Raw genomic sequence first — 115343 nt, 5'->3', positions numbered from 1 at the left:
ATGCTAGGAATTGATATGCTCTCCTACTCTTACATTAAAAATCTCAAACTCAAAACACTCACCATCATGAATCCAAAAGTTAATTTTTTCTTCGAAAATGCCGGCCAATGGCAGGAAGAATTTGAAAAATTAAGAACCATTGCCCTCAGCACCGAGCTTGTAGAAGATTTAAAGTGGGGCTGTCCCTGCTATACCTACGAAGGGAAAAATATTTTCCTGATCCATGGTTTTAAAGAATATTGTGCCCTGCTTTTCTTTAAAGGTACTTTGATGAAAGATCCCGATCATATTTTGATCCAGCAGTCTAAAAACGTACAGGCTGCAAGACAGATCCGTTTTACTGATGCAGCACAGATCAATGATTTGGAGCAGGTTCTTCGCAGTTATATGTTTGAAGCAGTAGAAATTGAAGAATCAGGTGCTAAAGTGGAAATGAAAAAAACAAAAGAGTTTGAAATGGCCGAAGAGTTTCAGAATAAACTGGATCAGAACCTGGCCTTACAGGAAGCTTTCAAAGCACTGACTCCAGGAAGACAAAGAGCCTACCTGCTCCACTTTTCCTCTGCAAAACAGTCCACAACCCGTGAAGCCCGTATTGAAAAATGCATCCCACAAATAATGGACGGAATAGGATTAAACGATTAATATTCAAAAACTATTTTATGGAAACACAGAACAAATCTCAAAAAAGAAAAAAGATCATCTACTGGATCTTCACGATCTGGATGGCATTGGGCATGGTATCTACAGCTATTGTCCAGCTTATGAAAAATGAGGATGAGCTCAAAAACTTTACCAATCTCGGCTATCCCGCTTACCTGATGATGATTATCGGAGTATGGAAAATTCTGGGCGTTATTGCTATACTAATCCCAAAACGCCCACTGCTTAAAGAATGGGCCTATGCCGGATTTTTCTTTGTAATGTCAGGAGCACTCATTTCTCATATCATTGTGGGAGATACTTTTGGAAGAACTTTTCCGGCTCTGTTATTGCTGATTTTAGTTATTATTTCATGGTATTTCAGACCTGCTGACAGGAAAATAGCTGTAATCAATTATTCGGAACAGGTATAAATGATCGGTAAGAACTAAACATTTAATCAAATATTAAAAAAAACTGACATGAGTAAAAAGAAACTGACAACCGAACAGAGCGCAGAGCTTTTAAAGGTATTGAAAACCCGTTTTGAGAAAAATATGAACCGTCATAAAAACCTGAACTGGGAAAAGATCCAGGAAAAACTGGAAACAGTCCCGGAAAAACTCTGGTCATTGAACGAAATGGAAGAAACGGAAGGAGAACCCGATGTGGTAGCCTATGATAAAAAAACAGACGAATATATCTTCTTCGACTGTTCTCCGGAGAGTCCAAAACGCCGAAGCCTGTGCTACGACTACCAGGCCTGGGAAGCCCGGAAAGCCAACAAACCCGAAAGCAATGTTATTGATAAAGCGAATGAAATGGGCATTGAATTATTAACAGAAGAGCAATACAGACAGCTGCAGGAACTCGGAAAGTTTGACCTGAAAACTTCCAGCTGGGTAAAAACTCCGGCAAATATCAGGGAACTGGGCGGAGCTATTTTCTGCGACCGTCGTTATAATACGGTTTTCATGTATCACAACGGAGCAGATTCTTATTATGCTGCAAGAGGTTTTAGAGGAGCATTAAAAGTTTAATAGAATATTTTTTTGATTACAGCAATCTATAATCAGAGCTTGTTTTAAATTTTTATTTTTTGAACTATTAAGCTATAATAAGGATTAACTTTCCTTTATTCCTTAAATTAATTCTTCCTTAATGGTTTAAATTTTTCATCAACTATATATAAACTAGCTTTATTTTATAACTATTTTTCTTTCATATCTAAATACTATTCCTAATTTAGTACATTGAAATTTGAATTTAATATAACAACATTAGATATGAAAAAATTAATCTTACTGGGGTCAGTATCGTTTTTTTTGATGAATTGTAATAAAAAAACAGAAACACCAGCTCCAAAAACTGAAACTGATACAGCAGCTGTCATTGAGCCTGTGGTAGATACACTCGGGCCAAAATCATTCTGCTATATCGGTGTTACAGGAAAAGACAGTGTTTTTGCCTCTATTGATGATAATCTTGGAACCATTACCGGAAAACTGGTCTATAAAAACCATGAAAAAGACAGTTCCAAAGGAGATGTAACCGGGTTTAAATCAGGAGATACCCTGAAATTAACCTATGAATTTCAGTCTGAAGGATCAAAAAGCAAAAGAGATATCTTCTTTATTCAGAAAGACAATACTTTAACAGAGGGAATCGGGGATCATAAAGAGGAAGACGGACAGTCTAAGTATGCGGATGAAAAAAAGATCAGCTATAAGGACGGGCAAAAACTGGAAACTGCCGACTGCAAAGTGGTCTTAAAAGCTTTAAAATAATATAAAAAGTAAAATTATACATTATTGAAAAAGGTGGCCTTGAAATTCTCAGCCACCTTTTTTACTAAAGTTCTTTCTGGATGATCTCTATAAAACGTTCTACTGCTTCATCAGCCGTATTCCAAGAAGTAATAAGGCGAATGGCAGAAGAGCTTTCATCTATCTTTTTCCAGACAAAAAATTCAAAATGTTCTGACAGGATTTTAATAAGATCATTATTGATAACAGGGAATATTTGGTTCGTATAGGTATCAGCAAGAAACTCTACTCCCCTTTCCTTAAGAGCATTTTTAATCTTCATAGCCTGATGGTTGGCATGTCTTGCCAAATCAAAATACAGATCGTCTTTCATCAGTTCCGTAAACTGGATGCCCAGAAGACGCCCTTTGGCCAGCAGCGCTCCTTTCTGCTTGATATTAAATGCAAAGTCCGGCTGTAAAACCGGGTTATTAATGACAATGGCCTCTCCTATCAATGCTCCGTTCTTTGTTCCACCCAGATAAAAAATATCCGTCAGTTCAGCTACCTTTTCCAGGGTAAGATCACTGATCTCAGCAGTAAGGCCATGTCCTAACCTGGCGCCATCCATAAACAGATACATCCCGTTCTGACGGCAAAAATCCGAAAGCTCTTCCAGCTCTTCGGCCAGATAAATCGTTCCCAGTTCTGTAGAATTTGATATATACACCAATTTTGGCATAACCTGATGCGGAATGTTGCTGTGGCTTTCCAATACCGGAACAATGTCTGAAGGTTTAAGCTTTCCGTCTGCTGTTTCAATGCTTAAAACCTTATGGCCTGTGGCTTCGATAGCTCCCGTTTCATTATTCAGAATATGGCCCGGCGCTGCAGATATTACACATTGATATGGCCTCAGAACTGAAGAAATCACAATCAGGTTTGCCTGCGTTCCTCCTGAAACCAGATAAACCTCCGAATCCGGATTATTAATTTTTTCTTTGATCAGTTTTTTTGCCTGCAGAGAATATTCATCTTCGCCGTATCCGGCCTGCTGCTCAAAGTTAGATTTTAAAAGTGCCTGTAGAATCTTCGGGTGACATCCCTCGGAATAATCGTTTTTAAAAGAAAATTTCATAGAGTAAAATTAAAAAAAGTTAAAATAACAAGACCCGATTTTACATAATATTTTGTTAGATTTGTATTGAAAATCATCTAACATTTTGAGAACAACATTAACAGAAGAAAATTATCTGAAGGCTTTGTTTCATCTAGTTGACAATGAAGGGAAAGTGACAATCAATGAGCTCAGCAAGTTTTTAAACGTAAAGATGCCGAGCGTCAATAACATGATGAAGAAGTTTGCCGACAAAAAATGGGTTGTCTATGAAACGTACAAACCGTTGGTCATTACAGACAACGGAAAACGTGAAGCTGCACTGGTAGTCCGCAAACACAGGCTTACCGAAATGTTCCTGGTAAAAAAAATGAACTTTGGCTGGGAAAATGTTCATGAGATCGCAGAACAGCTGGAGCATGTTCATTCACAAATCTTTTTCGATAAAATGGACGAAATCCTGGATCATCCTAAATTTGATCCGCACGGAGAGCCTATTCCTGATAAAGACGGAAATATTATTGCACAGAATCTGCAAAAACTGAGTGCCTGCAAAGTTGGAGAAACGGTAATATTTGCTTCAGTTACCCTTTCAGATGATGGCTTTTTAAGTTATTTAAATGACAGAAAATTGCTTCTGAATACCAGGATTAAGGTCGTTAAAATTGAAGATTTTGATAAATCAATGACCATTGAGATTGGAAACTCTAAAGAAATACTCAGTAGAAAAGCCACAGAAATAATACTGGTGAAGAAATAAGACATTATGGTGGCTTAGGGCGCAAAGCCACCATATCTAATATTCCAGCATTTTTACCACACTCTCAATTTCATCAGCAGTATTAAAATAATGCGGTGACAGACGAATTGCCCTATCCAGGTTTTTCAATGTAAAATCAATGAGTGCATTGCTTTTGTTGCTTACTGAAAAATATACATTGTTCTCTTTCAGTATTTTATAAATATTTTCAATGCTGCTGTCCGGGGCACAAAAGGTAACAATACTGCATAAATTTTTGCCCTGATCCAATATTTTGAAACCCTTATTATGAAGGCCAGTCCTCAAGCTTTCCGCCAACTTTTTATTATAATTCTCAATATTCTGCATACCAATTCCATTTGCATATTTTAAGGCTTCTGTAAATCCTAAAAGCGAACTGATAGAAGTTTCCCAGTGTTCGAATCTTTTTGCCGTTTTAAGCAGCTTATAATCATCGAAGTCTGTCCATTCTGCCCCTGCCATATCCAAAAATACCGGAGCCATATTCTTTTCTAAAACCCGGTCCGAAACATATAAAAATCCTGTTCCTCTGGGTCCCCGCATGAATTTCCGGCCTGTAGCAGTCAGGAAATCGCATCCTATTTTTTCAACATCTACAACCAGCTGGCCAACGGACTGGCAGGCATCAATAAGATATAAAACATCATACTGGCGACAGATCTTACCTACTCCTTCCACATTCTGAACCAGTCCGGAATTGGTGGGAATATGGGTAACTGCAACAAGCTTCGGATTGTATTTTTTGATTAAACTTTCAAGATCTTCCAGATCCAGCTCATGATCAGAAAGATTTTTCACCCTGATCAGCTTAACTCCCCTCTTTTTCTGCAGTGAAAAGAAAGCCATCTGATTCGAGATATAGTCGTCATTAGTTGTAATAATACAATCTCCATCTTTGAATTCAATACTGGACAAAGCTTTAGCGTAAGCATCGGTAGAACTAACCGTAAAAGCAATATTATCAGGCCGGGTATTGATGAGCTTTGCTGCTTCTGTATAAAATAAGCTGAGCCCGTCTGCATTCCTGTCAGCAGCTTCATAAGCACCATGTTGCTGCTCCAATAAAATATGATCGGTCATTGTTTTAACTACAATTTCCGTCATCAATGATCCTCCCGCACTGTTTAAGAATATTTTATCTTTACAGCCAGCCGTATCTTTTCTTATGATATTTAGATCCATGCTTTATTTTATTTTGGAATTGATTATTATTTGATCAGTAAACTGACAAACTAATCAATTATATTCTACACCTTTCAATATTTTATGCATAAAAAATCCCGAAAATTCAGTCCGGGATTTACATTTTAATCATTTTTATTAATCTAAAACACTCCAGCCTCTTTTCGGATTGGTATTTGAAGAAACTTCCTGTTCATTAACAATAATGTTTTCTTTTCTCTGACCGATATAATCAAGTTCACTTAATTTAGAGAAAATAATTTCCAGGCTGCGTAACATCTGCTGAATATACAATAATGGTTCTCCGCAATTATGGTGATCATAATTGGTTTCTGCTACGATAGAAAGCTGATTCAATAAGGTATGCGGAGCTATTTCACTCCACTCCAGGCTATAGTTCAGCATTTCTTCAAGCTCTGCAGGGACCAGAAGTTGGGTTGAATTATAAAGATGGAGGGCGAGTTTTGCAAATGCCTCAATCAAAAATACAGGCGGTTGCCACGGAATGATGTTTCTGAACTGGAAATACATATCTCCAAACGTATTCACCATTGTTGTACACAAAAATTTAACATTCTGTGCCAATGCTGTATTTTGGTTTTTGTGAGATGCTTTCTGAATGATTTTAAAAGCGTACTGCTGTAGATTTCCTATTGATTTTGCATAGCTGCTGTAGTAATCTATCAAAGCAGGATGACTTTGAATGGAGGTACACGGCGGAATAAAATTAGAATCTACCTGTGCAATATTTGCTTTTAAATCTACTTTTCCGATAATAAGATAGTTCCCTCCGGAATAGCTGCTGTTCAATGAAGTGACCGGAAGAAGCTCAATGTGATGATTCGGCTGTGCGTTTGGATGGCGTGGCGGAATTTCCTCAGGGTCAATATCCCCAAAAGGCACCTTATCAAAGGGATTTACAGAGATCAGGATATAATAATCGCCGTCTGCCTGCTCCTCGCTCATAGATTTTGCCAGTGACTTCACGCTTACTCTCCTGTCGCTCAGATCGATACGGTAACCTGCCATGGTAACGGCGCTGCATCTTTTGATAACAAGCTGCACGTCGTTGGTAGCGGTATTGTGAACATCAAATATTGTCTTGTCCGTAAATTCATTAGAAATAGGCAAAAGCCCATAATTATATGTATTGATTCTCAGTGAGCTGGAATCCCTTATCGTGTCAATTAAAAAATTATCCTGATCATTAAGGTGTCTCTGGGAAACTTTCATCCCATCTACCCAATTGATCGCAAAATGCTTAATAGGCTGTATCATAGTTAATACTTTTTAAATTTTCTGTGATTATGATTTTTTCAATACTCCTTCTTCCTCATGCTGGATAACTCTCTTGCAGATCACCACTTCATTTTCTGAAATGCTGTTCGTAGAGATATCCTGATCGAAATCAATATATTTTCTAAAGCTGAAAAACGATTTTTTGGTGTAGAAAATCCAATAATAAGGTTCTTTTTCTGTATCCGAAAGATGAATGATAGAATTCGGATTTTTATGATTGTAATCGTCTACAACCCTGTAAAACCAATCTCCGAAAGTGACTCCGGTTGGCAGTGTTTTGGCTTTGATCCTGAATCTGTTTGAATCTTCAAGGTTTTTACTCAGCTCAACATTCAATACCATTAATCTGTCAAAATCAGCCCCTTCAAAGTCCGGAAGCTTCTGGTCAGGAGAATATCTCCATGTTTTATAGATATCAAAGGGAATGCTTATAAACTGTACGTAACAGTAATAAAATACCATAGGAACAACAAAGATCAGCATACTTGTAGCAGCCATTACGGCATAGCCTGCACCTTTGCCTATCCAGTTAAAGATCAGTGTAAATAAATATCCTCCAAAAGCAATACACGTTAATGAAAGTATAGATTCAAACAAAATACTCATTGCTACAGAATCAATATGTTTTCTGAAATATTTATGCAGCAAATTAACATGGATAATACCAAAAATAAGATAAATAACCTGTGCAATAAGGTACCAGTAAGGATTAAAAAGGTTTCCTGCAAAACCGAAAATCCCCGGCAGTGCCAGACATAAACTGCACAGAAGAACATATATAATAATTACTTTAATTTTGATCGCAGGTTTGTTCCTCCTGATAATACCCAGAATGATCATCAAAATCACCGCGATTAAAGGCATTAGAATATACCTTAAAAAAATACCTTTTACTGAAGAAATTTCCATTAGTTTCTTTTCAAATTTATACTTTGTTGGTAGTTGTAAATATAATAAATTATTTTAGAGAAAAGTAGAGTATCCGAGACGGCTGGCATTTCTTTCATCGTCTTCAAGACTGAATGAATATTCTTCTTTCTCGGTAATAAAATTTTCCTCCACATCTACCGTTACCGGAAGAAAATAATCATATAAAGCCTGCAGAATATTTCTGAACGGGCTTCCGGAAATATATTTTTTCATTTCCGTATAAGGAATCGGGCCTATGTTAACTACCCAGTTCCGCTGCCCATCCATGTGTCTTCCGCTGGGAATATAGGTAACCCCAAGTTTGGAATTCCCCAACAGCATTGAATCATCATTTCTTTCTATCCTGTCAATAATATTCGGGGCAAAAGTAACTTCTACCGGTACCTGAAGAAAAGCGGTCATGCATCTTTCAAACCATCTTTTATCACCTCTGATCTGGTGAAAAAAGGGTAAAATGTAGATAAAAATATAGGCATTCTGCTTATCAAGCACTTTTATAAGGGGCCATAGCTCACTTACCGTGTCCAAAAGGGTATCTGTACTGCTTGAAATATCAAATTCGGATTCCTTGAGCAGGGAACTGATTTCCGTAAAAAAAACTTCCAGCTCGAAAGGACGGAAAAATTTACGGGCATCCTCTTCTACTTTTTTCTGCTTGCGGATCTCACGTACCACAGAATCTACATTCTTTCGGGAAGCTCCCAGAGACGGCGGATGAAACAGACCTTCCGGGAGGTAGTCATAAATACCTTCTCTATAGGTTTCTATGGTGAATACTTCCTCATCAAATCCCAAATAGCTGCTTGAAATACTTTTGATATCCTTGAGGTAAGCCCGGTCGTTGATTCCGATTCTTTCTATAAATATATTGCTTACTGCCCGCTGATATTTCAAAAGATTCACCGCCACGGCTTCAGCTTTGAAGTCGGTCTGCAGTTTATTGTAATACATGTCTACAATATTATTCTCATACATAGTGTTTCCTGTGATTATGACTTGTAAAGATAATATATCTCATAAGTTTGAAAAAATAATTTAGCTATAATTTTATCTTAAAAATACTAATTTATTGACATTAAAAGGAATATACTATAACAAATTCCGTAAAAATACGGTAATAACGGTCCATGCATGTTTGTGACTCAAAGTTTAAAATTAAATTTATCAGCTGATATGCAGACTTTTATGCCTGTTTTATCAGCATTTTAGATGCTGCTTAGAATTTTATCCTGTATTTCTTTATTCAGATTAATTTTTATTAACATTTTCTTGAAATAAGAAAGTGATGATAATTGATGCAGGTTTGGAAACCGGAACGTATCTTTGCAGCTTGTAAAATGTTATTTATAATGAAAAGTATTTATTCTAAAATTCTGATTTTAGCATTCATTTCATCTTCACTTTATTCTTATGCATGGGGGCTTACCGGGCACCGCGTTATTGCAGAGATCGCAGAAAACCATCTGTCCGGCAAAGCAAGAAGAGAAATAAGAAAAATAATGGGTAAGGAACGTCTTGCCTACTGGGCAAACTGGCCGGATTTCATCAAATCTGATACTACAGGGGTCTGGAAACAGGCTTCATCATGGCATTACGTGAATATTGATCCTCAGGCAGATTTTAAAGCTTTTGGTCAAAACCTGAAAATGCAGGCGGGTCCAAGCCTTTATACTCAGATAAATACTTTATCCAGCCAGATCAAAGATGAAAAAACTTCTGAAAAAGACAGAAAAATTGCCCTGATATTTCTTATCCATATTATGGGTGACCTCTCCCAGCCTCTTCACGTGGGAAGAGCCGAAGATCTGGGAGGAAACAAAATCAATGTAACCTATTTCGGAGATAAAACCAATCTTCACTCTGTATGGGACGGAAAACTGGTAGATTCACAGAAATACAGCTATACGGAATATGCCAATCTTTTAGACATCAAATCTAAGGAAGAAATAAAGCAGATCCAGGCCGGAACTGTAGAAGACTGGCTATATGATTCTCATAAAATAGCTAACAAAATCTACGCACAAACTCCAAATGATTCAAAATTATCATACGACTATCAGTATAAATTCAATGAGACGCTTGAAAGACAGCTTCTTTACGGAGGGCTGAGACTGGCCAAACTGTTGAATGAACTGTTTTAATGATTGACAGGTTTCAGGTTAATTTACTTGCTGATTCCTGATTAATCATTCTTCATAATATAAGCGGAGCTTCGGTTCCGCTTTTTTGTTGGATAAAAGCCGGAAGATGGCAATTAATTTTAAAGTTACACTCCTCTATCTGAAATGTCTAATATCCTTCATTTTGATTCCTGAATCTTGATTTCTGATTTTAGGTTCTTCTCTCTCCACACCTAAATTTAAAAAATAATTAAAATTGGTGTAACCTTTTTACCACTTCATACGTATAATATATAGTAACTCTTTTTTGAGGATAAAAATAGATGAGACAATTAAAAATCACTAAGCAGGTTACCAATAGGGAAACTGCTTCATTAGACAAGTATTTGCAGGAAATTGGTAAAGTGGAACTGATCACTGCGGACGAAGAAGTAGAATTGGCACAAAGAATACGTGCAGGCGACAGAGCAGCACTGGAGAAATTAATCAAAGCCAACCTTCGTTTCGTAGTTTCCGTATCTAAACAATACCAAAATCAAGGTCTTTCTTTACCCGATTTGATTAATGAAGGTAACCTAGGGCTGATGAAAGCAGCAAAAAGGTATGATGAAACTAGAGGTTTCAAATTTATCTCTTATGCGGTATGGTGGATTCGTCAGTCAATTTTACAGGCTCTAGCTGAACAATCAAGAATTGTAAGGCTTCCGTTGAATAAAATCGGCTCCATCAACAAAATTAATAAGGCATACGCTCACCTTGAACAGGAAAATGAAAGACCCCCTTCTCCGGAAGAACTGGCTGAAGTTCTTGACATGAGCGAGGAAGATATTAAAGAATCTATGAAAAACTCCGGAAGACACCTGTCCATGGATGCACCTTTAGTAGAAGGTGAAGATTCTAATCTTTATGATGTATTGCGTTCAGGAGAATCTCCAAGCCCGGACAAAGATCTGATGCTTGAGTCTCTTCAGATTGAAATCGAAAGAGCATTAAATACTTTGACACCAAGAGAGGCTGACTTAGTAAGACTATACTTCGGACTGAACGGAAAACACCCGATGACTTTAGAAGAAATCGGTGAAACTTTCGATCTTACAAGAGAAAGAGTACGTCAGATTAAAGAAAAAGCAATTAAGAGACTAAAACATAATACTAGAAGCAAGATCCTTAAATCTTATTTAGGTAAATAATTTTAGCGTAAAACAATGTATGCGGAGTCTGTTTCAGGCTCCGTTTTTTTGTCTGTTATTTTAAGAGTTACATTCAATTATAAAATACTGTAACAATCATTAAAGTACTTTCAACTAATAAGAGATAAAACCAAATCTAAAACTTATGAAAAAAATCCTTTTCGCTTCCGCCTTAGCCATATTAACAATTTCCTGTAAAGAAAATGAAGCCAGAAATGCTCCGGCTGTAGAAAATGCCGTTGACAATGCAGAATCATCTGTCTCCGGTTCATTAAAGAGCTACCGTAAAGGAGATATGGTTGATCAGATTTATTATGAACTGATCAAAAACGATAAAGCCCTGAAAGCCCTCGATAACAGGATTATAGAAATAAATGAAGAAAGCAGAAAAGTTCTGTCCGTTTATGGCGAAACCCTCCAAAAATCCGAATCTTTTTATCTTGATGCCCACAACCAGGCTGCTTCTATTAAAGATTCTCTTCTGAAACAACAGCTGGAGAAAGAAATTAAAATAAGTTCCGACCAGTATCATCTTAAAATCAGTGAAGTAAAGGAACTGATCGCCAAAGTAAATGCGAACAATGATAACGTAAGTAATCTGTATACTGCTTTTAAAATCAGGAAAACACTTCCGGAAATTGAAAAATACCAGAAGGCACATCCTTTGAAAACGGACAGTCTGGAAAGTTTCATCAACAAACAGAATCAATTGCTGAATGAACTGAAAAATTTAAAATAAAAATGAATTACACCACAACATGGCTTACGGATAATACGCGGACTGAAGAACTGGTTGATTTTTTTATTGCCCATAAAACAGATTCCTATATCTCTCACGGCGAAATAATTTCCGGAAGAGCTTTAGATTCTAGTCATTGGAATCCGGATCTTAAAGCAATATTGACCCATCAGCTTAATTCAGGTTTTGATGTGGATCATACGTCAAAAATAAATATCCTGATTGCTGAAAATGAGAAAGGGAAAATTATTGGAATGCTGATTTTCAATATTATTCGCGGATTTAAAAATTATGCAGTACTGGAAGATATGCTTTTAGATCAATCACTCAGAGGGCAGTCCCTCGGAAGTACACTGTTGGAAAAGGCTGTAGAAGAGTCCAAAAACTGGAATATCAGCTTTATGATGCTGGAAAGCGGGATCGGTAATACGGGTGCCCATCATTTTTTCAATAAATACGGATTTAAAAAAGTATCTGAAAACTATATTTTAAGCCTTTAAAAAATAAAATCCTAATTCTGATGAACACCATTTCAATCATAGGAGCCGGAATTGGCGGACTGGCTTTGGGAAATATCCTGAAGCAGCATTCATATGATTTTACCATCTTTGAAGCAGCTCCGGAAATAAAACCTGTAGGAGCCGGAATCATGATGGCCGTTAATGCCATGCAGATTTTTGACAGGCTAGGTTTAAAAGAAAAAATAGAAAATGCGGGAAATAAGATTCATGGAATTTCCATAACCGATGAATCTTTAAAACCTATCACAAAAACCAGTATTCCTGCGTTGGAAAAAAAATATAATTCCTGCAATGTAGCCATTCATAGAGCGGAACTGCAGAAAATACTGGCTGAAAATATCGGGAATAAATATATTAAGCTTAATCATTCATTAAATAAGATCGAAAAGAACGGGAACTATTCTTTATATTTTGAAAACGGAACTCAAGCAGAAAGTAAAATCATTTTTGGGGCAGACGGTATAAAATCCAGGATCCGAAACCAGATTTTGAATACCGGAACTATCCGGAATGCCGGACAGAAATGCTGGCGCGGACTGGTAACATTTGATTTACCGGAACAGTTTGATCAGGAAGCCATTGAATTGTGGGGAAAAGGAAAGCGCTTCGGTTTTGTGAAGATTTCAGAGAAAAAGGTATACTGGTATGCTCTGATCAGTGAAAAGAAGCATAAGCATTATCTGGGTCTGTCTGAAAATTTTAAAGAATTTCATCCTCTTGTTTCAAATATTATTGAAACCACTTTAGAGGAATGCATCATTCTCAATGATATTACAGACCTGTCTCCTATTCCATCATGGTATTCTGAAAACCTGTGCCTGATCGGAGATGCTGCCCATGCAACCACTCCGAATATGGGACAAGGAGCCTGCCAGGCTATTGAAGATGCCTACATTATTGGAAGATTACTGGAAGACAGCAAGGATTTCAATGCTGTTTTTGAAAAATTTCAAAAGATAAGAAGGAAAAAGGTAGATTATATCGTTAATACCAGCTGGAGAATCGGAAAAATTTCACAGTGGGAAAAGGGAAATACTTTACGTAATCTTTTTATGCGGTTGATTCCGGATTTCACTAATCAAAAACTGGCAGAGAAGATTATCCGGCTGGAAATGTAAGCCCAATGGAAAAAATAATTTCCAAATCCAATAGGAACAGAAAGCCTTGCTATTAAAGCAAATTCAATACATATCCCAGAGACGATCCCAATAAAACAATCCAAACACTATTGAGTTTTTTGAATCCGAAACTTAGTACTAAGCATATTACCGCTATAAGAACTGCCCGCCAGTCACTGATGCTTTCTTTTGCCATCACATAGCAAACGGAAACAATTATTGCTACAGATGCTATATTCACAGCATCCAGGAATTTGGAAAAAAGACTTGAATCCCGCATCATTTTTACAATGGGATTTAGTAATGCAACAAATATAAATGACGGTAAAAAGATACCTACTGTAGAAACTGTAGCTCCCGACCAACCATTGATCTGATACCCAATAAATGCAACCGAAGAAAATACAGGCCCCGGTGTAAACTGTCCCACAGCAATTGCGTCTATAAGTTGCTGTCTTGTCAATAAGCCTTTTTCTACCAGTTCGGCATCCAAAAAGGCAAATAACACATAGCCGCTCCCATATAAAATAGCCCCTATTTTAAGAAATGTCAGAAACAGACTTATATTGAGAGCTGAAAATAAATTAAAATCTGAAATCTGTAATATGCCAAGAGGTAAAAAAGAATTGATCGTTTTCCTGTTTGAAAACAATGATAATCCTATAGCCACTATTCCAGCACCAAATAACAGCAATATTTCATTGACGCCCATTAAAGCCAATATTAATACAGTGAAGCCAATGATTCCAAGCTTTATATTTTTTAATGATTTTTTTGCCAACGGTAAAATGGCTGTCAGAATAATTGAAATAATAGCAGGCTTAATCCCATAAATAAATGGCTGAACCTCAGGAAGCTGTCCATATTCCTTATAAAGCCATGCAAAAAATAATGTAATAATTACTGCCGGAAATATAAAACATAATCCGGCCACAATCAGACCTTTCCAGCCCGCTCTGTCCTGTCCTATATGCATTGCCATTTCGGTACTGTTGGGTCCCGGGATAAGGTTCGTGGCTCCCATCAGATCCAGGAAATGCTCTTCGCTCATCCACTTTCGTTTAACCACCACTTCCTGCTGCATCATAGCTATATGTGCGGCCGGGCCACCAAATGCAGTAACTCCCAAAGTAAGAAAAACACGGGCAAGTGTCTTCAGTTCATTATTCCTGTTCACGGCTTATCAAATTTTTATCTATTGAAAAATTACCACTTCCAAAATACAGTAAAAAGATCAGAAGCATCGTCATTACAAAATCTGTTCTGTATTCATGGGCAAAAGCCCAAAAGCCTTTGTCCAGAAAAGTTGGAATTTTTGTGGTGATAAAAGCCACTATCATAATAACCAACAAAGGGAAAGCCGCCAATCTGGAGATAAAACCTAAAAGCAGTAAAATTCCACACACAATTTCAACCACACCTACTGCTGATGCCCAAAATTCAGGGTTTTGAAAACCTATTTTTGCAAATCTTCCGGTACCTACACTTTCGGAATTAATAAATTTCTGTAATCCTTCTGACAAGAAAATTAACCCGGTTATTAAACGTAAAATGAATAACGGAAGCGGTTTTGTCCGAATAATCCTGTTGATCATGATTAGCTCATTTTATACAAAAATATATTATATTTTGGATATGAAAATAAAAAAGGAACCCGAATTGAGTTCCTTTTATCTAATATGTCAGGGTAATTCCGGCTCCCCAGCCCATTTCATTATCATAATTCCCTGAAACAGAAACCCATTTCTGTAGAATATATCTCAGTCCGGTTGAGAATTCTCCGTCAGAATTGAGGCTGAAATTTCCTCTTATTCTTCTGGATATCGGAATATCTTCGCGACTTAGTTCCAGCAATACTTTTCCGTTCTGGTCTACGCTTGCATCTGCTGTAATCAGCATGGGTAAAAGATATTGTACCCCAACCATGAAAGCATATTTGTCTTTTGAGGCTTTCTGCTGTCCGAACCACGATTTTTCCCCGTGAAATTCCATGCCCATATCTTCTGCCATTTGTCTTTCCATGATCTCATGGTTCTTCTGGATTCTGAGCCCTGCATATGGAAGTGCCCACTGGAATTTCCCAAGGAATCTTCCTACTTTCACATTTCCTTCAAAATGATCAAAATCCCAGTTGGAATGAAATTCGTTCAGGTTGGCCCATCTCGGTCCAAACATTGTCATCGTTTCCGCATGCACTTTATTGCTTGCAATATCCAGCATTGCCATAGAACTGATCATCCTGTTGTCCTTCAGGAAATTTTTCCAGGCCAGTTTTCTGTCAGGCAGTTGTGGGTTTGGCTTTGAATTTTCATAGCTGAATATTCTCCCCATTCCGGCCATCATATGGTATAAAATATGACAGTGGAAAAACCAGTCACCATCCTGATTGGCGGCAAATTCAATTGTAGTGGTTTCCATCGGCATAATGTCTACCACATTTTTCAGGGGAGAATATTCTCCTTTTGAATTGATCAGTCTGAAATCATGACCATGAAGGTGCATCGGGTGGCGCATCATCGAATTATTGTACATCTTAATTCTCAGGATTTCTCCTTTTTTAACCAAAATCTTATCTGTTTCCGTAACCGTTTTATTGTCTAAAGTCCACAGATAATGGTTCATATTTCCTTCTAATGTAAACTTCAGCTCTCTTACATTTTCGTCCGGAAAAATAGTTTTTTCAGGAGATTTTAAGAGGTTGTATGAAAGTCTTTTGATTGATTTTTCTTCCTTCATATCCGTTCCTGCATGATTTTCGTGCCCGGTCTTCGAATGATCTTCTTCCTTAGTCTTAACGCCCATCATTTCATTCATGTGCTTCATCGTCATTTTCCTTTGGCTCTCGGGAAGTTCGGGATACATCACTTCATTCATATCCATCATCTGATTGCCCATCGTCATATTCATCGGTTTCATATTCCCGCTCATTTCCATCATTCCGTTCATTATTTTCATCCCTTCAAAAAGCATCAGCCTCGGAAGATTAGGTGCTTCCACTTTTTCACCGGACCCCAGCCACAGTGAAGCGTGTCCTACCCTGTCTTCTGATGTGGAACGGAATTCAAAACTTTTGTTTTCAGGAACGGTAACTTCAATGTCATAAGTTTCTGAAACTCCAATGATGAGGCGGTCAACTTCTACCGGAACCACATCATTTCCGTCATTTCCCACTACCTTTATTTTTCCGCCTCCGTAATTCAGCCAGAAATACGTGGACGAACCGCCATTGGCGACTCTTAGTCTCACTTTATCACCTGCTTTCAGATTGGAATAGGCAGAGCTTGGAACTCCGTTGATGAGGAATTTATCGTAATAAACATCACTCACATCCATAGCTTCCATCCTTTTCCATTCATTTAAAGCTTTTGTCCCGAAATTTCCGGATTTAATGGCTTCCCAATAACTCTGTACCGCATTTTTCTTAATTGCATACCAGTCTGTATTGGCCATATGAAGCCTTCTCGCAATCTGCATCGGGTCTTCATCACTCCAATCACCTAATAATACAGGGATTTCTTTGGTATAAGACGGTTTAGGCTCTCCCTCTCTTTTATTGAATACCAGAATACCGTTCATCCCGATCTGTTCCTGCAAAGCTTCATGGGAATGGTACCAATACGTTCCGTTTTGAGAAACTCTGAATTTGTATAGATGAGTTTCTCCGGGTGTTACAGGTTTTGTGGTAAGGTATGGAACCCCGTCATGTTCATTGGGAAGAATCACCCCGTGCCAGTGAAGCCCTGTGTTTTCCTTAAGCATATTGTGAAGATAAATCTCCGCTGTGTCCCCTTCCGTGAAATATAAGGTCGGAGCCTGCAGCTTTCCGTTGATCGCAATTGCTCTCCGATTTTTCCCTGTAAAGTTGACAATCGTATCTTTTACATAAAGATCATACCTTACTGTTTTTCCACCGAAAGTAACTTTTCCGTTTTCAGAATTTCTTTTGAATACGGATCCGTCTGTTTCCGGTTCTTCTAAAACTGTATGCTGATGATTCTCTTTTTCCACCAATTCCATTCCGCATTTGGGACATTTCCCTGGTTTGTCTGAAGTAACTTCAGGATGCATAGGACAAGTGTAAACAGCATCAGACTGGGATTTTGGCTGAGACTTAAAAGTTTTAGGCTGAAGATTAGGTTTTGTTTCAGGCTTATCTTTTCTGACTTCCTGAACTTTTGGTTTTGCATTAACCTTTTTTGCCTTAGCCTTAGGCTGAATTTTAACTTTATCCTTATTGGTCTTAATTTCTGCAGGTTTTTGTACTGTTTTCTTCTCAGGCTGTGGTACAGCTTTCGGTTTTACCACAACGGTTTTTTTTACCAGCGTCATTTTGCACTTCGGACAGTCTCCGGGTTTGGAAGATACTACCTCAGGATGCATCGGGCAGGTATAATAAGTTTTCGTTGTTTGTGCGAACGTAAAAACAGAGAACAAAAGCACCAGAAATATGATCAGTTTTTTCATAATATTCCGAACTTTTTAAAAGATGTAAAGCTTAAAGTAAAATATAATTTAAACTATACAACTTATTGTTTTAAAATTAAATACAATAATTATTTCATTTCTGACTTTACACTTCCGCAAGAAAGCATAGATTTTCCGTAGTAAGGATTTACGATCTGCTTTTCATCGCTTAACCAGCTGGAATCAGCCATTGGACAATATTGCACATAAACCGGTTTTTCTGAAAGCTTAAATTTTTTTGTCAAAGCGATCATGTTCTCAGAAAGATTGGAAAAGGTTTCTCTCTGGGCTGCAATATTCCGCGCATCAGAGATTACTGTGGCATCTTTTCTTAAAATATTAAGGTTACCTTCAGAAACCGATTTGTAATCTAGGGTTGAAGCTGTCTTGATAAACTCTGCAGCGGCTTTTGAGGTTTTATCTGCGTCATCAGAGGCCAAAGCTGATTTAATGGCAATATAATTCTGATATAATTTTGAAACCTGGACGTCTTTTTTAGACTGTGCAGAAAGTGAAATAATTGAGAATAAAGATAATGCTGCTGTGATGATATACTTTTTCATTGTTTTAAATTTTAGAATTAATTTTTAATAAAGAATAATTGAAACGCATCATGCGCCGGGCCGTGTTGCCTGCGAAGGTATGATCACCTGATTCACACCAGGCAACAGACGGATCTTAAATTCTAAAATTACAATGATTGATATAGATAGGAACAGACCTGTATTCAGGCGGTCCATTGATTCTTATCTGTGTAAATTTTGTAGCTGAAAAAGATTGGTCCGTAAAGAAAAACCGGTGCTGCGTTAATGCCGGAGCGATCTGACTAAAAAAATTAATCATCAGCAGATCGGATTTTTGAGAATCATCTACTTTTACGACCTTTATTTCAGTCTTACAGCATCCTTTTTTTTCTTTGACACCACATTTCTCACAGATATCTGTGGTTTTCTGGCTTACGGAAACAAATTCCTCCATACAGAAATGTACGCTGAAAGCTGCTCCGGAAGAGAATCCAAAGTAGAAAACAGAGAATAATATGGCAAGAATCTTTTTCATTGATAGGACAAAGTTAAAAATATCCCGGAAACCGCTGTTATAAAATTCTGTATACTTGTTATAAAATTCTGCTCAATGAAAAAAAGCTTCCGAATATTCGGAAGCTTTTTTTATTTTGTACTCTCACTGATTTTGCAGATTGAGCAGATTTTTATTGTTTAGCAAAATTCTAACTTCTAGCCTCTATTCTACAGTTTGAATTCAAGCTTTACATTGAAAAAACGTCCCGTAAGTCGCACCGGAACCGGATACATTACACTTGAGTTGTAATCCGTGATCCACTGATTGGCAACGGTATTATTGATATTGAATGCATTAAACACCTGAACGCCTAAGGTTAATTCTTCGAAATTACCCCAGAAGCCATAACGCTTTTTCTTGTCTTTAGAATCAATAAATACTTTTGAAAGTCCTAAATCAACTCTTTTATAAGCAGGCAATGTTCTCTGGTACTGATATGGATCTGAGAAAACGGGTGCCCCATTCGGAAGTCCCATTGCATATACCAATGTAAGATTGACACGCATGGACGGGAATTTCGGCATATAATCCTGATAGAACATCGCAAATCTGAATCTCTGATCGGTAGGTCTCGGAATATTTCCTCTTCCGTCGATACTTTCGTATACCCTGGCATAACTTGCTGATAACCAAGAATCTACACCCGGAACAAATTCCCCAAATAATCTGGTATCAATTCCATAGGCATATCCTGAAGCATTATTCTTCCCTGAATAACGGATTCTTACATTATCCATGTAATAAGGGATCAGATCATCCATTTTCTTATAATAGGCTTCTGTAGTCAGCTTAAATGGCCTGTCATACATATAAAACTCATAATCGTTGGCAAGAATTAACTGCATGGAACGCTGAGATTTTATATTGGAATTGAAGTTTCCATCAAGATCTTTGATTTCCTTGTAAAATGGTGACTGGTAATAGATTCCTCCGGAAAGCTTGAAAAGCATATCCGTATCCCAGTCAGGCTTTATTGCAAACTGGAATCTCGGTGAAAAGATGGTTTCTTTATTGAAACTCCAGTTTGAAACTCTGGCTCCTGCATTAACGAATACTTTACTAGCTCCCCAGTAAAATTTCTGAGAATATTGCGCATAGGCAGAAAGCCTTGAAGGTGTTATTTTATTTTTGCCTGCAATCTGATAAAACAGTTCCAGATCTCCTGATGCTCCTCTCGGATCATCAATAGGACGTGGAATGCTGTATCCTGCAGCATCTACCAACTTCCATTCATTGGTATTATCGTTCAGATTTTCTTTTTCGTACTTAAATCCAACTTCAATATCGGTATTGATATTAGGAGAAAATTTTGCTCTGAACTGGGTTCCGTACGTTCTTACAAACAGGTCATTTCTCGCATGTTCTATCTGCCCGCCACCATCAAAAGAAGGATTTGGAGCTCCTGTCACAAGATCAAAAGTCTGGATCTCATAGCTTGAGGCAATGGAATAATATTCTTTTTCTCTGTTCTGATAGGCAAAACTATCCAATGTAAACTTCCATTGGTCTGAAGGCTTATAGTTCAGGGAAAAAGTTCCCATCATATTTTTATACATATCCTGCTCCCGTCCGCCATAGCCAATGTTTACAGTAATCGGCTGCTGAAGGCTTCCGAAAGTTACACTCTTGGCTTTTGGAATCATTTCATAATCGTTCTTGGAATAGTATCCAATGAATGACATGGAGAATTTATCGTTGAGATGATAATTGATGTAAGACTGGAAGTCCCAATAGGTAGGATTAAAATCCGTATCCTCATTCAGTGTATTTAGAACTAAATTGGTATTTCTGTATCTTCCTGAAAATAAAGCAGTCAGTTTTTTATTTTTTGATGCTAAGCCAGCAGTCAGTCTTCCTCCTATTAAGCTCGCTTCCCCTGAAAGTTCAAATTTTTCAGGTTCGCGGTAGTAAATATTCAATGCTGAAGACATTTTATCTCCGTATTTCGGTTCAAATCCTCCGGCAGAGAAATTGACAGTTGAAACCATATCAGGATTGATGATACTCATGCCTTCCTGCTGTGAGTTTCTGATCAGGAAAGGTCTGTAGATTTCAATATCATTAATATAGATAAGGTTTTCATCATAGTTTCCGCCACGTACCATGTATTGGGAAGAAAGCTCAGTATTGGAGTTTACGGAAGGAAGTGTTTTAAGCAGACCTTCAATTCCTCCACCTATGGTAGCAATTCCTTTTGCATCTTTTGCTGAGATTTTTACATTGGTAATGTCATTTGTTTTCCCGATCACTTTTTTCTGGAAAACGACTTCCTCAATATCGGTTACTCTATCCACAGTATCTTTTTTTCTGTTTTGAGAGAAAATCAGCACGGGAACCATAAGGCTTAGTGGTAAAACTAGTTTTTTCAAAAGAAATATTTTAAGAATTTCTAAAAATAGGGATTTTTTAACAATTACAAAATTGATTCTCTAATTCTTGTTAATTTCTGTAACAAGTCTTCTAATAAATCTAATCTTAACATGTTGGCTCCATCTGACAAAGCAGTTTCGGGTGTAGGATGGGTTTCAATGAAGATTCCGTCTGCACCTACGGCAATTCCTGCTTTAGCTACCGTTTCTATAAGGTCCGGTCTTCCGCCAGTAACTCCGGAACTCTGGTTAGGCTGCTGCAATGAATGCGTAACATCCAAAATAACCGGGGCATACTGTCTCATGGTAGGAATACCTCTGTAATCTACAATCAGATCCGTATATCCGAAAGAATTTCCTCTTTCAATAATAGCTACTTTCTGGTTATTGGAATCTGTAATTTTCTGAACAGCAAATTTCATTGATTCCGGAGAAAGGAACTGTCCTTTTTTAAGCGTTACGCATTTCCCCGTTTCTGCTGCAGCCACCAAAAGATCGGTCTGGCGCACTAAAAATGCAGGAATCTGAAGTACATCAACGTATTGAGCAGCCAGTGCAGCGTGCTCATTTTCGTGGATATCAGTTGTTGTTGGAATATTAAAGGTCTCTCCTACTTTTCTAAGAATCTCCAGGGACTTTTCTTCTCCGATAGTTGTAAAAGAGTCTACACGGCTCCTGTTGGCTTTTTTAAAGCTTCCTTTGAAAATATATGGGATATTGTATTTGTCTGTTATATTAATTACCTTTTCTGCTATTCTCAATGCCATATCTTCGCCTTCAATGATGCACGGACCGGCAATAAGGAAAAAATTTTTTGAATCTTTGTGGTGGATATTATCTAAATATTGGATCATTTTTATGTAAATTAAAAAGTTCAGTAAAAATACTTATAAAGTTTCAGAATCGAAAATTATTTGAGATGTAAGATGAGAATCAAGAATTAAGAACCGAGAGCCCAGATAATAGACTCTAGAGATTTAGGGTTTAGGGAATGCAACATGTCTTTGAAGATTAAATCATATTTATAATTTAATAAATATAATGAGCTACAAAATCAGCGAGAATAGCAGTCGGGTATTAGGAGCACATTTTTTTCAGGATCTTTTCAAAAGTATTGATATTGCGGCTGGTGAACTGATCTTTAAGGCTTTTCTTTCCCAGAATTTTGCCAAAAGAAGAATCTAAAGTATTTCCTTTCGGGACCTGCCAGTAAAATATTTCGCCAACGATCTCGGCTTTTTCGTTTTCAGCTTTGGAAGCAGCTTCAAATTCTGCATTCAAAATATTTTCTATTCCGGGATTTCCTACAAAGGCATAAATATGCTGATTATCTTTTTTCTCAAAAGGAATACTGTTCCAGAAAACTTCCGTTTCTTCCTGAGATTTTATGAATAAGAAGGCTTCATAAGAAAAATGGTCGGACATCGCTTTTTCTAAAATTTTCTTTAAATCTCCTGCCTTTTTATCAGAAGAGAACACAATATTTCCGGAGGCCAGTATCGAACTTACATCCAGCATTCCGGCATCTTTAAAAACCTGGCATACATCAGCCATTTTCATATTGGTTCCTTTTACGTTTACGCCGCGGAGAAAAGCACAGTATTTCATTTTTTAGGGATTAGGGTTTAGATGGGTTGGAAGTATTAGTATTGGGAGACAGACTTGTTCTCCTGTGTTGATTCCATTCTGCATTTCCTTTTTCGATAAAATCCATGGTCTGAAAAACAGCCATTGGAAGAATATAGAATACAATCAGAAGGGAAAGCCACAAATTCCGTTTTTCTTTCTGCTCCAATACAAAAATAAGAACGGGAACAAAAAGCAACAGCTGCGGTATCCAGTAATATAAGCCAGATAGGCTATTTTGAGAAATGAAAATAATTTGTTGCATCCAGCCGAAAACAAAGATCATCCATAAAAAACAGTTTCTTTTTTCTCTTTGCCTGATAAGATAAATAAAACACAGCAGTTCAAAAATCAGTGTAATAATGGTTACCGGATTGAAGTTTCCGGGAAGTTTCAGCATTCCCCAGAAATTTCCAAAGTTTGTCAGGAAATGATCAAAATTTTGCGCAAAAGTGAAGGTATATGCATACCATTCTCCGAAGTACAACCAATTAAAAGAAAGTACGGATAAAATGCCCAGAATTCCTCCAAGTACATATTTCCATCTGATTTTTCGGTTCCAAAAAACATCGACAAGAAATATTATTCCCAGAAAAATGACGGTATCGATCCTTGTAAATATGATTAAAACCGGAAAAAGAACCAGAACCCATTTTTTATCTTTATTGAATCCATAGTACAGAAGTGCCATTTCCAGAAAGAAAAGTATTCCGTATTCCGTTCCAAGAATAGAAATTTTAATGGAAGGTGGTAATATGCTGATTAAAAATATAAAAATAGCTTTGTGCCATGGGTTTTTAAGGGTCAGATGAGCAAGAAGCAATGTTCCTATGGTAAAAAGTATGGAATTGAAGATCAGCAGGGGCTCAATAAAATATTCTTTTCCGAAGATCAGATTGAAAAAACAGGATACAAAAATATAGAGATGGCTGGTAGAAGCTGAAACCTTGGTTTCTCCGTTGAAACCTATTATTCCATAATCCAACAAATTTTGAGCTACCCGCCAGGTAATGAACGCATCTTCCTGGATATAGTGAGTCAATAAAAAGAGAAGTTTAAAAACAACTATAAAAATTACGGCATAGATTGGGAGTCTATTATTTTTATTTTGAGTCATCATGTATTTTTAATATCACAAATATAATCTTAAAATTTATGAATCCCAATAACAAAAAAACGGAACCGAAGTTCCGTTTTTTAAATATTTTTATTGTGTTGCTTTAATGATGGCTGTAGTGATCTGATCCTCTTTCTCTTTTGAGTAGGTAGAATCAAAAGGTTCCATCACATCAAATAAATACTGGTAGAAAGGAGTGATCTTCTGTACATTTTCAGATTCTTTCATTGCCTTTTCTTTGCCCATCTGTTGAAGTTCTCTGATGAAAACATTGAATTTCTTATCGATCGGCTCTATAGATTTCACCAGATAAGCATAAGCCTTTTCGTTCTGTCCCAATTTCTTATAAGCATCTGTAACAGCAGCTACCACAAGGGAATATTCCATAGGTTTAGATCTCATCTGTCGTCTTGCAAAATTCTGATCAGCTCGTGAAAGACTCAAGTAATAATCGTATTCCTCAAAAATACCTTTTTTCAGAAGCTCTGCCAGCTGCAGGCCTTTCTTCTCCTGTCCTGCAATAATGTATCCGGTGACCATAGAGCTCAATGATCTGGGATCATTAAACTTCTCAGCAGGAATTTCTTTTGAGGCAAGATCCAATAATTCCAAAGCTTTAGCTTTCTTTCCTTTTAATGCCAATGCTGAAGCTGCTCTGCTTGCTGACATTCTGTAGCTCATAATGTTTGAAGTAGCAGTTTCGTCAAAATGAGTATTCAAGTCTTTAAAATTCCCCCATCTGAAGTTTTTCACGACATTGTAAAGGGAATTGACATCCACTCTTCCCATATCTCCGTCTGCATTAGGAGCTGTATGAATAGGAACCAGCCTGTAACTGAATCCGTCAAACTGAAGATATTCGTCAAGATAAAAGATATTTTCACTGTCGTAGATCCCTCCTGATGAGAAGTTGATTGGACGTTTCCAGTCGAAATTGGCAAGCATATCCAGCATGATCAGGTTGTTTTTATAAAGCGTGTTTCCTTTATAAGTGATCATAATCTGGTTCACAACATCCGGAAGATCTGCCTGGGTGATGATTCCTGCTTTTAAAGCATTTTCTTTATTAACCGGAAGAATGAATTTGTTTACCGGAAGAATATTATATTTCTCAAATTTTTCTTCCCCGAAATACATTTTCAGAAGCTCATCCTTTTCAGGAGATTTGAATTTAATAAAATCAACAGCCTCTTTCAATGTCAGTGAATCCTGTGTAAGATATTTTCTGAAAGCTCCAAATTGGGTATCAGGAACACCCTGTTCTTTCAGCATAGAGAAAACGCCTTCCCAATCTTCTTTCTTCATCATATAGATCTGGTCGTTTACACCGTCTCTGTAGTCCTCGTGAGTCAGTTCGCTCGGAATTCCTGCTGCATTATATGTTTTTCTTTTTATCTGATCCAAGTTCCAGGGAGTTGAAGCAAGGGTAAAATTAACCACCTTCACATCATCCCTGAATCGTTCTGTTTCCTGGATGGCCCAGACAGGGTACGTATCATTATCTCCGTAAACAAACAAAATATCGTTTTTAGGAAGTGACTTTAATACTGAATAAGCATAATCATAAGCTGTATATCTGTTGCTTCTGTCATGGACACTGTAGTTCTGGAAGCCCATTATAAAAGGTACCCCTAATAAAACAACTCCTAAAGCAATATTCGCTCCATTAGATTTTATCTTAGACTGGATAAACCATAAAATAGCTCCGGCTCCAAGCCCGATCCAGATCGCAAAGGCATAGAAGGAACCCACCATCGCATAATCTCTTTCTCTAGGTTCAAAAGGTTTTACGCCTGTGTAGAAAATAATTCCGACACTTGTTAAAATAAATAATGAAAGCAATGCATAGAATCTTCCAAAGTCTCTGTTCAGCTGGAAAAAGAAACCGATCAGTCCTAAAATCAGTGGTAAAAAGAAGAATTTAACCGTACTTTCATTCTTGAATTTAGCCGGCATCTTATCCTGGTTTCCAAGCAGTGCATTATCGATGAAAGGAATTCCGGAGATCCAGTTTCCTTTGGTGTTTTCCATATTTCCTTCAAGGTCGTTTTGTCTTCCCACGAAGTTCCACATCAGGTATCTTACAAAGTAATACCCATTCTGGAAGGTAATGAAATAGTCCATATTCTGGGCCAGTGAAGGCTTCTGAACATTGATCAGGTTGTATGGCTTCACTTTAAGATAATCTGCTGCAGTGATGGATTTATCTTCATATTTTGCTCTCAATTCATCAAAAATCTGCTTGGCCTGTGGATTGTCGGCCACATCTTCATTAGCGTAATTGTAGGTAAAATCAGGAGCTCCGTACATGGAGATGTAGTTCGCCATTACATCCTTATCTTCATTAAACATTCTCGGCATTAAGCTGATCTGAGACTGGCTGAATGTATAATTGAACCGGTCTCCTGTTTTTCTGTAGGTTCCGGTTTTTTCATCCTTTTCGTAGATCTCACCGGTTTTCTTTGTTTTGAAGCTTCCGTCTTCATTTTTCTCAATCCCGTTGGCATCAAGGAAAGCAGTATAATTTTGACCGTAAATGGTAGGCCAGTCTCCGTACTGTTCTCTGTTATAATAATCCAGCATACCGATGGCAGTATCAGGATCGTTAAGGTTCATCGGGGGATTCGCATTGGCCCTGATGGGAATAACCATCCAGCATGAGAATCCAATGATCATAAAAACTACTGACAAAGCAGCAGTCTGATATATGTTCTTCTTAGCTTTTCTTGCATATTTAATGATAAAATAACAAGCTGCTGTCATTAAAATAAATGCAGCAATAGTTCCTGAGTGGAAAGGAAGTCCAAGTCCGTTGACAAAGAATATTTCCAGTCTACCGAACATCGTCATGATCAGCGGGAAAATAATTTTGAAAACAATGATCAGAATTCCCAGGGTAATCGCATTAGCCCAGATAAAGTTTTTCCAGGTAAATTTATAGTTTCTTGCATAATATACCAGGCAAACAGCCGGTACCGCAAGCATCCCCATCATGTGTACGCCTACAGAAAGTCCCAATACAAAGAAAATAAGGATGATCCATCTTTCACTGTCTTTCGCCAGGTATTCGTTTTCCCATTTGGTAATCAGCCAGACAAGAAGCGCAATGAACATGGAAGCCATGGAATATACTTCTCCTTCTACAGCAGAAAACCAGAAAGTATCTGAAAAAGTAAAGCATAAAGCACCTACAGCTCCTGCAAAAAGAATGGAGATTTCCTGGTGTTTTGTAATTTCATCAAAGTCTTTGTTCAACAGCCGTCTTACAAAATGGGTAATCGTCCAGAATAAAAATAAAATCGTCAACGCACTGAACAATGCAGACATCGCATTGATCACAATTGAATAATTTTCACCTTTCCCTAAAGCAAAAATGGCTGCCACGGCACCCAAGATCTGGAATAAAGCAGCTCCGGGAGCATGCGTTACTTCAAGTTTTACAGCTGAGGAAATGTACTCGCCGCAGTCCCAGAAACTGAAATTGGGTTCTATGGTCGACAAGTACGTGAAAAATGCAATGACGAAAATCACCCATCCTAAAACGGTGTTCCATTGCCTAAAAGTCCAATTTTTCATAGTATTAAATCAATTACGCGAAAATAAGGCTTTTATACCATTCTGTGGTGTTTTTAACAAAATTTAAAAATTTTGGCGTAGTATTTGCGATTATACTTCAGCTAAGATTGCAAATCAGAAAATAAATTTTGCTGAATCGCTGGCTTGAAATCAAACAAAAGTTTAGTAATTATTTATTTTTTTGTATTTTTGCGGTCAGATTTTTATTGAAAATAACAAATAATGAGTAATGTTTACGATAATATTCTTGGCCTAATAGGAAATACTCCTATGGTGAAGCTTAATACTGTTACAAAAGATATTCCTGCAACCGTTTATGCCAAGTTAGAATCATATAATCCTGGACATTCCACAAAAGATAGAATAGCACTTCATATTATAGAAAATGCTGAACAAAAAGGTTTATTAAAGGAAGATTCTGTAGTTGTAGAAACTACTTCAGGAAACACCGGATTTTCTATAGCGATGGTCTGTATTATCAAAGGATATAAATGTATTCTGGCGGTAAGCGACAAAACGAAGCCCGAAAAAATTGCCTATTTGAAAGCATTAGGGGCTACGGTATACATTTGTCCTGCCAATGTGGCTGCAGATGATCCCAGATCTTATTATGAAGTAGCTAAAAGAATAGCTTCAGAAACACCAAATTCAGTTTACATCAATCAATATTTTAATGAATTGAATATTGATGCACACTACCAGACCACAGGTCCTGAAATTTGGGAGCAGACAGGAGGTAAGATTACCCACCTTTTTGCCTGCACTGGAACGGGTGGAACATTGTCCGGTTCGGGTAAATTCTTAAAAGAAAAAAATCCGGATATCAAGATTATCGGTGTGGATGCTGACGGTTCTATCCTGAAGAGCTACCACGAAACAGGAGAAATCCATAAAGAAGATGTTCATCCTTATCAAATTGAAGGAATGGGGAAAAATTTAATCCCTTCTGCTCTTCTTTTTGACAAAGTAGATGAGTTTGTAAGAGTAAATGATGAAATGTCTGCGTACAGAACCCGTGAAATAGCCCTTAAAGAAGCTATCATGGGAGGATACACAACAGGAGCCGTTACCCAGGCACTGATTCAGTATGCACAATCACACGAGCTTACCAAAGATGATATTATTGTCCTGATCTATCCTGATCATGGATCAAGGTATATTACTAAGGTATACAGTGATAAATGGATGGCCGAACAGGGTTTTGTAAATAACTGCGTACACAATTACGATGAAGTTTTCAAGACAGAATTTATTAAATAGATTTAAATAAACCACGATACAAATTAAGCCTTTTGTGTTCTGCAGAAAAGGCTTTTTCACTTAAAAATTACGATACAAAATGTTAGATATTTTTGACCGCATCAAACAAAATCCAGGTCCGTTGGGACAATTCGCTGATTACGCTGAAGGATATTTTGTTTTCCCAAAACTGGAAGGTCCAATTGGCCCAAGAATGAAATTTCAAGGTAAGGATGTAATTTTCTGGAGTGCAAATGATTATTTAGGACTTTGTAATCACCCGGAAGTTTTAGAAGCTGATGCAAAAGCAGCTGCGGAATTCGGAATGTTTTATCCGATGGGAGCAAGAGCTATGTCCGGTGAAACCCAGCAGCATCAACAATTGGAAAAAGAATTGGCAGAATTTACTCAAAAAGAAGCTGCTTATTTATTAAATTTCGGTTATCAGGGAATGGTTTCAGCCATTGATGCATTGGTTACAAGACATGATGTAATTGTGTATGATGCTGATTCTCACGCTTGTATTGTAGACGGAGTTCGTCTTCATATGGGGAAAAGTTTTACTTTCAAACATAATGATATTGCAAGTTTAGAGAAGAACTTAGAAAGAGCAACTAAGGTTGCCGAAGAAAATGGAGGCGGAATTCTGGTCATCACTGAAGGTGTTTTCGGAATGAGAGGAATGCAGGGAAAACTGAAAGAAATCTGTGATCTGAAATCAAAATTCAATTTCAGGCTTTTGGTAGATGATGCACATGGTTTCGGAACTTTGGGTAAAACCGGAGCCGGAGCAGGTGAAGAGCAGGGCTGCCAGGACCAGATTGATGTATATTTCTCTACTTTTGCCAAATCTATGGCAGGTTTTGGAGCTTTCCTTTCGGGAGATGAAACCATCATCCGATTTTTGAAATACAATCTTCGTTCTCAGATTTTTGCTAAATCTTTAACAATGCCAATGGTAATTGGAGGTTTAAAAAGACTGGAGCTTTTGAGAACCCGTCCCGAAATTAAAGCGAAATTATGGGAGAACGTAAGAAAACTTCAAGACGGTCTGAAAGAGAGAGGTTACAATCTTGGAAATACCAATACCTGTGTAACACCTGTTTTCATAGAAGGAACTACAATTGAAGCTACTCTTTTAGCTAAAGACCTTAGAGAAAACTATGGAGTTTTCACGTCAGTAGTGGTATATCCTGTAATTCCTAAAGGAATGATTTTATTAAGATTGATCCCGACAGCTTCTCACACAGATTCAGAAATTAATGAGACCCTGGCTGCTTTTGACGGTATCCGTGAAAAATTAACTTCCGGACACTACAGAGAAATGGAAAAACAAATGAATATCGAATACAAGCAAATGTAATACGATATCGTCATATAATACAATAGAAAAACCACTGATTGACTTTCAGTGGTTTTTTATAAAAATAAACTGGAATGAAATTAAAGGGTTATTTGTTAGGCATATTATCGTCCGTTTCATTCGGACTGATCCCTATTTTCATCCTGCCGCTGAAGCAGACCCATTTTTCTATGGACATTACGCTGTTCTATAGATTTTTGTTTTCTGCCTCAATGGTTGGCGGATATCTGCTGTATTCCAGAGAAAGCTTCAGAATCAACAAAAAAGAAGCTCTGATCCTTGCTGTTCTGGGAGTCTGCTATGCCCTTTCTTCAGAATTTTTATTCATTGGCTATGATTTTCTTACGCCGGGAATTGCTTCTACCGTCCTGTTTATTTATCCGGTTATTGTAGCTTTAATTATGTTTTTCTTTTATAGAGAAAAGCTCACAAAACTGTCTATAGTATCTCTGTTACTGGCTTTTGCAGGGGTTATTGTTTTATGTTTAAAAGAAAATGGTCTGGAGGTCAATTTTGCAGGTCTTGGAATTGTGATGCTGAGCTCATTATTTTATGCCCTTTATATGGTGATCGTTAATAAATCTGACCTTAAAGTATCGGGATTCAAGCTTTCATTCTACTCTATGCTTTTCACTTCAGCATTTTTTATGATAAAAGCTTCTGCCGAAGGTGAATCTTTTGCCATTCCTTCCGTATCCATCTTTTTAAATTTTATTGTTTTTGCTTTTCTCACCACCGTCATTTCAAGTCTGTGTTTGGTATATGCCATAAAATATATCGGCTCTACTCCGACTGCTATTTTAGGAGCATTGGAACCTGTGGTTGCAGTGATGGTAAGTGTTCTTATGTTTCATGAAAGATTTACCTTAAATCTTCTTATCGGCATTACGCTCATCCTTTTAGGGGTAACCTTTAATGTTATTGCAGACAACAGGAAATCGAAACTTACTCAGCCCACATAAAAATGACTGGCTAACAATTACTATTCCATAACAATTTTTATATTATATTTACTCAGCAAACTGATGGGCCAAATACACTATGCGAATTATTCTGAAGATCCTTTTTTCTCTTATTACAAGAATATTATTATGTACAGCTTTGTTGTTTTCGGAACCTATATCATGGCAATTCAGATTTCTATGTGTAATTATTTTTTGTATTCCCTGGATAAGATTCTTCATGAAGGATACTGACAGGAAAAATATTGATCTGTATCTTAGCTATAAGCTTCTGTTTCTTACCACACCTTTTTTATATGGTTTTATCGTCTGGAAATTTTTTGAATGGTATCATTTCAGTTTAATTACCCAGCTAATTTTATTCCTTTTGCCGGTAATAGTAAGTTTTTTTGTTAAAACGAAAAGTAAAGATATTCCAAACAACACTCAGAACATCTTACAGACAATGAGTTACTATTGTATTCCGTTCTTTTTAGCGGTCAATATATCTTTTGATTTTTCCAAACCATCATCGAAAGGATATTTAATTACCGATAAATCCAGTCCTATAGAAGAAAAACGGGATTCGGAAGGCTATTATAAAATCACAGACTATCAGTTTAAGGCTATTCCAAAAGAAAAAATGAATACTGTTCAGATTAAGAAATATGAAATTCCTCCCAATAAAATGAAGCCTGTAAAATATAAAAACGATTATGAATATTTACGCTCATATTACTTAAAAGAATATCCAAAACCTATTATCATACATGTAAACCGTAAAACTTATCATCAATTCGGAAAAGGAGATTTTCTCGATATTGAAACCTATCCCGGATTATTTGGTATAAAATGGACCTATTATCACTGGAAACTTAATGACTGATATCAATAAGGTATTTAAGAATAAAAAAAATCCGCTTAAACTTTCCTACCTAGATTTTTCATTTTAGATGAATTTAAAATAACTTTGCAAAAATTTCCTGTTGAAAGATCTTCTTCTCATTACTCCGCCTTTTACCCAGCTCAATACACCTTATCCGGCAACAGCTTATATAAAAGGCTTTCTGAATACCAAAAATATTTCCAGCTATCAGGCCGATCTGGGACTTGATGTTATTTTGGAGCTATTTTCGAAAAACGGACTCGAGAAAATTTTCAGCACAAAAATCAATCTTCAGGAAATATCAGAGAATTCACGGCGAATCTATGCATTACGGGAAGAATATTTAAGAACGATAGATCAGGTTATTCCTTTTCTGCAGGGGAAGACCCCTACGCTGGCCAGACAGATCTGCAGCATGAATTTCCTTCCTGAGGCTTCCCGTTTCAACCAGCTGGATGATATGGATTTTGCATTTGGAAATATGGGACTTCAGGATAAGGCCAAGCATCTTGCTACCCTATATTTAGAAGATCTTTCAGATTATATTATTGAAAATATTGATTCGGATTTCGGATTCAGCAGATATGCGGAACGTCTTGGAAAAAGCGCCAATTCTTTTGATGAGCTGTATTTAAAACTATCCAATAATCCAACCTTTATTGACAACTTTACCCTCAAAATTCTTCAGGAAAAATTAGAATTGGTCCAGCCAAAACTGGTCTGCTTTTCAATTCCGTTTCCAGGAAATCTGTATGCCGGATTCAAATGTGCACAGTTTATTAAAAAAAATTATCCTCACATTAAAACTGCGATGGGTGGTGGTTTCCCCAATACAGAATTACGGGAAGTAAAAGATCAGAGAGTCTTTGAATTTTTTGATTTTATCACTCTTGATGATGGTGAACTTCCTCTCGAACTCCTTTACAACAGCTTACCTATTTCAGAAGAAGCTGCAGAGTACAAGAGAACATTTTTAATTGAAAATCAAAAAGTTACTTATAAAAATAATTCTAAAAGACATGATTATAAGCAGGCAGATATCGGTACACCGGATTATACAGATTTAAAACTAGACCAGTATATTTCAGTGATTGAAATTGCCAATCCGATGCACAGTTTGTGGAGTGACGGAAGATGGAACAAACTGACCATGGCCCACGGCTGCTACTGGGGAAAATGTACGTTCTGTGATATTTCTCTGGACTACATCAAAATCTACGAACCTATTTCTGCTAAAATTTTAGTGGACAGAATGGAGGAACTCATCAAAACAACCGGTGAAACGGGATTTCATTTTGTTGATGAGGCTGCTCCCCCGGCATTGATGAGAGAAGTCGCTCTGGAAATTTTACGAAGAAATCTGGTTGTTACCTGGTGGACCAATATCCGGTTTGAGAAAAGTTTCACCCGTGATTTATGTTATCTGCTAAAACTTTCGGGATGCGTTGCCGTTTCCGGAGGGCTGGAAGTTGCCAGTGACCGGTTGCTACAATTGATAGATAAAGGTATTTCTGTAGAACAAGTGGCAAAGGTAACAAGAAATTTTACCGAAGCCGGAATCATGATTCACGCGTATCTTATGTATGGCTACCCGACTCAGACTGTCCAGGAAACAGTGGACTCTTTGGAAATGGTAAGGCAGATGTTTGAGATGGGAATTCTTCAAAGTGCTTTCTGGCATCAGTTTGCCATGACGGCGCATTCGCCTGTCGGAATAAATCCTGAGGAATTTGGAGTGACTCCTCTGAAGCAGGAAATTCTGTTTGCCAATAATGATATTGATTTTGAAGACAAAACTGGAATCGATCACAGCCAGTTCAGCTTTGGATTGAAAAAATCTCTTTTTAATTATATGCACGGAATCAATTTTGAGTTTCCACTTCAGGAATGGTTTGATTTTAAAATTCCAAGAACAACTGTTCATCCTGACTATATTCATGACTGTCTTCTGGATGATACTCAATTCGGCTTTAAAGGCAACTCAAAGGTTGTTTTCCTGACCAAAAACGTAATCGCTGAGAATCGCATAAAAAATAAAAAGAAATACTCCGGTGCATATACACTTCTCACGTTCCATTTAAAAACCAATATTGTAAAGATAGATCTGGAGCAGGATAAAGCGGAATGGCTAATGAATGTGCTGGAAGAAAATTCTATAGAGAATCCGAAAAAAGTTACAGCTCAGCAACTTAAGAATCAGTTTGAAGAATATTTTGAAGATTTCGAATTATTCTGGTTTTCGAAGCCGATGCAGCAATTGAAAGAAAATGGAGTAATTTTGAGTTTGTAATTTTTTTAAATAAATTAAAAAAATCCCGGAAAGTTACATCTCCGGGATTTTTATGAGTATTTAGAGTCAATACAATTTTATTTTTCAGCATTTCCCTTCACAACGTCACCAACAATTACTTTTTCCTGAACTTTAATAAAGCTCGGGTCCATAATTGCCATTCTTTCTGCAATGGCTTTATAAGTAGGGAATTTTAACAGAGAAGCTCTACCGGACATTTCCCTGTAAATGGTAAAAATTTTTCCGTTAGCTGTTTTGATCTGTTTTGTAGTGGTAATATATTTTCCAATGTATTTACTTTTAGCGTCATACACCTCAATATCTATGAAGGTTTTATCTGTAATAGTATCCTCAGAACCGAAACTTACCGGAAGATTGGTAAAGTATCCAACAGGAATTCCGTTGCTAATGATCTCTCCTACTTTATTGACTTCAATGTTCAGCTTATCAATTTTACTTCTGGTAGTATAGGCATCTTTAGTTTTGGTATCCAGCTTCCTTTTGGGAATATTTTTAAATATATCATCCAGATTTTTAATGTTGATCCCTTTATTATCAATAATCTTCAGTCCTTTTATAGAAGTATATACTGCCGATTTTTCCTCCCCAGAAAATGCTGACGGAGAGATATAGTCCAATTCTATTGTTTTATCCCGGTTGTAAACCCTGTTCAGTTTTATATAACTGTCTCTTACAGAATCCACTATACTTTTATCTATGAATTCTATAGTATACATCGGGGTATCATTCAGGTCCATGAATGTATAGATACTGGATTTGTTTGAGATCTTGGCAACATGGGTGCCATCAAGGCTTATGATACCTCTTTTGGTTTTAAAATTTTGAGCATTACATAGGATTCCCAGAATGGTAAAGAATATGATTGTACTTTTCTTCATAAAATCAGACTTTTACACAACATAAAAAAAGTGTAACCAAAGTTACACTTTCTTGAAAATATATTTAGCTTTTCATTTAATTATTCACAAAGGATGATTCCTTTATCATGATTAAATTCTACAACACCGCTTTTGATAGGGTAAGAAAAAACAGAGTCTTTCTCATTTTCTTTAGTAAAGTTCTTAGCATAAGCTTCACCAACTGAAGATGTGAAAAGCTTTACTTTACCTCCGATCAAAGAAGAAACGATTGCTGCGTGGTTTTTCATAATATGGAATTCACCACTTTTTCCCGGCAACAATACAGAGTCTACTTCTCCTTCAAAAACTACGTATTCTGGTGTTAAAATTTTTATATTCATTTTAATTTAGATTTGAAGATTTCAGACTTCAGATTTCAGACATTAAAGTCTCATGTCTATAATCTGATATCTTAATGTCTAATTTAATTACGCGTTTTCAGCTAACATTTTTTGTCCAGCCTCGATAGCTTCTTCGATGGTTCCTTTCAGGTTGAAGGCAGCTTCCGGTAAATGATCTAGTTCACCATCCATGATCATGTTGAATCCTTTGATGGTATCTTTGATGTCTACCAATGATCCCGGAATACCTGTAAACTGTTCAGCTACGTGGAAAGGCTGAGATAAGAATCTCTGAACTTTTCTTGCACGGTAAACTACCGATTTATCTTCTTCAGAAAGTTCTTCCATACCAAGAATCGCGATGATATCCTGTAGCGCTTTGTATCTCTGAAGAATTTCTTTCACTCTCTGAGCACAATCATAATGTTCTTCACCGATAATTTCCGGAGCAAGGATTCTTGACGTAGAAGCCAATGGATCTACTGCAGGATAAATACCCAATGAAGCAATTTTTCTGTCTAGTACCGTAGTTGCATCCAAGTGAGCAAACGTAGTTGCAGGAGCCGGGTCAGTTAAGTCATCCGCAGGTACGTAAACCGCCTGTACTGAAGTAATTGAACCGTTTTTAGTAGAAGTAATTCTTTCCTGCATCGCACCCATTTCAGAAGCAAGAGTCGGTTGGTAACCTACCGCTGATGGCATACGACCAAGAAGTGCAGATACCTCAGAACCAGCCTGTGTAAAACGGAAGATGTTGTCTACGAAGAAAAGTACGTCTCTACCTTGTCCGCTTTCACCACCATCTCTGTAATACTCCGCTAATGTAAGACCAGAAAGTGCTACTCTGGCTCTTGCACCTGGCGGCTCGTTCATCTGTCCGAAAACGAATGCAGCTTTAGATTCTTTCATAGCTTCTAAATCTACTTTGGAAAGATCCCAACCTCCGTTTTCCATAGAGTGCATGAAATCATCACCATATTTGATAATTCCTGATTCAAGCATCTCTCTCAAAAGGTCATTTCCTTCTCTCGTTCTTTCACCTACTCCGGCAAAAACTGAAAGACCTCCGTGTCCTTTTGCAATATTATTAATCAACTCCTGGATCAATACTGTTTTACCTACACCGGCACCACCGAACAATCCAATCTTACCTCCTTTTGCGTAAGGCTCGATAAGGTCGATTACTTTAATACCTGTAAATAAAACTTCTGCAGAAGTTGAAAGTTGATCAAATTTTGGAGCTGGTCTGTGAATTGGCAGACCACCTTCTTTAGAAATATTTTGAAGTCCGTCGATAGCATCCCCAACAACGTTGAATAGTCTTCCGTTTACAGCTTCACCGATTGGCATTGTAATAGGATTTCCATATCCGATTACTTCCTGCCCTCTTTGAAGACCGTCTGTAGCATCCATTGCAATACATCTTACTGTATCTTCACCAATATGCTGCTCTACTTCTAAGACTACTTTTTCACCGTTTCCTTTTGTAATTTCTAACGCGTCATAAATACTTGGAATTGCTTCCACATCTGTGAAGACAACGTCGATTACCGGACCAATAATTTGAGAAATTTTACCTTTAATTTGGTTTGCCATTGCTAAATTTTTTCTTGGTGCAAATATAATGATTCTTCATAAACCTACAATTGGTAAAAAAAAGATTTTTATCATACTTTTTATTAATTAATCAATGTAGTAATTTAGCAATAATAACAATGTTTCTGAGTGAAAATATTGGTAAACCAGTAAATTGGTACATTCCCACATTATCTTTATATTTGCAGTCAAATTTTTCCGTTTTGAAAGTTTTCAAGAATTTTAAAGATTATTCCTCCCAAAAACCTTTAGCATTATCTCTAGGAATGTTTGACGGAGTACATCTAGGGCACAAAAGTATTATAGATGAACTGATCAATGTGGGTACAGAGAATAATCTGGAAACAGCAATCCTTACATTTTGGCCACATCCGCGTTTTGTTTTTAACCCGAATGAAGATCTCAAGCTTCTGAATACGTTGGATGAAAAGAAACAGTTGATCGAAAAATACGGAATTAACCACTTATTCTTGAAAGAATTTGATGAAGAATTCAGAAATCTTACAGGGGAAGAATTTGTACGCCAAATTCTGATTGACAAACTAAATGTAAAATACCTTATTATAGGCTACGACCATTCATTTGGGAAAAATAAGAGTGGAAATTTTGAGCTCCTTCAAAAGCTTTCCAAAGAATTGAATTTTGTTGTTGAACAGATGGAAGCGATCAATATCCACGAAAACAATATCAGTTCCACGAAAATCCGCAATGCTCTTCTGACAGGAAATATTAAAGAAGCCAATGAAATGCTTGGTTACTCCTACTCTGTTTCCGGAACTGTTGTTCACGGGAAAAAAATTGGAAGAACAATCGGTTATCCTACGGCTAATATTGATGCTGAATCTATTAAACTTCTTCCTAAAAAAGGAGCTTATATTGTAGAAACTGAAGTAAAAGGTCATAAATATAAAGGAATGCTCAGCATTGGTACCAATCCTACTGTGAACGGAGAAAAATTAACCGTTGAAGTCTATATCCTTGATTTTGATGGTGATATTTATGATGAAAAAATCACGGTAAAATTCAGGGATTTCCTTCATGACGAGATCAAGTTTGAAGGTCTTGAAAAGCTTATCGAAAGGTTGGACGAAGATAAAAGGCTGACCCAGGAGTTTCAATTCTAGCTATTTATAATTTCTTCCTTTGCTTTTTTCGTTAATGAATTAAAAACCAATTCATAGGAATGATCTATTAATTTATAAATAAGATCTCTTTTCAGACCATCAACCATGACGGAATTCCAATGGGTTTTATTCATGTGAAATGCCCCTGTGATCTGCGGATGCTGTTCTCGGAGTTCTGCACTCCATTCAGGGTCGGTTTTTACGTTGACGCTCAATGGCTGTCTTTCAAGCCCCATTAATAAAAACATTTTTGTCCCTACTTTCATCACAAGGGTTTCGTTATCGAAAGGAAAAGTTTCTGTAACTCCTTTTTTGGCAAGGCAATAATCTAGAATTTCGTTGGCATCCATGAATTTTAACAAATGATAAGTGATTAATGATTATTGATATTAATTTCAAATGTAGTAAATTTAAGAAAGAAAATACCATCTATATAAATCACAATTATTATGAAAGCTTTGGTCATTGGCGCAACGGGCGCTACAGGAAAGGATCTGGTAAAGCAGCTGCTCAACGATAAAGAGTTTGAGGAAGTTGATATCTTTGTAAGAAAGCCTGTGGATATTCAGAATGACAAGCTGAAAGTTCATGTGGTTAATTTTGAAAAGCCGGAAGAATGGAAAGATAAAGTGAAGGGTGATATTGCATTCTCATGCCTGGGAACGACGCTGAAAGATGCCGGAAGTAAAGAAGCCCAGAGAAAGGTAGATTTTGATTATCAGTATGAATTTGCCAAAGCAGCGAAGGAAAATGATGTGGAAGACTATATACTGGTTTCTGCTTATGGAGCAAACCCCACATCTAAAATCTTCTATTCTAAAATGAAAGGTGAACTGGAAGAGGCTGTAAAGCAGCTTCATTTCAATAAGATCACTATTTTCAAACCCGGAATGCTGGAAAGAAAAGACTCTGAAAGAACCGGAGAAGTTCTGGGAAGCAGAATTATAAAATTTGCCAATAAGCTGGGGCTTTTGGAAAGTCAGAAGCCTTTACCTACAGATGTTTTAGCCAAAGCTATGATTAATTCGTCCAAAATAAAGAGCAATGGGTATTCCAGTATTAAGCTTGGAAATATTTTTTGTTTTGCAGAAAAGACAAATGATTAATTTATAAAATATATTAAATCAATTGGTTACAGTTACAGACTGTTAATCAGCTATAAAAACTTCAATTCCCATCAGCGTGACAGTTCTGCTACTGATTTATCTTTGCAAATATAATGGCCGCCAAGTCGAAGTATGTATCTTCTTTAGAAATTTACGAAAATTCTTCTTTTAGTTTCTTCGAAATATTTTCAACCAGTGGCTTGTCTTTTATTTTATCGTAAGCCTTTTTTGCTTTCTTTATTAACTGTTCATCATTCCTTGCTTTTCCAACTTTTATTTGAGAGAGTGCATAAAGAGCGAGATAATTGTCATCTTTCCTGTAACTAGAATACACTTCTTCCAGATAAGGTAAGGATTTTTCGTAATCTCCCTTTAAACAATACAACATTCCATACATATACTTTCCATCATCTTTTATCCCTCCTTTATTATTATATAAATGTTCGGCATCTTTTAGATTTTGTAGTCCTTTATCATAATCTCCTAAGACAATGGAAGTATTAGCTACTCCATAATACCCTTCAGGATTACCCGGGAAATATTTTATCATTTCTTTATATTTCTCTCTGGCTTTATCTACTTCTCCAAATCTCATAAATTGAATAGCAAGATTCTGCTTGAATATAGGAGCTTTATTCTGTGCGAGGCTGTCTGCAATATAATATAAAGCTAATGCCTCCTTATTCATATCCTGCAATCTGAAAAAATATCCAGCCATAAAATAAGCATCACAATATCCGGGATCTTCTTCTACTACCTTCATGAGAAGATTGGTGACTCCTCCATAGTATTTGGGCACCTGTAATCCCAATATAGACGTTTCAAAACGTTTTTTTGATTCAGTTTTTTGAGGTGTGCAGTAGTTTGTTTTTCCTAAAAAATAACTGTCCTGCGAAAATCCTTTGATTGAAAGGATCAGAATAAATAAGATGAGTAATTTTTTCATAGTTTTTAAATAAAAAGCGGATGAATATATCTATTCTGCAAAAGTATATTATTTTATCCTTTTTCAAATACTTTGAAACTCATCAGCTACAGATATTTAAATGCCCGACTCCGCTCAGCGTGACAGTTTCAATAATACAAATCAGTATCAAAGATGTCGTGCTGAGCGGAGCCGAGGTATTATTTTATCTTTTAATCTTACTTCAGATACTTGGTAATAGCCTCGTCAGTAGGCTTTGTAGTACTTACAAAAGTATCAATCAGCTTTCCGTTTTCATCGATCAGGAATTTTGTAAAGTTCCAAAGGATGGTGGTGTTTTTTACCCCGTTTAAATCTTTTTCCGTTAAGTATTTAAAGATAGGAGCTGTATCGTCTCCTTTTACAGAAACTTTAGCTGCTAAAGGAAAAGTTACTCCGTAATTTTTCTGGCAGAAAGCTCCGATCTCGGTATTGGTTCCAGGCTCCTGACCTCCAAAATTATTGGCGGGGAATCCTACAATAACCAGTTTGTCTTTGTATTCTTCATACACTTTCTCCAGATCTGCATACTGTGGTGTAAATCCACATTCTGATGCGGTGTTGACAATAAGGATCTTTTTTCCTTTAAAATCTGCAAAGTTGATCTCTTTACCATCAAGGCTTTCAACTTTGAAGTCATATATTGTTTTTCCCATAAGTTCTTTGGTTTTAGCTTGAGAAATTTCACTTTTCTGATTGGTACAGCTCTGTAAAAATGCTACAAAAGAAAGCAGCCATAAGAAAATCTTTTTCATTCTTATCAATTTTAGTTGGCAGTTTTGCCGTAATTATTTTTTCTTTCGATTAAAATCTAAATGTATTGGCAGGAAAAACTTTATTAGCATCTATCCTGTTTAGGATCATAACGAAGTCACCATCCTTTTTAGTACTTGAAGATTCAATCCTAAAAGGCATTGAAAGATTACCTACTTTCTTATAATCCGCATATACTAATGTTTCATCTTTCTTGATTTCTTTTAAAAGCATGTACGTTTTTACATCAAAATAATAGATGTTTTTATTTACATTTTTGGTAAGCTCCACTTTGTGGCAATAGATCTCGCCTACTTTCTCTTTTCCCAGATATTTGGCATCAAAACCTTTATTTTCCCAGTCAATAAAATCATTATCAAAGCTTTCAGATACATATTCAGGATACACCTGAAGTTTATTGGCGGCATAATTCATTGCATATCCTTTAGCCCCGTCAAAGCCTTCAATTGCCGTTTCTTTTCCACCGATGCTGATCACCGTTTTAGTAAGATTGGGACGCTGCTGGTAAATTTTTATAGGATATTCATCTTTGATTCCTAAGATCACTTTTCCCTGTAGCAGTACTGAATTCAAGAGCTTCCAATTCGTTAATCCTCCGGACAGTTCTATATTTTTCTCTATAATTTCTTTTGCGGTCTGTGCAAAAGACAACTGCGAAAGTATCAGTACGAATACTAAAAGTAATTTCTTCATTAATCTTATTTATATTTCAAATATAAGGGGAATTGGGCGAAAAAGCAAAGAAAGCAAAAAGCCGAACGGACTTATTTTCTTACTTACAGTTTTTTCAAATTAACTTCCTGGCTTTTTCCAGATCTTCGGGTGTATCAATTCCTACCCCGATGAAATTGGTTTCTACCAGCTTGATCTTCATTCCGTATTCAAGATAACGGATGCATTCAATTTTTTCTGATATTTCAAGGGGCTTCATTTCGAGTTTTGAGAACTGAAGCAAAGCATGTTTTCTGAAAGCATACACACCAATGTGTTTAAAATAACTTATATCATAGGAAACTTCCCTGTGAAAAGGAATCACGGAACGGCTGAAATAAAGGGCAAACCCGTTATTATCTGTAATAACTTTTACATTATTGGGGTTTTCAATTTCTTCTTTTTCCGTTAGCCTGATTTTTAATGAAGCCAGAGAAATTTCCTGGTTATCATCTTCTTTGAAAACTTCGATCAGCTGCTTTAAAGGCTCTAACTTAAGGAAAGGTTCATCTCCCTGAACATTGATCACAATATCACAGTCGATGTTCTGTACGGCCTCCGCAATACGGTCACTTCCGGTTTCATGCTGGCCGGTCATAACGGCTTTTCCACCATTTTTCACAATTTCATCAAAAATAATCTCTGAATCGGTAGCCACAAATACTTCATCAAATAATCCTGTTTCTACAACATTCTGATAGGTTGTCATGATTACTGTTTTTTCACCTAACATCTGCATCAGCTTCGCCGGAAAGCGGCTTGCTTCGTAACGGGCAGGAATGACAGCTATGATTTTCATTTATTATTATTAAAGTTATAAGTTAATTAATTATGAATCAGATAATTCGCTAAAAAGATAATTCCGTAGATCCAGGAGATATACAGAAAGGAATAAAACAATCCGAAAATAAGACTTTTCAGTAAATTCCCTTTACATTTTCCTGAATTTTTAAATACCAGACGCAAGGCTTTGAAAAAAATCCAATACAGCAGATTCTATTTATTTTAACGTAACAATGTATCAATCTAACAGTTTACCAATAGTGTAAGTACCGGAATTGTTACATTGATACATTGTTGTACTGCTACATTAAAAACTATTTAAGATTATTCAAAGCATTTTCAAGCTTCGGAAGCATTACTTTGATCTCGTCAACCGCTAAACCACCTACAGAAGCACGGAACCAAGGCTCGGATTTTGCTTCTCCGAATGCTGAGAACGGAACTAAAGCAACTCCGGCATCATTAATTAAGTAGAATACCAGGTCAGAAGAGTTCTCAATAACAGATCCGTCCGGCTTTGTTTTTCCGATATAATCCAATCTGATCGTAAGGTACAACGCTCCCATCGGTTCGATGCTTTCTACTGCCAGTCCTTTTCCTTTTAAATCCTGGATTCCACCATGAAGAACTTTTAAGCTTTCTTCCAGTTTCCCTTTGAAATCTTCTACGAAAACATTTACATTATCAGGGTTTTCAAAGAATTTTGCGGTAGCTTCCTGTTCAGGCTTCGGTGCCCAGGCTCCAACATGCGTTAACAGGGCTTTCATCTTATCTAAAATATGAGAAGGACCAAATCCCCACCCTACACGTACTCCGGTTGCAGCAAGGCATTTGGAAATACCGTCGATATAAATGGTATATTCTTTTAGTTCAGGGAAAAGAGAAACCGGATCTACGTGCTGCGCACCGAATGTAAGATTAGAATAGATCTGATCATACATCAGGTACAATGGTTTTTCATTCTCTCCTCTTTTTTTATTTTCTTCAAGAACCAGTTCACAGATCGCTGAAAGCTGCTCTTTTGTAAACATTGTTCCTGTAGGATTCAGTGGTGAACACAGCGCTAAAAGAACTGCACCATCTAAGTGTGGTCTCAGATCGTCTGCTGTAGGAAGGAAATTGTTTTCAGGAGTGGTTTTCACTTCTACAGCCTCTGCAGAAGTAAGGTAAGCGTAATGGTTGTTGTTCCATGATGGTGTAGGATATACTACTTTATCACCTTCATCTACAATTGTTTTATAAACTGCATAGATCAATGGTCTTGATCCGGCAGTAATTAAAATATCGTTTGGTGAATAATCCAGGTTCCATCTGTTTTTCAAGTCTTTGGAAACTTCTTTTCTTAAAGATAAAAGTCCGTTGGCCGGCGGATAATTTGTGAGATTATTCTGATATGCCTTCTGAATCTCCTCCTTCAGCAGTGCCGGGATGGGATAAAGATTAGAATTCAGATCACCAATAGTAAGATTGGCAATTTCCGCTCCTTTTGCTTTTAAATCATTTACTTCATTACCAATTTTTACAATTTCTGAACCAATCAGGTTCGCCGCTAATTTTGAAACTTTCACTTTATTTTTATTTTTATTACTAATATTATCTTCTAAAAATTAATCTTCTTCTTATTTGGGCTACGCTATCTTTTTCGCGCTCAGATTAGTCTAGCTTCAGATCTTTTCTTACTTCTTCGATTTTTTCTTCTAATGACTTTAATTTGTCTCTAAAATCAGCTTCAGAAGTAACTGTATCTTTTACAGAAATATAGAATTTAATTTTCGGTTCTGTTCCTGAAGGTCTTACACAAACCTTAGTTCCATCCTGGGTATAATAAATCAGTACATTCGATTTTGGAATGTCATTCATTACTTTGGTTTCGTTCTTTGAAACAGAGAAGCTGGTCTGTTCTTTAAAATCCTTCACTTCTTCTACTAATGATCCTGCCAGTTCTTTCGGTGGGTTTTCGCGGAAATTTTTCATCATATTCTGAATCTCTTCAGCTCCTTCTTTTCCTTTTCTTACAATGTTCACCAACCCTTCATAATACATTCCCAGATCCTCATAGATCTCAATCATATACTGATACATTGTTCTTCCATTGGCTTTACACCACGCAGCGATTTCACAGGCAACAAGGATACTTCCGCATGAATCTTTATCGCGGACAAAATCTCCGGTCATAAAGCCGAAGCTTTCTTCACCACCGCAGATGAATTTCTCTCTTCCTTCTGCTTCACGGATCATTTTTCCGATCCATTTGAATCCTGTAAGTCCAACTTTACAGTCAACTCCGAATTTCTGTGCAATATCAAAGAAAATATCTGAAGTTACGATCGTAGAACCTATGAATTCTTTCCCAGTAATCCTTTCCTGCTTTCTCCATTCATTTAAAATATAATAAGTAAGGATGGTATTGGTCTGGTTACCATTCAAAAGCTGCATTTCGCCATCAAGGTTTCTTACGGCAATTCCCAGTCTGTCACCATCCGGATCTGTCCCGATAACGATATCTGCATTGGTAATTCTTGCCAGGTCCATAGCCATTTCCAGTGCTGCAGGTTCTTCCGGGTTCGGAGATGCTACCGTGGTAAAATTCCCGCTCGGGATCATCTGTTCTTTTACCAGATCTACTTTTTTAAATCCTGCTTTTTCCAAAGCCTTTGGAATGGTGGTATATGTTGTTCCGTGAATGGAAGTGAAAACAATATTTAAATTTTCTTTCCCAACATTCTGATAGGTTGAATTTTCAATACAAGCATCGATATAAACGTCATCCTGTTCTTCTCCGATCCATTCGATCAGGTCATCATTTCCGTTGAATTTAATTTCTTCGAATTTTACAGAATACACTTCATTGATGATCGCTTCATCATGAGGCGGAACAATCTGTGCGCCATCGTTCCAGTATACTTTATATCCGTTGTATTCAGGCGGGTTATGGGATGCTGTTAATACAATTCCTCCATTACATTTTTTATCTCTTACAGTGAAGGATAATTCTGGGGTCGGTCTGTGTTCTTTGAAAAGAAGCACTTTAATTCCGTTTGCAGTTAAAACATCAGCAACCAGTTTCCCGAATTCTTTTGAATTATGGCGAACGTCGTAAGCAATAGCTACTTTAATTTCCTCTCCTTTAAACTGCTCAAGCATATAATTGGCCAATCCCTGTGTAGCTTGTCCTAAAGTATATTTATTTAAGCGGTTGGTTCCCACTCCCATGATACCTCTCATTCCTCCTGTTCCAAATTCAAGTTCTCTGTAGAAAGAATCTTCCAGATCCGGAGAATTACTGTCAATCAATACCTGTACGGCATCTTTTGTTTCCTTATCGAATGTATCACTTAACCAAAGTTTCGCTTTTTCTAATGTTGTCATATTTGTATTTAGGTTTGGAAGCAGGAAATCTGAAGATGGAAGGAATTCTACGCCCAAATTCATATTTTCTGCTTTTATTTACTGTTCTGTTTTTTGTTTGGAAGCATATGGATAAGCAATGCCTCTATCTTCCTTTTTATTCTAATTTCTTATTCTCTACACGGGTCGTCTTATCAATTTTAAATGCACGAATCGGGTTATTATAGTAGATAAATTTTGCCGTATTCTGAACATGTCCTTTTAAAGAATCTTTTACATTAACTTCTGCATAATTTCCATTTTTAGAATCGATATTCAGGTTTTCTATTTTCCAGTATGGCGCGATCAGACTTGCTGTGTCTGAGATCTTTATCACCGCATTTTTGGTGAGTCCTAAAAAGTTGGCGCGGCTTCTGTTCTGCATTTCCACTTCTGCTCTTCTCGTGTTCACTGAACCCATAAAAGTAGCATAATTTTTTAAATTAAGCCTAAAATTATCAGTCTTAATTTCACTTGAAATATTCATTTCTACAGAATCTGCCACTGAAACTTTTTCAAGATTATATTTTGAATAGATGGTCACATTATAGAAATCTACACCTTTTGTTCCTCTTTTTTCTTTAATAACAAGAGTCTTATCTTTAACATCTACATCCAGATTACTGGCTACATTTGGGTAAGTCTCGATTTCCACAAAATTCTTAGCTCCTCTTGCATAAAATACACGGAATTTTCCTTCCAGATCCAAATTCACAAATTCTGAAACCTCCACGTTTTTTCTTTCAATATTTCCTTTCGGAGAAACTTTTCCACAGGAAACTGCCACTACCAGCAGGGATGCGTACCATATTTTTTTCATGTTCAATTTAAAGTATTCTATATAAAATCGCGATTATTCCAAGGCTCTCTATTCCCATCAAAACATACAGTAATGATACCCTCCAAAGCAGACCAGGTTTTGAGTATGATTTTTTAAATGCATTCCAATACGTAACTGCCGGGAAAAGAATGAAAAGAACAAATGAAGCCTTCTCCAAAATACCGAAAATCTTCGCTGCAGGTTTCCACAGACCTATAAGACTTATCATATCATTAAACAAAAATATGATTAAAATTCCTAACAGGCTTACTGTTCCGATGATAAAATGCTCGGCAATATTCAATTTCATTCTTTTGAAAATGAAATAGGCATTGGTCCCTAGTATCGGGATGATCACAAAAAGGATTGTTTTGGAGTACCGGGAGAAAAATTCAAAGATTTTTGAACTTTCTTTCCGAATTTCGTCCGGATTCAAATCCAAATAAAAATGCATTGTTAACACATTGAATCCAAACAAAATAAGCAGCAAAGAAAATAAATTATAGTATTTAATTCTTTTACCTGAAATATAATCCATTGCCATTCTGCCGGGCCCAAATAAAATATGCTTCAGGGTCCGGAAAAATCTTTCTTCTATATGCCAGATTGATCCTAAAACATCAGTTTTAATCAATGAACGAGGAGTTATTCTTGCTGTATCTGCCTTCTGCCCGCAATGGGAACAAAACTCACCGGAGATTTTATGACCGCAGTTCAGACAGATTTTTGGGTTCATTTATAATATTTGTATATTTTTATTTTCTCCTGTAAAACCAGGTTTTGGGATTTTTCCCCGCTGCCAACAGCAGATAATCTTTGCTTAAATAAGAAATATTCATCACAACAGGATCCCAGAAAGCTGGATGATCTGCAGGAAGACAATAAAAAAGAGAAAAACTGATTAAAATAAGGTTTGCCGGCTTGTTGTGCGTTATCAATCTTATAAATTACATACAAATATAAATAAAAATGATTTTAGAAATAATTCTGTAGTTACGTTTTCTGCTATTATTTTGCATCATTTAAACTGTTAATTTAAAAGAATCATTAAAGATGCGAAGATTTTACCCACGATAAAATTGATAGTATAGTAGAGGAAGATTTGAATTTTTACTTTGGTTCTAATATTTTTATTTTTGGAGAAACCTTGGTTCAACACAGAAATCCCCAAAAAGTTTAGAACTCTTTGAGGATTTTATTCGTTGATGATCAGTTTAACGCATTAAATCACGTCATCAATATTATAATTCTTATGTTCCCTGTTGGTTCTGATGATCATTTCGCCTAAGAATCCGGCTATAAAAAGAAGGGTTCCCATAATCATCATCGTTAGGGCGATAAAAAACCAGGGATTGTTGGTGATTAGATGACCATAAATTCCCCTTGCCACATCGATCAGTTTTGAAATTCCCAGCCAAAGTGCAGAAAGAAATCCGACAATAAACATGACGGTTCCTACCGCTCCAAAGAAATGCATAGGCCTTCCTCCAAAACGGCTTACAAACCAAAGGGTTACCAGATCCAGAAAACCTCTTATAAATCTTTCGGTCCCGAATTTTGAGGTTCCGTAAGGCCTTGCCTGATGCTGTACTTCTTTTTCTGTAATTCTTCTGAATCCTGCATTCGCAGCTAATACAGGAATATAACGGTGCATATCTCCATACACATCGATGGATTTTACCACCTGTTTTTTGTATGCTTTTAAACCGCAGTTGAAATCATGAAGATAAACTCCTGATACTTTTCTTGCCGCTGCATTGAACAGTTTTGACGGAACATTTTTCGTCATGACATTATCAAAACGTTTCTTTTTCCAGCCTGAAACGATATCGTAATTATCTTCAGTCACCATTTTGTAAAGCTCAGGAATTTCTTCTGGAAAATCCTGTAAATCAGCATCCATGGTAATCACCACATCTCCGTTTGTTCTTTCAAAAGCCGCATGAAGCGCCTGTGATTTCCCATAATTTCTGGAAAATTTTATTGCGTGGATCTGAGGGTGCTGAACCTTCATATTTTCGATGATGCTCCACGACAGATCCGTACTTCCGTCATCTACGAACCAAATTTCATAGGACAGGCTGTTGGTATAACAGACATTATCAATCCTTGAAAAAAGCTCTTCCAGAGAGTCTTCTTCGTTTAACAACGGAATAACTATAGATAAATTCATTTAATTTTAATAAAATTATTCTTGATTTTCTGTTTCCTGATATACAGTTCTCGTTCTGAAAAATGCTCCAAAAAACACTGACAAAACTACGTAAAATATAAGAATTGCTGCAAAATATCCTGAAAAATGACTTGCCGTAAGCATATCTTTCCCTTTAATGGCTTCGGGAGAAAAACTTGGAAGCCTTTCTTTGTATTTCTTATCTAATTCGTCAATGTCTTTCTGATGCTTCATGATCTTTCTTGCAGATTGATATTCAGTGTCCAATTCTGTTTTCTGCCTCTGTACATACTGGTAGTTCAGCAGCTTTTTTGCATCGGGATCTACGAAATTAAGGAACGCATAAATGCTGAAAATAGAAAGGATACCTCCGATAAACATCGGAACGAACGCTCTTGAAAACGCATCTTTAAAACTTACCACTCTATTTTTGTTCCAGAAAGATTTCACAGACCAGAAGGCACCTCCTGCATATAAAATGGGAAGGATAAATGCATTGATTTTCAAGGAGATATCAAAATAATTGATACCTGAGAAAAAGTAATAGGCTACAAAAAAAATGATCATTGTAGCGATAAAAAGTATAATTCCTAATGTTGATGGACTTTTCGTCATGTTAGATTTTTTAGAAAAAAATTGAAAAATTATTACACTAAATTCCAGCTGTTTAGCTTTATTACTGTATTTTTTCAACTAATTTTCTTTAATTATATTTTGAAGTTTATAAATTATTCCTACCTTTGCAACGGCAAGTCCTAAACAACCAGCTCCTGAGAACCCTCCAGGGTGGGAACACAGCAAAGGTAATTGGTCGTAGCGGTGTGATTTAGGTAGCTTGCCATTTTTTTTTTGATTTAAGTTGAAGTAAGGTAATTGGAAGATTATCTTTTTTTGTTTCTATACTTTTCAGCATTTTCATTCTACTTTCCAGATTACCCTTCATTTTTTATATTAAAATTCAAACTCCTCTCCCAGCTTAGGAAGAACCAGTTCTACATTTTTATCTGCAAAATGCTTCAATGCACTTTCATGGTTAATCTCAATAGCAGGAAATGTATCAAAGTGGCAACCGATTACTTTTGGAGTCTTCAATAATTCTGCAGCGGCAAAAGATGCTTTTCTGGGACACATTGTGTAGTGGCTTCCGATGGGAAGGATAGACAGGTCGATATTCCCGAAAAGTCTTGGGAAAAGCTCCATATCTGCCATTACACCGGTATCTCCTGCCATATAGATATTCTTTCCTTCAGGAAGTCTGAAAATATATCCTACAGGAACGCCTCCGTAGCTTCCATCCGGGAACGAACTTGTATGATGAGCAGGTACCATGGAAATTTTAAGATCGTCGATTTTTGCCGATCCTCCTAGGTTCACGTCATCTTTATTTATTGCAGTTTTAAAGTATGCACAGATCTCAGGAACAGCAATAATTGTTGCCTGCGGATGAAACTGCAATACTTCTTCCACATCGGCAATATGATCGCCGTGAGCATGGGTCAGTAAGATATAGTCTATCTTCTGAGCTGATATATCAAAGCCGGATTCTGCTTTTTTGTAATTGTAAAAAGGATCACTTAAAATTGTCTTGTCTTTGTAAGTAAACAAAAAACAGTTTTGTCCTAAAAATTGTATTTTCATTTTTAATTGATTTTTTAATAATTTTTAAACATTTAAACACAAATAGCTCAAATATTTTTCACGAATAACACTATAAAATATTAGTGAAAATTTGTGTTTTATTTAAACGCTAAGAGCGCTAAGATTCTTAATAAACTAAATGTTTAAATTCGCAAAGGCGTTAACACTCAACAAGGTTTTATGTCAGATTATTTCTGTGGAAATTTATCCTCTATCAATCTTAAATTAATTCCGTGTTCTAAATAGGCTTTGCAACCATCGAGAACCGTTGTAAAACCACCTGTATTATCATTGATTATTTTTAAAAGATCTTCACCCGTCTGGCTGAATCCATAGCTTTTAATGACAACTAGGGTCCCTTTCTCCATTGTTTTGAATTCATAATCCACCTGCACAGCCGGATCTCCCCATTCTGTCTTGATCAGCTGGTTTGGAATAACCTGGTGAACTTTTACCTCAGATTGTACTCCGTACATCTCCCATTCCCAGGTCACCGTATTACCTTCTTCTAATTTTCCGGTAGATTTTGTAAACCAGAAATTAGTAGTCACTTCAGGATTGATAAATGCCTCAAAGACATCTTCAATCGGTTTTCTGATAAGCATTTGAGCTTCAACGTAGTTATTTGAACTCATAATATGGTAATTTATTTAAAAAAATTAAGTCCAATTGCTGTAAGAACTGCCATTGTAAATGTAAGAATACCCACCTGTTTTAGGAATGGGTCTAAGTCTTTGGGTTCTTTTACAGACATTATTTTCCTTCTAAGCTTAGCAAATGGGATCAGCAGGATCATTACAATGAAAACATAATAGTTTTGAGACTGTATGAAACCATTTAATCCTAAAAAAATAAGAATCAAGATCAAAGGAAGCTGCAACAGGACCATTTCGTAAATCATTGCATTTCTGAAGCCTATCCTTAATGCAAAGCTGTTTTTTCCTGACAGCCTGTCGCTTTCTATATCTCTCATATTATTAAGATTAAGGACTGCCATGCTCATCATTCCTACCGCTGTTCCGGGTAGAAGCATATCCCAGCTGAACGTTTTTGTGAACAGAAAATAGCTCCCGCAAACCGAAACCAAGCCAAAGAATATAAATACGAAAAGGTCTCCCAATCCCAAATATCCGTAAGGCTTTTTCCCAACTGTATAGCCAATTGCCGCCAGAATACAGGCTACTCCCAGTCCTATGAAAATATAGAATTCGTTCATATAATCCGGAAAGAAGGCAATATATAACAGTGCAATTGTGGCAATAAAAGATAATGCTGAGAAAAGGATCACGGCATTTTTCATTTGTTTTGCCGTAATTTTCCCTGAAGCTACAGCTCTGGATTCTGCTTCATTTATTCTTTTTGCATCAGTTCCTTTCACTCCATCACCGTAGTCATTGGCATAGTTTGATAAAATCTGATATAAAAGCGTTACCAGAATCGCCAGAGCAAAAATTTTCCAGTCCCATGTTCCACCTTCACCATAAAGTCTCCATTTTGCAATAAAGGCTCCCATTATAATTCCGCTTAAGGAAAGCGGTAAAGTTCTTAGCCTTGCGGCTTTTATCCAATCTGACATAAATATTAGATGTTAGATATTAGAAGCTAGAAGTTAGATTTAAAACCATAAGTCTCATATCTAATTTCTAACCTCTAACTTCTTATTTTAAGATATCCACTGATTTTCTCCGAAGTCCGGTTTTCTTTTTTCAAGGAATGCATTTCTTCCTTCCTGAGCTTCTTCTGTCATATAAGCCAAACGGGTTGCTTCTCCTGCAAATACTTGCTGACCGACCATTCCGTCATCCGTAAGATTCATTGCAAATTTCAGCATTCTGATGGAAGTCGGGGATTTTGCCAATATTTCCTGTGCCCATTCGTAGGCTGTATCTTCTAATTCTGCATGCGGAATTACGGCATTCACCATTCCCATATCCAAAGCTTCCTGAGCAGAATAGTTTCTTCCTAAAAAGAATATTTCACGGGCTTTTTTCTGACCTACCATTTTCGCCAGGTAAGCAGATCCATAACCGCCATCAAAACTCGTTACATCGGCATCGGTCTGTTTGAAAATAGCATGCTCTTTACTTGCCAAAGTAAGATCGCATACCACGTGAAGTGAATGACCTCCGCCTACTGCCCATCCCGGAACAACGGCAATCACTACTTTCGGCATGAAACGTATCAAACGCTGAACTTCAAGAATATTCAGTCTATGTCTTCCGTCTTCTCCTACATATCCCTGATGACCTCTTGCTTTCTGATCTCCTCCGCTGCAGAAAGCCCAGCCTCCGTCTTTGGCACTTGGACCTTCCCCTGAAAGCAGAACAACTCCTATTGAAGAGTCTTCATAAGCATCGTAAAAAGCGTCATATAGCTCTGAAGTTGTTTTGGGCCTGAAAGCGTTTCTCACTTCCGGTCTGTTGAAAGCAATTCTTGCTACCCCGTTACATTTTTTATAGGTAATATCTTCGTATTCTTTAGCGGTTTTCCACTCAATCATCTTATAAAAATTTTCCCAAAGATACGGAATTACAAAGAATTTTTAGGTTGAAATTTAATGATAATCAAGGTAAAAAATAAAGGAATATTTCAGATCAAAAAACAAAAACCGGAACATTTCTGCTCCGGTTTCATTTGCTTCAATCTAAGGAATTGTTATTTTGCTTTTGCTTTAAGTTCAGCTTCCTTAGCTTTCAGATCTTTAATTTTATCTGTATTTTTTGTTACGATATAGATCTCTTTCAATGCAGTAAGCGCATCAAGATTTTCCGGTGCGGCTTTGTACCACCCTTCAGCATATGGAAGTGCCTTATTAAATCTTTCTTTTCTTGCATCGATCAGTTTAGTTGCTTCTTCCGGTTTTTCCTTTCTTGTTGCATTGATTTGCTCTACAGTTTTTGAATCGTCTCCAATTACGGTATAAACAAGGTTCTGGTAAGCGTTATCAAAGTCAGGCTTAATCTCGATAGCTTTCTTAAATGACGCAATTGCATCTTCCACTGTCGCAGGATTTTTAGACTGCATTACTCCAAGATTGTACCAGTTGGTAGCATCGTTAGGGTTTTTAGCCAGTTGTTCTTTAAGTGCTCCGATGAATTTTTCTGTATTTCCAGAATCATAGTAAGCTGTAGCCTGAGCTTCTTTAAGTTTAGCATTATTTGGAAATTTTGCCAATCCTTTTTCAATAATAACCAATGCTTCATTAGGTTTCTTTGCATTCATAAGCAAAGTCGTTAATGTTTCATAAAGTTCCGGCTCAACACTTGGCGTCTGCTCTGTTTTGAAATCTGAATAATCCGCATTCTTTTTCATAAGTTCCCAAGTAGCTTTATCCAAATTCACTACCTGACCAGACTTTTTCTCTTTCGCAGTATACGTGGTTTGAACCCCTGTAAAACCTGAATTTATAAGATCTGTATATATTTTGATGGATTCGGCGCTGTTATTTGCCAAAGCATAGCTCAATCCTGCATAATACATATATATCTTATCATCCTGACCATTTGTTTTTAATAAGTTATAAACTTCTAAAAACTTAGGTGCGGCAACGGTATAGTTTTTTGCATTATATGCATCCATTGCAGCTTTGTTCGCTTCCTGCAGCTTGGCATTCACATCACCCTTCTGACCGAAAACGAAAGCAGAAGCTACGATTGCTATACCTAAAATGAGTTTCTTCATAATAACTATATTATATTAATTGTACTTTTTACTCTTCAGAATCAGAATTCTCATTTTCCTCAGCTGGATTTTCTTTTTCAGCCTGTGGAGGTGTACTGTTTTCCTGGTTATTAGCTTCATTTTCTGCATCTTCATTTTCTTCAGAATCATCCTCTACCTCTTTGTCCATTTCTACTTTTGCAATGGCTGCAATTTCGTCATTTTTCTTAAGGTTGATCATTCTTACTCCCTGGGTATTTCTTCCCATTACTCTCATTTCATCCATATTCATTCTGATGGCAACTCCTGACTTATTGATGATCATCAATCCGTCTTCGTCTGTCACATTCTGAATAGCGATCAGATTTCCGGTTTTTTCGGTAATGTTCAGGGTAATAACTCCTTTTCCTCCTCTGTTAGTGATTCTATAGTCCTCTACCGCAGTTCTTTTACCGTATCCTTTTTCAGAAACTACAAGAACTGTTTCTTTTTCTACATCATTCACAACAATCATACCAATTGCCTCATCATTATCGTCCATAGTGATACCTCGTACTCCGATGGAACCTCTACCTACTTCTCTTACTTTTTCTTCAGGGAAACGGATACATTTACCGTTTTTAGTAGCGATCATGATCTCAGATGTACCGTTGGTAAGATATGCCCCCAGCAATTGGTCATTATCTCTAATTTCAATAGCGTTAACCCCATTAACTCTCGGTCTTGAATAAGCCTCAAGGGAAGTTTTCTTGATGGTTCCGTTCTTGGTAACCATCACTACGCTCATCTGGTTTACATATTCAGCATCTTTCAGGTTATTGGTTCTGATATATGCTTTAATCTTATCATCCTGTTCAATATTGATAAGGTTCTGTACCGCTCTTCCTTTGGATGTTTTTGAACCTTCCGGAATTTCAAATACCCTCAGCCAGTAACATCTTCCTTTTTCTGTGAAGAATAACATATACTGGTGGTTGGTAGCAGAAACAATATATTCAAGGAAGTCTTCATCCCTTGTGGTTGCAGCCCTGTTGCCTACTCCGCCTCTGCTCTGAATTTTGTATTCAGAAAGTGAGGTTCTCTTAACGTATCCCGCGTGTGAAATGGTAAGAACTACCGCTTCGTTCGGGATAATATCCTCGATAGACATTTCTCCTCCAGAGAAGTCAATGGCAGTTCTTCTTTCATCACCATATTTTTCTTTGATTTCAAGCAATTCTTCTTTGATGATCTCAAATCGTCTCGGTTCATTCGCTAAGATATCTTCCAGGTTCATGATTTCTTTCATGATCGCATCATATTCATCACGGATCTTGTCAAGTTCCATTCCTGTCAGACGTGCCAGTCTTAGATCAAGAATAGCTTGAGCCTGAATGTCAGAAAGTTCAAATGCCTCGATCAGACCTTCTTTTGCAGCCTGAGGATTGGCACTGTGACGGATAATAGAAATTGCTCTGTCTAAGGAATCCTGAGACCCGATCACTTTCATGAAACCTTCCAGGATGTGAGCTCTCTCTTTGGCTTTCTTAAGCTCATACTGAGTTCTTCTCACAATCACTTCGTGTCTGTGCTCTACGAAATGGTGAATAATATCCTTTAAGTTCAGCTGTTCTGGTCTTCCTTTAACCAATGCAATGTTGTTAACACTGAAAGAAGTCTGAAGTGCTGTATATTTATATAATAAGTTTAAGACAACATTAGGAATAGCATCATTTTTCAATTCATAAACGACCCGCAGACCGTTTCTGTCCGATTCATCTCTGATCTCATGAATCCCTACAATTTTGTCATCTTTTATCAGTTCCGCTGTTCTGGCAATCATGTCTGCCTTGTTCACCTGGTAAGGAACTTCGGTAACGATAATAGCATTTCTGTTCCCAATTTCTTCGAAATTCACTTTTGCTCTCAGCACTACTCTTCCTCTTCCGGTATGGAAAGCATCTCTCACTCCGTCATAACCGTAGATAATCCCTCCTGTAGGGAAGTCCGGAGCCGTGATGTGCTGCATTAGCTCATCAATTGTGATTTCTCTGTTATCAATATAAGCAGTGATTGCATCAATGGATTCTGAAAGGTTGTGAGGCGCCATATTGGTCGCCATCCCTACAGCGATACCCGATGTTCCGTTTACTAATAGAGTTGGAATTTTTGTGGGCATAACGGTAGGCTCCGTCATACTATCATCAAAGTTATTCTGAAAATCAACGGTTTCCTTGTCCAGATCTGAAAGAATCTCATCAGAGATTTTCTTCAGTCTTGCCTCGGTATAACGCATTGCTGCAGGCGGGTCCCCATCCATTGAACCAAAGTTACCCTGCCCATCTACCTGGGGATAACGCAAGCTCCATTCCTGAGCCATTCTCACCATTGCATCATATACTGAGGAGTCTCCGTGCGGGTGATATTTACCCAAAACATCCCCAACGATTCTTGCAGATTTTAAATATTTTCTATTAGAAAAAACCCCTAATCCATACATACCATAAAGTACTCTTCTATGAACGGGTTTCAGGCCGTCTCTTACGTCCGGCAACGCTCTTGAAACGATAACCGACATCGAATAATCGATATAAGACGATTTCATTTCATCAACAATGTTGATAGGAATCAGTCTTTCTCCTTCTTTTTGCATAAACAAATTTTATTATAATGACAGTCAGACCTTTAGCTGTGCGTCTGAAAATTATTTATTTCCAATTTTTATTAACGGGCTAATTTACGAAATTTTTACCGATTTTTGTGATAGAATTTATCCACAAAATCTTAAAAATTCATAAAATATGAGCTTATTGAGTATAACTTTCCACTGTACCAAAAACAATATTGAAGAATGGGAAAATTATATTGATGAAACATTGGTGCTGATGGCGGAAAACCTTATGGATGTCAATAAATATATTCTTTCTGATGTACACAGCGATTTTATTGAGGAAGGTAAGAATTATAACCTGTTACTGATGTTTGACAATGATGATCTCAGGGAAGATTTTATTAAAAGTGAAATGCTGAACATTTCGGAAAGAATTGAGAAAAAATTCGGAACGGAAGTAATGATCTTCAATACTTTTCTGAATCCTAAAAAATCGAGATTTTAAATACAAATCAAAAGCCCTGAGTGTTCAGGGCTTTTTTATTTTTTTTAATCTCTGTGTCGTTTGTGTCCTTTGTTTTTATGATGATGACTTCTGTTGTCATAATCATAATAATACACTCGTTTTTTCACCTGGCCCGGAGCATAATATCTTGCACTTCCTCCATACACTTTTTTAGCCTGTCCGGGAGGGAGTCTCCTCACATGATGATCATGCACCACACATGATGTCATCATAAACATAATGGTTAACACCCCTACAATTTTCATTAAACCTTTCATATTTTCCACTTTTTTCAAATTTCAATAGGGAGATAACAAGGTTAGTGCCAAAGTACACCATAGCATTTTTTGAGCTTAAGAGTTTTAAGGGTTGAGCGTAAAGATTTTGGGGAAAAAGTGATTTATTTCATTAAAATTGAAAGATTTAAAGAATTTCCAGTGCTCTATTATTTATTCTATACTATCGCTTCGTTTTTCAAACAGGACAACATCTTTCCATTGTCCGTTGAGTTTTCCGATTTTTTTTCTCACTCCTACGGTTCTGAATCCGTTTTTCTGATGAAACCTTATGGAAGCTTCATTCTCGGGAAAAATACTAGCCTGAAGAGTCCAGAAACCGTGGCTTTCGCTGTCAAGGATCATCTTTTTCAGCAGCACTGATCCCAAACCCTTTCCCTGATAGATATTGTCAAAATAAATGCTTACCTCGGCGACACCTTTATAACATTCTCTTTTGCTTACCGGCTTTAGGGCACACCATCCTATTATTTCATTGCTTTCATTTTCCAGTACCCAACGGCAGTCGTTGTAATACTCCATATTCCATGCCTCAGCAGTAGGAACTTCTGTTTCAAAAGTGGATATCCCACCGTCTAATCCCTGCTTATAAATTTCCAGCACTCTTTTTTCATCACCGGGAAGCATTTCTCTTAACTCGTAATTCATTCTATTTAATGGTATTTTCTTTTATTTTTTCTTTTGATTCTTGAATAATGGGTTTGCTTTTCTTTTTCGTCTTCTGAAATAACGCTTATATTACCATCAACTTCAAGAATAGAAAGCTTAACGTCTTTTATTTTTTCCACTCCATGTTCTCTTATGGCTTCTTCCAGTTCATCTCTGGTAATCTTTACCCTGTTCAGAGCAGTCTGGTCTATCACCCCATCCCTGATCAGGATAACAGGATCTTCCTCCATAAATGTTTCGAATTTCCGGTTGGAGAACATAAGTCTTTTAAGAATGAAGTTGGCAGCAAACAGAACAAGTGCCGCAATAAGACCACCCTGCAAAGAGGTATCCGGGCCTACCATTGCATTCTGAACTGCATTGGAAATAAGGAGAAGCAGTACTACATCTCCTGCATTGAGCTGGGAAAGCTGGTTTTTACCAAAGAGGCGGATTGCGATCACCATGAAAAGGTAAACGCACAGGGAACGGACGGCAACGTTAAGAATAGGATCCACAATTTTTTATCTACTCAAATGTATTGATTTTTGTCATTCGTAAAAAATATTTTATTAACGGAATTTGGTATACATTTTGACATTACAATTCCAAATACAACACAAAAAATAACATCGAATGAAAAAATTGTTTCTAGGGTTAGGAATTTTCTTAACCTTTCTATTTTTAGGAATTTTCCTGCTCTTCGTATCCTTTAAAAAAGAAGAGACTAAGCCTGCTTTATCTGCAGATGCACAGATCACTCAAAAATTAAAAACTCTCTATTCTACATATGATAAGTATGGGAAGTATGATAATAGGATCTATGGTCACCCTATTCCGAAAAATTTATTTTCAACAGATTTGGAAAAAAAATTAAAAGAAGTAGTTGATATAACAAATGCTTCTGTTGAAAAAATAAAAAAAAGTGATCATCCTACTGATAAACCACACATTCTGGAAGGTTCAATTTTTACAAGTTTATATGAAGGATATACAAGCTATACCATACAATCTGTTGTGGTAAATTCTACAGGAACCTCAGCAGATGCAACTGTTAGACTTGAACACGCAATGTCTCAGCCTAAATTTATATGGACAGACAAGGTACATCTGGTAAAGTCCGACCAGGAATGGAAGATTGATAATATCAGTTTTGACAGTATTGGAAATTCGAAGGACCTTAAAGCAATTCTGAATGATTTTATCCAAAACGCGAAATAATATACTCAAACTTCATCATAAAAAAAGCTGCTTTTAGGCAGCTTTAATTTTTTAAGGGCATTGAGAGATTGGAATCTCGCTGCATACTACTTTATTCATCCATTCGCAGTATACACAGTATTGCTTAGGTTGTCCTCCATACACTGATTTTAAATCTGTTTTTGTCAGTTTCTTTAAATTTTTCATATTGTTTTAATTTATGTTTGATAAAATTAGAACGATTTTCTCAACGGTTTATTACAATTTAATGTTTAAAATTTTCATTATTTGTAGACAAACATAACAAGTTATTCCTTCTCGAAAACCTGTATATAATAGAGGAAATAGTGTTTCAAATTTATTCTGTATCTTTCAGTTACCAAAAAAATATCACACCAAAACAAATAAAAATATGGAAGTTATAACACCAAAAGGAGCTCATGCAGGGCAATTGGAGCCTATAAAGAAATCATTGATTTCTAACGGACTGCTCTCCGGCCAGGATGATATCATCAATTACAATACCGGAATATGTCATGATGTGGTAGCCTATGCTCTTTATATGCGGGGCGCCTCTATAAGTCCGAGTGAATTAGCCGGGCTACGCGGACTCAGCTGGCTTAATAAATTTAATTATCCGGGAGGAGAAAAATGGGATGGGTATTCTATCATTCCAAAAGGAAAAGCTATCGGTTTTTACAGAGTCCGGGACAAAAAATGGTTTCATTCCGCTGTTACTACAGGAAATGGTGCAGAGATTCGTTCCGTGAACGGATTTTCGTTAGGAACTGCGTGGTCTGTTCCTGCAGATATGAAATGGGTTCTGGGCAAGAAGAATGAAGACGGAACCTTTAACTATGACAGTGCAAAAATAGAAGTGTACATATCTTCTCTATAACAGAGTCCGATTCTCATTATTCAAAAATTGTATAATGTCAAAGTCCATCCATAGTAAAGAGCGAAAACCTGTCTGGATCGCTCTTTCTGATTTTTACCTGGATACAGAACTGCAGGATTTTAATTTCCGATATATTGCCAAAACTATTATTGAAAGTCCATATACTTTTGAAGAAGTGAAAACTATTAATATGTACGAGGTTTTTCCTGTTCTTCAATCCAATCTGTTGCAGCCTGCAGGTGAATGGGCCGGTTTTAATGAAAAGTGGCTGGTTGAAGCTATTACCAATTATCTTGAAACAAAAAACAGTTCTGATGACACAATGATCAATACCAGCTATAAAAAATATGGTTGGATGCAGGAAGATTACTGGCTGCAGCTGGAAAGTACTTATAATGAAATGCTGAATAAGTAAAAGCCACAACGTACATTGTGGCTTTCTATATTCTATCTTTAATTATTTATTCTAATTCTCTTTTTAGGAACTTCCCGGTCAAGCTCTTCTTAGATTTCACAATCTCTTCAGGAGTTCCCTGAGCGACGATCTGCCCCCCATGTTTTCCACCTTCGGGTCCTACATCGATAATATGGTCTGCCAGTTTGATTACATCCATATTATGTTCAATGATGATGAATGAGTTTCCTAGTTCTACCAATTGGTTGATAGCTTCCATCAGGATCTTTACATCTTCAAAGTGAAGCCCTGTTGTAGGTTCATCTAAAATATATAGTGTATTTCCCGTCTGCCTTTTCGAAAGCTCCGTAGCAAGCTTGATACGTTGTGCCTCTCCTCCTGAAAGCGTTGTAGATTGCTGTCCCAAGGTAATATAACCCAATCCGACATCCTGAAGGGTCTTTACCTTAGCAAAAATCTTAGGAATCGGCTGAAAGAAATCTACTGCTTCACCAATCGTCATATCCAAAACATCGGAAATAGATTTTCCTTTGTACCGCACTTCCAGGGTTTCCCTGTTGAAACGTTTTCCGTTACAGGTTTCGCAATGTACGTATACATCGGGAAGAAAGTTCATTTCAATGACTTTCAGACCTCCTCCCTGACAGGTTTCACATCTTCCTCCTTTTACATTGAACGAGAATCTTCCCGGCTTATACCCGCGGATCTTACTCTCGGGAAGCTCTGCAAAAAGATTTCTGATATCTGTAAACATCCCTGTATAGGTTGCAGGATTTGAACGCGGCGTTCTTCCGATAGGAGTCTGGTCTACATCTACAATTTTATCAATATTATCCAGGCCTTCTATCTTTTTGTAGGGAAGAGGTTCCTGAACTGCTCTGTAAAAATGTTTATTAAGGATCGGATATAAAGTCCCGTTGATCAAGGAAGATTTTCCGCTTCCTGAAATTCCTGTTACCACAACCAATTTTCCTAATGGAATGTCAAGGGTGACATTCTTCAGATTATTTCCTGTAGCACCTTTTAACAGTATATTTTTACCATTTCCTGCTCTTCTTTCTGCAGGAACTTCTATTTTTCTTTTTCCGTTGATGTACTGTGCTGTGATGGTATCTGCTTTTAACAGGTCTTTCGGTTTTCCCTGCCATAGTATCTCTCCTCCGAATTTTCCGGCTCTCGGGCCAATATCCAGTACCTCATCGGCTTCGAGGATCATATCTTTATCATGTTCTACAACAATGACAGAGTTTCCGATATCTCTGAGGTTTTTCAATGAACTGATCAACCGCTCATTATCCCTCTGATGAAGTCCTATACTTGGTTCATCGAGAATGTACAGAACATTCACAAGCTGCGACCCAATCTGAGTGGCAAGACGTATCCTCTGGGATTCTCCGCCTGAAAGGGTTTTAGAGCTTCTGCTTAAACTCAGATAATCTAATCCTACATCCAGAAGGAACTGAAGCCTTGTTTCTATTTCTTTTAGGATTTCGTAGGCAATAATTTTATGTTTTTCTGAGAATTTATCTTTAACATCTGATAACCATTCTTTTAAATCGGATAAGCTTAAAGCATTTACCTCAGCAATATTCTTTCCGTCTATTTTAAAGCTTAAACTTGCAGGCTGAAGACGGGTTCCACCGCATTCAGGACAGGTTTCCTCGGTCGTAAAGTGTCTTTCCAGAAGTACTGCCTCGTAAGATTCTCTCTCGTCAATGATTTCCTCCATAAAGGCAATCAAACCATCGAAGCTTATTTTTATCTTTTTGGTAATTCCTGCGTATTTCAGATCTTTATTAAATTCTTTATGACACCCGTTATAAATGTAATCCAGGGCTTCTTCCGGAATATCCTTCATAGGTGTTGCCATGCCCAATCCGAAGATCTCCAGAATATTTTTGATCTGTGACAGTATCCATTTGTTGGATTTAATGTCTTCCAGCGGCAAAAGCCCACCCTGGTTGATGGATAGCTTAGGGTTTTCAATAAAGTAATCTGTATTGATCTTTTTGATCGTTCCTAAACCTTTACATTCCGGACAACTTCCTTTCGGTGAGTTGAAAGAGAATGTATTGGGTTCCGGAAGAGCAAGTGAATGTCCGGTTTCGGCATCCATCAGGTTTTTCGAGAAGTATTCAATATCTGTACCACCCAGTTTCTGGATTCCAATGATCCCCTCACCCATTTCCATTGCGGTACGCAGGGATTTCTCCATTCTGGTCTCGGAAGCATTTTCACCGATGATCCACCGGTCGATCACAATGTCAATATCATGGGTCTTGTAGCGGTCCAGCTTTAGATCATATTCTATATCCTGCAGCTCGCCGTCGATTCTTGCCTGGCCGTAGCCTTTTTTTGCCATCTGTACGAAAAGCTCGTGGTAATGCCCCTTTCTTGAACGTACTACAGGCGCTAGAAGCATTATTTTCTCGCCTTTATAATTTTCCTTGATTGTTTCCAGAATCTGGTCTTCTGTATAGCTTACCAATCTTTTCCCTGTAGACAGAGAGTAGGCATCAGAAACCCTTGCATACAACAGACGCAGATAATCATACAGCTCGGTAACGGTTCCTACGGTAGACCTGGGGTTTTTATTGGTGGTTTTCTGCTCGATGGCAATTACGGGAGAAAGCCCTTCTATCTTATCTACATCCGGCCGTTCCAGACCGCCCAGAAACTGACGTGCATACGCCGAAAATGTCTCTATATAACGACGCTGTCCTTCGGCAAAGATGGTGTCAAAAGCCAAAGATGATTTCCCGCTGCCGGAAAGTCCGGTAATTACTACCAGCTCGTTGCGTGGGATCTTTACATTAATATTTTTAAGATTGTGTTCACGTGCTCCGTAAACTTCTATATATTCTGTTGATTTGCTCATAATTTGGAGTGATCCTGCCTGAAAATCACGATGTGCAAAATTACGGAATTTTATGGAATTGTATGAACCTGAAAATTTTTATTCAGGCTTAATTTTAGTTAAATTTTTAAGCATTCTGAAATATTTAATTTCTTCATGAACTACGCTTGTAAACTTTTGTTTATGCTATGGAGACCTTATCTTTAAGATTACTATACTGAAATAAAAAAGACTGATACATTGCATCAGTCTTTTGTTATAGGTTTATATTTGTTCTTATTTCACAAATGAATTGTATGAGTTCAGTACAGATTCATAGGAGGAATCAATCTGCTGGATATCGCTGTCAGAAATTTTCCCTGCGCCTTTAGCATTACGGATGAGTTTTCTGTAGGTATCCAAAAAGCTGGATGCACTTTTATTGAAGCTTTCAAACAATGATCTTTTGTAAGAATACTGCGGATCTTTTACATTGAATTCTAATTTTGAATTGGCCTCCACTGTTTTTGCAAGCTCATCATACTTTTTCTGAGCTTCCGCTTCACTGAATTTTCCTGAGTACTGTTTATCCAGCACATCAATATTAGAGTCCAGAGAATTCATCACTTTTTTGGAAGAAATGATATATTCTTTCATTGGATGATCTTTCAGAATTACTTCTTCAGCGGCATCCGTTGCGGGCTTGATCTTCGCCACTACATTTTCTCCCGAGGTAAATAAAGCCTGGGCTTCGGTTTCGATATCCTTTGTGATGGCATCTGCTTTTGCACCTTTGTCGTCTTTATAATCTTCAGAGTTCATGTAGGATTTAAGCTCTTCAAACTTTTTCTCTATAGTTTCCTTTTTAGCTTTATAGGTATTAAAGTCTGCTTCTATTGCTGCCTTGTCTTTCCCAAAACCTGACGGTATTTCTTTGATCTTGCTGAATGCATAATCCATAGAACCGATTACAGGCATTATCATAGCATTTTCCCCTTTTGCTTTCGCTACGGCTCCATCTGCATATCTCAGAATACTTTCTATATGCTTGGATGTATTCTTGTAAGAATCCACAAAGTTGTTATTGAACTCAATAATAGCATTAGCTTCATCTGCACTGCCAAGATTCAGAACAGATTTCCCAAGTTTACTGACGTCTTTTTTACAGCTGATAATACTGACTGATGTAAAGGTCAGAGCCATGGCAAGGACGATAATCTTTCTCATATTTTTATAGTTTAGGTTTAGTTATAATTTATACTTCGTCAAGATCGATATCTTCATTGCTTATTTTCACTACATATTCGATCCCGTCAATTGCTTTGGAAATGATTTGGTTTCTAAGGATATTGGCCATATTTTCCCAATAAGCCCTTCCGTAAAAGGAATAATTCTGCGGAATGATCTCTATTTCAACAGTTCTTACAAAGCCCTCTTTTGGACGATTGCTGATCATGGTTCCTCTTCTTACCCTTACCTCTTTCACCTCATCTTTCAGGACCATTCTGCAGTAGTTTTTAACATCTTCCAGGGAAATGATCTTGTCTCTTGTGGTTAAGGCATATCTGTAAGCCTGAATGCTATCTGTTCCTTTCTGTTCCTCTGAACCGCCTATAGTCTCTGTGAGAAGCACAACGGTCTGTGATTTCAGCTGATTGGAAAGTTCTGTTCCCGGACGCATATGATTGGCCAGCGTGCAATGTGTAACCCAGAATGAGGCATATGTGTGATCTGTTTTTTCTACAGGCTCCATGATGACATAATTCAGTTCCTGCCTTATATTTCTCTTTGCATTGTTCACTTTCTGAACCATGGTCTTCATTTTGTCAGACATTTCGCTGAGTACTCCTTTTACATTATCCCTGTTTAACAGTGAAAATGCAGCAATCTCGTCCCTTGTCAGCTCCAGGACATTAGCGATCATATCCACAGCATTTCTATTGGTGAAACGCTCCATTCCGCCTTTTCTTACCGTATACAATCCTTTTTTAAGATCATCAGCAGGAGTAAATGGAATCTCGGTATATTTTCTTCCGTCTCCATCCTGAACTTCATCCACATACAGGAAATGTTCGCCTTCGTCTGTAACCAGAGGAATATTGTTTCCCATGATATCCAGGCTGTATTCTGTCTTTTTCCAGCCTCTGTTGTAAATAGGGAAAGCATTCATTACAAATGAAAAATTATCTAAGATCTCAGCAGAAAACTGCGGAGGGAATTCAAAAGTTAACCATAAATAGCGTTTGTCTCCGATCTGTTTTCTGATCTCTTCTTTTTCGTTAAGAAAGTCGAGGTTTTGCGGCAGTACCCCCGGCTCCGAAAAAAGACTGCTTGAAAGTCCTGTGATCTCAATGAATTTATGACGGTAAATACTTTTAATATCTTCAATAGCTTTATTCCGGATCGACTGTTCCCTGAACATCTGCTCATATCCGTCCTGCTGGCTGTTCGTAAGATAACTCAGCCCTTCTCTTACAAATAAAGGGTTCCCATTACTGGTGACGGTAATATAAGGAAGAAGTTTGTAGACGAAATCTATATGCTCAAAAGCAGGATTGGAACAGAATACGCTGATATATTTAGGGAAATTTTCGCTGACATACCTGCTGACATCTACTCCTATTGTAATCTTTCTGTAGTCTTCGGGTTTTCCCTGGAATCTTGCTACCGGTATTTTATTCAGCCTGTCATCTACACTATAACAGGTATTGCCTACAAACATTATTGCCGTCTGTATCTTGTTGATTCTTACATTTCCTACCGGTGTAAAGGGAATATTAAGCTGCTTGTCCGATTCTGATTTTACCGTTGATGTCATCTGTTTACGGAAAAAGAATTCGGTATGTTCCAACAGGACTTCCGAAGACTCGTAAGGCAGTGTAAAAGCAACCGCATGGGCCGGAATCGGATGGGTATAAATGGATGGTGTCAGAAGTTTTGCCAGCTTTTCAAGGATTCTTGCATTTACTGTCTGAATTTCGTTATTAGCCTTAAAAACTTCTGTACTGAATGCGTCTATCAGTAGTTTTACAAAAGGATCCAGAGACTGCGGGCTTTTCAGTCCCCACACTTTGGTAGCGTTCTGAAGCATTCTTGCCTTTACAGATTCTTTGGAATATATATTTTGATCTAAGTTCATAAATTTTTCTTGCTTTTAAAAACAATTAGTCAATAGACATCGGGCTTAAAAATAATTCGGTAGAAAAGCTGAAACGCTCTCCCGTTGCCTCCATTTTTGCATTGATGGCAATTCTTACTTTCTTTTTGATCTCTGTGTGTTCTTTGGTATCGTAGCTGTGCTCTACAAATTGAATGTGAGCATCAATCTGTGGATTTACGATGCGGGGTTCATATTCCTGAATCTGCCTTCTGAGGCTTTTAATGAAAACGCTTTCCCAAACGGCACTGGTAACTCCATTATCGAATTCCAGATTCCAAACGTCGTTTCCATAATTGTCATCATATCTGTTTTCGCCTTTTTTGGTGGTGATCAGCAGCATGATATTGTGCGCAATGCTTTCGCCCATGTCGCAGATATCAATGCTTCCTCCTTCAGTCATTAATGTTGAAGGCACGAAAGGCATTCTGTAATTTGGTGTGTCCATAGTCAGCTTCTTATTTACATAGTCTAGTTTTCTTAAAAAGAACTACCAAAATACACATTTTCATGAAATAAACAGGAAAAGAAATCAAAAATCTCATTGAAAAAAGGGCTTCCAAACGAATTTGAGAGCCCTGCTATAGTATAGAAACGGTTAAGTTTTATTCTATTGATCCGTCTGTTCTTTCCTGTTAATGAAATAATACACCGGAAGTCCCAGGAGCACCATTAAAAATCCGGGCCACGTATATTGCTGTTTGTAGATGAGGAGAAGTACGCAAAATCCTGTTCCTATCAGAAGATAGATAATAGGTGTTACGGGATAAAGCCAGGTTTTATAAGGTCTTTCAAGATCCGGTTTTTTAAATCTTAAATAAATAACCCCGAAAACTGTGATCATATAAAACAAAACGATCACAAAAGAGATCATGTCCAGAAGATTACCGTACTGTCCGCTAAGGCATAACACCGAAGCCCAGATTCCCTGCATCCATAAAGCATTCTCCGGAACATCATTTTTATTGTTTTTCTCTGCAGATTTAAAAAACATTCCGTCCTTTGCCATTGTCTGAAATACTCTGGCTCCGGCCAAAATCAGCCCATTGTTGCATCCAAAAGTAGAAATCATTACAAGAACTGCAATAATGATTGTCCCTGCACTTCCGAAAATATTCTGTGATGCTGCCACAGCTACCCTGTCATTGGCTGCGAAAGCAATGCTGTCCCTGTCCAAAGCATTCAGGTATACATAATTGACTGCCAGATAAAGGATCATCACTGCAGAAGTTCCATAGATCATGGATTTCACAATATTTCTCTTAGGATTTTCCACTTCTCCGGAAACAAATGTTACACTTTCCCAGGCAACTGAACTGAAGACAGATCCTACCATGGCTGCTGCAATACCTCCAAGCAGGGTCATTCCACCAATCGGTTCCCAACCTTCTTTAAGGAAATTACCGCTTATGTCTTTTTTAAGATTATTGAATGAATCAAAACCCAGACTGAAATTTTCAGCTAAATGAGAAAAATCTACCAATATAAATCCTACAGCGATCAAGCCTAGCAAAGCTATAATCTTTGAACCTGTAAATACATTCTGGAGCAGTTTTCCACTCTGTACACCTCTTGTATTAATATAAGTAAGTAAAAGGATAACAGCTATCGCCAGAATCTGTATCCATGTGATCTTGAATTCTCCACTCTGGAAAAGGGGCGCAGCGTCATTCAATGAAGGGACCAGATAAGCTGTGAATTTACCGAAAGCCATTGCTACTGCCGCAATAGTTCCCGTCTGAATTACTGTAAATAAACCCCATCCGTACAGGAATCCCATCTTTTTTCCAAAAATCTCTTTGAGATAAGTGTATTGCCCTCCTGCTTTTGGAAACAGCGCTGAAAGCTCTCCATAGCTGATTGCTGCTGCTACAGTCATCACTCCGGTAATGATCCATACTGCGACCAGCCAGAAACCGGATCCCAGATTCCGCATCATATCGGCACTTACAATAAAAATTCCGCTTCCAATCATCGATCCCATTACCAGCATAATGGCGTCCCAAAGTTTCAGTTTTTTCTGCATAGTCAAGTATAGGTGTCAAATATAAACAAATCTGACATTGATTTTGGTATTTGTTTAAAATTTACTGCATCACCTGCTTTTTATCAAGTTTTTATCGAATTGTTATTCAATTTTAATTAGTACTTTTGGAAAAAATATTAAAAATGAAATTCAAGGCTATATTATTTGCAGCAGCTGTAAGTATTTCTACTTTAGCTTTTGCGCAGGAGACCTCACAGAAAAAGTCTGGACCGCCGGCAGGAAATGCTATTGTAGGGGATGCATACGGAGCTGGAGTAACTTCAGAATCTAAAGCTATTACTGTAGATAAGCTGAACAAAAAGCTTAAAAAAGACAATAAAAAAGTTGAAGGCGTTGCTGTTAAAGGAAAAGTAACTGATGTATGCGAGAAAAAAGGATGCTGGCTTACTATTCAGACTGAAGACAATTCTCAGTTTTTCGTAAAAATGAAAGATTATGCATTCTTTGTTCCGACAGCTTTAAAAGGTAAAAATGTCGTATTGGAGGGTACTGCAGAAAGAAAAGTAACTTCAGTGGACGAACAGAAGCATTATGCTGAAGATGCTAAGAAACCTCAGGCTGAAATTGATGCCATCACGGCTCCTAAAGAAGAGATCAGGTTTGTAGCCAATGGTATTAAAGTGGTAAACTAATTCTTTATATAACAATAAAACGTCCTCAAAAGTAATACTTTTTGAGGACGTTTTGTTTTATGCTTTCACAGATTGAGTACATCTGGCGGATTAGTGTTTTCTTTTTGAGCTAATTTAAATTTTAGACTTAAATTAATCTATCAAATGGAGGCTGCTATATTTTTAGTCTTCTATTGTAAATTCTGCAGGTGCATCCAGTTTCGGATACTTGGTAGCCGCTACGAATTTCTTTCCTGTACAGTCTATTTCCAGCCAGCCTTTTCTTTTTTTCACATCTCCCACTTCCATTACAAATGGTACAAATGATATTTCATCCTGCCCTTCTTTCATAATTTCGCGGTACTGAACTGCAACATCGAGAATGCATTCATGATCTGTATTCAGCTTTACATTTCTGTAAATAATATCGTAATGTGTTTCCTGGTTCTCGGGAATTTCAAGGTATTTCTCCCATCCTTCCGTATCCGAGTTCAGTTCACTGATTGCTTTTAATGCATAATATAAAGCAATCGTATAGTATTTCCTCGTTCCCTTTCTTGTATAATCATCTATAAAATGTCCGCCCTCAAATAAAATAGTTGGCATTCCTGACTTAATGAAGTTATCGCCCGTGGAAGTAGGATAAAATTCATCAGAATATCTACCAATCTGATTCGGGATTAATTCTTTTAAATGATCATAAATACTGCCTATTACAGCCATGCATTTTTTCCTGTTATCAGTTATAGCACGCTCTTCATTTTCAGAAGGTGCCAAAAATGAGAGCGTTGCCGGATGTACCCCGTCTGTAGTAAAAATAGTTCTTTGTTCATGCAGATTTAGTGCATAATCATATTTTTTTAAGGCGACAGCTTTTTTAAGAAATTTAATTTCTGTACTGGATTCATTATGAAAGTCTCTGTTCAGGTCAATATCGGCAGCATTCAGCCTTGTCCATCTTTCTGATCCGTCAGGATTGAGCATAAAAATAAAGTCCAGCCTGATCTTACTGAAAAGATCCTCTTTCATTTCAGGAGCCTTATCCAAAGTTTCAAGAAGGTCAAGCATTGCATGGCTGGCGTTGGATTCATTTCCATGCATTTGTGACCATGCAAGAACATTGATGGCTCCTGTTCCTATACTCAACTGATAAATAGGCTTATCTAAATATGATCTTCCAATCTCCTGAACATAATCGCTGAGATTAGTCTGTAGGTAAGAAAATAATTTTTCCGGGGAAATATAGCGGTTTGAGAAATTAGGATTCGGAGAATAGAGCTGTTCAAAATTCATTCTTAATAATTTACAAGAGTCAAATTTAATAAATTTTAGTCAGAAAAACACAGTTTACACTTGTAACAAGTCTAAACATACACAACTGCCATTTTGTCTGTGGATAAAATTGTTAATTGAATATAATATAAATTCATTTATTTAACTATCTTAATTTGAGTCATTTACATTGTTTATATCAATGGTATTCATAACGTTACTTTAAGTGTTAAGAAGCCTGTTTATCGGTAAATAGGTATAATTTTATTAAACAATATAATTGTGGAAAACTTAGCCTTTAACAATAATATACATATGTAAATTTATATTTTTATCCTTTATTTATTAAAATCCGACCAAATTCTGAATTTAAAGAGCTTTTTATTACTTCAAAGCTTTCAGAAAATAATAATACATTTTAAATAGCATATAACTGATTAATAACTAGACATATATGTGTTATTTACATTTATATACACAGTATAAATCCATTTTAATCTCTAAATCCCAATTGTTATATTAAAGTTTAAAGTAATACATAATATGCTGTTAATAAGTTATTTAAGTTATATATTCGCAAAATTAATTATTTTCATAAGAGAATCTATTTAGTCTTAATATGTATGCAAATTTACATACTTAAAAAAGTAATTTACTAGGCTCAATTACTTATTCTACCTAAAGCATGAATATAAAGCTCTGATTATTAGTTCAATTTTATTAGTTTACATTTGTGTATTTAGAATTTATAAGATTTGTTTACTTTTGTAATTTGATTATGTAAATTTAATTATTTACATTTGTAACTTAATTAACAACTTATTTTTATGAGTTTAAATGAGAGAATTTCAAAAGTCATAGAGTATTCCAATCTCAGCCCTTCCGAGTTTGCAGATGAGATTGACGTACAACGCTCTTCCATTTCGCATATCACTTCCGGAAGAAACAAACCATCTCTGGAATTTATTATAAAGATAAAATCAAGCTTTCCGGAAATTCTTTGGGACTGGCTGGTTACGGGTGAAGGTGAAATGCTGAAATCTGAATTACCAGAAGTAAAACCTGCTTCAGAAGAAAGACCGGAGGATGAGAAAGGGAAACCTACTCCGCTACCCGATCTGTTTACGATGATGAAGGATGATGAAGATTTCGGAGCTGAGGAAGAAATTGATACTCTGAAAGAGAGCCCTCGAGAATCGTTTATACCGCCCACATATAAGACCCAGGAAAATTTATCCAATTCTCAGCGATTAGAACATCCGAATAAAAATATTATAGGTCAATTCACTGATAATCAAGAAAATAAAATAAAAAGAATTGTACTCTTCTATGAAAACGGAAAATTTGAAAGTTTTGAGCCATAAAAAACCCGGCTAAAGAAAATGGCCGGGATAAAAAAATAGTTGAAGAAGAAAACTACAGCTTATTGCTTTATTAGTTTTGTAAGTTTTGTATGTCCGTCTTCATTTCTGATCCTCAGAATGTAATTTCCTTTTGGCAAATCTGAAACGCTATACTCTTCGGAACCTCTCAAGGTTCTTACTAGTTTTCCGGAAACATCCATAATTTCCACACTGCTTATGTTGAGCTTTTCAGGATTATTGATTCTGAAATGGTCTTTTACCGGATTAGGATATACCTGGACCCTGTTGTCATACTGCATGGTTTCCTGTGTCCCTAGCGTAGTCACTGTAAACGTAATAACAAACGGCATATCTAAAGCGACATCTGGAGCTGAAGTAGGGTTTCCGGCATCAACTAGAGAAGTCCACGTTCCTAAAATGGCATCAAATTGTTTAGCATTAAAGGCAGGAAGTCCACGGCTTCCAACGATAGTAACCGGTGGTAAAAAGCCTGCATTGGCCATCACAACATTCTGCAGCTGATACTTTATCCAGTAGGTTCCGGCTCCAAGGGTAACCGGTGTATTAGCTGTTATTTTCCATATTTTTCTGAGGGTACCGGGTACTGCAGCAACGGGTACAACAGTATTTCCAGTCCTGTACATGGTAGCGTCTGCTCCTGCAGAAAACCTGTTGGTGGTATCATCTCCAAATACACTTACAGCCCCTGTTACGGAAGGGTCCGAACTGAGTATGTTTACCCTTACCGTATTAAAAGGAGCTGTAGTTCCTGCATAATTTGTCTGATAGGCAAAAAAATCTATGGTTGTAATCTGCCACGAACTTCCGGCTGGAATAGTAAAATCATCAGCAAGAAAAAAACTTGCTGCAGATGAACTGGATGTTCCGCCCAAACCAAGACTGGTATTGGACTCTGTAGTATTTCCTGTATTATTTTGAAGTTCAGACCATGTATATCCGGCAGGTGCCGCTGTTCCGCTTTTAGAAGTAGCTCCAGTACTTAAACCTCCGTTATTATAAGTCTGGGCTATGCCAAAATTAGCCGCTATAAAGGCAGCAATAAGTAATGCTTTTTTCATAATATTAGTTTTTAATGGTTTAAACCAAATATAACCAATAATAATGAATAAAATATTATAAATTAAATATTTTTATTATATAATTAATTAATTTACGAATATAATGAATTATAATCAATACAAGCAGATGTTTGAAATTACATTAAATACAGCCTTTTATATGGATATAAAGAAATCAAAAGACCTGCAGAAAAACTGCAGGCCTCATATAGTTTAAAAAATAGTACTATTTCTTTCTTCTTTCCAGTTCTTTCTTGATAAGACCTAGCTCTCTCCCGGTTTGTCCGGCCACAGATGTATTCTCTCTGGCTCTTCTTGTAAGGTAAGGCACAACATCCTTTACAGGCCCATATGGAAGGTATTTAGCCACATTATAGCCTTTATCTGAAAGATAGAAGGTAATATTATCACTCATTCCGTAAAGCTGCCCAAAATAAATATGAGGATTTCCGTTTTCAAGCGCCTTGGATTTCATTTTATCCATCACCAATTCAGATGAGATCTCATTATGAGTCCCAAAGAATGCAGATACTTTATCCAGATGATTCATTACAAAATCAATACCGGCATTATAATTCCTATCTGAAGCTTCTTTATTGGGCTGGATAGGGTCTGGGTATCCTTTTTCTGCCGCTCTTGCTCTTTCCTTCTCCATATAGGCCCCACGAACGATTTTATATCCTATAAAATAATTCTTTTCTCTGGCTCTCTGAAGATGGGCTTCCATATATTCCAGTCTTCCGGTTCTGTACATCTGGATAGTATTCCAGACGATTGGTTTTTCCCGGTTGTATTTCTCCATCATTTCTTCGCAAAGCTGGTCTGCAGCATCCTGCATCCAGGTTTCTTCGGCATCTACCATTACTTTTTTGTCATTCTCATGGCAAAGATTGCATACCTCATCAAATCTTCTTACAACCCTTTCCCATTCTTCTTTCTGACTTGAAGTAAGTTCAGTACCGCTTCCTACCGCCTCATACAGATCAATTCTTCCAAAAGCAGTCGGTTTGAATACAATAAAAGGAATAGCAGGATTTCCCACAGAGAATCTAATGATATCTTTGATTTCTTTGCATACCGCATTAAAGGTTTCCTCATCCTCTTTACCTTCAATAGAATAGTCGAAAATACTTCCCACTCCTCTTTTGAAAAGCTGTTTTACCACCTTCATACTTTCTTCACGCGTCTCACCACCACAGAACTGTTCAAACAAAGTGCTTTTTACAATCCCGGTCACGAAAGGAAAATTATTGTGTACCGTAAAATTAAGAACAGAAGTTCCAAGGCTGGTAAGAGCAGGCTGTTCAATCATTTTAAACATCCAGTACGCCTTTCTCAATTGTGCATCAGACTTGTCTGCAAATGCAACTTTAGTATCGTTAAAAATGGGCATTCCTTTTTATTAAATTTAGTTTTGCAAAGGTAATAATAACCTCAGTTTATTTAAAGAAAATTTTCTACAATTTACTTTCGATTCCATTCAAAAGCATAGCAATGATTCCTACAAAAACCCAGAATCTTAATAGGTTGAGAGTGAAGAATTTACTCCTTCTTGTAGATGTAAGCAAAAGATAAATACAGAAGATCATTACAAACATGCCTCCGGTAAAGTAATACGCCATAAAACCCGATATACCTGTTTTAGTAATAAGTTTCATAGAAACAGCCATTGTGGTAATCAGTAAGGAGATGATAATGATCTGGGTATTTTTATTTTTAAAATAGTTTGGAATTGTTGTATATCCGAATGCTTTGTCAACGCTCTTTGTGAGCATATCTTTCACAATATCGATACACAGAAGGATCAGAAAAAGAAAAATAGCCATCAGCAATACCTTTTTGGAAAAGGTTTCGTAGTATACCATCATTCCGAAAAAAGGATATAATGTAAGGCTTACAAAAGTAAGATTATTAATGATCAGTAGCCGGCTTAACTTATGGCTGTAAAACCACATAAAGAATTGGTATACAAGAAAAAAAACAAAGACCTTATGGGAAATCATCCATGCGACCCCAAGAGAAATTGCAGTCAGAGCCAGATAAGCATATAAAAAATATTTCTGCTTGATAAAGCTCTGAATTCTGGTCCGGAACGGTTTTACCACATGATCTTTTTCCAGATCATAAAACTGATTGATGATTCCGCCGGCCAGGATGGTTATAACGGTACAGAAAATAATGCCGTGTACTTTAAAATCGAATACAAATTTCCTGAATGTTTCATCCTGATTAAAGAGGAAAAAAGTAGATACATACAAGGCAAATGTAAGGAGTGCTGCCACAAAAAAACGGGCACCGATGAGAAAACCCACGAATTGTGAGAATCTGTAAAATATAGATTTAGAGATATAATTTTTAGACTGGAAAGGTTCTTTTTCAGAATTCATTCCAGCCTGTTTAAAATCTGTAAATCACTTCTTTTTGGAAGCCTTCAAGCATTTTTTCTGCTTTTGCGTAGTCTTTGGTGAAACCCAAAATATATCCGCCGCCGCCGCTTCCGCAAAGCTTCAGATAGTAGGCATTAGAGTCCAGTCCTTTTTTCCAGATGTTGAAAATGCTTTCAGGGATCATCGGACGGAAATGTTCATATGCCCAATGGGAAAGTTTTTTCAGGTTTCTAAAGAAAGGATTCATGTCTTTTTTCAGGAAAGATTCAATGCATGCGTTGTTGTAACGGATGAATTCCTCTTTTAATGTCTTCCGGAAACCTTCAGTCTTCATTTTTTCAAAGAAAATCTGTATCATAGGCCCGGTTTCTCCTGTAATACCACTGTCGATAAGGAATATCGCTCCTTTTCCTGCTTCACCTTCCGGAATGGAAACCCTGTCCAGGTTTTCTCTATTCTCGATAAGGATCGGGAGGTTCATATAACAGATCAAAGGATCCATTCCTGAACTTTTGCCATGGAAATAGCTTTCCATTTCTCCAAAAACGGTTTTTAATTTTTTCAGATTGTCTTTTGAGATTTGTTCAGGATCCAACTTATTGAGCGCATATTTTTCAAAAATAGCAGCTACCAAAGCTCCTGAACTTCCTACGCCATAACCCTGAGGAATATTGGAATCGAAGAAAAGTCCGGATTCAATATCACTTTTAAAGCTTTCGATATCCAATTTAAAATCATCAGAAAGATCAAGCGTTGTAAGGAAATCAGAGTATTTCTGCAGATGTTTGTTCGATTTCAGTTCAAATTCAGAACTCAAATCTGAGAACTTCAGGGCCCCTTTATAGAAACTGTAAGGTACTACAAGCCCCTGGGAGTCTTCAATCATCCCATATTCTCCAAAGAGAATTATTTTTGCATAAAATAGAGGGTTCGTCATCTTGACAATAAATCTTTTTGCAAAGTTAAAATTATTCCGCTGAATATAAGCAAAACTCACGCCGAATTCCAATTTATTTAAGCAGAAAAACTTTTTTCAGATTTTATCACCATAAAAGAGCAGAGACCATTTTATCTGTATACAGCAAAAAAGCCTGAATTCTCAGGCTTTTATGATTAGTTTTGATTATAAAGTATCTCTGTCTTTCCGCATATTGACTTTAAGAAACCGGATCAGAACAAGTCCTGCCGCGAAAAATAAAGTCATGGATAATGCTGCAATACGCATATTATTGAAATGTTCAATCAGTGTAGCAAAGATAAATGTTCCGATAATGATTGCTATTTTTTCCAATACATCATAGAAGCTGAAATATGTGGTATTTTCCATAGAGTCTTCCGGAAGAAGCTTTGAATAAGTAGACCTGGACATGGCCTGAAGCCCACCCATAACTAATCCTACTACCGCTGCCACCCCATAGAACTGATATTCTACCGTAGGATTTTCTTTGTTCAGGAAATATGCCCAAAGACATGCAACAATCCATAGTACAATGGCAATAGAAATCACGTTTTTATTACCTATTTTCCTCGATAATCTGGAGAATATAACTGCTCCGATGATTGCTTCGATCTGGATAACCAAAAGAGTTCCGATCAGTTTATCCTGGGCCAGATTGATTTCACTTTTCCCAAATAAAGTTGCCATCAGGAAAATAGTTTGCATCCCGACACTGTAAAAGAAGAAGCTGGAAAGAAAGAATTTCAGGTTCTTATCTTTAAACAATACTCCACCCACTTTGAAAAGCTCATGAAAACTTTCCTTGGCAATGTCTTTATAAAAGCTCATATTATCTTTAAGAACTTCAAAAAAACCGCCCTGTTCTTCATGTTTTTTAAAGATATTCTTATAGTTTAAAAGAACAAGGTCTTTAGGCAGCTTTTCTTTAACATCTCCAAACTGAGGAAGATGTTTGAAAGTGTATTGGGAAAATCCGAACCACCACGCACCGGTCAACAGAAAGCTTATTCTTGTAAATAACAGCTGCTGCGCAGCTCCTTTTGCAAAAACCTGAATAAGTACCAAGCAGATCACCACAAGGACTACAGAACCCAGATATCCATACACGTATCCTCTTGCAGATAAGGCATCCTGTTTATCTCGGGTTGCAATATCCGGCAGGAAGGAGTTATAGAATACCAAACTTCCCCAGAACCCGACACTCGCCGTAATACTGAAAAGAAGCCCTAAAAATACATTATGCATTCCCGTAAACATGGCAAGCCCCATACATGAAGTTGCCCCAAGGTAACAGAAAAACTGCAGGAATGATTTTTTGTTTCCGATCGTATCCGCTAATGAAGACAGGAATGGAGACAGTAGCACTACAATAAAAAATGATATGGTCAATGAATATCCGTAGACTGCATCTGGCTGGTATTCTTTTCCAAATATCTTTATCATGTGCCTTACCGGAACATCAATCCATGATTTTGTTTCTTCCACATACTCCTTTTTCTCATAAGCAGTTGTCAGTATGGAATAGTAAATAGGAAAAATAGTAGAGGTAATAACCAATGAGTAAACAGAGTTCGCCCAGTCGTATACAGCCCAGGCTTTCATAATCCTTGGATTATTCTTTATGTTTTGAGGCTGTTGATTCTCAATTTCAGACATTTCAAATAAATATTAGTAGCACAAAAATAGAAAAACCATTAAGAAATCGATTAGAATTTAGAAAAATTATCGATTCCTTAATGGTAAAATATTCCTCGAGAGAATATTACATATTTTCAATCACGATAGCAGAAGCTCCTCCACCGCCGTTACAGATAGCTGCAGCACCGTATTTTGCATTATTCTGCTTCAATACATTGATTAATGTTACGATGATTCTGGATCCTGAACTTCCCAGCGGATGTCCAATTGCTACTGCTCCACCGTTTACGTTTACTTTGGATGCATCTAGTCCTAGAATTTTGTTGTTGGCAAGCCCTACTACAGAGAATGCTTCGTTGAATTCGAAGAAATCAATATCAGAAATTTCTAAACCTGCTTTTTTAAGAGCAATCGGTAAAGCTTTTGCAGGGGCAGTCGTGAAGTTTTCAGGCTCCTGAGCAGCATCAGCATAGGAAACAATTTTAGCTAAAGGTTTTAGGCCTAATTCTTCCATCTTTTCTTTAGATACAAGGATCAGGGCAGAAGCACCGTCATTTAATGTAGATGCATTGGCGGCGGTTACAGTTCCTTCTTCTTTCTTGAATACGGTAGGAAGCGTTGCAATTCTGTCAAAGTTTACGGCTTTATATTCTTCATCTTCAGCAAAAATTACCGGATCTCCTTTTCTTTGAGGAATTTCAACAGGAACCACTTCTTCAGCGAATTTCCCTTCGCTCCAGGCTTTTGCAGATCTTTTGTAAGATTCTATAGCAAAATTATCCTGATCTTCTCTTGAAATACTGTAATCTACAGCGCATTTCTCTGCACAAACTCCCATATGTACTTTGTTGTACACGTCTGTAAGACCATCTAGTACCATTCCGTCCTGCATTTTGATATCGCCTAATTTAGTGGCAACTCTTGCATTATAGTAATGGGGAACCAATGACATATTTTCCATACCTCCGGCAACGACAACTTCTGCATCACCTGCTTTGATAGCCTGCGCTGCCATAGTTACTGCTTTCATTCCTGAAGCACATACTTTATTTACTGTGGTAGAAGGCGTCTCAATAGACAGACCCGCACCTAAAGCCACCTGACGGGCCGGCGCCTGGCCTTCTCCTGCCTGCAGAACATTTCCCATATAGATCTCCTGAACATTCTTAGGATCAAGACCGATTTTATTTAATGCTCCTTTTACAGCAGCAGACCCCAGCTTTGTAGCAGGAACCGTTGAAAGGCTTCCCATAAAACTCCCGATAGGTGTTCTTACTGCGGAAACGATGAATACTTCTTTCATGTGTATTATATTTACTTTTTTATAAATGCTGCCTTCCCCGGCTGCATTATACTATTCTATTTTTTTGCTTTTATATAAATAACCTCATACTGGCTTTTTTCAATTTTGGTATGTATTTTCAGGGCATTATCCTGAGTTTCAACAATTTTATTGCTGAAAACATCTCCTATATGGATACGGTTATCATTGGCTGTCATATCCAGCACAATCGCTTTATAATTACAGTCGTCTACAAAAACCAACGTGGATTTTATAAAATCTTTACTATTATTTAAATATTCGGTCTGAACATTATCTTTAATGGTCATATACCAAATTCCCTCGGGATAATTCGGGCGAAGGAATTTTCCTTCTCTTATGTTTTTACATTTAGCCGGCTGATCCGGTTTGTCAAACGCTGTCTTTTGAGATTTGGCCTGTGAAAACATCAACATCAATAAAGCTGCTGATCCTACTTTTAAATGCTTCATATCTGTGTTCTTTTATTTTTTTTATTCCCTGCGAAAATCATAAGAAAAGCGCCTAAAAATTCTACAATCCATCCCCATTTCAGTTTTACAACTCCTGCAAAAGCTTCCCTCCATGATTTAAACGGCAGAAAGCTGAAATATTCCAGAGACTGCATCTTAACTGCAACGAGTGTAAATGCAAACAACAGAATCAGCAATACACCAAAGAATCTTACTACTTTTGCACTGTTATTGACAATGCCAAAAACTGTACATGCAACAAGGATCCAGCATGCAATAGCAAGATAATGATCCAGTTTCCAATAGTTCCAGTTTCCGATAATAGGAACATGAACAAGAGGCAGAAAACTACCCACCACCACTAATAATAATCCTAATAACTGAATATTTTTCATATTTACTAAAGTGCCAAAATACAAAAAAAAACACACTTTTAAACAGTGTGCTTTAAAAACGGAAGATTCCTTTACAAACATTTGTTAGCATCAATAAAAATTAATTAAAATTGAATTATAATTAATAAATATTCGATTTCATTATTGAATTAGAAAATGATATTTACGAATTCTATACCGATCTGGACTCCATATTTATTCCTCAGAAGAGCACTATCATTAAATATAGGCGTAAAGTCTTTCTGAACAAATACTTTAAGACCTCCATAACTGATTCCGAATTTTCCACCAACGATGAAGTCGTTCACTCCTTGCATTATCCTTTCTCTTTCTACAATTCTCCTGGAGTTTTCATTTGAATATTTTATGTAGTTCACACTTCCCACTTTCACACCGCCATAAATCCCCAACACCAGGCTTACCTGTCTTTTCTTGTTATCAAGATACTGAACTCCTTCATATTCTGTATATTTCGGATTCAATACAAATCTTAAATCTACAGGGATGTATAGATATGTATTGTTGAATTGGGTTTTCTTTAAATTCCCCCTGTCAAAATCATCTACGAACAAAGCGTTGTCTTCCTGTTTAAAAACTTTTCCGTATTTGGGAACGTACTGATCAAATCTAACACCTAAGCCAACACGGTAAAATACAGGACTCTTAGAACCTCCGATCTGGTCCTCATATCTGAATGCCATCTCTGAAGAGTTGATGATCGTATTCCTGGTATCAGAATCTTTATTGTAAAAGTTAAAAGGTTCATTTTTTGAAGTCAGGCCAGTTCCCATTATACTGCCAGATAATTCTACAGTCTGTAAGGATTGTTTTGGATTTTTTGTTCTCTTTTGCCCCAATTCCATATTAAGGCCGTTAAATCCCAGCCACATTTCGTTTTTATTTGTACTGTCCCGATCCATAAAAACAGCATTTTTGACCATTTCTGTGGTAGCAGTCTGCAGTTCGCTTTGTTGCGCATCTACTTTTTCATTGATGGTTTGCTGGTATTTTGAAGCAATTTCTGAGCGCTGTTTCTGCTTTTCCTCAGGTGTGATTTTATTTTCTTTAAAATCTTTATCAACAATATCCAGCTCTGCATTCATTTTGGATTTCTCTGAAACTACGATGCTGTCAATTTTTTTCGAATAGCGTTTAATCTGGAGATTCATATCCGGCTTTTCCTGGGCAGCGCTGTATGTAAAAGCCATTACAGCAGCCATAAAGATCAACTTTGTTCTCATATTTATTTTTATAATTTAGACAATATTTTAGCTCTGTCCTATTTCAGGGCAGTATTTGATTTTATAAAAGTTCAGGTTATTTGGATTCCAGATAGACCGTTACTCCTAAAACAGTTACATTACCTACATTCGGAACAATATTATCAAATTTGAAGGCTCCCAGTTTACGTTCATCCTTACTGGCTTTTTCCCGGGCTTTATCAAACTCTCTGCCCAAAAGAAGTTCATCAGAATTGATATAGTTTGATTTTGATTTCTTAACTTCTGCAAGTAAAGGAGGATTGGGAATGATAGTATTTGTCGATCTCTCGTTTTTAATAATATTATTTTCCGGTTGAACTATATTTTGCTCTTCTTTATGTTCAGCAGCCTGAATTTCGTTCGACCTTTCTTTTTTTGTAATTAATACAGGATCGGAACTAAATTTTTCCAGATTGTTGTTTACAATTTTTACTGCATTTTCCCGGACAGGCTGATCATTCGAGATAAGTGTTTGATCTTCCAAATCTACATTTATGGGATTTACTGTTTTTTCAAGCGTTTTTTTAACAATATAATCTGTTTGTTTACTGTCAAATTTCGCTTTATAATTGTTATAATAAATAAATGTTCCCGCAGAAATAAAGAGCAATACAACAGCGGCATACTTCCACCACTGAAAAGACCTTTTTAATGGAATTTCAGGCATCTGATCCAACTTTTGATCTAATCTATCCCAAAGATCTGCAGAAGGCTTAATTTTAAGCTTTTCGTAGTCAGCTTTTAATTGTTTCAGTATCTCTTTTTTCATTTTCTTCTGCTTTTAAAGATTCTGTGAGCCATTTTTTTGCTTTACTTAGCTGGCTTTTGCTTGTTCCCTCTGAAATATTCAGCATTTCTGCGATTTCCTGATGCTTTTTTTCTTCAAAAATGTATAAATTGAAGATTAGTCTATACCCTGCCGGCATCTTTGAAAATATTTCCTCAATATTGATTTCTTCCAGCCGTTCATCTATATCTTCATCAGAATAGCCGTCTGCAATTTCTATATCTGCATAAAGAATATTCCTGTTCTTTCTGACAAAACTGATAGAATCATTGACCACAATTTTTCTCAACCAGAACGGAAAGCTTTTCCAGTCTCTACATTCGTCTAGCTTGGTAAAACATTTCATAAACGCACCGATCAGGATATCTTCTGCATCATGCAGGTTATTCGTATAAGAATTTGATATGGCAAGCATTTTAGCCGAAAACATCTCGTAAAGAGCCTTCTGGGCCATCCGGTCCTGCTTTTTAGCCAATAAAAAATTCTTTTCGAGGTTCTCCATGTATCGGTTTCTAACTATAAGACGGAATTTATTGTAAAAGGTTGCCCGAAAATAAAAAAAATTGCACTTTCTCTCAAAAGTGCAATTTAATATTTTAATAATCAGTTCGGTAGAATTAATGTTTAACTGAAGAAACCTCTTCCGGATTGTGTTTATGCCTGAATAAAATAGCAAAGAAAATGGCAAGAACCAGTGCATAAATTGCAAATGAAAGCCATATATTCTGCCAGTCTTTTACCATGACTACAGATGAAAGCGTTCCGTCAGCATTTACGGCCGAGTTGAAGCTGTTTTTAAGAATCTGCAGGAAAGTAGGATTATCAGCTGTTGTATCCAGATAAGCGGATAGATCTGAAACATTCGTAAATTTGTGTGTGAAAAATTTATCGATAGCCCATCCTGCAATATAGCTTCCGAAGAGAGCACCAAAACCATTGGTCATCATCATAAATAATCCCTGAGCAGATGATCTTATCTTTTTATCGGTCGTTGTTTCTACGAAAAGAGAACCGGAAATATTGAAGAAATCAAATGCCATTCCGTATACGATGCATGAGAAAATGATCAGTGAGAGCCCGAATCCGTCCGGAACACCATAAGCAAAGAATCCGAATCTAAGCACCCAGGCCAACATAGACATCAACATTACTTTTTTAATTCCGAATTTCCTCAGAAAGAATGGAATCGCCAGAATAAATAAGGTCTCCGAAACCTGCGAAATAGACATAATAATCGTAGATCTCTGTACTACAAATGAGTCTGCATATTTGGGAAAATGTGAAAATTCACTTAAGAATACATCTCCGTAAGCATTAGTCAGCTGAAGTGCTGCTCCCAAAAGCATTGAAAACAAAAAGAACAATGCCATTTTATAACTTCCGAAAAGCTTAAATGCATTAAGGCCCAATTGTTCAGATAATGGAGCGTTTTTATCGATCAGTTTCTGTGGGGGACATTTTGGTAAGGTGAGGGCATAAATTCCTAGAAATACAGCAATCGCTCCACCAATATAAAACTGTCCTTCTGTTGCTTTGTTTCCTGTAAGATTGGTAATCCACATGGCCACAATAAATCCAATGGTTCCCCATACACGGATGGGCGGAAAATCTCGCACTACATCCAGATTACTATTTTTCAGGATGGTGTAAGAAATGGAATTTGCAAGAGCAATGGTAGGCATATAAAAGCACATCGCCAGAAGCATCAGCCAGAAGAAAGAATTAGGATCTGCGGAATGGGGCAGAACAAAAAGGATAACTCCATAAAGGATATGCAGTACAGAAAAGATCCGTTCTGCATTTACCCAGCGATCTGCAATAATCCCGGTAATGGTTGGCATAAAAATAGAAGCTATTCCCATTGTTCCGAAAACGGCTCCGAACTGGGTTCCGTCCCAGTGTTTTGTACCGAACCAAAAATTAGCCATCGTAATCAGCCATGCTCCCCAAACGAAAAACTGGAGAAAGCTGAGGATGGTCAGTCGTAATTTTAAATTCATAGTTTAGTATAAAGTGTCTCTTTTAATCAATTTTCTTTTTCCTCCTTTTAATTTCTTCCTGAATTTCAAGAGCAGTATCAAAGTCTTCTTCTTTTACAGCTTCATCAAGTAATTTTTGAAGCTCTTCCATAGATACGGCTTTTAAATTATCTTCAGACTGCTCGGTTTCGGAGAACGGCTGTTCTTCTTTTGAAACATCTTCGAGCTCAAGAAGAATTCCGGCTTCATTAAGGACTTGCTGGGTAGTAAAAATGGGAGCGTCGAATCTTACAGCCATTGCTACTGCATCAGAAGTTCGTGCATCAAGGATCAGCTCTTCATTATTAGCTTTATTTTTGAAATTGATATTAGAAAAAAATACGCCGTCTACGATCTGGTAAATAATCACTGAAACCAATTCATAATGGGCAGAAACTATAAATTTTGTAAATAAATCATGGGTAAGCGGACGGGGCGGATGGATGTCTTTTTCCAGTCCCAGCGAAATAGACTGAGCCTCGAAATTTCCTATAACAACAGGTAATTTTATATGTGTTTCTTCATGTTCCAATAACAAAGCGTAAGCCCCCGATTGTGTCTGGCTGTACGATATTCCGCGAATAATTAGCTGTTTATAATCCATAGCTACAAATATAAATTAATTTTTTATTGTAGGTTTCACTTTTAGACAAAAATAAAAGCCCGGAAGCCGAGCTTTTATTGTATTGTTGATAAGTGTCAAAAGTCAATAGTGAATTTTGCTTCGCAAGTGAATTAATTTATCTGAAAAATTGACAGGCGTAGCTAATTGACTATTAGCCATTCACTATTCTATCCTTTTATTGCTTTAATTTTCTCAGTTAATGCAGGAATGATCTGGAATGCATCTCCTACTACTCCATAATCCGCAGACTTAAAGAATGGTGCTTCCGCATCATTATTAATGACTACGATGGTTTTAGAAGAGTTTACCCCAGCTAAATGCTGGATAGCTCCGGAAATACCTACTGCAATATAAAGATTAGGTGAAATTGCTTTACCCGTTTGTCCTACGTGTTCTGTGTGAGGTCTCCATCCGATATCAGAAACCGGCTTGGAACACGCTGTAGCAGCCCCAAGAACATTAGCAAGATCTTCGATCATACCCCAGTTTTCAGGACCTTTCATCCCTCTTCCTGCAGAAACTACTACTTCTGCTTCCTTAAGGTCTAATTTCCCTGAACTCTGCTCGTGAGAGATTACTTTAGTATCTTCGTTGGCTACTGAAAGATTTTTAACTTCTTCTGAACCTGAAACTGAACTTTCTTTTACACCGAAAGCATTTTGAGAAACTGTGATGATCACACCATTTCCTTCAGCTTTTGCATGCATAAAGCCTTTTCCTGAGAAAGCTTTTCTTTTCACCTGAAACGGAGAAAGACTTTCAGGAGCTTCCAGTACGTTGGTAATTAAAGAATAGTTCTTCATTACTGCAAGCATAGGAGCAATAGAAGAAGCGTCTGTAGTATGAGGAAAAACAATAGTGTTTCCGTCTGCCACTTCACTTACAGCCTGAGCGAATGCTTTTGCTGAAAAGCTTTTAAGACCTTCGTCTTTTACATTGATAACGCTTGATGCTCCATATTTATACAATACATCTGAAGAATCTGTAGGGTTTACAGAGATTGCCGTAACGGTATCTCCCGCTTGGTCTGCAACTGCTTTAGCATAAGAAACTGCTTCAAAAGCTGCTTTTTTGTAAACTCCATTTATATTTTCTGCGTATACGAATACTGCCATTTTTTTTAAATTTAAAGATTAAAAAATTTAAGAATTAAAAGATTGGAAATCAGATCAGGGCTCAACATAGGTCCCTGTTTCAGCTTCTCTCTTTTAAATGTTTAGATTACTTTAGCTTCTTCGTGAAGTAATCTTACCAATTCATCCAAATTGTCAGGAGATACCATTTTCACAGCAGCTCTCGGCGGTACGCTGTCATAAGTTACTCCCTGAACTTTTACCTCAGAAGAAGCAGGCTCTACCACCTGTAAAGGCTTCGTTCTTGCAGACATGATCCCTCTCATATTTGGAATGATAAGATCTTTTTCGTCTACCAATCCTTTTTGTCCTGCGATTACGGCAGGTAATTTTACTGATATAGTTTCTTTTCCGCCTTCAATTTCTCTTACAGCAGTAGCTTCGTTTCCGTTTACGTCTAAACCTACAGATGCATTTACGAAAGGCTGATTTAACAACTGAGCGACCATTCCTGGTACTGAACCTCCATTGTAATCGATAGATTCTTTTCCGCAAAGGATAAGGTCATATCCTCCGTTTTGAGCTACAGCAGCAATTTCTTTTGCTGTAGAAAAGCTGTCTTTAGGATCAAGGTTTACTCTCACCGCATCATTGGCACCAATAGCTAATGCTTTTCTGATCACTGGTTCTGTAGCAGCATCTCCCACGTTGATCACTGTTACAGTTGCACCCTGAGATTCCTGAAGTTTAACTGCTTTTGTCAACGCAAATTCATCTAAAGGATTGATTACCCACTGAATTCCATTTTTGTCGAAAGCAGATTTATCTGCCGTAAAGTTAATCTTGGAAGTAGTATCCGGAACACTACTGATACAAACTAATATTTTCATGTGTACTATTTTATTTTTTCCCTTTTGTGCATAAAAACCTGAGTGTTTTATGCTGAGATTTTGTTATATTTTACGTTGCTAATATAATTAAAAAATATATTATGCATGCATAATACTTATTTTTTTACTATTCAATACATTAAATGCATTTATTAGGCTGGTTTTGTTGCCCTAAACTCTATTTTGCTGGGCAAAACCCGTGGGTTCATCTTTAAAATATCGAGGACGAGATTTCCCATATCTTCGGGCTGGATCTTCCAGCTGTCTTTTTCTGAAGGAACATTTCCGTTAAAATTTGTAGCTACCGATCCCGGCATAATGACCGTAGATTTGATGTTATATTTTCTCAGATCAATCATTGCTGCCTGAGTGAATCCTACGACTCCAAATTTAGAAGCATTGTAGCCTGTTCCGTTTTCAAAGAAGTTGGCGCCTGCCAGACTCGATACTGTGATGTAATATCCTTCTGTCTTTTTTAGTTCTTCTACAGAAGCTTTTAATGTATAGAAAACACCTGTCAGATTGGTCTCTATCATATCATTCCACTCTTCAGCAGTCAGTTCATCTACAGGTTTGAATATTCCCAATCCTGCATTCGCAATTACAAAATCCAGTCTTCCGAACGTTTCAATAATGTATTTTACAGCTTCTTTTTCACTTTCAAGGCTTCTTACATCTGAAACAATACCTAAAACATTTTTTGAATATTTTTTAAGATCTTCTTCAGCTTTCTCAACATCGTCTCTTTTACGTCCTGAAAATGCTACTGAAATACTGTTTTCCAGCAATATTTTCGCTATTCCGAAACCTATTCCTTTAGTTCCTCCGGTTATATAAGCTACTTTATTTTCTGACATATTTATTAATTTTTAATTCTCTAAAATAACAAAAACGCTCCAATTGGAGCGTTTTATCTGGACTAAGATTTATCAGGTATTATTTTTTGATGAATTTCTCAGAAAAATTACCGTTTTCAGTTTTAATATTGATTAAATAAGTGCCGGCAGACAGATTACTTACATCTATTCTATCGTTTTCCGACCTGAATTCAATTTTCTTCCCTACCATATCATAGATTTCGATACCATTTATTGTACCGGAAGAATTGATCTTAATGAAATCTGACGCAGGATTAGGGTATACCTGAACTGCTTTTTTATTTATACTGTTGTTTGCCACAGATAAAAGAGCCTCACTGTACACTTTAAGATTATCAATATGAGCTGTCCCATCCGCATTGTCGTGTACGAATCGCAACTGGTTTATATCTATAGGTTCTGCTGCAATCCCTGTGCAGATCAAAGTTCCGTTCAGGAAATATTTAATATCTGTGGGAGTACCGATAACCGTGATCTGATACCATATATTCGGCTGCCATGTTCCCGAAGCAGATTCCATTACAGGTGTGCCCGAAAGCATTTTCAGGATTTTAACTGCTCCGGTATTGTCAAAATCAAGTCTGAAAATGTATTTTTCATCAGCACTGCTCACCCCTTGAAAGCTAAAGATGGATCCGTTAAGCTGGGACATATTGATATCAAAGGAAACAGTAAAACCCGTATGAGGAAGTAATATAGGAAGATTATCAAATGCTCCGATGATGGGAATGGACTGGGTTCCGTATGTATTTTCTTTAACAATTTTCAAAGCATTAATTCCATTTGATGCATTATCTGTAGAAATGACCTGATTGAGCACGTTGGGAGGCACATCACCGGTTGGCGTGCTGATCCAGGTTCCCTGTCCATGAATATTTCCGGTATAGAACCCATCTGAATTTTCAAAAGAAATCATTTGCTGTGCAAAGGAAAACACTGAAAACAAGCAGAATGCGACGGAGTAGTTTTTTTTCATAGTAATTATTTTAGGTTGAACTAAAAATAATCACATAGATTAACTAAAAAAATACCATTTGGTAGGGATATTACCATAAAAAAACGTAAAGCGCTCCGATTTTGGAACGCTTTACTGAATATGATTATAAAATATTTAATTATTTTGAATAATTCTCGAAGAACAACGGAATACTTTCAATTCCTTTATAGAAATTAAACAGTCCGTAATGCTCATTTGGTGAGTGAATTGCATCTGAATCCAGTCCAAAGCCCATTAACACAGACTTAGCCCCCAATACTTTTTCAAACATTGCCGTGATCGGAATACTGCCTCCACTTCTGTACGGAAGAACTTCTTTACCAAATGCAGTCTCCATAGCCTGTTTAGCCGCTAAGAACTCTTTGGTATCGCTTGGTAAAACATAAGGCATTCCTCCGTGGTGAGGCGTTACTTTTACTTTAACGTTCTCAGGAGCAATTTTTTCAAAATATTTTGTGAATTTTTCCGTGATCTCTTCAGGAGTCTGATAAGGAACCAGACGCATTGAGATTTTAGCAGAAGCTTTGGAAGGAATTACTGTTTTAGCCCCTTCTCCTGTATATCCTCCCCAAATACCGTTACAGTCCAAAGTAGGACGGATAGAGGTTCTTTCAAGCGTTGTATAACTTTTTTCACCTTCCACTCCATTCAGTCCGATGGATTTTTTGAATTCTTCTGGGTTATCCTTCAGTTTGTTCATATCTGCTCTTTCAGCATCTGATACAGTTTCTACATTGTCGTAGAATCCGTCGATGGTAATATGCCCATCTTCATCGATCAGTTTAGCAATCATTCTGGAAAGCACATGAATCGGGTTCGGGACCGCTCCTCCGTAAAGTCCTGAATGAAGGTCTCTGTTCGGTCCTTCTATTTCAACTTCCACATAGCTTAGGCCTCTTAAACCTGTCGTTACAGTAGGCTGTTCATTGCTATAAATATGGGTATCGGAGATCAGGATGCAGTCGCAAGCCAGTTTTTCTTTATTTTGATTGACGAAATCCCCTAAGCTTACAGATCCTACCTCTTCTTCACCTTCTAAGATAAATTTTACATTACAAGGAAGGGTATTGGTTTTCATCATAGCTTCAAAAGCCTTCACATGCATAAAAAACTGTCCTTTATCATCCGCTGAACCTCTTGCAAAGATGGCTCCCTCAGGATGAAGTTCTGTTTTTTCAATATAGGGTTCGAAAGGTGGTTTTGTCCAAAGCTCTAATGGATCTGCCGGCTGAACATCATAATGTCCGTATACCAATACTGTTGGCAGGTTTTTATCTAAAAGTTTTTCTCCAAAAACAATAGGATATCCGTTGGTTTTGCATACTTCTACATTGTCAGCTCCTGCATTTTTAAGATATTCTGCAACAACATCCGCACATTTCAATACATCATTTTTATAAGCCGGATCTGCAGAAATAGAAGGAATTCTCAATAACTCAAATAATTCATCTACGAAACGCTGTTTGTTTTCGTTAATGTAATTTAATGTCTCTTGCATTTTAAAAATTTGTTTCGTTAAAAATAAAAAAATTGGCCTGCAGCAGCAAACAAAAACAGATAATTTTCCAAAGAACTGTTATTAGTCAGTAGCCTGTAGACCTTTGCACAAAAAATGTCCTGCATTTCGGCAGGACATTTTTTATATCGTGTACTAGTAATTAGTGTTCAGCTTTTGGGGCTGTCCCTGCTTCAGCAGGCTTTACAGCAGTGGTACTGTCTGTTTTAGGAGCTACAGCTTCATGCTTTTCAGCAGGAGCCACTTCTTTATGTCCTGCAGCAGCTTCATGACCGTGTGCTTCACTTCCGCCCTGTACATCGTCAGAATACCTTTCCACTCCTTCTTCCAGTTTCAAAGTATTTTTGTTTCCTCCTGCCTGGATCTTTTTACAGCTTATGGCTACCGTTGCAACAGCTAAACATATAATTAGTTTTTTCATATGTAAAATTTATTTTTAAATGTCATATGGAATCGCATTATTTTAGCTGGTTGTAATAATTTTAGCAGCAAGCGATTTCATGCTTAAATTTTTGATTGCCCAAAAGTAAGAAATCCTGCTTTTTTCGGCAACATTTTTATACTGATTTTAAAATAATTTTACCTTTTTTGGATTGTGTAAAAATAAGATAGTGCTCACCGCCGTCTTTTATAGCATATTTCTTTTTTATGTCTTCCGGTTTTAAAGGATAATTTTTTGAAATGATATTGAACTGGTCTTTCTTCTTAATCTGCTTAGAATCAATGTTTTGAACCTCTAAAACTCTACCGGGAAAATCAGTGATGTTTTGATCTGAAGTATAAAGATGGGTATTGGGATGAAGTTTTTTAAGCCTAAATCTTTCTGAAACCAGGTTAAAAACACCTGCTTTCAAAATACTGTTATTGGGAATGTATATGAATTTTCCAGGCTCAGAATATTCTGCCTGAGCATTTTCCTCCTCTCCGAACTTAAATAAAAAAGAAGATTCTTCACTTTCCAGATTGATACAATTAACCATAACCTCTGCTCTTCTTTCCTTGGACAGAAAAATGACCGTTTCCTTAACATCATTTTTTACGGCTATAATTTCTATCCTGAAAATACCTGGCAAGACTGTTATCAGATATTTCAAATCGATTAACGGTGACAATTTTATAACCACCTGATCTGCTGTCATAAGCAACTTTTCTTTAATCTGAAGAATATCGGGCGAAAGATCCTCGAGCAGAAAAACTTTATTTTTGTTCTGGTCTCTTCTTGCAGGATCCAAATAGATAACATCGAAATATTCTTTATTGATATTCAAAAAATCTTCGAGATTTTGATTAATGAATGTCGCTTTACGGTTTAAAATTCCCCAATTATGTTCTACGATGTCTAATAATTCAGCATTTTGCTCTACCAAAGTAACTTCTTCAAAATTTTGAGATAAATAATAGGCATCAATTCCAAAACCGCTGGTCAGATCAATGAATTTATTTCCTTTAAGAATCTGTGATTTATAAAGTGCGGTTTTTTCCGAAGATGACTGCTCCAAATTAAGCTGGGGCGGAAAAATGATTCCTTCTTTCAGCAGAAACGGGAATTTTTTCTGGGCAGTCTGTTTCCCTTTGATCTGCTGGACAATTTCCTGCATGGAAATCTCTGGAAACGGGGATTTTTTTAACAGAAGAGAATGCAGATCTGTACTTAGATTTGCATTGATGTAGTTTTGAATTTCTTTATTGAAATGATGGGGATATTCAAATAAGTCAATCAGTTTTCCTTTCATTACTTAATGATATTATTTTTTTAAACTACAGATTACACAGATTTTTACGCTTAATTTTCTTATATAAATTCCTTAAATTTTAAATTAACCATTATATATTTTTATTAAAAGGATAAAATTTTAATACATAAACATCTGTGCAAATCTGTGGGAATTAAAAGACTCTCAAATATTTTGTCCAGCAAATTAAATCTACCTCTTATAAAAAATATAATCTGTTAATAGCGGATCGATGCCGTTTTGTTTCAGGAGAGAATTGATCTGTCCGCGATGATAGGTTGAATGGTTTACGGTATGGAACAACATTTCGAAGATACTGTTTTCAAACTTTGTTCCTCTAGAATTCTTATATTCTATCCTGTTGTCCAGATCGAGGTTTTGAATGATATCAATACTTTTCAGAAAATTCTGATGGTTAATCTCATAAAGAGATTCAAAAGTATTGATCTGCCAGACTTCAAATGTTTTTTCGCCCAATATCCGCGAATTCCAGATCTGTTGTGCGTTCAATGTATGATTAATAAGGCTGATTGTTTTTTCGTCAACTTTCGATATATTTTCTGCAATATGTTTGATCATTTCTTTGTTGAAATGATAGGTATATTCAAATAAATCGATCAGTTTTTCTTTCATTACTCAAACATTTCAGCCCAACGTACAGCCTTTATTTCTTTTTCGCTATAAAGAGACTCTGTTGATCTTTTAACGTCTAATTTGGGGTATAAATTAACTCCAATCAGCTTTATTTTACCTTCTTCCACCCATTTTTGTTCTTCAACAGCGTGGCCATAGATCTTTTTCTGGATAATTCCCTGATTTAAAAGCCCAAGATAGCCACCCGCTTCTTCCATTTCAATGAAAAATGCCCATGATTTTTCTGCAATCTGTCGGGTAATGTCTTCTACATAATAGCTTCCATTTGAAGCGTCATCAAATACATTAACAATGCTTTCATAAGCAAGAACGATTTGCTGCTTAAAGGAGATCTCTTCGGAGTTATCGGTACTTCTATTTACAAGATAATTGTTGCTGAACACCGCATCTGCCCCGGCAATCATTGCAGAAGCCAGTTCTAATGTTGAACGGATCAGGTTATTTTCACTGTCAGCAACAGCCTTATTCCTTAAAGAAGTTTCTGCAAAAATATAGGGTATTTCATTTAAGCCATATTCTTTAGAAAGTTGATTAAAAACTATTTTAAAAGCTCTCAGTTTAGCCATCTCAAAGAAATAATTCCCTCCGACAGCTATTCTGAAAATCAATTTGTTCAGAATTTCAGAGCCATACACTTCAGCAAGTTCCTTTGTTTTTGCCAATGCAATCCCCAACTGCTGATAAATTGCAGCTCCAGCGTTCTGATGAAGTGAGATATCAATACAAATATTTCTTTTGAAATCTTTTGACAACAGTTCTTTAGCCAGCTGATCATCAATAATGCCTTTTTTTTCATCAAAAACATCAATCAGTGAAAAATACTGATCCTCTTCTTTCGGGCTGATATGGCCGGCGAGATCTTTATTATTGATAAAAATTGTTTTCTGTTCAAGGTTTTCTACGTTGTGGTCTAAGATAAATGCAAATACATCTTCTTCCAGACTTTCATGGTATCTTGCTACCAGATGAGTATTTTCTTCAACTTTCGGCAGATTTGCCAACGGTTTCTGAACTTCGCTGTAAAAAGGTTTCACAACAATTCCTTCCAGATTTTCTTTATTTAAGATGGAATAAATGTCTTCTGTTTTAAGCTGCTTTTTTACTAAATTTTCCCAGTTTGGAAGTATATCTGCTGACATTGGCTGTTTATTATGGATGAATGTTGAATTTTGCTTAGCAGGTCAATAGTGAGTCATGAAAATTGACTATTGGCCATTCACAGCAAAGCTAATTGACTTTCACATTTCAAATCTCTTATTTTTTAGCACTATTTGTGCTGTCCACTACCAAAATGAAGATTTCTTCATCCGGTTTTTTCATGAAATAATTTTCTCTTGCGTATTTTTCTTTTTCCGACTTATTGTTCATCAGCTTTTTGTAAAAGGTATCGTTTTTTTCGTACTCTTTTTTATAATATTCCAGCTGGTCCTCATATCGGCTGATCTCGCCGTTCAGTTCATTAATAACAAGGAAAGAGGTTTTATCAAAGAAAATCATCCATACCAGAAACATACAGATCGTAATCGTGTATTTATTCAGAACGTATTTCTGAATAATTTTGAACGTTTCAGATTTCGGCTGAATGTCTTTAATAAGTTTGTTTTCTTCCATTTTTAATGTTTTCTCAACGAATTTTTAATAACAGTAGTTAAAAAATCAATCGCTACGGAATTCTGTCTCATGTTCGGAATGATCAAATCTGCTTCATTCTTTGAGGGTTCTATGAATTCCTGATGCATTGGCTTCAGTGTGGTCTGGTAACGGTGAAGGACTTCGCCCAGGTCTCTTCCTCTTTCCTGGGTGTCTCTCCTGATCCTTCTGATCAGTCTTTCATCAGAGTCTGCATGAACGAATACTTTTAAATCAAATTCTTTCAGCAGTTCTTTATTCGTCAGTACCAGAATACCTTCTACTACCAATACATTCTTAGGTTCTACAGTGACGTGGTCGCCAGTTCGGGAATGGGTAACAAAGCTGTAAATGGGCTGTTCTATAGGCTCATTGTTTTTTAAAGCTTTTACATGTTTTATCATTAAATCGAAATCTATAGACTTTGGATGGTCATAATTGAGCGCCTCTCTCTCGGTCAGCGTCAGATTCGGGTTATCGTGATAGTAATTATCCTGAGAAAGGATATTCATTCCTTCAATATCAAGCTGTTGCAGTATCTTATCAACAACTGTAGTTTTGCCGGATCCTGTTCCACCGGCAATTCCTATTACAAGCATTCTTTTTTGTTTCTTTATAGTTGGTACAAATATACTATTTTAGATGAATGCAAGTAAAACAATCCCGCAGAATTTGGTCTAACAAAAAAAATCCGATGTCTATACACCGGATTTAAAGATTTATTTAAGTTTTTTATTTTTTAATGAATTTTGCAGATAATTCAATTTCTTTTACAGTCAGGATATAATTTCCGGACGGAAGGTTTGAAACATCAATTCTGTTGCTGTTATTTCCTATTGTTGTTTCCAGTACTTTACGGCCTTCCATGTTATAAATTTCAGCTTTTTCTTCTCTGTTTCCTTTCAATAAAACAATCAGAACATCAGAAACAGGGTTTGGATATACTGACACTGGGTTTTCTTTAACCGCTTCTTTGGTACTCAAGGTACAGGTGTATTCCGGAAGCACATATCCTGCAGCTATAAATTCTTCTGTCATAGCAGTGATATCAGTGCAATTAAATCCAAACTGTCCCAGCATATCAATGCCAGCCTGTCTGACAGAAATAGCCGCATTTTGCTGGTTCGTCGTTGAAGTCGTTAAAGCCAATCCCTCTAAAAAGGCTCTGTCTGTTTTCTCTTTTCCTATTCTGTTATAAATTCTCATTAGTGCCGCAGACCAAATCTGGGCTTTATCATAATAGGATCCGGATCCCGGGTATGTCATTGTGGTATTGGTTATTCTTCCATCCCAACTAGAATTGTGCCCATCCCAGCTAAACACCCAGTTGTATTCAGGAGCAGATGCAGCCCATTGATTTAAGCTTCTGCTGTAAGACTGTGCCCAATAATCACCGCAGCCCTCGCTCAAGCCGTCTGCATTGGAAACTCCTCCGGACAGCCAATGATGAATTCCGTGTCCCAGTTCGTGAAGAATTACATCTGCATCTTCACCATCGTCTACTCCACCCTGACCGAATTCCAGAGCTCCAGAAGTGGTATATCTAGAGTTATCCGATCCACTCAAGGCATGTGGATCATAAAGAACCGCCCCAGCATTTGTTGCCGGCCTGCAGGTAATTCCTAACGTTTCATTAATATACTTTAGGCTTTTATCTACATGCCAGAAGACATTAACTGCTTCAAATCCTAATTCACTTCTGTTGAATAAAAACTGGTTGGTGGTCTGAGTGAAAAGAGTAGTATTCGGTGCACTTATGTTTCTTATTTCCACATAAGCATTTTTTAATTTATAAACGTTACTTGCAAATTCTATATCAGATAGGGTCACCAATGTTCTTGCATTATCAAGATTTGCATTAGTAGCATCATTATTATCTGCAAAGTTACCTCCATAAACTGAGCCTGTTTTAGATAAAGGATCCGGATCAAATACATATCCTGAACCTGCAGCCTTAAAACTTATTGCTTTTTCTGTCTTGGGTTCTTTTTTCTTTTTGGGATTATGAGAGTCATCATCATGTTTATGATGATATACAGAAATATCATTAACGCTTATAATTTCGCCCGTTTTGGCATCAACAATAGTTTCCCAGCTTCCGGAGTTTTCATATGGATTGATTACAGCTCTGTAGACCAATTTGGTATCTCCCTCTTCTGTAACATAAACGAACAGTTTATTTTCCTGATAAGTAATCTCGCCTTGCGCCCTGGAAGCAACTATAGCTTTTTTATAGGCATCAGAAGCAGAAATAGTAGGAACTGTATTGATATCCTTCAGGTTTTTCTTTAAACTTTCTGTTCCTGTATAGCTTATTTTACCGGATTTGTTGAAATGGACTACAATTTCAGACTGAAAAACAGGAACGTCTTTTATCATCTGCTGAAATCGCAGGGTTTCACCTGTATTACTCTTTCGTACCGAGCTTAATGTGAGTCTGCTGAATCCCGGGATTCCTAAATTTCTTGAATTTTCCTTAATCCAGTTTTTAGCCGGAGCTTCAAAAGATGATTCCTGAGCGTTTAATGCGGAACAGCATAATATACAGCCAAGAACCAGCGAAGTAATTTTTTGTTTCATTTATTTATATTTTTATTGTTTGTGTCTTAATTGCTAATATAAATAAAATTCAATAAAATTTTTCACTAATAAGTGTATATTTTCTTAAAAAATTATGCTTTTAATAAGAAACTCTGCTATTTGGCAGAGTTTGGTTTATACTATTTCACTTGTTAATTCTCTTGAAAGCAGTTTTTCGTGCATGGGCTTAAGAAGATCCATAGCCCCGGTTTTTACTGTGCATTTGCCTTTGTAATGTACAAGCATTGTACACTGTTCTGCCTGTTCCAGAGTATGTTTGCAAATCTCAATCAGGCAGTCTATCACATAATCGAATGTGTGGATGTCATCATTATGGAGAATCAGTTTATATACTTCATCCGTATCATCCAAAACCAGCACTTCTTCTTCATACTGGCGTTTTGGATCTTCGTAATCTTTTATGCTGTTATAAAAAATCATTTTTATCTTATTAAACTTCTCCTATTTTATCGGCCAGATCATTGATTACATTTGGCCCTTCATACACTAATTCTACGAGCTCTACGCTCTTATTATTCATTTTCAGAATCTTGAAATGATAGTTTTCCAGATCAAATTCATCATTTTCCTCAGGGATGTCTTCCAGCTCATGAAGAATGAATCCTGCCAGTGAGTTGTATTCGCTTTCTTCGGAAAGAGGCAGTCTTTTAGGTAAATGTTCATTAATTTCGTCCAACGGCTGTGTAGCCTGAACCCAATAAATATTATCACCTATTTTATCTACCAGCTTATCTTCATCATCCTCTTCATCCTGAATTTCCCCTACAAGCTCTTCCAGGATGTCTTCCAGAGTAATAATTCCCTCAGTTCCCCCAAATTCATCAATAACTATTGCAAGATGCTGCTTTTTCTGCTGGAAAATCTTCAGAAGATCTGAAATCTTTTTGCTTCCCACCACAAAAAATGCATCACGCATAAGATCTTTGAGATCCTCATGGTTAAGGTCTCCTTTTCTCTTTACAAATTCCCTGATGATCTCTTTGGTATAGAAAATCCCAATCACATTATCTATGGAGTCAAGATACACGGGAATACGGGAATAACCGCTATCCATGATCTTATTGATGATTTCATTGATATCTTCTTCAAAGTCAATAGAAGTGATATTCTGTCTTGGTACCATGATCTGCTTGGCGGAATGATCTGTAAAATCAAACGCATTCTTGATGATCTCATAGTTCTCTTCTTCAATCTCACCGCTGTCAGCACTCTGTTTTACCAAAAGCTGAAGTTCTTCAGTGGAATGAATTTCCTGTTCGGAAGCCGGATGGATTTTAACTAATCTTAAAAATGTATTCGACATTAAGTTCATCAACCAGATAAATGGTTTGAAGACCGTGTAAAAAACTCTTAATGGAACTGCTGTAGCCATTGTAGTCGCTTCTGATTTTCTAATGGCAATGGATTTCGGGATAAGCTCACCAAATACAATATGCATCACTGTAATTAGTACAAAGCTTGTGACTACTGAAATTGTGGTAATTGTTGTCTGGGTAAGCTCCACATTCAAAGAGTGGAAAATGCTTTCAACCACGTGATGCAGGGCACTTTCACCTACCCAACCCAACGCAAGAGATGCAAGAGTAATACCGAGCTGTGTAGCAGACAGATATTCATCAAGATGCTTGATAATGTGCTCTGCCTGTTTTGCCATAGAGTTACCTTCGGCTGCTTTTAACTGGATCTGTGAATAACGAACCTTAACAATTGAGAATTCTGCGGCTACGAAAAAGCCATTTAGTAAAACAAGAAATAAGGCTAGCAAAAGCCTGACTATATCCGAGTCCATTTAGAAGTTGTATAATATTTTAGTTTACAAAGATAGATAAAATATAAATAACAAAAAAAGCATCGACCATATCGATGCTTAATATTATATTAAAATAATTCTTTAGGAATTTTTCAAAGCTTCTGCTCCGGAAACGATCTCAAGGATTTCGTTTGTAATGGCAGCCTGTCTCGCTTTGTTATAGAAGATCACAAGATCGTTCTTTAAAGCCTGGGCGTTGTCTGTAGCTTTGTGCATAGCTGTCATTCGCGCACCATGCTCGGATGCAACTGAATCTAGAACCGCTTTGAAAACCTGGGTTTTGATCGCTTTAGGGATCAAATTGTCAAGAATCTCATTTCTGTTCGGTTCAAATATATAATCTGTTTCTACCTGAGTTTCTTCAGCTTTTTCAGCCATAGAAATTGGAAGAAGCTGCTCGGCAGTTACTTCCTGGGTAGCAGCATTAACGAATTTGTTGTAGATTAAATAAACTTCGTCAAATTTGCCTTCTCTAAAGCTGTTCATTACTCCTTCAGCAACGTGAGATACTGTATCAAAGTTTAAGTTATCAAAAACGGCACTTTCATTGGAATATACTGCACGAGTTCTTCTAACCGCATCATAAGCTTTTTTACCGATGGTAAGAACTTCAACTTCGTATTGAGATTTCTCTCTGAACTGGTTGTTAAGCTCTTTTACAATAGATGAGTTGAAAGCTCCTGCAAGACCTCTGTTTGAAGTAACAGCGATGAAAAGAATCCTCTTCACTTCTCTTTTTTGAGCATAGACAGAAACCTGATCAGGATCAGAGCTAGAATTTACATTCTGGATGAGTTCCTGCAGTTTTTCAGAATAAGGTCTTAACATTACGATTGCATCCTGTGCTTTTTTAAGCTTCGCTGCGGAAACCATTTTCATAGCACGTGTAATCTGCATCGTAGATGAAATTGACGTAATTCTACCTCGTATTTCTTTTAAGTTTGCCATTAATTTGGGTTCAAAGTTTATGGTCTAAAGTTTAAGGTTTAAAACGGATTTCAAACCTTAAACAATGAAGATTTTAGTTATATTTAGAAGCTAAATCGTTAGCTGCCTGCTTCAGAACGTTGGTAATATCGTTGTCTATTTTACCTGCTTTAATAGCCGCCATTGTGTCAGGATGCTTAGATCTTAGGAATTCGATATATTCAATCTGGAATTCTTTTACTTTTCTGATAGGAACGTTTCTTAAAAGGTTCTCAGTTCCAGCGTAGATCATAGCCACCTGGCTGTCTACAGGAAGTGGAGAATTTACCGGCTGCTTAAGGATCTCCACGTTTCTTTCTCCTTTAGAGATTACTGCTAAAGTAGAAGCATCAAGATCAGAACCGAACTTAGCGAACGCTTCCAGTTCTTTATATTGAGCCTGGTCTAATTTAAGAGTACCAGATACTTTTTTCATTGATTTGATCTGCGCGTTACCTCCTACTCTGGATACAGAGATACCAACGTTGATTGCTGGACGAACCCCTGAGTTGAATAGATCAGACTCCAAGAAGATCTGTCCGTCTGTAATAGAGATTACGTTTGTTGGAATATATGCAGAAACGTCACCAGCCTGAGTTTCGATAATTGGAAGGGCAGTTAATGAACCACCACCTTTTACGATTGGCTTTAATGAATCTGGTAAATCGTTCATCTGGCTCGCGATTTGGTCATCAGCAATCACTTTTGCTGCTCTTTCCAATAGTCTTGAGTGAAGATAGAAAACGTCTCCAGGATAAGCTTCACGGCCCGGTGGTCTTCTCAATAGCAGAGAAAGCTCACGATACGCAACAGCTTGCTTAGATAAATCATCATAAACGATCAATGCTGGTCTACCAGTGTCTCTGAAGAACTCACCAATAGACGCTCCAGCCATAGCAGAATATACCTGCATTGGAACTGGATCGGAAGCATTAGCCGCCACGATTACAGTATATGCCAAAGCTCCTTTATCAGATAGAGTTTTAACGATTTGTGCTACAGTAGAGGCTTTCTGACCGATAGCAACATATATACAATATACAGGGTTACCTGCATCAAAGAATTCTTTCTGGTTGATGATCGTATCGATCGCAACAGTAGTTTTACCTGTCTGTCTGTCACCAATGATAAGCTCTCTCTGACCTCTTCCTACAGGGATCATAGAGTCAATCGCAACGATACCTGTCTGTAAAGGCTCAGTTACCGGTTGTCTGAAAATAACTCCAGGAGCTTTTCTTTCCAATGGCATTTCGTATAAATCCCCAGTAATAGGACCTTTACCATCGATAGGGTTACCAAGAGTATCTACTACTCTTCCTAGCATACCTTCTCCTACTTTAATAGAAGAGATTCTTTTTGTTCTTCTTACTGTATCTCCTTCTCTTACTAATTTACTTTCCCCAAGCAGAGCAACACCTACGTTGTCTTCTTCAAGGTTAAGTACAATACCTTCTACATCACTAGAAAATTTCACCAACTCTCCGTATTGTACGTTTTCTAACCCGTATACACGAGCAATACCATCACCGATGGTTAAAACTGTACCTACTTCCTCAACGTTGGATTGAGTGTCGAAGTTGGCCAATTGCTGTTTTAAGATCGCAGATACTTCTGCCGGATTTATTTCTGCCATTGTATGGTTGTTTTTTCTTTAATTTAATTGGATCTAATTATGCTTTCTTCATAGTGCTCATTATATCTTTGGATAAAACCTTTGATATTGTCAATGTTTAAAGCACAGTTGTCTAAAACTTTATCGTTTATAAGATTTTGAATAAAAACCTTTTTTGTAAATCTATTATTTTTAAATGTTAAAACTTCATTTGTTTCAAAAAAATAAACTTTTACATATCCTGCTGCAAAACCTTCCCTATTTTCTCCTGTTATGATGTAATCAAATGAAAAAAGTCTCTGTTTATCTAAAGTTGTGAATACAAAATTTCTACTATTATTAGATACAACCTTTAGACATTCTTTATTATCAACATACACAGCATCTTTTTTTAATTTCACTTCTTGAGCAAAAGCAAAACAAGAAAAAATAAACATTGAAGCAAATAGAATCTTTTTCATATTAGTTTAACTGAAAGTCTTTTTTAACTTGGTTAAGTTTTGTCTTTACAGACGCGTCTACCTGCTGATCACCTACTCTTAAAATGTAACCTCCTAAAATATCAGGCTTCACATTTAAGTTCAGATCAAAGTTTGAACCTTCTTTTACAAGGTTGGTAGATCTTAGAATCTGATCAAGGTTCTCTTTAGAAAGCTGAGTGGCTGTAGTAAGAGTTATTCTCTGTACTCCGTTGATATCCTCTACTTTGTTGATGAACTCCTGAGCGATATTTTTCAGCTGGTTTTCGCGCCCGTGCTTGATCACTAATCTGATCAGGTTCTGCGAAGAAACCGAAAAATCTTTAAAGATCTGGTCTGCTACCTCTATTTTCTTTTTTGCATCAATGTAAGGCGTAAGGAAGAATTTATTCAAATCTGCAGATTGAGACATGATCTTCTTTACATCTTTCATTTCAGAAAATACAGCAGCTGTCTGGCCTGTTTCATTGGTGAAATCAAGCAGTCCCTGTGCGTATCTTTTAGCTACTTTAGATGTAAGCATTCTTAGTTAAGGTTAGATTTGTTTAAATAATTTTGAACTAATTCGTTTTGAGCTTCGTTGTTATCCAACTTCTGCTTAAGGATAGATTCAGCGATATTTACAGATAAAGCACCGATTTGAGTTTTGATATCTGCCATAGCAGCATTTTTCTCAGTCTGGATAGTCTGTTTAGCTGCTTCAATCATTTTATCTCCTTCATTTTTAGCAGCATCTTTAGCTTCACCTACGATTCTATCTTTAATTTCTCTGGCTTCTTTAAGGATAGCATCTCTTTCGATTTTAGCTTCACGAATAATTCTTTCGTTATCTTCTTTTAAAGTCTCCATCTCTTTTCTTGCCAATTTAGCTTGATTAAGAGCATCAACAATAGAAGTTTCTCTGTCGTTGATCGATTTTAAAATAGGTTTCCAGGCAAATTTGCCTAACAAAAATAATAATGCTAGAAAAATAACAGACTGGATAATAAATAATCCTGATGAAAACTGGTGAATTAATTCCATTATATAAATGTATAAATAATTATTACTTTTTTCTTTTTTAAATTAACATTGCTGCAGCCAACCGCTGCAACAATGTTTTTTTGTTTGGCTTATGATGCGAATAACGCAGCAAATGCAACACCTTCTACTAGTGCAGCTGCAATAAGCATAGCAGTTTGGATTTTTCCAGATTGCTCAGGCTGTCTAGCGATAGCTTCAAGAGCAGCAGCTCCGATTTTACCAAGACCGATACCTACACCAAGTACGATAAGACCGCCACCAATAATTCTAGGGATTTCCATAATAAATATAATTTAAAAAATTGTTTTAATATTTTAAAGCTTCAAACTTGTTCTTAATTAATGAGCAGCATGATGTTCGTGCTCGTGCTCTTCTACAGCCATTCCTATAAACAGGGCAGAAAGCATTGTAAAGATATAAGCCTGAAGGAATGCTACTAATACCTCAAGGATATAAATTACTAAGGTTAAGAATGGGAATGCTACTCCTGCAATCCAGTTCTTGAATATATAAATTGAACCAATTAGTGTCATTACAACGATGTGTCCAGCTGTCATGTTAGCAAAAAGACGGATCATCAATGCAAAAGGTTTAGTTAGGGTTCCTAATAATTCGATCGGCAACATAATGAACTTCATTGGAACAGGAACACCTGGCATCCAGAAGATGTGCTTCCAATAATCTTTATTAGCTGAAAATGTTGTAATTAAATAAGTTAGGATAGCTAAGAAGAATGTCATGGTAATATTACCTGTAACATTGATTCCGAAAGGCATTAAACCTAAAACATTTAAAAGCAGGATAAAGAAAAACACGGTTAATAAATATCCCATAAATCTTTTATACTTGTGCCCGATGTTCGGAATAGCAATCTCGTCTCTCACAAAAATAATCAAAGGCTCTAAAAACCTTGCTGCTCCTGTAGGAACAACAGATTTTTTATATGATCTTGCCATTCCTGTAAATAAAACAAGCATTAAAAGTGAAACTAAGAAAATGATAAGTACACTTTTAGTAATTGAAAGGTCTAAAGGTTTTTCGTTTGTAGGATGACCGTCTTTATCAAAAGCTAAAGTTCCTGCAGCATCAGTCTTGTAGATTTTTTCATGGTGCAATTTATAATAAGAACCATCCACTTCAGTTGTTTCTCCATGCATGAATCCTTCTTTATTGCTCATAAAACTGTGGAAACCGTTATCATAAAAAATAACCGGAAGAGGGAAACCAATATGGTGACCTTCTTTATCTACCATCAATGTAAAGTCGTGAGCATCCAACAAGTGATGCGTAATGAACTCTTTGTTTTCCTTACTTGCTTTATCTTTCTCTGAAAGCTCTTGAGCAGGAGCTGTTCCAGCAGGAACCTCTCCGTGCTGTGCAGACACTAAGCTTAATACAAAAATACTGTAGAATAAAACTGCGAATTTCTTAAACATTGATAGGTTTTTTTCGTTGTGCAAAAATATAATATTTTTTCTAGTTTCAATAAATAATTTTACTGTTTTTTGTCATGATTAATCAGCTTAATTGCATAGTACGTAAGCAGTGTTGTCAGGACGAAATATGGAATAATAAAATGAAATTTATAGCCCGGAATCACTTCAAAGTTCAATTTTTTCCTGATTAAGTACATTAAACCGAATTTTAAAAGGATCAGGCCGATCACAGCCAGCCCTAAAAATTCAGGCACTACTCTATTAATTAAAACAATCATTGTAATCATCAGCATAAACATAACACTTAAAAAAAGATAAAATTTAACAATAATAATCTCATCTAAGTGAAAAACAAATTTCCAGAGCGAAAAATGGATCAGAAATGTTAAAAAGAATAATACCGTAACAAGGATATTAGGATTTAATTTCATTATAATTTATTTTCAACCTTATAAATATTAAGGTTTATTTTAATTGATCACAAAAATAGACTTTTTCTATCGAATTTTACATGAATTGATTTTTATCATTTTTTCTGTATATATAATATTACGTATCCTAACACTTTGGATATGCCTAAAAATTCCTTATTTTTGCAAACCTATAATTTACAATACATATGTTTAATAGTTTACAGGATAAATTAGACAAGGCTCTACATAATATCTCCGGACGCGGGAAAATCACAGAAATCAACGTAGCGGAAACCGTAAAGGAAATCCGTAGAGCGCTGGTAGATGCCGATGTTAACTATAAAGTTGCAAAAGATCTTACCAAAAGAGTTCAGGATAAAGCTTTAGGACAAAACGTTCTTACTTCCCTTACACCGGGACAGCTGATGACGAAAATCGTTCATGATGAATTGGTAGACCTGATGGGAGGTTCCCAGGAAGGGATCAACCTTTCAGGAAAGCCTACCGTAATTCTTATTGCGGGTCTTCAGGGTTCCGGTAAAACAACTTTCTCCGGAAAACTGGCCAATTACTTAAAAACAAAAAGAACCAAAAAACCTTTATTGGTTGCCTGTGACGTTTACCGTCCTGCAGCGATCGACCAGCTTAAAATATTGGGTGGTCAGATCGGGGTTCCGGTATTTTCAGAGGAAGGTTCTACCAATCCTTCTACCATTGCTGAGAATGCAATTAATTTCGCAAAAGCAAACGGTCACGATGTAGTGATCGTCGATACAGCAGGACGTCTTGCTATTGACGAGCAGATGATGAACGAGATCAAATCCGTACATTACTTCATCAAACCTCAGGAAACGCTATTCGTAGTAGATTCCATGACCGGTCAGGATGCTGTAAATACAGCTAAAGCATTCAACGATGCGCTGAACTTTGATGGTGTTGTCCTTACTAAATTAGATGGTGATACGAGAGGTGGGGCCGCTTTAACGATTCGTTCTGTAGTTGAAAAGCCAATTAAATTCATCTCTACCGGTGAGAAAATGGAAGCTTTAGATCTTTTCTACCCGGAAAGGATGGCAGACAGGATCTTAGGAATGGGTGATGTAGTTTCCTTAGTAGAAAGAGCTCAGGAGCAGTTTGATGAGGAAGAAGCTAAAAAACTTCATAAAAAAATCGCTAAAAACGAATTCGGTTTTGATGATTTCCTTAAGCAGATCAACCAGATCAAGAAGATGGGTAATATGAAAGACCTTATGGGAATGATCCCTGGAGTTGGAAAAGCAATCAAAGATGTTGAGATCAGCGATGACGCTTTCAAACATATTGAAGCAATTATCTATTCTATGACACCGGATGAAAGAAGAAGACCTTCTATCATCAATACTCAGAGAAAACAAAGAATTGCAAAAGGGGCAGGAAGAAAAATTGAAGATGTGAATCAGCTGATGAAGCAGTTCGAGCAGATGGGTAAAATGATGAAGATGATGCAGGGACCTCAGGGAAAACAGATGATGCAGATGATGAGCAAAATGCCGAATATGCCGGGCATGGGCGGAATGATGGGGAAATAACTCAGCTTTCAACAATAAAAGAAAGACATAAAAAAACTCTCAGAATTTCTGAGAGTTTTTTGTTTATTTAAATTTGTATCCTAATCCGATCTGGAAGAAATTCATCTTCAGCTTCTCGTCATTTACAGGATCTTTGATCATATTAGTCAGTCCGAAACTGTAACGTGCGTCTACAAATAATCCTTTGTAAATGTTATAATCAGCCCCTAAAAGCAAACCAAATTCTGTTGATTTGAGGTTATCATCAAAACTTTCCTCTAAAGCTCTTTCACCGGCATTTAACACCTCCTGATTTGCAATTCCTCCTGATACATCAATATTTACTTTTGTACTTGTTCTAAAACTTACATAAGGGCCTGCATATACTCCCAGTTCGGGGGTAGCATAATATCTGGCTGTTATTGGAACTACAATTCTGTTGAAATTGAATTTCTCAGTAACAGTGATTCCCATTGTTGAAACTTCAACTTTTCCACCTAAATTGGCATATTGAACTTCTCCCTGTAATGCAAATTTGTTATTAAGTTTATGCTCTACCAAAGCTCCTATATAGAAACCAGATTTTGATTTCAAACCTCCGCTTGCCCCTTCAAAAGCATCAAGGTCTTCGTTAGAAGTTAATTTAGATAATGCATATCCTGCTTTCACACCGAATTTTGTCTGTGCATTCATTCCTGCAAAAAATGCAAGTGCTGATGCTAATAAGATTTTTTTCATGATTATTATTAATAGAATTTTGTTTTTAAAGATAAAAAAGCCCTAAAATACATCTTAGGGCTTCTATTTTTATAAATGGTTTACTAATTATTTAGCAAAAACATATTTAACTCCGAAAGTTACAGATGATAAATTCAAACCGAACTTGTAGTTGTTTACGCTCTTAGCACCATCAACGTCTAATTTAGAAGTATTGTATCCAAATTCACCGATAGTAGCTTCAATAGACCAGTTTTTGTTTAAGAAATAATCTAAACCTGGCTTAACGTTAACACCGATTGAAGTGTAGTTAGCTTTATCAGAAGTAGATGTAGTGTTTGTAGTTGATCCGATAGTAGCTGTAGTAGTAGCTTCGTCTTTAAATTGTCCAAACTCCATTGGAACTTCTAATTGACCGAAGATATATAATTTGTCAGCTAAAGTCCAGTATTTTCTTACGAAAGGAGCAACAACAAACGCAGATTGAGTACCTTTAGTTTCAGAAACAAAGCTTCCTCCTGGAACTGATCCAGTTGTAGTTTTAGTAACTTTATCATTTACATAACCTACTCCTAAACCTACAGCAAGGTTAGTACCAACAAAGTAACCTGCAGTTGGAACGATTCTGAAGCTTTCTACTTTAGTATCGTTGTTGTTGTTTTCTTCCTGAGAATAACCAACTTGTCCTGAAATATATGCAGTTCCTTTTGCAATCTGTGCATTAGATAAACCGAAAAGTGCAACAGCACCCGCTAATAATAATTTTTTCATTTTTAAAAAATTTTAATACTTTCTGAGAGCAAATTTACAGTGGCTTCCGCTAATATTAAAATTTGTTAACGTGATTAATATCATCGATAAATATTGGTGTTTTCCGAAAATAAAGCATATTCATTATAAGGTTTTGATTTTTTCACAATATTTAGAATAAAAAAATTACAATTTTTCAATAACAGCGAAATATATTTACTTTTTAAAATTTATCATTTTTCTATAAATCTTTTAATATTTGAAATTATCATAATAAACATAGCTCTAAAATGTTAATTTTTAAGATATTAGTTTTAAAAGTTAACCTTTATTATAAAATATATCATTTCAATCATCGAACAGAGGTAATTATATAAGATATTAATAGTATTCATAAAAAACTCCAGCCATAAGCCGGAGTCTAATCTGTTATTCTTAACGTTCCTTTATTTAAGGAAGAAGTTGTATCCAATATTAACAGCACCTACATTCCAGTTGGCTGTATACCATCCGTAATCACGTTTGTTGCTTATCGTCTGATATCCTAAATAAAGCTCACCTGTAGACATCTGATATCCAAATTTAGGCTGTGCGTAGAATCCTCCGTCTACTCCATCTTTTGTAGAAATTCCGTATCCAAGATCTAATCCTACAAAGATAGGTGCTCCTGAGAATTTGTATTTTCCGGAAACCGCTACAGGAATAAATCCGAAATCATCAAAGTTGTCTTTTCCAAAGAAATGAGAATATCCTGTGGTAACCCCTAGGTCAAGTCCTTTTGTAATGTTCCACATATAAGCAGCGTCCACTCCTAATGTAAATGAAGAAGCATCGCCGGCATCACCTACCGGAATACCGATGTGGCCTCCCAGCTTAAAACCTTCCTGCGCCTGTGCAGCACCGCCCAGCAGTGCAAAAGCACCTAGTAAAAATAGTTTTTTCATTTTTTAAATAGTTTGATTGATGCTGCAAAATTACTAAATATTTTCATTGTTAACATAAAATTAACAACATTCATTCATGATAACAATAAAAAAGCGGGACAAAATTCTGTCCCGCTATATTTTGTATTCAGTTATAAAGAATTAGTTTCCACCGAATTTGAAACCAACACCTACTTGTAAGAAGCTGTTTGTCATTTTCCCTGCATTATCTTCTTTTACTAAATTGGAAACACCCATGTTGTATCTTGCGTCAAAGAACAATCCGTTTTCAAGCATATATTCAGCACCGATGAAAGGAGCAATATTCAGCTTATTTACGTCATCCTTAATATCAACTTCATCATCACCTTCAAGCTCTAGGCCAGGAATTCCTATCCCCGCATCAATAACAGTTTTTTGCTTGGCAGAAAGAATGATTCCAAAACTTGCCCCCGCAGAAACTGATAAACCTTCAGTTATGAAGTATTTAGCAGAAACAGGAATTAATAAAGTTCCGAAAGTAAGTTTTGTTTTTTCTCTGAAATAAATATCATCCTGGCTTGCATTGTAGTCTTCTTTCCCTCCAAGCGGAGAATATAATACCTCTCCCTGCAAACCGAATTTATCACTTATTTTATGCTCAACCAAAGCTCCTACATAAAATGTGTGACTAGGATCCGTATTTCTGGCTTCCAGATCATCCATTTGCTCATCAACCTTAATTGTGGACATTGAATAACCGGCTTTAACACCGAATCTTGTTTCTTGAGCGCTTACATTAGCGCTTACTACAGCTGCTGCTGCAATAAGTAAAAATTTTTTCATGATTATTTTTTTAGTCGGCCACAAAACTAGGCTTTTTTTTAAAAACACCAAACAGTGGCAAAAAATATATTCACAAACAATTAATACCAAATCTAAAATCATTAGATTCAAGCAGCTCTCAATTTAATCTTTCAGTCTTTTGTCCTCTTCATTGTATGCCAGAATGATCTTTTTCACAACAGGATGTCTTACAACATCTTCTTCAGTAAGGTGTACAAAACCGATTTCTTTAACGTCTCTAAGAATTCTCATCGCTTCCTTCAGTCCGGATTGCTGTTTCGGCGGCAAATCGATCTGGGTTGGATCTCCGGTGATGATGAACTTGGCATTCATTCCCATTCTTGTCAGAAACATCTTCATTTGGGCATGGGTTGTATTCTGGGCTTCATCCAGAATTACAAAGGCATCATCCAGCGTACGTCCTCTCATAAAGGCCAACGGAGCGACTTCAATAACTTTCTTCTCCATAAATCCCTCCAGTTTTTCATGAGGAATCATATCTCTAAGTGCATCATATAAAGGCTGTAAGTACGGATCCAGCTTTTCTTTAAGGTCACCTGGCAAAAATCCAAGACTCTCCCCTGCTTCTACGGCAGGTCTCGTCAGTACAATTCTTTTCACTTCCTTATCTCTTAAAGCTCTCGCTGCCAACGCTACACTCGTATACGTTTTTCCGGTTCCCGCAGGCCCGATGGCAAAAACCATATCTTTTTTCTCGGTTTCTTTTACCAGTTTCTTAAGATTAGTAGTTTTAGCTTTGATGATCTTACCATTGACTCCCTTTACAATAATATCCTGATCGAAAATCAGCTGTTTTTCATTCTCGTCTTTGATATTCAGGACATTTTCAACGTCTTTTAAAGCGATAGAATTATTTTCAGAGATAAATTTTACAATATCGTCCAGTTTTTTTCTAAGTATATCTAAAGCCTCCTGATTGCCCATTGCAAAGATAAAATGATCTCTTCCAGTAATCTTAAGCGTAGGAAAGCTTGATTTTAATAAGTTGAAATATTGGTTATTAACGCCATAGAAGGATTTTACATCGATGTCTTCCAAATCATATGTTAATTCAAACATGCAGTATTTTATTTTTATTAGATTTTAAAATTAAAGCTTTTTTTCAAATTTAGATCAATTCTTTTCTACAATCTTTTGGGGCTTTCTTTTTATTTTAAATAACTTTGCAGTAAACACCATTTATTCTATCAACGATTCATGTCAATTATTACCCTTACTTCGGATTTCGGAAATTTAGATTACAGAGTTGCAGCTGTAAAAGGCAAAATCCTGTCGTTAAATTCTAAGGTTAATATTGTTGATATAACCCACGATATCCAGGCTTTCAACCTTATACAGACATCGTACATCATACGTAATGCCTATAAATATTTCCCTAAAGGAACCATTCATATTCTTTCCGTAGACAGTTTTTACAACAGATCAAGGAAAAACATCCTGTATAAAGCAGATGGTTCCTACTTTTTAGCGGCTGACAACGGGCTTTTAAGCCTTATCTTTTTTGACATAAAGCCGGAGGCAATATATGAAATCACTCTGAACAACCGCTTCGACGACGTGGTGAACTTCACTTCCACTGATGTTTTTGTACCTGCAGCAGTCCATTTAGCAAACGGTGGACTTCCAGAAGTAATAGGCCGGAAAATAGATTCGGCCAAAGAACTTCTTTTCCCTAAGCCTGTCTTCAATGAATCTGAAAAAATGATTATCGGGGAGGTAACTTATATTGATAATTTCGGAAATATAATCTCAAATATCAGTAAAGATTTTTTTGAAAGCACCGGTAAAGGAAATGAAGGTTTTACTATTAAATTCAGAAATTTAACACTTTCAAGAGTATATTCCAGCCATACGGAAGTGGTTTCCGACTGGGAAAGGGAAACTGAATTCCACGGACAGTCAGCGGCAATCTTCAATGACAGTCAGCTTCTGGAGCTTACCATCTATAAAGGAAGTAAAAAAAACGGGGCCAAAAGCCTGTTTGGACTCAATGTAGGCGAGAATATCTACGTTGAATTTGTCTAAGATTATATATTTCATAAAAAAACCGATTTTTTTTATATATTTGTCAAAATCTAAAAATTAAAAATGGCAGAATACAAATTATTGCTTCCTTCCATGGGAGAAGGTGTTATGGAAGCGACAATTATCACTTGGTTATTCAATGAAGGTGATAATGTAAAGGAGGATGATTCCGTAGTTGAAATTGCAACAGATAAAGTAGATTCAGACGTTCCGACACCAGTTTCGGGGAAAATTGTAAAGATCCTGAAACAGAAGGACGAGGTTGCTAAAGTTGGTGAGGCCATTGCCATTTTAGAAATTGAAGGAGAAGGCGGAAAGACAGCTTCAGAAGAAGTAAAAACAGAAACTCCGGCATCCACTCCGGATACAGAAACATTAAAAACTATTGAAGAGCCATTACAGGCTGCACCTTCAAATGTAGAATTCTCAGGAGATCTTTACCTTTCACCACTTGTAAAATCAATCGCACAGCAGGAAAATATTTCTGAATCTGAGCTTAAAACGATTAAAGGAAGCGGTTTAGAAGGAAGAATCACAAAAGAAGATATATTAGCCTACGTTTCCAACAGAGGAAACCAACCGGCCCAGCAAGCTGTTTCTGCACAAGCAGCAGCTCCGGCAACAACAAAAACTCCGGCTTCAGCTCCGGTTTCTACTGTTCCTGTAGCAGCAGGTGACGAAATCATTCCAATGGACAGAATGAGAAAGATCATTGCTGAAAACATGGTAAAAGCAAAACAGATTGCTCCCCATGTTACTTCTTTCATCGAAACAGACGTTACCAATGTTGTAAAATGGAGAAACAAGCATAAAGATATTTTCGAGAAACGTGAAGGAGAAAAACTGACTTTCATGCCGATTTTCGTGAAAGCTGTAGTGAAGGCCATCCAGGATTTCCCAATGATCAACGTTTCTATCAACGGTGAAAATATCATTAAAAAGAAAAATATCAATATCGGTATGGCTACTGCCCTGCCAGACGGAAACCTTATCGTTCCTGTTATTAAAAACGCTGATCAGCTGTCACTTTCAGGTTTGGCAAAAGCGATCAACGACTTGGCTTACAGAGCGAGAAATAAAAAATTAAGACCTGAAGACACTCAGGGAGCAACTTATACTATTTCTAATGTAGGAAGTTTCGGAAACCTTATGGGTACGCCTATCATTCCTCAGCCTCAGGTAGCTATTTTAGCGATTGGAGCAATCGTTAAAAAACCGGCAGTTCTTGAAACTAAAGATGGTGATGTGATTGCTATCCGTCAGCTGATGTTCATGTCTCACTCTTATGACCACAGAGTAGTAGACGGATCTTTAGGCGGAATGATGCTGAAGCATGTTCACGATTATCTTCAGAACTGGGATCTGAATACGGAAATTTAATCAATGATGACTGGATAAGTGACACCTTTTTCCAAAGGCTGTTTTAAGCTTGTCAAAACATTTTAAAAATACAAAACCTCCGAATTTTTCGGAGGTTTTCTTATTAAAAGATTATCTGTACATTTGATCCGGATACGAAATTTAGCCATGAAACAGAATAATCTCAAATAAAATATCAACCCTATCTCAACATATGAAGCAATTTTTTTGACAGCATTAGTTTTAAGTATTTCCACCGCTGTTTTTTCACAACAAACTGATCAGTCAAAAGTCATTGACAGCTATGTGAAAGAAGTGATGAAAAGCAATGAAATTCCAGGATTAGCTCTTGGAGTTATAAAAGATGACAAAATCATTTTTCAGGAGTATTATGGCATGGACAATCTGGAAGATCCTAAAAAAGTAGATGCCAGCTCGATGTTCAGGATATATTCTACTTCAAAATTAATAACCAACATCGCCGTTTTTCAATTGATTGAAAAAGGAAAACTATCCTTAGAAGATAAAATTTCGAAGTATGTCGAAGATTTACCGAAAAAGTGGCAAGATGTTAAAGTAAAAAATCTGTTGACTCATTCTTCAGGAATTCCAAATGTCATTGCCTTTAACGACATTTCAGCTGACACTTCTAATGCTCAAGCTATTCAGCGTCTGGAAAAAGAAAAAATGGACTTTACCACAGGAAATGAGTACAGGTATAACCAAACCAATTATATGCTTCTTACGATGATTATTGAAAAAATAACGAGGCAATCGTTTGAAGATTTTATCTTGAAAAATCAATTCTATGATAGCAAAGACTCGTTCATTTTTTCTTCAAATTCTATTGAAAAAATCCCCAATCGAATTGTAAAGTATAATTATAATCCGGCAACAAAGCAATATGAACAATCAACAGCTGTTGATGGTGTAAGAGCGCATTCAGCGAACGGACTAGCTCTTACGCTTCCTGCATTTTTAAAATGGAGCAGCCATCTCAGCAAAAATGACTTCTTAAATCCGGCAACAAAAGAAATGATGTGGAAATCTTTCGATTTTGGAAACAAAAAAGATGTTTTTGCGCACGGCTGGGAAATCAACAAAACGAATAATATCCAGTCTTATGGCTTTTCCGGAGGAAATGTAAGTGCTTATCGGATTTTTCCACATAACAATATGGCCATTGTCATAATGTCAAACGGATATAACTTCTTTCCGGCACAATATCAGATGGTCAATCATATTGCCTCAATCATCGATAAAAACTTAACTGATGCTTACTCATTAGTCGAAGAATCAATTATTGCTGAGTTTTCCAAAAGAGACAACCCGAATTCAGAAAAGAATTATTACAGCATTAAAGCAAAAAATCCAACATGGGACTTTGAAACTACCCTGAATGAAATTGGCTATATTTTAATGAGAAACTCAAGAACTGATGAAGCCATCAAAGTTTTTGATTTGAATGTAAAAGAGCATCCGCAATCTTCCAATGCATTCGACAGCTTGGGTGAAGGTTATTTTTCAGCTAAAAACTATACGCTGGCACTAAAAAATTATAAAAAATCTCTTGAACTGAATCCCCAAAATACAAACGCTTTAAATATGATCAGTAAAATAGAGAATTTGATAAAAAAATAATAAAATATGAAAAGAGTAACTTTAATTGCCATCATTTCCTTATGCCTGATCATAACAACTTATTTCGTCGAAATTATCATCGGCTTTTTCAACCTGGAAAATATGATTTACTTATACCGTTTTTTTGGTATATTAAACCTCCTGGGTTATGTCGGCATATTACCATTCTTTATTAAGTTATATCAAAAACAGCGATAATGGATAATGAGTTAAGAGAACTTTTTGAGATCAAAGAAGATGATCATATAATATTTGTTTCAGAAGAGAAGCCAAATATTGCAAAGCATATTCTTATTCGCCTTGCTATATTTATAGCCGGAACTATTGGTTTTGCAGCGGTGATTCTTAGTGCCAGCGGTTGGGATGTTTTAGGTTACCTCATAATTATGTTTGCTTTTCATATTATATGGTTTATTGGTATTTTGATTGAAACATTCATCCTGCACATCAATAAAAAATACATTCTCAGGAATGCTAATCTGATATTTTTGGCTGTTGTACTGATTCTTTACTGTATAGCATATATTGCTGTTTTCAATCCAGTGTATTAAATCAATACGCTCATCAATACAATATAAAGGTTTCTTTTTGGGAAGCTTTTATTTATATATCTCAAATCCACAAGAACTTTTTTAATATCATTTTTTAATACCATCTAATTTCCCTATTTTCGATTCAATAAAATGTCTTAGACCACAAATGCTGAAAATTTTCTCCCTCATCCGAAAAGGT

115 protein-coding genes and 1 other RNA gene (1 of these 116 running past the window's edge) are annotated in these 115343 nt (G+C 36.7%); 31 read left to right on the top strand and 85 right to left on the bottom strand.

Features of this window, described 5'->3' with window-relative positions:
• Nucleotides 1–66: 66 nt before the first annotated feature.
• The 4 genes from J2T03_RS02690 to J2T03_RS02675 all read left to right on the top strand — a co-directional run bounded on the left by J2T03_RS02690 (nucleotide 67) and on the right by J2T03_RS02675 (nucleotide 2429).
• On the top strand, nucleotides 67–645 hold the full coding sequence (locus J2T03_RS02690; RefSeq protein ID WP_307209275.1) for a YdeI/OmpD-associated family protein: 579 nt from the start codon (nucleotides 67–69) through the stop codon (nucleotides 643–645).
• Nucleotides 646–662: 17 nt separating this feature from the next.
• Nucleotides 663–1076, top strand: coding sequence for a DoxX family protein (locus J2T03_RS02685; protein ID WP_307209273.1), 414 nt, complete (start codon nucleotides 663–665; stop codon nucleotides 1074–1076).
• Between the two features lie 48 nt (nucleotides 1077–1124).
• The gene (locus tag J2T03_RS02680; RefSeq protein ID WP_307209271.1) at nucleotides 1125–1682 is read left to right on the top strand and encodes a DUF4256 domain-containing protein; all 558 of its coding nucleotides are present in this window, start codon (nucleotides 1125–1127) and stop codon (nucleotides 1680–1682) included.
• A 246-nt stretch (nucleotides 1683–1928) separates the two neighbouring features.
• Entirely contained in the window at nucleotides 1929–2429 is a 501-nt protein-coding gene (locus tag J2T03_RS02675; protein WP_307209269.1) for a hypothetical protein, read from the top strand.
• Nucleotides 2430–2493: 64 nt separating this feature from the next.
• On the opposite strand, the gene J2T03_RS02670 is transcribed toward J2T03_RS02675, so the two are convergent.
• Nucleotides 2494–3525 carry a threonine aldolase family protein gene (locus J2T03_RS02670; RefSeq protein ID WP_307209267.1) on the bottom strand — a complete coding sequence of 344 codons (1032 nt, stop codon included), beginning with the start codon at nucleotides 3523–3525 and terminating at the stop codon, nucleotides 2494–2496.
• Between the two features lie 85 nt (nucleotides 3526–3610).
• On the opposite strand from J2T03_RS02670, the gene J2T03_RS02665 reads away from it, so the two are divergent.
• Entirely contained in the window at nucleotides 3611–4264 is a 654-nt protein-coding gene (locus J2T03_RS02665) for a metal-dependent transcriptional regulator (protein WP_307209265.1), read from the top strand.
• Between the two features lie 36 nt (nucleotides 4265–4300).
• On the opposite strand, the gene J2T03_RS02660 is transcribed toward J2T03_RS02665, so the two are convergent.
• The 4 genes from J2T03_RS02660 to J2T03_RS02645 form a co-directional block, all read right to left on the bottom strand.
• Nucleotides 4301–5467 (bottom strand): aminotransferase class V-fold PLP-dependent enzyme, encoded by a 1167-nt coding sequence (locus J2T03_RS02660; RefSeq protein ID WP_307209263.1) that lies wholly within the window; start codon nucleotides 5465–5467, stop codon nucleotides 4301–4303.
• A 138-nt stretch (nucleotides 5468–5605) separates the two neighbouring features.
• On the bottom strand, nucleotides 5606–6745 hold the full coding sequence (locus J2T03_RS02655; RefSeq protein WP_306842731.1) for a hypothetical protein: 1140 nt from the start codon (nucleotides 6743–6745) through the stop codon (nucleotides 5606–5608).
• Nucleotides 6746–6772: 27 nt separating this feature from the next.
• Nucleotides 6773–7675, bottom strand: a complete 903-nt coding sequence (locus tag J2T03_RS02650; RefSeq protein WP_306842732.1) for a TssN family type VI secretion system protein — start codon at nucleotides 7673–7675, stop codon at nucleotides 6773–6775.
• 54 nt (nucleotides 7676–7729) lie between these two features.
• The gene (locus J2T03_RS02645) at nucleotides 7730–8671 is read right to left on the bottom strand and encodes a type VI secretion system baseplate subunit TssG (RefSeq protein ID WP_307209261.1); all 942 of its coding nucleotides are present in this window, start codon (nucleotides 8669–8671) and stop codon (nucleotides 7730–7732) included.
• Nucleotides 8672–9045: 374 nt separating this feature from the next.
• Here J2T03_RS02645 and J2T03_RS02640 point away from each other — a divergent pair, with 374 nt between their 5' ends.
• The 5 genes from J2T03_RS02640 (at nucleotide 9046) to J2T03_RS02620 (ending at nucleotide 13384) form a co-directional block, all read left to right on the top strand.
• Nucleotides 9046–9837, top strand: a complete 792-nt coding sequence (locus tag J2T03_RS02640; protein WP_306842736.1) for a S1/P1 nuclease — start codon at nucleotides 9046–9048, stop codon at nucleotides 9835–9837.
• Nucleotides 9838–10139: 302 nt separating this feature from the next.
• The gene (locus J2T03_RS02635; RefSeq protein WP_002979276.1) at nucleotides 10140–11006 is read left to right on the top strand and encodes a sigma-70 family RNA polymerase sigma factor; all 867 of its coding nucleotides are present in this window, start codon (nucleotides 10140–10142) and stop codon (nucleotides 11004–11006) included.
• A gap of 145 nt (nucleotides 11007–11151) precedes the next feature.
• The gene (locus J2T03_RS02630; protein WP_307209259.1) at nucleotides 11152–11745 is read left to right on the top strand and encodes a hypothetical protein; all 594 of its coding nucleotides are present in this window, start codon (nucleotides 11152–11154) and stop codon (nucleotides 11743–11745) included.
• 2 nt (nucleotides 11746–11747) lie between these two features.
• Entirely contained in the window at nucleotides 11748–12245 is a 498-nt protein-coding gene (locus J2T03_RS02625) for a GNAT family N-acetyltransferase (RefSeq protein WP_307209257.1), read from the top strand.
• Nucleotides 12246–12265: 20 nt separating this feature from the next.
• Entirely contained in the window at nucleotides 12266–13384 is a 1119-nt protein-coding gene (locus tag J2T03_RS02620) for an FAD-dependent monooxygenase (RefSeq protein WP_307209256.1), read from the top strand.
• A gap of 52 nt (nucleotides 13385–13436) precedes the next feature.
• Here J2T03_RS02620 and chrA read toward each other — a convergent pair whose 3' ends face one another.
• The 10 genes from chrA to J2T03_RS02570 all read right to left on the bottom strand — a co-directional run bounded on the left by chrA (nucleotide 13437) and on the right by J2T03_RS02570 (nucleotide 27616).
• Complete coding sequence (gene chrA / locus J2T03_RS02615; RefSeq protein WP_307209254.1) at nucleotides 13437–14561, bottom strand: chromate efflux transporter; 1125 nt, start codon at nucleotides 14559–14561, stop codon at nucleotides 13437–13439.
• Nucleotides 14548–14979 carry a DoxX family protein gene (locus tag J2T03_RS02610; RefSeq protein ID WP_307209253.1) on the bottom strand — a complete coding sequence of 144 codons (432 nt, stop codon included), beginning with the start codon at nucleotides 14977–14979 and terminating at the stop codon, nucleotides 14548–14550. The genes chrA and J2T03_RS02610 overlap by 14 nt, the downstream gene beginning before the upstream one ends.
• Before the next feature lie 79 nt (nucleotides 14980–15058).
• A complete protein-coding gene (locus J2T03_RS02605) occupies nucleotides 15059–17848 on the bottom strand; it encodes a multicopper oxidase domain-containing protein (RefSeq protein WP_307209252.1) in 2790 nt (929 codons plus the stop codon).
• 89 nt (nucleotides 17849–17937) lie between these two features.
• On the bottom strand, nucleotides 17938–18411 hold the full coding sequence (locus J2T03_RS02600) for a DUF3347 domain-containing protein (protein WP_307209250.1): 474 nt from the start codon (nucleotides 18409–18411) through the stop codon (nucleotides 17938–17940).
• A gap of 115 nt (nucleotides 18412–18526) precedes the next feature.
• Nucleotides 18527–18907, bottom strand: a complete 381-nt coding sequence (locus tag J2T03_RS02595; protein WP_306842799.1) for an HYC_CC_PP family protein — start codon at nucleotides 18905–18907, stop codon at nucleotides 18527–18529.
• Nucleotides 18908–19095: 188 nt separating this feature from the next.
• On the bottom strand, nucleotides 19096–21297 hold the full coding sequence (locus J2T03_RS02590; protein ID WP_307209248.1) for a TonB-dependent receptor plug domain-containing protein: 2202 nt from the start codon (nucleotides 21295–21297) through the stop codon (nucleotides 19096–19098).
• A 44-nt stretch (nucleotides 21298–21341) separates the two neighbouring features.
• On the bottom strand, nucleotides 21342–22151 hold the full coding sequence (gene kdsA / locus J2T03_RS02585) for a 3-deoxy-8-phosphooctulonate synthase (RefSeq protein ID WP_306842803.1): 810 nt from the start codon (nucleotides 22149–22151) through the stop codon (nucleotides 21342–21344).
• 223 nt (nucleotides 22152–22374) lie between these two features.
• On the bottom strand, nucleotides 22375–22905 hold the full coding sequence (locus J2T03_RS02580; protein WP_307209246.1) for a DUF1697 domain-containing protein: 531 nt from the start codon (nucleotides 22903–22905) through the stop codon (nucleotides 22375–22377).
• 10 nt (nucleotides 22906–22915) lie between these two features.
• Nucleotides 22916–23965 (bottom strand): hypothetical protein, encoded by a 1050-nt coding sequence (locus J2T03_RS02575; RefSeq protein WP_307209245.1) that lies wholly within the window; start codon nucleotides 23963–23965, stop codon nucleotides 22916–22918.
• Nucleotides 23966–24130: 165 nt separating this feature from the next.
• Nucleotides 24131–27616: a glycosyltransferase family 117 protein gene (locus tag J2T03_RS02570; protein WP_307209243.1), complete on the bottom strand. Its 3486-nt coding sequence runs from the start codon at nucleotides 27614–27616 to the stop codon at nucleotides 24131–24133.
• Nucleotides 27617–27838: 222 nt separating this feature from the next.
• On the opposite strand from J2T03_RS02570, the gene J2T03_RS02565 reads away from it, so the two are divergent.
• From J2T03_RS02565 to J2T03_RS02540, 6 genes are all read left to right on the top strand, one after another.
• Nucleotides 27839–28876 (top strand): PLP-dependent cysteine synthase family protein, encoded by a 1038-nt coding sequence (locus tag J2T03_RS02565; RefSeq protein ID WP_307209241.1) that lies wholly within the window; start codon nucleotides 27839–27841, stop codon nucleotides 28874–28876.
• Between the two features lie 79 nt (nucleotides 28877–28955).
• On the top strand, nucleotides 28956–30218 hold the full coding sequence (locus J2T03_RS02560; protein WP_116012617.1) for an aminotransferase class I/II-fold pyridoxal phosphate-dependent enzyme: 1263 nt from the start codon (nucleotides 28956–28958) through the stop codon (nucleotides 30216–30218).
• Nucleotides 30219–30292: 74 nt separating this feature from the next.
• Nucleotides 30293–31180 (top strand): DMT family transporter, encoded by an 888-nt coding sequence (locus tag J2T03_RS02555; RefSeq protein WP_307209239.1) that lies wholly within the window; start codon nucleotides 30293–30295, stop codon nucleotides 31178–31180.
• A 63-nt stretch (nucleotides 31181–31243) separates the two neighbouring features.
• Nucleotides 31244–31414, top strand: coding sequence for a hypothetical protein (locus J2T03_RS02550; RefSeq protein ID WP_307209237.1), 171 nt, complete (start codon nucleotides 31244–31246; stop codon nucleotides 31412–31414).
• Nucleotides 31401–32045, top strand: a complete 645-nt coding sequence (locus tag J2T03_RS02545; protein ID WP_307209234.1) for a hypothetical protein — start codon at nucleotides 31401–31403, stop codon at nucleotides 32043–32045. Before J2T03_RS02550 ends, J2T03_RS02545 begins: the two co-directional genes overlap by 14 nt.
• A gap of 100 nt (nucleotides 32046–32145) precedes the next feature.
• On the top strand, nucleotides 32146–34335 hold the full coding sequence (locus J2T03_RS02540) for a B12-binding domain-containing radical SAM protein (RefSeq protein WP_307209233.1): 2190 nt from the start codon (nucleotides 32146–32148) through the stop codon (nucleotides 34333–34335).
• Between the two features lie 77 nt (nucleotides 34336–34412).
• On the opposite strand, the gene J2T03_RS02535 is transcribed toward J2T03_RS02540, so the two are convergent.
• From J2T03_RS02535 to atpD, 3 genes are all read right to left on the bottom strand, one after another.
• Entirely contained in the window at nucleotides 34413–35234 is an 822-nt protein-coding gene (locus J2T03_RS02535; protein WP_306842815.1) for a hypothetical protein, read from the bottom strand.
• Nucleotides 35235–35314: 80 nt separating this feature from the next.
• Nucleotides 35315–35596 carry a FoF1 ATP synthase subunit delta/epsilon gene (locus J2T03_RS02530; protein WP_111957931.1) on the bottom strand — a complete coding sequence of 94 codons (282 nt, stop codon included), beginning with the start codon at nucleotides 35594–35596 and terminating at the stop codon, nucleotides 35315–35317.
• An 87-nt stretch (nucleotides 35597–35683) separates the two neighbouring features.
• The gene (atpD, locus tag J2T03_RS02525) at nucleotides 35684–37192 is read right to left on the bottom strand and encodes a F0F1 ATP synthase subunit beta (protein ID WP_306842817.1); all 1509 of its coding nucleotides are present in this window, start codon (nucleotides 37190–37192) and stop codon (nucleotides 35684–35686) included.
• Between the two features lie 203 nt (nucleotides 37193–37395).
• Here atpD and J2T03_RS02520 point away from each other — a divergent pair, with 203 nt between their 5' ends.
• Nucleotides 37396–38316 (top strand): bifunctional riboflavin kinase/FAD synthetase, encoded by a 921-nt coding sequence (locus tag J2T03_RS02520; protein ID WP_307209231.1) that lies wholly within the window; start codon nucleotides 37396–37398, stop codon nucleotides 38314–38316.
• Here the strand turns inward: J2T03_RS02520 and J2T03_RS02515 are convergent.
• A complete protein-coding gene (locus J2T03_RS02515; protein WP_307209230.1) occupies nucleotides 38313–38666 on the bottom strand; it encodes an MmcQ/YjbR family DNA-binding protein in 354 nt (117 codons plus the stop codon). The genes J2T03_RS02520 and J2T03_RS02515 overlap by 4 nt on opposite strands.
• A gap of 99 nt (nucleotides 38667–38765) precedes the next feature.
• Between J2T03_RS02515 and J2T03_RS02510 the strand changes: the two genes are divergently transcribed.
• Nucleotides 38766–39422, top strand: coding sequence for an NAD(P)H-binding protein (locus J2T03_RS02510; RefSeq protein WP_307209228.1), 657 nt, complete (start codon nucleotides 38766–38768; stop codon nucleotides 39420–39422).
• Between the two features lie 151 nt (nucleotides 39423–39573).
• Here the strand turns inward: J2T03_RS02510 and J2T03_RS02505 are convergent, their stop codons facing one another.
• The 10 genes from J2T03_RS02505 to J2T03_RS02460 all read right to left on the bottom strand — a co-directional run bounded on the left by J2T03_RS02505 (nucleotide 39574) and on the right by J2T03_RS02460 (nucleotide 49649).
• Entirely contained in the window at nucleotides 39574–40368 is a 795-nt protein-coding gene (locus J2T03_RS02505) for a tetratricopeptide repeat protein (protein WP_307209226.1), read from the bottom strand.
• Between the two features lie 197 nt (nucleotides 40369–40565).
• The gene (locus tag J2T03_RS02500; RefSeq protein WP_307209224.1) at nucleotides 40566–41141 is read right to left on the bottom strand and encodes a glutathione peroxidase; all 576 of its coding nucleotides are present in this window, start codon (nucleotides 41139–41141) and stop codon (nucleotides 40566–40568) included.
• Nucleotides 41142–41190: 49 nt separating this feature from the next.
• On the bottom strand, nucleotides 41191–41853 hold the full coding sequence (locus tag J2T03_RS02495; RefSeq protein ID WP_306842825.1) for a histidine kinase: 663 nt from the start codon (nucleotides 41851–41853) through the stop codon (nucleotides 41191–41193).
• 94 nt (nucleotides 41854–41947) lie between these two features.
• Nucleotides 41948–42670, bottom strand: coding sequence for a 3-deoxy-manno-octulosonate cytidylyltransferase (gene kdsB, locus J2T03_RS02490; protein WP_306842827.1), 723 nt, complete (start codon nucleotides 42668–42670; stop codon nucleotides 41948–41950).
• A 298-nt stretch (nucleotides 42671–42968) separates the two neighbouring features.
• Nucleotides 42969–44222 (bottom strand): pyridoxal phosphate-dependent aminotransferase, encoded by a 1254-nt coding sequence (locus J2T03_RS02485; RefSeq protein ID WP_306842829.1) that lies wholly within the window; start codon nucleotides 44220–44222, stop codon nucleotides 42969–42971.
• Nucleotides 44223–44307: 85 nt separating this feature from the next.
• Nucleotides 44308–46023: a phospho-sugar mutase gene (locus J2T03_RS02480; protein ID WP_307211071.1), complete on the bottom strand. Its 1716-nt coding sequence runs from the start codon at nucleotides 46021–46023 to the stop codon at nucleotides 44308–44310.
• 136 nt (nucleotides 46024–46159) lie between these two features.
• Nucleotides 46160–46861: a GIN domain-containing protein gene (locus tag J2T03_RS02475; protein WP_307209222.1), complete on the bottom strand. Its 702-nt coding sequence runs from the start codon at nucleotides 46859–46861 to the stop codon at nucleotides 46160–46162.
• A 7-nt stretch (nucleotides 46862–46868) separates the two neighbouring features.
• Nucleotides 46869–47597 (bottom strand): DUF3667 domain-containing protein, encoded by a 729-nt coding sequence (locus J2T03_RS02470; protein WP_307209221.1) that lies wholly within the window; start codon nucleotides 47595–47597, stop codon nucleotides 46869–46871.
• A gap of 486 nt (nucleotides 47598–48083) precedes the next feature.
• On the bottom strand, nucleotides 48084–49034 hold the full coding sequence (locus J2T03_RS02465) for a glycosyltransferase family 2 protein (RefSeq protein WP_306842837.1): 951 nt from the start codon (nucleotides 49032–49034) through the stop codon (nucleotides 48084–48086).
• Between the two features lie 15 nt (nucleotides 49035–49049).
• Nucleotides 49050–49649, bottom strand: coding sequence for a DUF4199 domain-containing protein (locus J2T03_RS02460; protein ID WP_307209219.1), 600 nt, complete (start codon nucleotides 49647–49649; stop codon nucleotides 49050–49052).
• A 131-nt stretch (nucleotides 49650–49780) separates the two neighbouring features.
• On the opposite strand from J2T03_RS02460, the gene ffs reads away from it, so the two are divergent.
• Nucleotides 49781–49878: signal recognition particle sRNA small type (gene ffs, locus J2T03_RS02455), an RNA gene on the top strand.
• A gap of 107 nt (nucleotides 49879–49985) precedes the next feature.
• Here the strand turns inward: ffs and J2T03_RS02450 are convergent.
• The 6 genes from J2T03_RS02450 to gyrA all read right to left on the bottom strand — a co-directional run bounded on the left by J2T03_RS02450 (nucleotide 49986) and on the right by gyrA (nucleotide 56964).
• A complete protein-coding gene (locus J2T03_RS02450; protein ID WP_306842840.1) occupies nucleotides 49986–50672 on the bottom strand; it encodes a metal-dependent hydrolase in 687 nt (228 codons plus the stop codon).
• Nucleotides 50673–50860: 188 nt separating this feature from the next.
• Entirely contained in the window at nucleotides 50861–51307 is a 447-nt protein-coding gene (locus tag J2T03_RS02445) for an SRPBCC family protein (protein WP_306842842.1), read from the bottom strand.
• Nucleotides 51308–51318: 11 nt separating this feature from the next.
• Nucleotides 51319–52248, bottom strand: a complete 930-nt coding sequence (menA, locus tag J2T03_RS02440; protein WP_307209217.1) for a 1,4-dihydroxy-2-naphthoate octaprenyltransferase — start codon at nucleotides 52246–52248, stop codon at nucleotides 51319–51321.
• 87 nt (nucleotides 52249–52335) lie between these two features.
• A complete protein-coding gene (locus tag J2T03_RS02435) occupies nucleotides 52336–53172 on the bottom strand; it encodes a 1,4-dihydroxy-2-naphthoyl-CoA synthase (protein WP_040994924.1) in 837 nt (278 codons plus the stop codon).
• Between the two features lie 155 nt (nucleotides 53173–53327).
• Entirely contained in the window at nucleotides 53328–54353 is a 1026-nt protein-coding gene (locus tag J2T03_RS02430) for a tetratricopeptide repeat protein (protein WP_307209215.1), read from the bottom strand.
• A gap of 28 nt (nucleotides 54354–54381) precedes the next feature.
• A complete protein-coding gene (gyrA, locus tag J2T03_RS02425; protein WP_307209213.1) occupies nucleotides 54382–56964 on the bottom strand; it encodes a DNA gyrase subunit A in 2583 nt (860 codons plus the stop codon).
• A gap of 148 nt (nucleotides 56965–57112) precedes the next feature.
• On the opposite strand from gyrA, the gene J2T03_RS02420 reads away from it, so the two are divergent.
• Nucleotides 57113–57427: a DUF4286 family protein gene (locus J2T03_RS02420; RefSeq protein WP_306842849.1), complete on the top strand. Its 315-nt coding sequence runs from the start codon at nucleotides 57113–57115 to the stop codon at nucleotides 57425–57427.
• A 44-nt stretch (nucleotides 57428–57471) separates the two neighbouring features.
• Here the strand turns inward: J2T03_RS02420 and J2T03_RS02415 are convergent, their stop codons facing one another.
• The 3 genes from J2T03_RS02415 to J2T03_RS02405 form a co-directional block, all read right to left on the bottom strand.
• Nucleotides 57472–57705, bottom strand: coding sequence for a hypothetical protein (locus tag J2T03_RS02415; protein ID WP_306842851.1), 234 nt, complete (start codon nucleotides 57703–57705; stop codon nucleotides 57472–57474).
• Between the two features lie 171 nt (nucleotides 57706–57876).
• Nucleotides 57877–58371, bottom strand: coding sequence for a GNAT family N-acetyltransferase (locus J2T03_RS02410; RefSeq protein ID WP_306842852.1), 495 nt, complete (start codon nucleotides 58369–58371; stop codon nucleotides 57877–57879).
• Nucleotides 58372–58376: 5 nt separating this feature from the next.
• Nucleotides 58377–58889 carry a DUF421 domain-containing protein gene (locus tag J2T03_RS02405; RefSeq protein ID WP_306842854.1) on the bottom strand — a complete coding sequence of 171 codons (513 nt, stop codon included), beginning with the start codon at nucleotides 58887–58889 and terminating at the stop codon, nucleotides 58377–58379.
• 118 nt (nucleotides 58890–59007) lie between these two features.
• On the opposite strand from J2T03_RS02405, the gene J2T03_RS02400 reads away from it, so the two are divergent.
• Nucleotides 59008–59592 (top strand): hypothetical protein, encoded by a 585-nt coding sequence (locus J2T03_RS02400; protein WP_306842856.1) that lies wholly within the window; start codon nucleotides 59008–59010, stop codon nucleotides 59590–59592.
• A gap of 51 nt (nucleotides 59593–59643) precedes the next feature.
• Here J2T03_RS02400 and J2T03_RS02395 read toward each other — a convergent pair whose 3' ends face one another.
• Nucleotides 59644–59778, bottom strand: a complete 135-nt coding sequence (locus tag J2T03_RS02395) for a bacteriocin-like protein (RefSeq protein WP_306842858.1) — start codon at nucleotides 59776–59778, stop codon at nucleotides 59644–59646.
• A gap of 205 nt (nucleotides 59779–59983) precedes the next feature.
• Between J2T03_RS02395 and J2T03_RS02390 the strand changes: the two genes are divergently transcribed.
• Together J2T03_RS02390 and J2T03_RS02385 are read left to right on the top strand one after the other, a co-directional pair.
• Complete coding sequence (locus J2T03_RS02390) at nucleotides 59984–60469, top strand: hypothetical protein (protein ID WP_307209211.1); 486 nt, start codon at nucleotides 59984–59986, stop codon at nucleotides 60467–60469.
• Nucleotides 60470–60503: 34 nt separating this feature from the next.
• Nucleotides 60504–60884 carry a DUF7079 family protein gene (locus J2T03_RS02385; RefSeq protein WP_307209208.1) on the top strand — a complete coding sequence of 127 codons (381 nt, stop codon included), beginning with the start codon at nucleotides 60504–60506 and terminating at the stop codon, nucleotides 60882–60884.
• Nucleotides 60885–60930: 46 nt separating this feature from the next.
• Here the strand turns inward: J2T03_RS02385 and uvrA are convergent, their stop codons facing one another.
• The 5 genes from uvrA to J2T03_RS02360 form a co-directional block, all read right to left on the bottom strand.
• On the bottom strand, nucleotides 60931–63762 hold the full coding sequence (gene uvrA, locus J2T03_RS02380) for an excinuclease ABC subunit UvrA (protein WP_307209207.1): 2832 nt from the start codon (nucleotides 63760–63762) through the stop codon (nucleotides 60931–60933).
• A 255-nt stretch (nucleotides 63763–64017) separates the two neighbouring features.
• Nucleotides 64018–64947, bottom strand: coding sequence for a DUF3829 domain-containing protein (locus tag J2T03_RS02375; protein ID WP_306842865.1), 930 nt, complete (start codon nucleotides 64945–64947; stop codon nucleotides 64018–64020).
• Nucleotides 64948–64975: 28 nt separating this feature from the next.
• Nucleotides 64976–66859, bottom strand: coding sequence for a type VI secretion system baseplate subunit TssF (locus J2T03_RS02370; protein WP_306842867.1), 1884 nt, complete (start codon nucleotides 66857–66859; stop codon nucleotides 64976–64978).
• 25 nt (nucleotides 66860–66884) lie between these two features.
• Nucleotides 66885–67325, bottom strand: a complete 441-nt coding sequence (locus J2T03_RS02365) for a GPW/gp25 family protein (RefSeq protein ID WP_111958003.1) — start codon at nucleotides 67323–67325, stop codon at nucleotides 66885–66887.
• Between the two features lie 162 nt (nucleotides 67326–67487).
• Nucleotides 67488–68903, bottom strand: coding sequence for an APC family permease (locus J2T03_RS02360; RefSeq protein ID WP_307209205.1), 1416 nt, complete (start codon nucleotides 68901–68903; stop codon nucleotides 67488–67490).
• 143 nt (nucleotides 68904–69046) lie between these two features.
• On the opposite strand from J2T03_RS02360, the gene J2T03_RS02355 reads away from it, so the two are divergent.
• Entirely contained in the window at nucleotides 69047–69556 is a 510-nt protein-coding gene (locus J2T03_RS02355; protein ID WP_306842871.1) for a DUF4920 domain-containing protein, read from the top strand.
• 162 nt (nucleotides 69557–69718) lie between these two features.
• Here the strand turns inward: J2T03_RS02355 and J2T03_RS02350 are convergent, their stop codons facing one another.
• Entirely contained in the window at nucleotides 69719–70828 is a 1110-nt protein-coding gene (locus J2T03_RS02350) for a M14 family zinc carboxypeptidase (protein WP_307209204.1), read from the bottom strand.
• An 806-nt stretch (nucleotides 70829–71634) separates the two neighbouring features.
• On the opposite strand from J2T03_RS02350, the gene J2T03_RS02345 reads away from it, so the two are divergent.
• A complete protein-coding gene (locus J2T03_RS02345; protein ID WP_306842875.1) occupies nucleotides 71635–72171 on the top strand; it encodes a helix-turn-helix transcriptional regulator in 537 nt (178 codons plus the stop codon).
• Nucleotides 72172–72230: 59 nt separating this feature from the next.
• Here J2T03_RS02345 and J2T03_RS02340 read toward each other — a convergent pair whose 3' ends face one another.
• From J2T03_RS02340 to J2T03_RS02170, 35 genes are all read right to left on the bottom strand, one after another.
• Complete coding sequence (locus J2T03_RS02340) at nucleotides 72231–73250, bottom strand: T9SS type A sorting domain-containing protein (protein ID WP_306842877.1); 1020 nt, start codon at nucleotides 73248–73250, stop codon at nucleotides 72231–72233.
• A gap of 226 nt (nucleotides 73251–73476) precedes the next feature.
• Nucleotides 73477–74643 (bottom strand): proline dehydrogenase family protein, encoded by a 1167-nt coding sequence (locus tag J2T03_RS02335; RefSeq protein ID WP_307209203.1) that lies wholly within the window; start codon nucleotides 74641–74643, stop codon nucleotides 73477–73479.
• A 64-nt stretch (nucleotides 74644–74707) separates the two neighbouring features.
• Entirely contained in the window at nucleotides 74708–75637 is a 930-nt protein-coding gene (locus J2T03_RS02330; protein ID WP_306842880.1) for a UbiA family prenyltransferase, read from the bottom strand.
• A gap of 10 nt (nucleotides 75638–75647) precedes the next feature.
• A complete protein-coding gene (locus J2T03_RS02325; RefSeq protein ID WP_306842881.1) occupies nucleotides 75648–76574 on the bottom strand; it encodes a mevalonate kinase family protein in 927 nt (308 codons plus the stop codon).
• Between the two features lie 186 nt (nucleotides 76575–76760).
• The gene (locus tag J2T03_RS02320; protein ID WP_306842884.1) at nucleotides 76761–78251 is read right to left on the bottom strand and encodes an MFS transporter; all 1491 of its coding nucleotides are present in this window, start codon (nucleotides 78249–78251) and stop codon (nucleotides 76761–76763) included.
• A gap of 106 nt (nucleotides 78252–78357) precedes the next feature.
• The gene (locus J2T03_RS02315; protein ID WP_306842886.1) at nucleotides 78358–79536 is read right to left on the bottom strand and encodes an acetyl-CoA C-acyltransferase; all 1179 of its coding nucleotides are present in this window, start codon (nucleotides 79534–79536) and stop codon (nucleotides 78358–78360) included.
• 56 nt (nucleotides 79537–79592) lie between these two features.
• Nucleotides 79593–80006, bottom strand: coding sequence for a hypothetical protein (locus J2T03_RS02310; protein ID WP_307209201.1), 414 nt, complete (start codon nucleotides 80004–80006; stop codon nucleotides 79593–79595).
• Nucleotides 80003–80401: a hypothetical protein gene (locus J2T03_RS02305; protein ID WP_307209200.1), complete on the bottom strand. Its 399-nt coding sequence runs from the start codon at nucleotides 80399–80401 to the stop codon at nucleotides 80003–80005. The genes J2T03_RS02310 and J2T03_RS02305 overlap by 4 nt, the downstream gene beginning before the upstream one ends.
• Before the next feature lie 149 nt (nucleotides 80402–80550).
• Nucleotides 80551–81642, bottom strand: coding sequence for a hypothetical protein (locus tag J2T03_RS02300; RefSeq protein WP_307209198.1), 1092 nt, complete (start codon nucleotides 81640–81642; stop codon nucleotides 80551–80553).
• Between the two features lie 76 nt (nucleotides 81643–81718).
• Nucleotides 81719–82432 carry a hypothetical protein gene (locus J2T03_RS02295; protein WP_307209196.1) on the bottom strand — a complete coding sequence of 238 codons (714 nt, stop codon included), beginning with the start codon at nucleotides 82430–82432 and terminating at the stop codon, nucleotides 81719–81721.
• Nucleotides 82398–82952 carry an RNA polymerase sigma factor gene (locus J2T03_RS02290; RefSeq protein WP_307209194.1) on the bottom strand — a complete coding sequence of 185 codons (555 nt, stop codon included), beginning with the start codon at nucleotides 82950–82952 and terminating at the stop codon, nucleotides 82398–82400. The genes J2T03_RS02295 and J2T03_RS02290 overlap by 35 nt, the downstream gene beginning before the upstream one ends.
• Nucleotides 82953–83067: 115 nt before the next feature.
• A complete protein-coding gene (locus J2T03_RS02285) occupies nucleotides 83068–84450 on the bottom strand; it encodes a nucleoside permease (RefSeq protein WP_306842898.1) in 1383 nt (460 codons plus the stop codon).
• Between the two features lie 22 nt (nucleotides 84451–84472).
• Complete coding sequence (locus tag J2T03_RS02280; RefSeq protein ID WP_116012565.1) at nucleotides 84473–85072, bottom strand: bifunctional nuclease family protein; 600 nt, start codon at nucleotides 85070–85072, stop codon at nucleotides 84473–84475.
• A gap of 188 nt (nucleotides 85073–85260) precedes the next feature.
• The gene (locus J2T03_RS02275; RefSeq protein ID WP_307209192.1) at nucleotides 85261–86208 is read right to left on the bottom strand and encodes an electron transfer flavoprotein subunit alpha/FixB family protein; all 948 of its coding nucleotides are present in this window, start codon (nucleotides 86206–86208) and stop codon (nucleotides 85261–85263) included.
• A 101-nt stretch (nucleotides 86209–86309) separates the two neighbouring features.
• Nucleotides 86310–87056 carry an electron transfer flavoprotein subunit beta/FixA family protein gene (locus tag J2T03_RS02270; RefSeq protein ID WP_306842901.1) on the bottom strand — a complete coding sequence of 249 codons (747 nt, stop codon included), beginning with the start codon at nucleotides 87054–87056 and terminating at the stop codon, nucleotides 86310–86312.
• Nucleotides 87057–87208: 152 nt separating this feature from the next.
• The gene (locus J2T03_RS02265; protein ID WP_307209190.1) at nucleotides 87209–87913 is read right to left on the bottom strand and encodes an SDR family oxidoreductase; all 705 of its coding nucleotides are present in this window, start codon (nucleotides 87911–87913) and stop codon (nucleotides 87209–87211) included.
• Between the two features lie 79 nt (nucleotides 87914–87992).
• Complete coding sequence (locus J2T03_RS02260) at nucleotides 87993–88910, bottom strand: T9SS type A sorting domain-containing protein (protein WP_307209188.1); 918 nt, start codon at nucleotides 88908–88910, stop codon at nucleotides 87993–87995.
• Between the two features lie 139 nt (nucleotides 88911–89049).
• Nucleotides 89050–90429, bottom strand: a complete 1380-nt coding sequence (locus J2T03_RS02255; protein WP_306842907.1) for a dipeptidase — start codon at nucleotides 90427–90429, stop codon at nucleotides 89050–89052.
• Nucleotides 90430–90589: 160 nt separating this feature from the next.
• Nucleotides 90590–90868: a hypothetical protein gene (locus J2T03_RS02250; RefSeq protein WP_306842909.1), complete on the bottom strand. Its 279-nt coding sequence runs from the start codon at nucleotides 90866–90868 to the stop codon at nucleotides 90590–90592.
• 136 nt (nucleotides 90869–91004) lie between these two features.
• The gene (locus J2T03_RS02245; RefSeq protein WP_307209187.1) at nucleotides 91005–92180 is read right to left on the bottom strand and encodes a class I SAM-dependent methyltransferase; all 1176 of its coding nucleotides are present in this window, start codon (nucleotides 92178–92180) and stop codon (nucleotides 91005–91007) included.
• Nucleotides 92181–92372: 192 nt separating this feature from the next.
• Nucleotides 92373–92813, bottom strand: coding sequence for a DinB family protein (locus J2T03_RS02240; protein ID WP_307209185.1), 441 nt, complete (start codon nucleotides 92811–92813; stop codon nucleotides 92373–92375).
• The gene (locus J2T03_RS02235) at nucleotides 92813–93973 is read right to left on the bottom strand and encodes a methylmalonyl-CoA mutase family protein (RefSeq protein WP_307209183.1); all 1161 of its coding nucleotides are present in this window, start codon (nucleotides 93971–93973) and stop codon (nucleotides 92813–92815) included. The genes J2T03_RS02240 and J2T03_RS02235 overlap by 1 nt, the downstream gene beginning before the upstream one ends.
• 115 nt (nucleotides 93974–94088) lie before the next feature.
• Nucleotides 94089–94445, bottom strand: a complete 357-nt coding sequence (locus J2T03_RS02230) for an FtsB family cell division protein (RefSeq protein ID WP_307209181.1) — start codon at nucleotides 94443–94445, stop codon at nucleotides 94089–94091.
• A 2-nt stretch (nucleotides 94446–94447) separates the two neighbouring features.
• A complete protein-coding gene (udk, locus tag J2T03_RS02225) occupies nucleotides 94448–95062 on the bottom strand; it encodes a uridine kinase (RefSeq protein WP_307209179.1) in 615 nt (204 codons plus the stop codon).
• Between the two features lie 133 nt (nucleotides 95063–95195).
• Nucleotides 95196–97043, bottom strand: coding sequence for a T9SS type A sorting domain-containing protein (locus tag J2T03_RS02220; RefSeq protein WP_307209177.1), 1848 nt, complete (start codon nucleotides 97041–97043; stop codon nucleotides 95196–95198).
• Nucleotides 97044–97178: 135 nt separating this feature from the next.
• On the bottom strand, nucleotides 97179–97484 hold the full coding sequence (locus J2T03_RS02215) for an ATP-dependent Clp protease adaptor ClpS (protein ID WP_306842920.1): 306 nt from the start codon (nucleotides 97482–97484) through the stop codon (nucleotides 97179–97181).
• Nucleotides 97485–97494: 10 nt separating this feature from the next.
• Nucleotides 97495–98853 carry a hemolysin family protein gene (locus J2T03_RS02210; RefSeq protein ID WP_306842922.1) on the bottom strand — a complete coding sequence of 453 codons (1359 nt, stop codon included), beginning with the start codon at nucleotides 98851–98853 and terminating at the stop codon, nucleotides 97495–97497.
• Between the two features lie 102 nt (nucleotides 98854–98955).
• The gene (atpG, locus tag J2T03_RS02205; protein WP_306842923.1) at nucleotides 98956–99822 is read right to left on the bottom strand and encodes an ATP synthase F1 subunit gamma; all 867 of its coding nucleotides are present in this window, start codon (nucleotides 99820–99822) and stop codon (nucleotides 98956–98958) included.
• Between the two features lie 73 nt (nucleotides 99823–99895).
• Nucleotides 99896–101473, bottom strand: coding sequence for a F0F1 ATP synthase subunit alpha (gene atpA, locus J2T03_RS02200; protein ID WP_306842925.1), 1578 nt, complete (start codon nucleotides 101471–101473; stop codon nucleotides 99896–99898).
• Nucleotides 101474–101496: 23 nt separating this feature from the next.
• Nucleotides 101497–101913 carry a hypothetical protein gene (locus J2T03_RS02195; RefSeq protein ID WP_307209175.1) on the bottom strand — a complete coding sequence of 139 codons (417 nt, stop codon included), beginning with the start codon at nucleotides 101911–101913 and terminating at the stop codon, nucleotides 101497–101499.
• 1 nt (nucleotide 101914) lies between these two features.
• Nucleotides 101915–102454 (bottom strand): ATP synthase F1 subunit delta, encoded by a 540-nt coding sequence (gene atpH / locus J2T03_RS02190; RefSeq protein WP_306842926.1) that lies wholly within the window; start codon nucleotides 102452–102454, stop codon nucleotides 101915–101917.
• Nucleotides 102455–102456: 2 nt separating this feature from the next.
• Complete coding sequence (locus J2T03_RS02185) at nucleotides 102457–102954, bottom strand: F0F1 ATP synthase subunit B (protein ID WP_034725377.1); 498 nt, start codon at nucleotides 102952–102954, stop codon at nucleotides 102457–102459.
• Between the two features lie 89 nt (nucleotides 102955–103043).
• Nucleotides 103044–103235, bottom strand: a complete 192-nt coding sequence (atpE, locus tag J2T03_RS02180; RefSeq protein ID WP_040994829.1) for an ATP synthase F0 subunit C — start codon at nucleotides 103233–103235, stop codon at nucleotides 103044–103046.
• A 57-nt stretch (nucleotides 103236–103292) separates the two neighbouring features.
• Nucleotides 103293–104390: a F0F1 ATP synthase subunit A gene (atpB, locus tag J2T03_RS02175; protein ID WP_306842931.1), complete on the bottom strand. Its 1098-nt coding sequence runs from the start codon at nucleotides 104388–104390 to the stop codon at nucleotides 103293–103295.
• Nucleotides 104391–104449: 59 nt separating this feature from the next.
• Nucleotides 104450–104821: a hypothetical protein gene (locus tag J2T03_RS02170; RefSeq protein ID WP_306842934.1), complete on the bottom strand. Its 372-nt coding sequence runs from the start codon at nucleotides 104819–104821 to the stop codon at nucleotides 104450–104452.
• A 188-nt stretch (nucleotides 104822–105009) separates the two neighbouring features.
• On the opposite strand from J2T03_RS02170, the gene ffh reads away from it, so the two are divergent.
• The gene (gene ffh, locus J2T03_RS02165) at nucleotides 105010–106371 is read left to right on the top strand and encodes a signal recognition particle protein (protein ID WP_307209173.1); all 1362 of its coding nucleotides are present in this window, start codon (nucleotides 105010–105012) and stop codon (nucleotides 106369–106371) included.
• Nucleotides 106372–106434: 63 nt separating this feature from the next.
• On the opposite strand, the gene J2T03_RS02160 is transcribed toward ffh, so the two are convergent.
• From J2T03_RS02160 to J2T03_RS02140, 5 genes are all read right to left on the bottom strand, one after another.
• A complete protein-coding gene (locus J2T03_RS02160) occupies nucleotides 106435–107088 on the bottom strand; it encodes a porin family protein (protein ID WP_307209171.1) in 654 nt (217 codons plus the stop codon).
• An 87-nt stretch (nucleotides 107089–107175) separates the two neighbouring features.
• Nucleotides 107176–107838 (bottom strand): outer membrane beta-barrel protein, encoded by a 663-nt coding sequence (locus tag J2T03_RS02155; protein ID WP_306842940.1) that lies wholly within the window; start codon nucleotides 107836–107838, stop codon nucleotides 107176–107178.
• 425 nt (nucleotides 107839–108263) lie between these two features.
• The gene (locus J2T03_RS02150; RefSeq protein ID WP_306842942.1) at nucleotides 108264–108761 is read right to left on the bottom strand and encodes a hypothetical protein; all 498 of its coding nucleotides are present in this window, start codon (nucleotides 108759–108761) and stop codon (nucleotides 108264–108266) included.
• A gap of 141 nt (nucleotides 108762–108902) precedes the next feature.
• A complete protein-coding gene (locus J2T03_RS02145) occupies nucleotides 108903–109565 on the bottom strand; it encodes a porin family protein (protein ID WP_307209169.1) in 663 nt (220 codons plus the stop codon).
• A 123-nt stretch (nucleotides 109566–109688) separates the two neighbouring features.
• On the bottom strand, nucleotides 109689–110645 hold the full coding sequence (locus J2T03_RS02140; protein WP_306842947.1) for a PhoH family protein: 957 nt from the start codon (nucleotides 110643–110645) through the stop codon (nucleotides 109689–109691).
• 138 nt (nucleotides 110646–110783) lie between these two features.
• Here J2T03_RS02140 and J2T03_RS02135 point away from each other — a divergent pair, with 138 nt between their 5' ends.
• The 5 genes from J2T03_RS02135 to J2T03_RS02115 form a co-directional block, all read left to right on the top strand.
• On the top strand, nucleotides 110784–111611 hold the full coding sequence (locus J2T03_RS02135) for an SAM hydrolase/SAM-dependent halogenase family protein (protein ID WP_307209167.1): 828 nt from the start codon (nucleotides 110784–110786) through the stop codon (nucleotides 111609–111611).
• 63 nt (nucleotides 111612–111674) lie between these two features.
• Nucleotides 111675–112991 carry a dihydrolipoamide acetyltransferase family protein gene (locus tag J2T03_RS02130; protein WP_306842950.1) on the top strand — a complete coding sequence of 439 codons (1317 nt, stop codon included), beginning with the start codon at nucleotides 111675–111677 and terminating at the stop codon, nucleotides 112989–112991.
• Nucleotides 112992–113198: 207 nt separating this feature from the next.
• Nucleotides 113199–114611, top strand: coding sequence for a serine hydrolase (locus J2T03_RS02125; RefSeq protein ID WP_307209165.1), 1413 nt, complete (start codon nucleotides 113199–113201; stop codon nucleotides 114609–114611).
• 197 nt (nucleotides 114612–114808) lie between these two features.
• Nucleotides 114809–115162, top strand: a complete 354-nt coding sequence (locus tag J2T03_RS02120; RefSeq protein ID WP_307209164.1) for a hypothetical protein — start codon at nucleotides 114809–114811, stop codon at nucleotides 115160–115162.
• A 148-nt stretch (nucleotides 115163–115310) separates the two neighbouring features.
• Nucleotides 115311–115343 carry the 5' portion of a chloride channel protein gene (locus J2T03_RS02115; RefSeq protein WP_307209163.1) on the top strand. Its footprint extends 1320 nt past the window's final position, so only the first 33 of its 1353 coding nucleotides appear in the window; the start codon lies at nucleotides 115311–115313; the stop codon falls past the right edge of the window.

The sequence above is a fragment of the Chryseobacterium lathyri genome, from assembly GCF_030812195.1.
Taxonomy (GTDB): domain Bacteria; phylum Bacteroidota; class Bacteroidia; order Flavobacteriales; family Weeksellaceae; genus Chryseobacterium; species Chryseobacterium lathyri_A.
This window is presented reverse-complemented; position numbering and strand designations above follow the sequence as displayed.

Bases quoted from the DNA above. Each gene is read 5' to 3' on its own strand.
- J2T03_RS02690 (WP_307209275.1), top strand. From the start codon at position 67: ATGAATCCAAAAGTTAATTTTTTCTTCGAAAATGCCGGCCAATGGCAG.
- J2T03_RS02685 (WP_307209273.1), top strand. From the start codon at position 663: ATGGAAACACAGAACAAATCTCAAAAAAGAAAAAAGATCATCTACTGG.
- J2T03_RS02680 (WP_307209271.1), top strand. From the start codon at position 1,125: ATGAGTAAAAAGAAACTGACAACCGAACAGAGCGCAGAGCTTTTAAAG.
- J2T03_RS02675 (WP_307209269.1), top strand. From the start codon at position 1,929: ATGAAAAAATTAATCTTACTGGGGTCAGTATCGTTTTTTTTGATGAAT.
- J2T03_RS02670 (WP_307209267.1), bottom strand. From the start codon at position 3,525: ATGAAATTTTCTTTTAAAAACGATTATTCCGAGGGATGTCACCCGAAG.
- J2T03_RS02660 (WP_307209263.1), bottom strand. From the start codon at position 5,467: ATGGATCTAAATATCATAAGAAAAGATACGGCTGGCTGTAAAGATAAA.
- J2T03_RS02655 (WP_306842731.1), bottom strand. From the start codon at position 6,745: ATGATACAGCCTATTAAGCATTTTGCGATCAATTGGGTAGATGGGATG.
- J2T03_RS02650 (WP_306842732.1), bottom strand. From the start codon at position 7,675: ATGGAAATTTCTTCAGTAAAAGGTATTTTTTTAAGGTATATTCTAATG.
- J2T03_RS02645 (WP_307209261.1), bottom strand. From the start codon at position 8,671: ATGTATGAGAATAATATTGTAGACATGTATTACAATAAACTGCAGACC.
- J2T03_RS02640 (WP_306842736.1), top strand. From the start codon at position 9,046: ATGAAAAGTATTTATTCTAAAATTCTGATTTTAGCATTCATTTCATCT.
- J2T03_RS02635 (WP_002979276.1), top strand. From the start codon at position 10,140: ATGAGACAATTAAAAATCACTAAGCAGGTTACCAATAGGGAAACTGCT.
- J2T03_RS02630 (WP_307209259.1), top strand. From the start codon at position 11,152: ATGAAAAAAATCCTTTTCGCTTCCGCCTTAGCCATATTAACAATTTCC.
- J2T03_RS02625 (WP_307209257.1), top strand. From the start codon at position 11,748: ATGAATTACACCACAACATGGCTTACGGATAATACGCGGACTGAAGAA.
- J2T03_RS02620 (WP_307209256.1), top strand. From the start codon at position 12,266: ATGAACACCATTTCAATCATAGGAGCCGGAATTGGCGGACTGGCTTTG.
- J2T03_RS02610 (WP_307209253.1), bottom strand. From the start codon at position 14,979: ATGATCAACAGGATTATTCGGACAAAACCGCTTCCGTTATTCATTTTA.
- J2T03_RS02605 (WP_307209252.1), bottom strand. From the start codon at position 17,848: ATGAAAAAACTGATCATATTTCTGGTGCTTTTGTTCTCTGTTTTTACG.
- J2T03_RS02600 (WP_307209250.1), bottom strand. From the start codon at position 18,411: ATGAAAAAGTATATCATCACAGCAGCATTATCTTTATTCTCAATTATT.
- J2T03_RS02595 (WP_306842799.1), bottom strand. From the start codon at position 18,907: ATGAAAAAGATTCTTGCCATATTATTCTCTGTTTTCTACTTTGGATTC.
- kdsA (WP_306842803.1), bottom strand. From the start codon at position 22,151: ATGATCCAATATTTAGATAATATCCACCACAAAGATTCAAAAAATTTT.
- J2T03_RS02580 (WP_307209246.1), bottom strand. From the start codon at position 22,905: ATGAAATACTGTGCTTTTCTCCGCGGCGTAAACGTAAAAGGAACCAAT.
- J2T03_RS02570 (WP_307209243.1), bottom strand. From the start codon at position 27,616: ATGAAAAATTGGACTTTTAGGCAATGGAACACCGTTTTAGGATGGGTG.
- J2T03_RS02565 (WP_307209241.1), top strand. From the start codon at position 27,839: ATGAGTAATGTTTACGATAATATTCTTGGCCTAATAGGAAATACTCCT.
- J2T03_RS02560 (WP_116012617.1), top strand. From the start codon at position 28,956: ATGTTAGATATTTTTGACCGCATCAAACAAAATCCAGGTCCGTTGGGA.
- J2T03_RS02555 (WP_307209239.1), top strand. From the start codon at position 30,293: ATGAAATTAAAGGGTTATTTGTTAGGCATATTATCGTCCGTTTCATTC.
- J2T03_RS02550 (WP_307209237.1), top strand. From the start codon at position 31,244: ATGGGCCAAATACACTATGCGAATTATTCTGAAGATCCTTTTTTCTCT.
- J2T03_RS02545 (WP_307209234.1), top strand. From the start codon at position 31,401: ATGAAGGATACTGACAGGAAAAATATTGATCTGTATCTTAGCTATAAG.
- J2T03_RS02535 (WP_306842815.1), bottom strand. From the start codon at position 35,234: ATGAAGAAAAGTACAATCATATTCTTTACCATTCTGGGAATCCTATGT.
- J2T03_RS02530 (WP_111957931.1), bottom strand. From the start codon at position 35,596: ATGAATATAAAAATTTTAACACCAGAATACGTAGTTTTTGAAGGAGAA.
- atpD (WP_306842817.1), bottom strand. From the start codon at position 37,192: ATGGCAAACCAAATTAAAGGTAAAATTTCTCAAATTATTGGTCCGGTA.
- J2T03_RS02515 (WP_307209230.1), bottom strand. From the start codon at position 38,666: ATGGATGCCAACGAAATTCTAGATTATTGCCTTGCCAAAAAAGGAGTT.
- J2T03_RS02510 (WP_307209228.1), top strand. From the start codon at position 38,766: ATGAAAGCTTTGGTCATTGGCGCAACGGGCGCTACAGGAAAGGATCTG.
- J2T03_RS02505 (WP_307209226.1), bottom strand. From the start codon at position 40,368: ATGAAAAAATTACTCATCTTATTTATTCTGATCCTTTCAATCAAAGGA.
- J2T03_RS02500 (WP_307209224.1), bottom strand. From the start codon at position 41,141: ATGAAAAAGATTTTCTTATGGCTGCTTTCTTTTGTAGCATTTTTACAG.
- J2T03_RS02495 (WP_306842825.1), bottom strand. From the start codon at position 41,853: ATGAAGAAATTACTTTTAGTATTCGTACTGATACTTTCGCAGTTGTCT.
- kdsB (WP_306842827.1), bottom strand. From the start codon at position 42,670: ATGAAAATCATAGCTGTCATTCCTGCCCGTTACGAAGCAAGCCGCTTT.
- J2T03_RS02480 (WP_307211071.1), bottom strand. From the start codon at position 46,023: ATGACAACATTAGAAAAAGCGAAACTTTGGTTAAGTGATACATTCGAT.
- J2T03_RS02475 (WP_307209222.1), bottom strand. From the start codon at position 46,861: ATGAAAAAAATATGGTACGCATCCCTGCTGGTAGTGGCAGTTTCCTGT.
- J2T03_RS02470 (WP_307209221.1), bottom strand. From the start codon at position 47,597: ATGAACCCAAAAATCTGTCTGAACTGCGGTCATAAAATCTCCGGTGAG.
- J2T03_RS02465 (WP_306842837.1), bottom strand. From the start codon at position 49,034: ATGAATTTATCTATAGTTATTCCGTTGTTAAACGAAGAAGACTCTCTG.
- J2T03_RS02460 (WP_307209219.1), bottom strand. From the start codon at position 49,649: ATGACGAAAAGTCCATCAACATTAGGAATTATACTTTTTATCGCTACA.
- J2T03_RS02450 (WP_306842840.1), bottom strand. From the start codon at position 50,672: ATGAAAATACAATTTTTAGGACAAAACTGTTTTTTGTTTACTTACAAA.
- J2T03_RS02445 (WP_306842842.1), bottom strand. From the start codon at position 51,307: ATGAGTTCAAATAACTACGTTGAAGCTCAAATGCTTATCAGAAAACCG.
- menA (WP_307209217.1), bottom strand. From the start codon at position 52,248: ATGTCAGATTGGATAAAAGCCGCAAGGCTAAGAACTTTACCGCTTTCC.
- J2T03_RS02435 (WP_040994924.1), bottom strand. From the start codon at position 53,172: ATGATTGAGTGGAAAACCGCTAAAGAATACGAAGATATTACCTATAAA.
- J2T03_RS02430 (WP_307209215.1), bottom strand. From the start codon at position 54,353: ATGAAGAAACTCATTTTAGGTATAGCAATCGTAGCTTCTGCTTTCGTT.
- gyrA (WP_307209213.1), bottom strand. From the start codon at position 56,964: ATGCAAAAAGAAGGAGAAAGACTGATTCCTATCAACATTGTTGATGAA.
- J2T03_RS02420 (WP_306842849.1), top strand. From the start codon at position 57,113: ATGAGCTTATTGAGTATAACTTTCCACTGTACCAAAAACAATATTGAA.
- J2T03_RS02415 (WP_306842851.1), bottom strand. From the start codon at position 57,705: ATGAAAGGTTTAATGAAAATTGTAGGGGTGTTAACCATTATGTTTATG.
- J2T03_RS02410 (WP_306842852.1), bottom strand. From the start codon at position 58,371: ATGAATTACGAGTTAAGAGAAATGCTTCCCGGTGATGAAAAAAGAGTG.
- J2T03_RS02400 (WP_306842856.1), top strand. From the start codon at position 59,008: ATGAAAAAATTGTTTCTAGGGTTAGGAATTTTCTTAACCTTTCTATTT.
- J2T03_RS02395 (WP_306842858.1), bottom strand. From the start codon at position 59,778: ATGAAAAATTTAAAGAAACTGACAAAAACAGATTTAAAATCAGTGTAT.
- J2T03_RS02390 (WP_307209211.1), top strand. From the start codon at position 59,984: ATGGAAGTTATAACACCAAAAGGAGCTCATGCAGGGCAATTGGAGCCT.
- J2T03_RS02385 (WP_307209208.1), top strand. From the start codon at position 60,504: ATGTCAAAGTCCATCCATAGTAAAGAGCGAAAACCTGTCTGGATCGCT.
- uvrA (WP_307209207.1), bottom strand. From the start codon at position 63,762: ATGAGCAAATCAACAGAATATATAGAAGTTTACGGAGCACGTGAACAC.
- J2T03_RS02375 (WP_306842865.1), bottom strand. From the start codon at position 64,947: ATGAGAAAGATTATCGTCCTTGCCATGGCTCTGACCTTTACATCAGTC.
- J2T03_RS02370 (WP_306842867.1), bottom strand. From the start codon at position 66,859: ATGAACTTAGATCAAAATATATATTCCAAAGAATCTGTAAAGGCAAGA.
- J2T03_RS02365 (WP_111958003.1), bottom strand. From the start codon at position 67,325: ATGGACACACCAAATTACAGAATGCCTTTCGTGCCTTCAACATTAATG.
- J2T03_RS02360 (WP_307209205.1), bottom strand. From the start codon at position 68,903: ATGCAGAAAAAACTGAAACTTTGGGACGCCATTATGCTGGTAATGGGA.
- J2T03_RS02355 (WP_306842871.1), top strand. From the start codon at position 69,047: ATGAAATTCAAGGCTATATTATTTGCAGCAGCTGTAAGTATTTCTACT.
- J2T03_RS02350 (WP_307209204.1), bottom strand. From the start codon at position 70,828: ATGAATTTTGAACAGCTCTATTCTCCGAATCCTAATTTCTCAAACCGC.
- J2T03_RS02345 (WP_306842875.1), top strand. From the start codon at position 71,635: ATGAGTTTAAATGAGAGAATTTCAAAAGTCATAGAGTATTCCAATCTC.
- J2T03_RS02340 (WP_306842877.1), bottom strand. From the start codon at position 73,250: ATGAAAAAAGCATTACTTATTGCTGCCTTTATAGCGGCTAATTTTGGC.
- J2T03_RS02335 (WP_307209203.1), bottom strand. From the start codon at position 74,643: ATGCCCATTTTTAACGATACTAAAGTTGCATTTGCAGACAAGTCTGAT.
- J2T03_RS02330 (WP_306842880.1), bottom strand. From the start codon at position 75,637: ATGAATTCTGAAAAAGAACCTTTCCAGTCTAAAAATTATATCTCTAAA.
- J2T03_RS02325 (WP_306842881.1), bottom strand. From the start codon at position 76,574: ATGACGAACCCTCTATTTTATGCAAAAATAATTCTCTTTGGAGAATAT.
- J2T03_RS02320 (WP_306842884.1), bottom strand. From the start codon at position 78,251: ATGTCTGAAATTGAGAATCAACAGCCTCAAAACATAAAGAATAATCCA.
- J2T03_RS02315 (WP_306842886.1), bottom strand. From the start codon at position 79,536: ATGAAAGAAGTATTCATCGTTTCCGCAGTAAGAACACCTATCGGGAGT.
- J2T03_RS02310 (WP_307209201.1), bottom strand. From the start codon at position 80,006: ATGAAGCATTTAAAAGTAGGATCAGCAGCTTTATTGATGTTGATGTTT.
- J2T03_RS02305 (WP_307209200.1), bottom strand. From the start codon at position 80,401: ATGAAAAATATTCAGTTATTAGGATTATTATTAGTGGTGGTGGGTAGT.
- J2T03_RS02300 (WP_307209198.1), bottom strand. From the start codon at position 81,642: ATGAGAACAAAGTTGATCTTTATGGCTGCTGTAATGGCTTTTACATAC.
- J2T03_RS02295 (WP_307209196.1), bottom strand. From the start codon at position 82,432: ATGAAAAAAGAGATACTGAAACAATTAAAAGCTGACTACGAAAAGCTT.
- J2T03_RS02290 (WP_307209194.1), bottom strand. From the start codon at position 82,952: ATGGAGAACCTCGAAAAGAATTTTTTATTGGCTAAAAAGCAGGACCGG.
- J2T03_RS02285 (WP_306842898.1), bottom strand. From the start codon at position 84,450: ATGAATTTAAAATTACGACTGACCATCCTCAGCTTTCTCCAGTTTTTC.
- J2T03_RS02280 (WP_116012565.1), bottom strand. From the start codon at position 85,072: ATGGATTATAAACAGCTAATTATTCGCGGAATATCGTACAGCCAGACA.
- J2T03_RS02275 (WP_307209192.1), bottom strand. From the start codon at position 86,208: ATGGCAGTATTCGTATACGCAGAAAATATAAATGGAGTTTACAAAAAA.
- J2T03_RS02270 (WP_306842901.1), bottom strand. From the start codon at position 87,056: ATGAAAATATTAGTTTGTATCAGTAGTGTTCCGGATACTACTTCCAAG.
- J2T03_RS02265 (WP_307209190.1), bottom strand. From the start codon at position 87,913: ATGTCAGAAAATAAAGTAGCTTATATAACCGGAGGAACTAAAGGAATA.
- J2T03_RS02260 (WP_307209188.1), bottom strand. From the start codon at position 88,910: ATGAAAAAAAACTACTCCGTCGCATTCTGCTTGTTTTCAGTGTTTTCC.
- J2T03_RS02255 (WP_306842907.1), bottom strand. From the start codon at position 90,429: ATGCAAGAGACATTAAATTACATTAACGAAAACAAACAGCGTTTCGTA.
- J2T03_RS02250 (WP_306842909.1), bottom strand. From the start codon at position 90,868: ATGAAAAAACTAATTATATGTTTAGCTGTTGCAACGGTAGCCATAAGC.
- J2T03_RS02245 (WP_307209187.1), bottom strand. From the start codon at position 92,180: ATGAAAGGAAAACTGATTGACTTATTTGAATATCCCCATCATTTCAAT.
- J2T03_RS02240 (WP_307209185.1), bottom strand. From the start codon at position 92,813: ATGAAAGAAAAACTGATCGATTTATTTGAATATACCTATCATTTCAAC.
- J2T03_RS02235 (WP_307209183.1), bottom strand. From the start codon at position 93,973: ATGTCAGCAGATATACTTCCAAACTGGGAAAATTTAGTAAAAAAGCAG.
- J2T03_RS02230 (WP_307209181.1), bottom strand. From the start codon at position 94,445: ATGGAAGAAAACAAACTTATTAAAGACATTCAGCCGAAATCTGAAACG.
- udk (WP_307209179.1), bottom strand. From the start codon at position 95,062: ATGCTTGTAATAGGAATTGCCGGTGGAACAGGATCCGGCAAAACTACA.
- J2T03_RS02220 (WP_307209177.1), bottom strand. From the start codon at position 97,043: ATGAAACAAAAAATTACTTCGCTGGTTCTTGGCTGTATATTATGCTGT.
- J2T03_RS02215 (WP_306842920.1), bottom strand. From the start codon at position 97,484: ATGATTTTTTATAACAGCATAAAAGATTACGAAGATCCAAAACGCCAG.
- J2T03_RS02210 (WP_306842922.1), bottom strand. From the start codon at position 98,853: ATGGACTCGGATATAGTCAGGCTTTTGCTAGCCTTATTTCTTGTTTTA.
- atpG (WP_306842923.1), bottom strand. From the start codon at position 99,822: ATGGCAAACTTAAAAGAAATACGAGGTAGAATTACGTCAATTTCATCT.
- atpA (WP_306842925.1), bottom strand. From the start codon at position 101,473: ATGGCAGAAATAAATCCGGCAGAAGTATCTGCGATCTTAAAACAGCAA.
- J2T03_RS02195 (WP_307209175.1), bottom strand. From the start codon at position 101,913: ATGAAAAAGATTCTATTTGCTTCAATGTTTATTTTTTCTTGTTTTGCT.
- atpH (WP_306842926.1), bottom strand. From the start codon at position 102,454: ATGCTTACATCTAAAGTAGCTAAAAGATACGCACAGGGACTGCTTGAT.
- J2T03_RS02185 (WP_034725377.1), bottom strand. From the start codon at position 102,954: ATGGAATTAATTCACCAGTTTTCATCAGGATTATTTATTATCCAGTCT.
- atpE (WP_040994829.1), bottom strand. From the start codon at position 103,235: ATGGAAATCCCTAGAATTATTGGTGGCGGTCTTATCGTACTTGGTGTA.
- atpB (WP_306842931.1), bottom strand. From the start codon at position 104,390: ATGTTTAAGAAATTCGCAGTTTTATTCTACAGTATTTTTGTATTAAGC.
- J2T03_RS02170 (WP_306842934.1), bottom strand. From the start codon at position 104,821: ATGAAATTAAATCCTAATATCCTTGTTACGGTATTATTCTTTTTAACA.
- ffh (WP_307209173.1), top strand. From the start codon at position 105,010: ATGTTTAATAGTTTACAGGATAAATTAGACAAGGCTCTACATAATATC.
- J2T03_RS02160 (WP_307209171.1), bottom strand. From the start codon at position 107,088: ATGAAAAAAATCTTATTAGCATCAGCACTTGCATTTTTTGCAGGAATG.
- J2T03_RS02155 (WP_306842940.1), bottom strand. From the start codon at position 107,838: ATGAAAAAATTATTATTAGCGGGTGCTGTTGCACTTTTCGGTTTATCT.
- J2T03_RS02150 (WP_306842942.1), bottom strand. From the start codon at position 108,761: ATGAAAAAACTATTTTTACTAGGTGCTTTTGCACTGCTGGGCGGTGCT.
- J2T03_RS02145 (WP_307209169.1), bottom strand. From the start codon at position 109,565: ATGAAAAAATTTTTACTTATTGCAGCAGCAGCTGTAGTAAGCGCTAAT.
- J2T03_RS02140 (WP_306842947.1), bottom strand. From the start codon at position 110,645: ATGTTTGAATTAACATATGATTTGGAAGACATCGATGTAAAATCCTTC.
- J2T03_RS02135 (WP_307209167.1), top strand. From the start codon at position 110,784: ATGTCAATTATTACCCTTACTTCGGATTTCGGAAATTTAGATTACAGA.
- J2T03_RS02130 (WP_306842950.1), top strand. From the start codon at position 111,675: ATGGCAGAATACAAATTATTGCTTCCTTCCATGGGAGAAGGTGTTATG.
- J2T03_RS02120 (WP_307209164.1), top strand. From the start codon at position 114,809: ATGGATAATGAGTTAAGAGAACTTTTTGAGATCAAAGAAGATGATCAT.